The organism is Microbacterium sp. CCNWLW134, from assembly GCF_037083565.1.
Lineage (GTDB): Bacteria > Actinomycetota > Actinomycetes > Actinomycetales > Microbacteriaceae > Microbacterium.
This window is the reverse complement of record NZ_JBAOJU010000001.1, coordinates 169,487-281,373: the sequence shown is the minus strand read 5'-3', so window position 1 is coordinate 281,373 and position 111,887 is coordinate 169,487. Positions and strand designations below refer to the sequence as shown.

General features: G+C 68.0%; 118 protein-coding genes and 1 pseudogene (1 of these 119 cut by a window edge). 50 read left to right on the top strand and 69 right to left on the bottom strand.

Annotated elements, in window-relative coordinates; all coding sequences use genetic code 11:
- From V6S02_RS01390 to V6S02_RS01370, 5 genes are all read right to left on the bottom strand, one after another.
- Positions 1-776, bottom strand: partial view of an ABC transporter substrate-binding protein gene (locus V6S02_RS01390; RefSeq protein WP_124291552.1) — the 5' portion only. Its footprint begins 478 nt before the window's first position; 776 of the gene's 1,254 nt are visible here — the first part of the coding sequence; its start codon is at positions 774-776; its stop codon lies off the left edge, out of view.
- Between the two features lie 87 nt (positions 777-863).
- Entirely contained in the window at positions 864-1,727 is an 864-nt protein-coding gene (locus V6S02_RS01385; RefSeq protein WP_336399570.1) for a carbohydrate ABC transporter permease, read from the bottom strand.
- Positions 1,720-2,679 carry a carbohydrate ABC transporter permease gene (locus V6S02_RS01380; protein WP_336399569.1) on the bottom strand — a complete coding sequence of 320 codons (960 nt, stop codon included), beginning with the start codon at positions 2,677-2,679 and terminating at the stop codon, positions 1,720-1,722. Before V6S02_RS01380 ends, V6S02_RS01385 begins: the two co-directional genes overlap by 8 nt.
- Entirely contained in the window at positions 2,679-3,881 is a 1,203-nt protein-coding gene (locus tag V6S02_RS01375; RefSeq protein ID WP_336399568.1) for an ROK family transcriptional regulator, read from the bottom strand. Before V6S02_RS01375 ends, V6S02_RS01380 begins: the two co-directional genes overlap by 1 nt.
- Positions 3,882-4,061: 180 nt before the next feature.
- The gene (locus tag V6S02_RS01370) at positions 4,062-4,664 is read right to left on the bottom strand and encodes a TetR/AcrR family transcriptional regulator (protein WP_336399567.1); all 603 of its coding nucleotides are present in this window, start codon (positions 4,662-4,664) and stop codon (positions 4,062-4,064) included.
- 163 nt (positions 4,665-4,827) lie between these two features.
- On the opposite strand from V6S02_RS01370, the gene V6S02_RS01365 reads away from it, so the two are divergent.
- From V6S02_RS01365 to V6S02_RS01330, 8 genes are all read left to right on the top strand, one after another.
- Positions 4,828-6,456: an ABC transporter substrate-binding protein gene (locus V6S02_RS01365; RefSeq protein ID WP_336399566.1), complete on the top strand. Its 1,629-nt coding sequence runs from the start codon at positions 4,828-4,830 to the stop codon at positions 6,454-6,456.
- Positions 6,456-8,078 (top strand): CocE/NonD family hydrolase, encoded by a 1,623-nt coding sequence (locus V6S02_RS01360; protein ID WP_336399565.1) that lies wholly within the window; start codon positions 6,456-6,458, stop codon positions 8,076-8,078. Before V6S02_RS01365 ends, V6S02_RS01360 begins: the two co-directional genes overlap by 1 nt.
- Positions 8,075-9,037 carry an ABC transporter permease gene (locus V6S02_RS01355; RefSeq protein ID WP_336399564.1) on the top strand — a complete coding sequence of 321 codons (963 nt, stop codon included), beginning with the start codon at positions 8,075-8,077 and terminating at the stop codon, positions 9,035-9,037. Before V6S02_RS01360 ends, V6S02_RS01355 begins: the two co-directional genes overlap by 4 nt.
- A complete protein-coding gene (locus V6S02_RS01350) occupies positions 9,034-9,894 on the top strand; it encodes an ABC transporter permease (RefSeq protein ID WP_336399563.1) in 861 nt (286 codons plus the stop codon). The genes V6S02_RS01355 and V6S02_RS01350 overlap by 4 nt, the downstream gene beginning before the upstream one ends.
- Complete coding sequence (locus tag V6S02_RS01345) at positions 9,891-10,868, top strand: ABC transporter ATP-binding protein (RefSeq protein WP_336399562.1); 978 nt, start codon at positions 9,891-9,893, stop codon at positions 10,866-10,868. The genes V6S02_RS01350 and V6S02_RS01345 overlap by 4 nt, the downstream gene beginning before the upstream one ends.
- The gene (locus V6S02_RS01340; RefSeq protein ID WP_336399561.1) at positions 10,865-11,644 is read left to right on the top strand and encodes an ABC transporter ATP-binding protein; all 780 of its coding nucleotides are present in this window, start codon (positions 10,865-10,867) and stop codon (positions 11,642-11,644) included. The genes V6S02_RS01345 and V6S02_RS01340 overlap by 4 nt, the downstream gene beginning before the upstream one ends.
- Positions 11,641-12,738 carry a class II histone deacetylase gene (locus tag V6S02_RS01335; protein ID WP_336399560.1) on the top strand — a complete coding sequence of 366 codons (1,098 nt, stop codon included), beginning with the start codon at positions 11,641-11,643 and terminating at the stop codon, positions 12,736-12,738. The genes V6S02_RS01340 and V6S02_RS01335 overlap by 4 nt, the downstream gene beginning before the upstream one ends.
- A gap of 133 nt (positions 12,739-12,871) precedes the next feature.
- Positions 12,872-13,444: a dihydrofolate reductase family protein gene (locus V6S02_RS01330; protein WP_336399559.1), complete on the top strand. Its 573-nt coding sequence runs from the start codon at positions 12,872-12,874 to the stop codon at positions 13,442-13,444.
- Between the two features lie 58 nt (positions 13,445-13,502).
- Here the strand turns inward: V6S02_RS01330 and V6S02_RS01325 are convergent, their stop codons facing one another.
- The 4 genes from V6S02_RS01325 to V6S02_RS01310 form a co-directional block, all read right to left on the bottom strand.
- A complete protein-coding gene (locus V6S02_RS01325) occupies positions 13,503-14,249 on the bottom strand; it encodes a CPBP family intramembrane glutamic endopeptidase (protein ID WP_336399558.1) in 747 nt (248 codons plus the stop codon).
- A gap of 106 nt (positions 14,250-14,355) precedes the next feature.
- Positions 14,356-14,937 carry a hypothetical protein gene (locus V6S02_RS01320; RefSeq protein ID WP_336399557.1) on the bottom strand — a complete coding sequence of 194 codons (582 nt, stop codon included), beginning with the start codon at positions 14,935-14,937 and terminating at the stop codon, positions 14,356-14,358.
- Between the two features lie 41 nt (positions 14,938-14,978).
- A complete protein-coding gene (locus V6S02_RS01315; RefSeq protein ID WP_336399556.1) occupies positions 14,979-15,506 on the bottom strand; it encodes a hypothetical protein in 528 nt (175 codons plus the stop codon).
- Positions 15,507-15,749: 243 nt separating this feature from the next.
- Positions 15,750-16,442, bottom strand: coding sequence for a CPBP family intramembrane glutamic endopeptidase (locus tag V6S02_RS01310; RefSeq protein ID WP_336399555.1), 693 nt, complete (start codon positions 16,440-16,442; stop codon positions 15,750-15,752).
- A gap of 167 nt (positions 16,443-16,609) precedes the next feature.
- Between V6S02_RS01310 and V6S02_RS01305 the strand changes: the two genes are divergently transcribed.
- From V6S02_RS01305 to V6S02_RS01290, 4 genes are all read left to right on the top strand, one after another.
- Complete coding sequence (locus V6S02_RS01305) at positions 16,610-17,203, top strand: arsenate reductase/protein-tyrosine-phosphatase family protein (protein WP_336399554.1); 594 nt, start codon at positions 16,610-16,612, stop codon at positions 17,201-17,203.
- A 151-nt stretch (positions 17,204-17,354) separates the two neighbouring features.
- The gene (locus tag V6S02_RS01300) at positions 17,355-18,905 is read left to right on the top strand and encodes a polysaccharide biosynthesis tyrosine autokinase (protein ID WP_336399553.1); all 1,551 of its coding nucleotides are present in this window, start codon (positions 17,355-17,357) and stop codon (positions 18,903-18,905) included.
- A 5-nt stretch (positions 18,906-18,910) separates the two neighbouring features.
- A complete protein-coding gene (locus V6S02_RS01295; protein WP_336399552.1) occupies positions 18,911-19,825 on the top strand; it encodes a hypothetical protein in 915 nt (304 codons plus the stop codon).
- Positions 19,826-19,957: 132 nt separating this feature from the next.
- A complete protein-coding gene (locus V6S02_RS01290) occupies positions 19,958-21,475 on the top strand; it encodes a sugar transferase (protein ID WP_336399551.1) in 1,518 nt (505 codons plus the stop codon).
- A gap of 13 nt (positions 21,476-21,488) precedes the next feature.
- Here V6S02_RS01290 and V6S02_RS01285 read toward each other — a convergent pair whose 3' ends face one another.
- From V6S02_RS01285 to V6S02_RS01250, 10 genes are all read right to left on the bottom strand, one after another.
- Positions 21,489-22,460 carry a glycosyltransferase gene (locus V6S02_RS01285; protein WP_336399550.1) on the bottom strand — a complete coding sequence of 324 codons (972 nt, stop codon included), beginning with the start codon at positions 22,458-22,460 and terminating at the stop codon, positions 21,489-21,491.
- A complete protein-coding gene (locus V6S02_RS01280; protein WP_336399549.1) occupies positions 22,460-23,539 on the bottom strand; it encodes a glycosyltransferase in 1,080 nt (359 codons plus the stop codon). Before V6S02_RS01280 ends, V6S02_RS01285 begins: the two co-directional genes overlap by 1 nt.
- Positions 23,536-24,534: a glycosyltransferase family 2 protein gene (locus V6S02_RS01275; protein WP_336399548.1), complete on the bottom strand. Its 999-nt coding sequence runs from the start codon at positions 24,532-24,534 to the stop codon at positions 23,536-23,538. Before V6S02_RS01275 ends, V6S02_RS01280 begins: the two co-directional genes overlap by 4 nt.
- Positions 24,535-24,548: 14 nt before the next feature.
- Entirely contained in the window at positions 24,549-25,250 is a 702-nt protein-coding gene (locus V6S02_RS01270; protein ID WP_336399547.1) for a glycosyltransferase, read from the bottom strand.
- 247 nt (positions 25,251-25,497) lie between these two features.
- Positions 25,498-26,553, bottom strand: coding sequence for a glycosyltransferase family 4 protein (locus tag V6S02_RS01265; RefSeq protein ID WP_336399546.1), 1,056 nt, complete (start codon positions 26,551-26,553; stop codon positions 25,498-25,500).
- Complete coding sequence (locus V6S02_RS01260; RefSeq protein ID WP_336399545.1) at positions 26,550-27,809, bottom strand: O-antigen ligase family protein; 1,260 nt, start codon at positions 27,807-27,809, stop codon at positions 26,550-26,552. The genes V6S02_RS01265 and V6S02_RS01260 overlap by 4 nt, the downstream gene beginning before the upstream one ends.
- 188 nt (positions 27,810-27,997) lie before the next feature.
- On the bottom strand, positions 27,998-29,428 hold the full coding sequence (locus V6S02_RS01255) for a lipopolysaccharide biosynthesis protein (protein ID WP_336399544.1): 1,431 nt from the start codon (positions 29,426-29,428) through the stop codon (positions 27,998-28,000).
- A 45-nt stretch (positions 29,429-29,473) separates the two neighbouring features.
- Positions 29,474-30,598, bottom strand: a complete 1,125-nt coding sequence (locus V6S02_RS16955; protein ID WP_442927912.1) for a Coenzyme F420 hydrogenase/dehydrogenase, beta subunit C-terminal domain — start codon at positions 30,596-30,598, stop codon at positions 29,474-29,476.
- Positions 30,599-30,707: 109 nt separating this feature from the next.
- Entirely contained in the window at positions 30,708-31,601 is an 894-nt protein-coding gene (locus tag V6S02_RS16950; RefSeq protein WP_442927884.1) for a glycosyltransferase family 2 protein, read from the bottom strand.
- Positions 31,598-32,695, bottom strand: a complete 1,098-nt coding sequence (locus V6S02_RS01250; RefSeq protein WP_336399543.1) for a polysaccharide pyruvyl transferase family protein — start codon at positions 32,693-32,695, stop codon at positions 31,598-31,600. The genes V6S02_RS16950 and V6S02_RS01250 overlap by 4 nt, the downstream gene beginning before the upstream one ends.
- Before the next feature lie 263 nt (positions 32,696-32,958).
- Here V6S02_RS01250 and V6S02_RS01245 point away from each other — a divergent pair, with 263 nt between their 5' ends.
- The 3 genes from V6S02_RS01245 (at position 32,959) to V6S02_RS01235 (ending at position 36,100) form a co-directional block, all read left to right on the top strand.
- Complete coding sequence (locus V6S02_RS01245) at positions 32,959-33,903, top strand: hypothetical protein (RefSeq protein WP_336399542.1); 945 nt, start codon at positions 32,959-32,961, stop codon at positions 33,901-33,903.
- Between the two features lie 186 nt (positions 33,904-34,089).
- Complete coding sequence (locus tag V6S02_RS01240) at positions 34,090-34,611, top strand: acyltransferase (protein WP_336399541.1); 522 nt, start codon at positions 34,090-34,092, stop codon at positions 34,609-34,611.
- Positions 34,612-34,789: 178 nt separating this feature from the next.
- Positions 34,790-36,100, top strand: coding sequence for a UDP-glucose dehydrogenase family protein (locus tag V6S02_RS01235; RefSeq protein WP_336399540.1), 1,311 nt, complete (start codon positions 34,790-34,792; stop codon positions 36,098-36,100).
- 446 nt (positions 36,101-36,546) lie between these two features.
- Here the strand turns inward: V6S02_RS01235 and V6S02_RS01230 are convergent, their stop codons facing one another.
- The 3 genes from V6S02_RS01230 to V6S02_RS01220 all read right to left on the bottom strand — a co-directional run bounded on the left by V6S02_RS01230 (position 36,547) and on the right by V6S02_RS01220 (position 41,239).
- Positions 36,547-37,581, bottom strand: a complete 1,035-nt coding sequence (locus V6S02_RS01230; protein ID WP_336399539.1) for an acyltransferase family protein — start codon at positions 37,579-37,581, stop codon at positions 36,547-36,549.
- A 68-nt stretch (positions 37,582-37,649) separates the two neighbouring features.
- Entirely contained in the window at positions 37,650-38,732 is a 1,083-nt protein-coding gene (locus V6S02_RS01225; RefSeq protein WP_336399538.1) for an acyltransferase family protein, read from the bottom strand.
- Positions 38,733-39,001: 269 nt separating this feature from the next.
- The gene (locus tag V6S02_RS01220) at positions 39,002-41,239 is read right to left on the bottom strand and encodes a hypothetical protein (RefSeq protein WP_336399537.1); all 2,238 of its coding nucleotides are present in this window, start codon (positions 41,237-41,239) and stop codon (positions 39,002-39,004) included.
- 455 nt (positions 41,240-41,694) lie between these two features.
- Between V6S02_RS01220 and V6S02_RS01215 the strand changes: the two genes are divergently transcribed.
- From V6S02_RS01215 to V6S02_RS01195, 5 genes are all read left to right on the top strand, one after another.
- On the top strand, positions 41,695-42,084 hold the full coding sequence (locus tag V6S02_RS01215) for a TraR/DksA family transcriptional regulator (RefSeq protein WP_336399536.1): 390 nt from the start codon (positions 41,695-41,697) through the stop codon (positions 42,082-42,084).
- The gene (locus V6S02_RS01210; RefSeq protein WP_336399535.1) at positions 42,068-42,646 is read left to right on the top strand and encodes a hypothetical protein; all 579 of its coding nucleotides are present in this window, start codon (positions 42,068-42,070) and stop codon (positions 42,644-42,646) included. Before V6S02_RS01215 ends, V6S02_RS01210 begins: the two co-directional genes overlap by 17 nt.
- Before the next feature lie 43 nt (positions 42,647-42,689).
- The gene (locus V6S02_RS01205) at positions 42,690-42,854 is read left to right on the top strand and encodes a hypothetical protein (RefSeq protein WP_336399534.1); all 165 of its coding nucleotides are present in this window, start codon (positions 42,690-42,692) and stop codon (positions 42,852-42,854) included.
- A gap of 39 nt (positions 42,855-42,893) precedes the next feature.
- Complete coding sequence (locus V6S02_RS01200; RefSeq protein ID WP_276310438.1) at positions 42,894-43,019, top strand: hypothetical protein; 126 nt, start codon at positions 42,894-42,896, stop codon at positions 43,017-43,019.
- Positions 43,020-43,300: 281 nt separating this feature from the next.
- Complete coding sequence (locus tag V6S02_RS01195; RefSeq protein WP_336399533.1) at positions 43,301-44,746, top strand: HNH endonuclease signature motif containing protein; 1,446 nt, start codon at positions 43,301-43,303, stop codon at positions 44,744-44,746.
- Between the two features lie 186 nt (positions 44,747-44,932).
- Here the strand turns inward: V6S02_RS01195 and V6S02_RS01190 are convergent, their stop codons facing one another.
- Positions 44,933-45,544 carry a TetR/AcrR family transcriptional regulator gene (locus V6S02_RS01190; RefSeq protein WP_336399532.1) on the bottom strand — a complete coding sequence of 204 codons (612 nt, stop codon included), beginning with the start codon at positions 45,542-45,544 and terminating at the stop codon, positions 44,933-44,935.
- A gap of 119 nt (positions 45,545-45,663) precedes the next feature.
- Between V6S02_RS01190 and V6S02_RS01185 the strand changes: the two genes are divergently transcribed.
- Positions 45,664-47,259, top strand: coding sequence for an alpha/beta hydrolase (locus V6S02_RS01185; protein WP_336399531.1), 1,596 nt, complete (start codon positions 45,664-45,666; stop codon positions 47,257-47,259).
- A gap of 189 nt (positions 47,260-47,448) precedes the next feature.
- On the opposite strand, the gene V6S02_RS01180 is transcribed toward V6S02_RS01185, so the two are convergent.
- Entirely contained in the window at positions 47,449-48,234 is a 786-nt protein-coding gene (locus V6S02_RS01180; protein ID WP_336399530.1) for an SDR family oxidoreductase, read from the bottom strand.
- Positions 48,235-48,535: 301 nt separating this feature from the next.
- Between V6S02_RS01180 and V6S02_RS01175 the strand changes: the two genes are divergently transcribed.
- The 3 genes from V6S02_RS01175 to V6S02_RS01165 all read left to right on the top strand — a co-directional run bounded on the left by V6S02_RS01175 (position 48,536) and on the right by V6S02_RS01165 (position 53,407).
- Positions 48,536-52,282: a phosphodiester glycosidase family protein gene (locus V6S02_RS01175; RefSeq protein WP_336399529.1), complete on the top strand. Its 3,747-nt coding sequence runs from the start codon at positions 48,536-48,538 to the stop codon at positions 52,280-52,282.
- Positions 52,283-52,482: 200 nt separating this feature from the next.
- Positions 52,483-52,932, top strand: coding sequence for a MarR family winged helix-turn-helix transcriptional regulator (locus tag V6S02_RS01170; RefSeq protein ID WP_336399528.1), 450 nt, complete (start codon positions 52,483-52,485; stop codon positions 52,930-52,932).
- Between the two features lie 52 nt (positions 52,933-52,984).
- Positions 52,985-53,407 carry an organic hydroperoxide resistance protein gene (locus V6S02_RS01165; protein WP_336399527.1) on the top strand — a complete coding sequence of 141 codons (423 nt, stop codon included), beginning with the start codon at positions 52,985-52,987 and terminating at the stop codon, positions 53,405-53,407.
- Positions 53,408-53,425: 18 nt separating this feature from the next.
- Here V6S02_RS01165 and V6S02_RS01160 read toward each other — a convergent pair whose 3' ends face one another.
- Positions 53,426-53,860 carry a protein-tyrosine phosphatase family protein gene (locus tag V6S02_RS01160; RefSeq protein ID WP_336399526.1) on the bottom strand — a complete coding sequence of 145 codons (435 nt, stop codon included), beginning with the start codon at positions 53,858-53,860 and terminating at the stop codon, positions 53,426-53,428.
- A gap of 8 nt (positions 53,861-53,868) precedes the next feature.
- Positions 53,869-54,576, bottom strand: a complete 708-nt coding sequence (locus V6S02_RS01155) for a DUF1345 domain-containing protein (RefSeq protein WP_336399525.1) — start codon at positions 54,574-54,576, stop codon at positions 53,869-53,871.
- Positions 54,577-54,688: 112 nt separating this feature from the next.
- On the opposite strand from V6S02_RS01155, the gene V6S02_RS01150 reads away from it, so the two are divergent.
- A complete protein-coding gene (locus tag V6S02_RS01150; RefSeq protein WP_336399524.1) occupies positions 54,689-55,987 on the top strand; it encodes an MFS transporter in 1,299 nt (432 codons plus the stop codon).
- Between the two features lie 9 nt (positions 55,988-55,996).
- Here the strand turns inward: V6S02_RS01150 and map are convergent, their stop codons facing one another.
- Entirely contained in the window at positions 55,997-56,800 is an 804-nt protein-coding gene (gene map / locus V6S02_RS01145) for a type I methionyl aminopeptidase (RefSeq protein WP_336399523.1), read from the bottom strand.
- An 84-nt stretch (positions 56,801-56,884) separates the two neighbouring features.
- Between map and V6S02_RS01140 the strand changes: the two genes are divergently transcribed.
- The gene (locus V6S02_RS01140) at positions 56,885-57,148 is read left to right on the top strand and encodes a helix-turn-helix transcriptional regulator (RefSeq protein ID WP_336400755.1); all 264 of its coding nucleotides are present in this window, start codon (positions 56,885-56,887) and stop codon (positions 57,146-57,148) included.
- Between the two features lie 48 nt (positions 57,149-57,196).
- On the opposite strand, the gene V6S02_RS01135 is transcribed toward V6S02_RS01140, so the two are convergent.
- The 3 genes from V6S02_RS01135 to V6S02_RS01125 all read right to left on the bottom strand — a co-directional run bounded on the left by V6S02_RS01135 (position 57,197) and on the right by V6S02_RS01125 (position 60,096).
- On the bottom strand, positions 57,197-58,690 hold the full coding sequence (locus V6S02_RS01135; protein ID WP_336399522.1) for an MFS transporter: 1,494 nt from the start codon (positions 58,688-58,690) through the stop codon (positions 57,197-57,199).
- Positions 58,691-58,785: 95 nt separating this feature from the next.
- Positions 58,786-59,346 (bottom strand): TetR/AcrR family transcriptional regulator, encoded by a 561-nt coding sequence (locus V6S02_RS01130; RefSeq protein WP_336399521.1) that lies wholly within the window; start codon positions 59,344-59,346, stop codon positions 58,786-58,788.
- An 87-nt stretch (positions 59,347-59,433) separates the two neighbouring features.
- Complete coding sequence (locus V6S02_RS01125) at positions 59,434-60,096, bottom strand: hypothetical protein (protein ID WP_336399520.1); 663 nt, start codon at positions 60,094-60,096, stop codon at positions 59,434-59,436.
- A 108-nt stretch (positions 60,097-60,204) separates the two neighbouring features.
- On the opposite strand from V6S02_RS01125, the gene V6S02_RS01120 reads away from it, so the two are divergent.
- The 3 genes from V6S02_RS01120 to V6S02_RS01110 are packed head-to-tail and all read left to right on the top strand — an operon-like array spanning position 60,205 to position 62,221.
- Positions 60,205-60,453, top strand: a complete 249-nt coding sequence (locus V6S02_RS01120) for a hypothetical protein (protein ID WP_336399519.1) — start codon at positions 60,205-60,207, stop codon at positions 60,451-60,453.
- Between the two features lie 53 nt (positions 60,454-60,506).
- Positions 60,507-61,604: a sensor histidine kinase gene (locus V6S02_RS01115; protein ID WP_336400754.1), complete on the top strand. Its 1,098-nt coding sequence runs from the start codon at positions 60,507-60,509 to the stop codon at positions 61,602-61,604.
- The gene (locus tag V6S02_RS01110) at positions 61,601-62,221 is read left to right on the top strand and encodes a response regulator transcription factor (protein ID WP_336399518.1); all 621 of its coding nucleotides are present in this window, start codon (positions 61,601-61,603) and stop codon (positions 62,219-62,221) included. The genes V6S02_RS01115 and V6S02_RS01110 overlap by 4 nt, the downstream gene beginning before the upstream one ends.
- Before the next feature lie 25 nt (positions 62,222-62,246).
- On the opposite strand, the gene mftF is transcribed toward V6S02_RS01110, so the two are convergent.
- The 11 genes from mftF to mftA form a co-directional block, all read right to left on the bottom strand.
- Positions 62,247-63,719, bottom strand: coding sequence for a mycofactocin biosynthesis glycosyltransferase MftF (gene mftF, locus V6S02_RS01105; RefSeq protein ID WP_336399517.1), 1,473 nt, complete (start codon positions 63,717-63,719; stop codon positions 62,247-62,249).
- A complete protein-coding gene (gene mftE / locus V6S02_RS01100; RefSeq protein WP_336399516.1) occupies positions 63,716-64,408 on the bottom strand; it encodes a mycofactocin biosynthesis peptidyl-dipeptidase MftE in 693 nt (230 codons plus the stop codon). The genes mftF and mftE overlap by 4 nt, the downstream gene beginning before the upstream one ends.
- A gap of 7 nt (positions 64,409-64,415) precedes the next feature.
- Positions 64,416-65,705, bottom strand: coding sequence for a pre-mycofactocin synthase MftD (gene mftD, locus V6S02_RS01095; RefSeq protein ID WP_336399515.1), 1,290 nt, complete (start codon positions 65,703-65,705; stop codon positions 64,416-64,418).
- A gap of 46 nt (positions 65,706-65,751) precedes the next feature.
- Complete coding sequence (locus tag V6S02_RS01090; RefSeq protein WP_336399514.1) at positions 65,752-66,729, bottom strand: vWA domain-containing protein; 978 nt, start codon at positions 66,727-66,729, stop codon at positions 65,752-65,754.
- Positions 66,730-66,735: 6 nt separating this feature from the next.
- Complete coding sequence (locus V6S02_RS01085; protein ID WP_336399513.1) at positions 66,736-67,674, bottom strand: AAA family ATPase; 939 nt, start codon at positions 67,672-67,674, stop codon at positions 66,736-66,738.
- 19 nt (positions 67,675-67,693) lie between these two features.
- Complete coding sequence (locus V6S02_RS01080; protein ID WP_141936982.1) at positions 67,694-68,527, bottom strand: mycofactocin-coupled SDR family oxidoreductase; 834 nt, start codon at positions 68,525-68,527, stop codon at positions 67,694-67,696.
- Between the two features lie 15 nt (positions 68,528-68,542).
- Complete coding sequence (locus V6S02_RS01075; RefSeq protein WP_336399512.1) at positions 68,543-69,355, bottom strand: mycofactocin-coupled SDR family oxidoreductase; 813 nt, start codon at positions 69,353-69,355, stop codon at positions 68,543-68,545.
- Between the two features lie 49 nt (positions 69,356-69,404).
- Positions 69,405-70,214, bottom strand: a complete 810-nt coding sequence (locus V6S02_RS01070; RefSeq protein ID WP_336399511.1) for a mycofactocin-coupled SDR family oxidoreductase — start codon at positions 70,212-70,214, stop codon at positions 69,405-69,407.
- 66 nt (positions 70,215-70,280) lie between these two features.
- On the bottom strand, positions 70,281-71,564 hold the full coding sequence (gene mftC, locus V6S02_RS01065) for a mycofactocin radical SAM maturase (RefSeq protein WP_336399510.1): 1,284 nt from the start codon (positions 71,562-71,564) through the stop codon (positions 70,281-70,283).
- A complete protein-coding gene (gene mftB / locus V6S02_RS01060) occupies positions 71,561-71,827 on the bottom strand; it encodes a mycofactocin biosynthesis chaperone MftB (RefSeq protein WP_336399509.1) in 267 nt (88 codons plus the stop codon). Before mftB ends, mftC begins: the two co-directional genes overlap by 4 nt.
- Positions 71,828-71,830: 3 nt before the next feature.
- Positions 71,831-71,929: a mycofactocin precursor MftA gene (mftA, locus tag V6S02_RS01055; RefSeq protein WP_141936973.1), complete on the bottom strand. Its 99-nt coding sequence runs from the start codon at positions 71,927-71,929 to the stop codon at positions 71,831-71,833.
- A 92-nt stretch (positions 71,930-72,021) separates the two neighbouring features.
- Between mftA and mftR the strand changes: the two genes are divergently transcribed.
- Positions 72,022-72,624: a mycofactocin system transcriptional regulator gene (gene mftR, locus V6S02_RS01050; protein ID WP_200829926.1), complete on the top strand. Its 603-nt coding sequence runs from the start codon at positions 72,022-72,024 to the stop codon at positions 72,622-72,624.
- Positions 72,624-74,189, top strand: a complete 1,566-nt coding sequence (locus V6S02_RS01045; protein WP_336399508.1) for a GMC family oxidoreductase N-terminal domain-containing protein — start codon at positions 72,624-72,626, stop codon at positions 74,187-74,189. The genes mftR and V6S02_RS01045 overlap by 1 nt, the downstream gene beginning before the upstream one ends.
- Before the next feature lie 280 nt (positions 74,190-74,469).
- On the opposite strand, the gene V6S02_RS01040 is transcribed toward V6S02_RS01045, so the two are convergent.
- Genes V6S02_RS01040 through V6S02_RS01025 form a run of 4 tightly spaced genes read right to left on the bottom strand, consistent with a single transcriptional unit; the run spans position 74,470 to position 76,892 of the window.
- Positions 74,470-74,832, bottom strand: coding sequence for a hypothetical protein (locus V6S02_RS01040; protein WP_336399507.1), 363 nt, complete (start codon positions 74,830-74,832; stop codon positions 74,470-74,472).
- On the bottom strand, positions 74,829-75,851 hold the full coding sequence (locus tag V6S02_RS01035) for a CPBP family intramembrane glutamic endopeptidase (protein WP_336399506.1): 1,023 nt from the start codon (positions 75,849-75,851) through the stop codon (positions 74,829-74,831). Before V6S02_RS01035 ends, V6S02_RS01040 begins: the two co-directional genes overlap by 4 nt.
- Positions 75,848-76,459 (bottom strand): DUF3887 domain-containing protein, encoded by a 612-nt coding sequence (locus tag V6S02_RS01030; RefSeq protein WP_336399505.1) that lies wholly within the window; start codon positions 76,457-76,459, stop codon positions 75,848-75,850. Before V6S02_RS01030 ends, V6S02_RS01035 begins: the two co-directional genes overlap by 4 nt.
- Positions 76,460-76,490: 31 nt before the next feature.
- Positions 76,491-76,892, bottom strand: coding sequence for a RidA family protein (locus V6S02_RS01025; protein ID WP_336399504.1), 402 nt, complete (start codon positions 76,890-76,892; stop codon positions 76,491-76,493).
- A gap of 124 nt (positions 76,893-77,016) precedes the next feature.
- Between V6S02_RS01025 and V6S02_RS01020 the strand changes: the two genes are divergently transcribed.
- On the top strand, positions 77,017-77,397 hold the full coding sequence (locus V6S02_RS01020) for a winged helix-turn-helix transcriptional regulator (RefSeq protein WP_336399503.1): 381 nt from the start codon (positions 77,017-77,019) through the stop codon (positions 77,395-77,397).
- Here the strand turns inward: V6S02_RS01020 and V6S02_RS01015 are convergent.
- Positions 77,381-78,067, bottom strand: coding sequence for a GOLPH3/VPS74 family protein (locus V6S02_RS01015; protein WP_336399502.1), 687 nt, complete (start codon positions 78,065-78,067; stop codon positions 77,381-77,383). The two genes, V6S02_RS01020 and V6S02_RS01015, sit on opposite strands and share 17 nt — an antisense overlap.
- Positions 78,064-78,837, bottom strand: coding sequence for a MerR family transcriptional regulator (locus V6S02_RS01010; protein WP_124291628.1), 774 nt, complete (start codon positions 78,835-78,837; stop codon positions 78,064-78,066). Before V6S02_RS01010 ends, V6S02_RS01015 begins: the two co-directional genes overlap by 4 nt.
- 161 nt (positions 78,838-78,998) lie before the next feature.
- Between V6S02_RS01010 and V6S02_RS01005 the strand changes: the two genes are divergently transcribed.
- Together V6S02_RS01005 and bla are read left to right on the top strand one after the other, a co-directional pair.
- Positions 78,999-80,768 (top strand): CocE/NonD family hydrolase, encoded by a 1,770-nt coding sequence (locus V6S02_RS01005; RefSeq protein WP_336399501.1) that lies wholly within the window; start codon positions 78,999-79,001, stop codon positions 80,766-80,768.
- Positions 80,765-81,706, top strand: coding sequence for a class A beta-lactamase (bla, locus tag V6S02_RS01000; protein ID WP_336399500.1), 942 nt, complete (start codon positions 80,765-80,767; stop codon positions 81,704-81,706). The genes V6S02_RS01005 and bla overlap by 4 nt, the downstream gene beginning before the upstream one ends.
- Before the next feature lies 1 nt (position 81,707).
- Here the strand turns inward: bla and V6S02_RS00995 are convergent, their stop codons facing one another.
- On the bottom strand, positions 81,708-82,673 hold the full coding sequence (locus V6S02_RS00995; RefSeq protein WP_336399499.1) for an alpha/beta hydrolase family protein: 966 nt from the start codon (positions 82,671-82,673) through the stop codon (positions 81,708-81,710).
- Positions 82,674-82,772: 99 nt separating this feature from the next.
- Between V6S02_RS00995 and V6S02_RS00990 the strand changes: the two genes are divergently transcribed.
- Positions 82,773-83,339: a TetR/AcrR family transcriptional regulator gene (locus V6S02_RS00990; RefSeq protein ID WP_336399498.1), complete on the top strand. Its 567-nt coding sequence runs from the start codon at positions 82,773-82,775 to the stop codon at positions 83,337-83,339.
- 17 nt (positions 83,340-83,356) lie between these two features.
- Here V6S02_RS00990 and V6S02_RS00985 read toward each other — a convergent pair whose 3' ends face one another.
- A complete protein-coding gene (locus V6S02_RS00985; protein ID WP_336399497.1) occupies positions 83,357-84,514 on the bottom strand; it encodes a GDSL-type esterase/lipase family protein in 1,158 nt (385 codons plus the stop codon).
- Between the two features lie 18 nt (positions 84,515-84,532).
- Positions 84,533-85,198, bottom strand: coding sequence for a hypothetical protein (locus V6S02_RS00980; RefSeq protein WP_336399496.1), 666 nt, complete (start codon positions 85,196-85,198; stop codon positions 84,533-84,535).
- Between the two features lie 235 nt (positions 85,199-85,433).
- Here V6S02_RS00980 and V6S02_RS00975 point away from each other — a divergent pair, with 235 nt between their 5' ends.
- Positions 85,434-86,786 (top strand): HNH endonuclease signature motif containing protein, encoded by a 1,353-nt coding sequence (locus tag V6S02_RS00975; protein ID WP_336399495.1) that lies wholly within the window; start codon positions 85,434-85,436, stop codon positions 86,784-86,786.
- 15 nt (positions 86,787-86,801) lie between these two features.
- Here the strand turns inward: V6S02_RS00975 and V6S02_RS00970 are convergent, their stop codons facing one another.
- Positions 86,802-87,281: a DUF4442 domain-containing protein gene (locus V6S02_RS00970; protein WP_336399494.1), complete on the bottom strand. Its 480-nt coding sequence runs from the start codon at positions 87,279-87,281 to the stop codon at positions 86,802-86,804.
- Positions 87,282-87,474: 193 nt separating this feature from the next.
- Between V6S02_RS00970 and V6S02_RS00965 the strand changes: the two genes are divergently transcribed.
- A complete protein-coding gene (locus V6S02_RS00965; protein ID WP_336399493.1) occupies positions 87,475-87,642 on the top strand; it encodes a hypothetical protein in 168 nt (55 codons plus the stop codon).
- 283 nt (positions 87,643-87,925) lie between these two features.
- Here V6S02_RS00965 and V6S02_RS00960 read toward each other — a convergent pair whose 3' ends face one another.
- From V6S02_RS00960 to V6S02_RS00950, 3 genes are read right to left on the bottom strand one after another with little or no spacing between them, the layout of a single operon-like run.
- Positions 87,926-88,636, bottom strand: a complete 711-nt coding sequence (locus tag V6S02_RS00960) for a hypothetical protein (RefSeq protein WP_336399492.1) — start codon at positions 88,634-88,636, stop codon at positions 87,926-87,928.
- Positions 88,633-89,094 (bottom strand): MarR family winged helix-turn-helix transcriptional regulator, encoded by a 462-nt coding sequence (locus V6S02_RS00955; protein ID WP_336399491.1) that lies wholly within the window; start codon positions 89,092-89,094, stop codon positions 88,633-88,635. The genes V6S02_RS00960 and V6S02_RS00955 overlap by 4 nt, the downstream gene beginning before the upstream one ends.
- Positions 89,091-89,531 (bottom strand): ester cyclase, encoded by a 441-nt coding sequence (locus tag V6S02_RS00950; RefSeq protein ID WP_336399490.1) that lies wholly within the window; start codon positions 89,529-89,531, stop codon positions 89,091-89,093. Before V6S02_RS00950 ends, V6S02_RS00955 begins: the two co-directional genes overlap by 4 nt.
- A gap of 98 nt (positions 89,532-89,629) precedes the next feature.
- Between V6S02_RS00950 and V6S02_RS00945 the strand changes: the two genes are divergently transcribed.
- A complete protein-coding gene (locus V6S02_RS00945) occupies positions 89,630-89,821 on the top strand; it encodes a glycine zipper family protein (protein ID WP_124291639.1) in 192 nt (63 codons plus the stop codon).
- Between the two features lie 6 nt (positions 89,822-89,827).
- On the opposite strand, the gene V6S02_RS00940 is transcribed toward V6S02_RS00945, so the two are convergent.
- On the bottom strand, positions 89,828-90,658 hold the full coding sequence (locus V6S02_RS00940; RefSeq protein WP_336399489.1) for a tryptophan-rich sensory protein: 831 nt from the start codon (positions 90,656-90,658) through the stop codon (positions 89,828-89,830).
- Between the two features lie 172 nt (positions 90,659-90,830).
- Between V6S02_RS00940 and V6S02_RS00935 the strand changes: the two genes are divergently transcribed.
- From V6S02_RS00935 to V6S02_RS00915, 5 genes are all read left to right on the top strand, one after another.
- Positions 90,831-91,727 carry a hypothetical protein gene (locus V6S02_RS00935; RefSeq protein ID WP_124291641.1) on the top strand — a complete coding sequence of 299 codons (897 nt, stop codon included), beginning with the start codon at positions 90,831-90,833 and terminating at the stop codon, positions 91,725-91,727.
- A 118-nt stretch (positions 91,728-91,845) separates the two neighbouring features.
- Complete coding sequence (locus tag V6S02_RS00930; protein ID WP_336399488.1) at positions 91,846-92,511, top strand: BON domain-containing protein; 666 nt, start codon at positions 91,846-91,848, stop codon at positions 92,509-92,511.
- A 13-nt stretch (positions 92,512-92,524) separates the two neighbouring features.
- A complete protein-coding gene (locus V6S02_RS00925) occupies positions 92,525-92,833 on the top strand; it encodes an Hsp20/alpha crystallin family protein (RefSeq protein WP_336399487.1) in 309 nt (102 codons plus the stop codon).
- A 94-nt stretch (positions 92,834-92,927) separates the two neighbouring features.
- Positions 92,928-93,563 (top strand): phosphoribosyltransferase, encoded by a 636-nt coding sequence (locus tag V6S02_RS00920; protein WP_205782969.1) that lies wholly within the window; start codon positions 92,928-92,930, stop codon positions 93,561-93,563.
- Complete coding sequence (locus V6S02_RS00915; RefSeq protein WP_336399486.1) at positions 93,560-94,861, top strand: erythromycin esterase family protein; 1,302 nt, start codon at positions 93,560-93,562, stop codon at positions 94,859-94,861. The genes V6S02_RS00920 and V6S02_RS00915 overlap by 4 nt, the downstream gene beginning before the upstream one ends.
- Before the next feature lie 83 nt (positions 94,862-94,944).
- Here V6S02_RS00915 and V6S02_RS00910 read toward each other — a convergent pair whose 3' ends face one another.
- The 3 genes from V6S02_RS00910 to V6S02_RS00900 are packed head-to-tail and all read right to left on the bottom strand — an operon-like array spanning position 94,945 to position 97,981.
- A complete protein-coding gene (locus V6S02_RS00910) occupies positions 94,945-95,943 on the bottom strand; it encodes an arsenic resistance protein (protein ID WP_336399485.1) in 999 nt (332 codons plus the stop codon).
- A 35-nt stretch (positions 95,944-95,978) separates the two neighbouring features.
- Complete coding sequence (locus V6S02_RS00905; RefSeq protein ID WP_336399484.1) at positions 95,979-97,439, bottom strand: protein adenylyltransferase SelO; 1,461 nt, start codon at positions 97,437-97,439, stop codon at positions 95,979-95,981.
- Between the two features lie 14 nt (positions 97,440-97,453).
- Positions 97,454-97,981, bottom strand: a complete 528-nt coding sequence (locus tag V6S02_RS00900) for a TetR/AcrR family transcriptional regulator C-terminal domain-containing protein (RefSeq protein WP_336399483.1) — start codon at positions 97,979-97,981, stop codon at positions 97,454-97,456.
- 194 nt (positions 97,982-98,175) lie between these two features.
- Here V6S02_RS00900 and V6S02_RS00895 point away from each other — a divergent pair.
- Positions 98,176-99,861: pseudogene (locus V6S02_RS00895) on the top strand (amidase); the annotation flags it as partial.
- Between the two features lie 347 nt (positions 99,862-100,208).
- Entirely contained in the window at positions 100,209-101,261 is a 1,053-nt protein-coding gene (locus V6S02_RS00890; protein WP_336399482.1) for an agmatine deiminase family protein, read from the top strand.
- Between the two features lie 7 nt (positions 101,262-101,268).
- Here the strand turns inward: V6S02_RS00890 and V6S02_RS00885 are convergent, their stop codons facing one another.
- The 4 genes from V6S02_RS00885 to V6S02_RS00870 are packed head-to-tail and all read right to left on the bottom strand — an operon-like array spanning position 101,269 to position 104,034.
- Positions 101,269-101,796, bottom strand: a complete 528-nt coding sequence (locus V6S02_RS00885) for a hypothetical protein (RefSeq protein ID WP_336399481.1) — start codon at positions 101,794-101,796, stop codon at positions 101,269-101,271.
- A gap of 48 nt (positions 101,797-101,844) precedes the next feature.
- Positions 101,845-102,012, bottom strand: a complete 168-nt coding sequence (locus V6S02_RS00880; protein ID WP_336399480.1) for a hypothetical protein — start codon at positions 102,010-102,012, stop codon at positions 101,845-101,847.
- 19 nt (positions 102,013-102,031) lie between these two features.
- Positions 102,032-102,307: a metal-sensitive transcriptional regulator gene (locus V6S02_RS00875; RefSeq protein ID WP_124291651.1), complete on the bottom strand. Its 276-nt coding sequence runs from the start codon at positions 102,305-102,307 to the stop codon at positions 102,032-102,034.
- The gene (locus tag V6S02_RS00870; protein ID WP_336399479.1) at positions 102,307-104,034 is read right to left on the bottom strand and encodes an FAD-dependent oxidoreductase; all 1,728 of its coding nucleotides are present in this window, start codon (positions 104,032-104,034) and stop codon (positions 102,307-102,309) included. Before V6S02_RS00870 ends, V6S02_RS00875 begins: the two co-directional genes overlap by 1 nt.
- A gap of 94 nt (positions 104,035-104,128) precedes the next feature.
- Between V6S02_RS00870 and V6S02_RS00865 the strand changes: the two genes are divergently transcribed.
- Both V6S02_RS00865 and V6S02_RS00860 read left to right on the top strand, forming a co-directional pair.
- The gene (locus V6S02_RS00865; RefSeq protein ID WP_336399478.1) at positions 104,129-104,614 is read left to right on the top strand and encodes a DUF2975 domain-containing protein; all 486 of its coding nucleotides are present in this window, start codon (positions 104,129-104,131) and stop codon (positions 104,612-104,614) included.
- The gene (locus V6S02_RS00860; RefSeq protein WP_336399477.1) at positions 104,614-104,844 is read left to right on the top strand and encodes a helix-turn-helix domain-containing protein; all 231 of its coding nucleotides are present in this window, start codon (positions 104,614-104,616) and stop codon (positions 104,842-104,844) included. Before V6S02_RS00865 ends, V6S02_RS00860 begins: the two co-directional genes overlap by 1 nt.
- 13 nt (positions 104,845-104,857) lie before the next feature.
- Here V6S02_RS00860 and V6S02_RS00855 read toward each other — a convergent pair whose 3' ends face one another.
- The 3 genes from V6S02_RS00855 to V6S02_RS00845 form a co-directional block, all read right to left on the bottom strand.
- Positions 104,858-105,721: an SDR family NAD(P)-dependent oxidoreductase gene (locus V6S02_RS00855; RefSeq protein ID WP_336399476.1), complete on the bottom strand. Its 864-nt coding sequence runs from the start codon at positions 105,719-105,721 to the stop codon at positions 104,858-104,860.
- Positions 105,718-106,149 carry a DUF6069 family protein gene (locus tag V6S02_RS00850; RefSeq protein WP_336399475.1) on the bottom strand — a complete coding sequence of 144 codons (432 nt, stop codon included), beginning with the start codon at positions 106,147-106,149 and terminating at the stop codon, positions 105,718-105,720. Before V6S02_RS00850 ends, V6S02_RS00855 begins: the two co-directional genes overlap by 4 nt.
- A gap of 71 nt (positions 106,150-106,220) precedes the next feature.
- Positions 106,221-106,619, bottom strand: coding sequence for a MarR family winged helix-turn-helix transcriptional regulator (locus V6S02_RS00845; protein ID WP_336399474.1), 399 nt, complete (start codon positions 106,617-106,619; stop codon positions 106,221-106,223).
- 84 nt (positions 106,620-106,703) lie between these two features.
- Between V6S02_RS00845 and V6S02_RS00840 the strand changes: the two genes are divergently transcribed.
- Positions 106,704-107,489: a siderophore-interacting protein gene (locus V6S02_RS00840; RefSeq protein WP_336399473.1), complete on the top strand. Its 786-nt coding sequence runs from the start codon at positions 106,704-106,706 to the stop codon at positions 107,487-107,489.
- Positions 107,490-107,502: 13 nt separating this feature from the next.
- Here V6S02_RS00840 and V6S02_RS00835 read toward each other — a convergent pair whose 3' ends face one another.
- Both V6S02_RS00835 and V6S02_RS00830 read right to left on the bottom strand, forming a co-directional pair.
- Positions 107,503-108,969 carry a glutamate-cysteine ligase family protein gene (locus V6S02_RS00835; RefSeq protein WP_124291656.1) on the bottom strand — a complete coding sequence of 489 codons (1,467 nt, stop codon included), beginning with the start codon at positions 108,967-108,969 and terminating at the stop codon, positions 107,503-107,505.
- Positions 108,970-109,030: 61 nt separating this feature from the next.
- On the bottom strand, positions 109,031-109,450 hold the full coding sequence (locus V6S02_RS00830; RefSeq protein WP_336399472.1) for an MmcQ/YjbR family DNA-binding protein: 420 nt from the start codon (positions 109,448-109,450) through the stop codon (positions 109,031-109,033).
- A gap of 46 nt (positions 109,451-109,496) precedes the next feature.
- Between V6S02_RS00830 and V6S02_RS00825 the strand changes: the two genes are divergently transcribed.
- A complete protein-coding gene (locus tag V6S02_RS00825) occupies positions 109,497-109,970 on the top strand; it encodes a GNAT family N-acetyltransferase (protein WP_336399471.1) in 474 nt (157 codons plus the stop codon).
- Here V6S02_RS00825 and V6S02_RS00820 read toward each other — a convergent pair.
- Positions 109,952-110,377: a hypothetical protein gene (locus V6S02_RS00820; protein ID WP_336399470.1), complete on the bottom strand. Its 426-nt coding sequence runs from the start codon at positions 110,375-110,377 to the stop codon at positions 109,952-109,954. The two genes, V6S02_RS00825 and V6S02_RS00820, sit on opposite strands and share 19 nt — an antisense overlap.
- A 23-nt stretch (positions 110,378-110,400) precedes the next feature.
- Between V6S02_RS00820 and V6S02_RS00815 the strand changes: the two genes are divergently transcribed.
- Positions 110,401-111,024, top strand: coding sequence for a peptidase M23 (locus tag V6S02_RS00815; protein WP_336399469.1), 624 nt, complete (start codon positions 110,401-110,403; stop codon positions 111,022-111,024).
- Here V6S02_RS00815 and V6S02_RS00810 read toward each other — a convergent pair.
- Complete coding sequence (locus V6S02_RS00810; protein WP_336399468.1) at positions 111,010-111,882, bottom strand: SGNH/GDSL hydrolase family protein; 873 nt, start codon at positions 111,880-111,882, stop codon at positions 111,010-111,012. The genes V6S02_RS00815 and V6S02_RS00810 overlap by 15 nt on opposite strands.
- Positions 111,883-111,887: the final 5 nt, after the last annotated feature.

Sequence of the window (111,887 nt, the reverse complement as noted above, 5' to 3'; positions counted from 1 at the left end):
CTGGTGAACAGCTCGGTGTCGAAGTCGGGCGTTCCCTGGCCCTGTTCGATCGTCGGCATGACGGTGCCGCTCTTCTCGACGAGCCACTCGGCGGCTTCGATCCCCTCGGGGGTGTTGAAGGCGACCGCGGTGCCGTCGTCGTTGAGGAACTGCCCGCCGTTCTGGGCGAGCACCTTGTAGAACTCGAAGAAGCTCACAGGCTGGTGGTCGCCCCACACTCCGGCATCCTGATCGGTCAAGGCTTCGGCGGCGGCGAGCTCTTCCGACCAGGTCCAGTCGGCCGAGGGGTAGTCCAGGCCTGCGGCGTCGAAGAGGTCCTTGTTGTAGAAGAGCACGACGGTGGAGAACGAGCTCGGCAGCGCGTACTGCGCGCCATCGGCCTGGTAGGCCTCGAGCACGCTCTGGCGGTAGACCGACGGGTCTTCGACGTCGAGCTCGGCCAGCACGCCGTTGGCCTGGTACTCGGCGAATCCGCCGTACTCGATGTCGAACACGTCTGAGACGGTGCCGGCAGCGACATCCGTCTGCAACGCCGTGGCGTAGTCGGCGTAGGGCAGGGTGGTGACCTCGACGGTGATGCCGGGGTTCTCTTCCTCGAAGGCGTCGACGATGGTCTGAAGGTTCTCTTCGTTGCCGCCGTTCGAAATGAAGTTGGTGTAGCTGATGGTGACGTTCTCGCTGCCGCCCTCGCTGCCGCCCGTGCTGCCGGCGGCGCAGCCGGTGAGCACGAGTCCTGCGGCGACGATGCCGACACCGGCTTTTGCGGTGACTCTCATGGTGGGTATCTCCTTTGATGCGGTGGGACGGGTCCCTGTGGTGAAAATCGGGGGGGGGTGAAGAACGGGGAGTGAAGCGGGTCGGGGCTACTTCAGCCCCGTGTTCGCGACCCCCTGGATGATGTATTTCTGGGCGAAGAGGTAGAGCGCGAGCATCGGCAGGATGCTGACGACCGAGCCGGCCATGACGATGTCCCACTGCGTCGTGTACTGGCCCTGCAGGCCGGCGAGCGCGACGGGGAGCGTCTGCACCTCGGGTGAGCGCAGCACCACGAGCGGCCAGAGGAAGCTGTTCCAGCTGCCCATGAACGCGAAGACCGCGAGGGTCGCGAGGGCCGGACGGATGTTGGGAAGGATGACGCCCCAGAAGATGCGGAAGTGTCCCGCGCCGTCGAGCGAGGCGGCTTCGTCGAGCTGGATCGGCACCTGGTTCATCGCCTGGCGGAGGAGGAAGACCCCGAACGCGGCGGCGAGGGTCGGGAGGACGGCACCGAAGTAGGTGTCGACGAGCCCCCAGGTGCGCAGCTGCGCGAAGAGTGGCACGACGAGCACCTGCAGCGGGATCATCATGGTCGCCAGGTAGATGCCGAACACCACCCCGCGCCCGGGGAACGGCAGCCGGCTGAAGACGTAGGCCGCGGTGGCGCTGGTGAACAGTTGCGCGAGCGTGGTGATGACCGCGAGCAGCAGGCTGTTGCCGACGACGCGGGCGAACGGCACGTCGGTGAAGAGCCGCAGGTAGGCGTCGAGGCTGGGGTTCGCGGGGAAGAACGACGGCGTGCCGCTCAGGCCCGTGCCCGGGGAGAGCGAGGTGATGAGCGTCCAGTAGAAGGGGAAGAACATCGCCAGCGCCCCGAGGGCGATCACCACGTGGAGGATGATCGAGCGTGCGCTCCAGCGCGTGCGGGGGCCGGTGCGCGGGCGCCGCCGGGTGAGGGTCGTCTCAGCCATAGTCCACCCACCGGCGCTGTCCGCGGATCTGGATGACGGTGACGGCGAGGATGACGATGAACAGCATCCATGAGAGAGCGGATGCTTCGCCCGCACGTCCGTACCGGAAGGTGAGGTCGTAGATCTGCTGCACCACCACCTGGGTCGCCCCTCCCGGGCCGCCGCCGGTCATCGCGTACACCTGGTCGAAGACCTGGAAGCCGTTGATGAGCGAGATGACGAGCACGAAGAACGTCGCCGGGGAGAGCAGGGGAAGGGTGACCGAGAAGAAGCGCCGCCAGGGTCCGGCTCCGTCGACGCGGGCGGCGTCGAGCAGCTCGGGGTCGATGGCCTGGAGCCCGGCGAGGAGGATCACCATGACGAACCCGATGTCCTTCCACGCCGACGCCAGGATGATCGACGGCATCGCCCACGCCGGGTCGGTCCACCAGCCGGGGCCGTCGATGCCGAAGAACCCGAGCACGGTGTTGACCACGCCGTTGGAGGGGTTGAGCAGCCACCGCCAGACGAGGGCGACGACGATCCAGCTCGTGATGACGGGGAGGAAGTAGATGCCCCGGAAGAGGGTGCGGCCGCGGAGCGCGGTGTTGAGCGCGAGGGCGATGAGGAGGCCCCCGACGTACACCAGCGGCAGGTAGCCGAGGATGTAGTACAGGGTGTGCCAGAAGATGGCGGCCGTCTCGGGGTTGGTGAGCAGCCGCACGTAGTTGTCGAAGCCGACCCACTCCGCGGGGCGGAGGAGGTTCCACTCGGTGAGGCTGATGCCGGCGGCGGCGACCATCGGCACGAGCACGAAGAGGGTGAGCGGCACCGCACTCGGCAAGAGAAACACCAGCACGGTGAGCGCGTAGCGCAGCCGCCGCGAGCCGCGACGGCGCGACACGGCCGGGCCGAGGGCGGGGGGTCCGTCGACCGGCGGGGTGGCCGTGGCTTGGCTGAGCAGTCCGGTCATCACCGGCTCCCCTGGCCGACCAGGCGCGCACGGATGAGGCGGCCCTGGTCGCCGACGTCACTGCCGGTGTCGAAGGGGGTGGCGAGCACGAGCGCTGCGGCACCCTGCGCCCAGCTGTCGTCGAGCCAGGTCTCGACGTTCACCGGGATGGTGCGGCGGTGCCGCTGCAGGTGCGAGCGGAACGCGGGCTCGAATCCGGCCGACCAGTGCGACCAGGCGACGGTTCCCTCGCCGAGCACCACGATGGCCGCGGGATCGATGACGTGGACGATGCCGGCGAGGGTGCGCCCGAGGAGGCGCCCGGCGTCGCGGTAGAGCGCGATCGCCGCGTCGTCGCCCACCTCGGCGGCGGCGAGAAGGTCGTCGATGCCGGCGCCCTGGTCGATGATGCCGGCCTCGCGGGCGCGCCGGACGAGGGCGGCTTCGCCAATCACGGCTTCGAGACAGCCGAGGTTGCCGCAGCTGCAGAGGGGGCCGTCGTCGGCGACGGGGATGTGTCCGATCTCGCCCGCACCGCCCGACGCGGCGCGGAGCACCGTGCCCTCGACGACGATGCCGGCGCCGATGCCGGCGCCGATCGTGACGACGAGGAAGTTCTCGTGCGAGCGGCCGATGCCGTAGAGGCGCTCGGCGACGGCGAGGGCGTTGACGTCGTTCTCGATGACGACGGGGAGGCCGATCGCTCCGCGGAGCGCTTCGCCGAGGTGGATGCTGTTCCACCCGAGCACGCCGCACTCGACGACGCCGTTTCCCGGTTCGTCGACGGTGCCCGGCACAGCGACCCCGACGCCGAGGAGGGTGACCTCGTCACCGGCGTCGATGAAGGCCTGGATGCGGTCGGCGAGGTCGAGCACGAAGGTGCTGGCCGTCGCGTCGAACGGCACTTCGGCTGACCGGATGACGCGCCCGGCGATGCCGACCTCGACGAGGGCGACGTGGGTGGCGCCGACCTTCACCCCGATCGCGTGGCCCGCCGATGCGGCGAGACCGAGCAGTCGCGCGGGGCGACCGCCACTGGAGGGTGCCTGCTCGAGCTCGGCCACGAGTCCTTCGCCGATGAGCTGCTTCACGAGCTGCGTGATGAGCGCGGGCGAGAGATTCAGCGTGCGGGCCAGGTCGGCGCGGGAGGCCGCGCCGTGCGCCCCGAGCTGGGCGAGGATCGCCGACCGATTGACGTCGGTGCGGTGAAGAGACGATGTCATCGTTGACCTCAGATCTTTCTGAACGACTTCATTTAAAACTAAACAAAGTCAGAAAGCAAGACCTTAACGGCAGTTGGCGGATCGCACCGAGACGTCCGGTCGCGGAGGTCGCGCAGCGAGACGGCGCGCGCCAGCGGCTGCGGCTGCGGGCCGGGCTTGGCTGGCTCTGCTCAGTTCAGCTCAGGTCAGGCGCTCGGCGCTCTCCGTGGTCGCGTCGACTGCCACACCGAGAAGTTCGGCGGCGTAACCCTGGGCATCCTTGGCCTGCATCACGCCGAGCGACATCATGCTGGCCACACCGAAGGCGAGCGCGACCACGGTCCGGGCGCGCGTTGTGGCATCCTCGTCGCTCGTTCCGCTCGCGAGCGCATCCGCAACGACGACGACGACTCGCTCGTAGAGCGGCGCGAGCGAGATCCCCGCGTCAGGATGAGAGAGGGCGTAGGCGCTGATGTAATCGAGGACCACGTCGTCCTGCGTATCCGCCGACAGCCACGTCTCACCGAACAGTTCGCGCAGAACGATCTCCCGCTTGCGCGACTGCGGCACCTCTCCGACCAGTCGCTCGAGGCTGCTGGCATAGCGTTCGCTGTAGAGCTCGACGAGCGCTCGGAGCTGATCGTTCTTGTTTCCGAGATAGTGCCGGACATGTCCACGCGAGTAGCCCGAGCGGTCAGCCACCTGCTGCGTGGTCAAGCCGGCGACGCCGACCTCCCGGATGCACTCTTCGATCGCACGCAGGATCTCCGCGCGCCGAGTGTGGGCAAGGCTCGGTCTGCTCACGAGAATCCCTTCGGTTCGGTACGACTTCGATGTTACGGGTTGGTGACAATCATTCATTGTCTACTTGACTAACTACGTTGACGTCCCCTTCAATGTGGCTACCCGAGCGGAACCCCCCGCATCCCCTGAGTCGGACCCTCGCCTGTCCGAGAAACGAGCACCGATGTCGCACCGTCGCCTCCTCCCCGCGTCCGTTTCCGCCGTAGCCTTGGCTGTCGTCCTCGCCGGCTGCTCAGGCGGCGGAACCTCTCCCTCTGCCGAGGAAAGTGAGATCCCCCGCCTCGACGCCACCGACGCGGGCACCGCCGGTCTTCCCGAGATCGTGTGGAACCTGCCCTACGGCGAGCCGACGAGTATCGATCCGGCTTTCTCGAGCTCCGAATCGAACTCCGCGGTGATCGCGAACATGTGCGAGAGTCTGCTGCTCCAGAACCCCGACTTCACCGCCTCGCCCGGACTCGCCGAGGTGACGGCGGTCGACGACATCACCTACGAGGTGGTGATCGACGAGCGCGCAGCGTTCTGGGATGGAAGTCCGGTGACGGCGGAGGATGTGAAGTTCAGCATCGAGCGGACGAAGAACCCCGACACCGGCTCCACGTGGGCCGCGGTGCTCGCCAACGTCAGCGGCGTCGAAGTCACGGGCGACCGGACGGCGACCATTCGCCTCAGCGTGCCCGACGCGCTGTTCGCCGCGCATCTCGCGACCCCCGCCGCCGCCGTCGTGCAACGCGCCTTCGTCGAGTCCACGCCCGGCCATGGCACCGCAGACGGCGGACTCATGTGCTCCGGACCATTCGAGCTCGGCGAGTGGGCGCTCGGCGAAGACATCACCCTCACCAAGAGCGACGATTACTGGAACCCCGAACGCGCGGCGCTCAGCGACAGCCTGCGCTTCACGTTCAACACCGACGCAGCATCCGCGACCACGGCGATGCAGCGCGGCGAGATCACGGGGTCGTACAACTTCGCCGTATCGGGCCTGGACACCCTGGCAGACAGCGACGGCAGTGTCACCTTCGGCACGTCCCTCGGGCTGTATGGGCTCATGACCGTCAACGTCGACAACGGTCCCCTTGCCGACATCCGGGTGCGTGAAGCACTGCAGCTCGCCATCGACTACGCCGGCATCCGCGACGGGGTGTTCCAAGACGCCGCCGAGATCAACAAGACCTTCACGCCCCGCGCCGCGTGGGGATACAGCGAGCCGATCTTCGAGTCGGCCTGGGACGCCATCGCCGCGGGAACCACCGACCTCGATGCGGCCCGCGACCTGCTCGCCGAAGCACCGGCACAGGAACGACCCGTCGTCCTCAGCTACTACGCCGACCTGCCCGAGGACGCACAGGTCGCCTCATCTGTTCAGGCAGCCGCCGCCGAGATCGGGCTCGAGGTCGAACTCAACCCGCAGACAGCGAGTGAGAACATCGCGATGTACTTCGATGCGGCGGCCCGCGAGGGCACGGATCTGATGGTGTGGGCAGGCTACCTGGATGTTCCCGAGCCCGCCGCGTATTACCAGTACTACACGAGCGACGGGGTGTTCAACGTGGCTGGATTCTCCGACGCGGAGTTCGATTCGGTGGTCTCCGAATCGCGCACGACCCTCGACGATGACGCACGGGCAGAACTCATCACCACCGCCCAGGCGATCTATGCCGACAACCGGATCAATTTCCCGATCGTGTCGCAGAACACCCGTACCTTCCTGGCCGAGGGGGTCACTGGCGCCGTGACGTCGCAAGCCTTCCTCTACTCCCCGTGGGCTGTGAACATCGGAACCGCCGAGTGATGACAGTCCCGACGAGGCTTCTTCAGTCGGTTGCGGATCGACGCGCGACGCGCGAGGAGCGCGTCCGCATGCGGGACGGTGTGAGGTTGGCCACAGACGTCTACCTCCCTGCTGCAGGCCTCGGTCCGGTGCCGACGGTGTTGATACGGCTGCCCTACGACAAGACCGGGCGATACACCTTCATTCCGCAGATCGCCGAACATTTCGCCGCCCATGGTTTCGCCTGCGTCACACAGGACGTGCGGGGGAAGTACCGGTCCGAAGGAGAGCGTGAACCGTTCATTCGGGAGGCGGATGACGGATGCGACACCGTTGACTGGATCATCTCGCAGGACTGGTCCAACGGCGCGGTCGGCACGTGGGGCGACAGCTATTACGGATTCACGCAGTGGGCGCTGGCGAGCAGGCACCATCCGGCGCACCGGGCGATGGTTCCGCGGGTGACCGGCCACCGGTTCGGCGATATGCGACCGGGAGGAGGGATGCCGACCTTCACCCTCCTCGACTGGGTGATCGATGCCTGGGCGGTACGAGAACTGATCCTCACCGGCGGCGCGCGGCACGACACGCTACCCGCGCGGTCGGCGGCGCACCCGAGTCTGCCCGACGGCCAGCGCCTCTTCGAGCGTTTCGTCACCGTGGCCGAGGATCCTGAGGCGTTCGTGGCGGGCCTCTTCCCCGACGGGAATCCGGCCGAGCGTCTCACCATCCCGGCGCTTCATACCGGGGGCTGGTTCGACAACCTCCAGTTCTGGCAGCTCGACGATTGGCACGCCGCGCAGCGGAGCCCCGCATCGGAGCATCAGTTCCTCCGGATGTGGACGAGCGATCACGAGGACTACCGGTGGCGCGAAGCCGACGAGCCGCTGGTCGCGGACTTCGGCGAGGACGCCGACGCGCTGGCCGAGCATGTGCCGCGGCTGCTCTCCGAAGCGATCCCCTTCCTGCGCCACTATCTCGGCGATCGCCACGACCGGTGGCCGGCGGCGACGGTACGGTACGAACATGCCCGCGTCGGCGTGCGCGACGCTGCTGAATGGCCACCCCGACGCTCCGAGCAGAAGACGTTCCACCTTGCTGCCGGTGCGCTCACCGACTCGCCGGCGACGGGAGAGCTGTCGTGGGCCCACGAGCCGGCAGACCCCGTGCCGTTTCCGATCCGATCCGAATGGGATCAGAACCGGACGGGTCTGCCCGACGAAGCGAGCCTCCACGCGCGAGAGGATGTGGCCATCTTCGATTCACCGCCGCTGGATGCGCCCCTCGACCTGGTCGGCGGCATCGACGTGTCGGCGCGTATCTCGGCGGGTACCGAGCGGACGCACGTCATCGCGCGTCTGCTGGACGTGCATCCCGGAGGGCGGGCGACGATGATCCTCGCTAACGCGACGGACTGCGTCGCCGACGGCCGGCAGCCGTTTCATGTGCGTTTGGGTGACACTGCCTACCGCCTCCCCGCGGGGCACCGACTGCGGCTGGCGCTGTCGAGCTCTCTCGCGGGCCAGTACCCGGTGCACCCCGGCACCGATGAGAGCGCATGGGATGCGACGACCCACCGTCCGAGCCGCCAGACCCTGCATCTCGAGCACGCCACGCTCACAGCACGGGTGGACAGGGGATGACACCGCTCGCCGTCATCCGGTTCGTCGGCGGCCGCCTGCTCGGCGCGGCGCTGACGATCTGGGTGACGACGGTCATCGTCTTCGGTGCCCTCTACGTCGTGCCGGGTGATCCGTTGTCGATCCTGTTACGAGGACGGCGAACCACCCCTGAGCTGGTCGCGCAGCTGCGCGAGACGTACGGCCTCGACGAGCCCCTCCCGGTGCGTTACGCGACCTGGCTTTCCGGGGTGGTGCGCGGTGATTTCGGCGAGTCACTGCAGTTCCAGGCGAGCGTCGCCGACGTGGTCGCCAGTCGCATTCCGACCACGCTGTGGCTCGTGGGGTACTCCGCAGTGATCATCCTGGTGTTCGGAGTCGTCCTCGGCAGCTGGGCGGCGGTCTCACGGCGCCCTCTGGTCGACCAGATCGTCCTCATCGGCTCCTCGGTGCTCTCGGCGATCCCCGCGTTCGTCGCGGCGCTGATCCTCCTCCTCGTCTTCGCTGGAGCGCTCGGATGGTTCCCTGCGTTCGGATCGGGGGGCGACAACGTCACCGATCGGCTCTACCATCTGACTTTGCCGGCCATCGCGCTGTCGCTCACCTACGTCGGGCTGATCGCACGCATCACCCGCGCCTCGCTCTTGCGCGAGATCCGCTCCGACCACGTCGTCGTGGCGCGCACGCGCGGACTTCCCCGCGGTTACGTGTTCCGCCATCACGTCATGCGCAACGCTCTCAATCCGATCCTCTCGTACGCGGGCGTGCTGGTTGCGGGGCTCCTCGTCACCAGCCAGTTGGTGGAGTTCGCGTTCGACCTCAATGGCATCGGCAGCCTCCTGGTGGAGTCGGTGCGCAACATCGATTTCGCCGTGGTGCAGGCTTTGACGCTTCTCATCGTGATCGCGTTCATCGTCACGAACCTCTTCGTCGACCTGCTCGCGCCGGTGATCGACCCCGAGCTCAGAAGGGGTGCCGCATGACTCTCGGAGTGTTCGACCCGGCCACCGCGACCGGCGCCCGCCCGCGCCGACGCATCAGTCTCGGGCTCTGGCTGAGTTCCAGCGTGATCGCCGCCACCGTCGCCGCGGCAATCCTGGCACCGGTGATCGCCCCCTTCGACCCGCTGGCCGTGAACCTCGGACTCATCAACGCTCCGCCGGGCACCGATGGGCATCTGCTCGGCACCGACGCGAGCGGTCGCGACATCCTCAGCCGGCTTCTCTTCGGTGCCCGCACTTCTCTCCTCGGCCCCCTCATCGTCGTGATCGTCGCGACGGTTCTGGGGGTGGCGATCGGCGCACTCGCTGCGTGGAGAGGGGGCTGGCTCGACGCCGCGCTTTCACGAGTCACGGACTTCCTCTTGGCTTTCCCCGGCCTTCTCGCGGCGGTCTTCGCCGTGGCGCTCTTCGGGCCGGGACTGGTCGCCCCGGCCATCGGCATCGCGATCGCCTATACCCCGGTGATCGCGCGGTTGACCCGAACAGTCGTGCTTCAGGAACGCAGCAAGCTGTACGTACGGGCCGATCTGGCCCTCGGATTCTCCTCGACGAGAACCCTCGCCTTCGGTGTGGCGCCCAATGCCCTGCCGGTGGTGGCGTCGCAGAGCATTCTGAGTTTCGGCTACGCCCTCGTCGACCTGGCCGCACTGTCGTTCCTGGGGCTCGGGGTGCAGCCGCCGACGCCGGACTGGGGCGTCATGCTCAACGAGAGCCGCAGTTCCATCCTGCAGGGAGCCTGGTGGGTGCTGGTGTTCCCGGCCGCCGCCATCGTGCTCGTCGTGGTCGCCTTCAACGTCGCCGGGGAGAATCTCGTCCGCCGCCGTGGGGGTGGATCGTGACGGCGTCGGCGGTCGAGATCCGTGGCCTGCGGGTGAGCATCCCCCGCGCCGGGCATGCACGTCCGGTCCTCGACGGCATCGATCTCGATCTCCCTCGCGGTCGGGTACTCGGCATCATCGGGGAGTCGGGCAGCGGAAAATCGGTCCTCTCCCGTGCAATCCTGAGTGACCTTCCCGATGGCGCCGAGGTCGAGGGATCGGTGCGGGTGTTCGGCACCGACGTGCTGTCCGCCTCGCCGGCGGTGGTGCAGGTTCTTCGCCGCCAGCATGTCGCCATGGTGTTCCAGGACCCGCGCGCGTCGGTCAACCCGGTTCATCGGATCTCCGACTTCCTCACCGAACAGGTCGTGCGCAGCGGCATCCTGCCCCGTGAGGCCGCACGCAATCGTGCGGTCGGCCTCTTGGAACGGATGCGGATCCGCGACCCGCTACGTGTGATGAACCAGTTCCCGAGCGAGCTGTCGGGCGGCATGCTGCAGCGGGTGGTGATTGCGGCCGCGCTGATGACTGACCCCGAGCTGCTGGTCTGTGACGAAGCGACGACGGCCCTGGATGTCACGACTCAGGCGGAGATCGTCGGAATCCTGCGCGATCTCACCCGTGACGATGGACTGACCCTCATCTTCGTGACGCATGATCTCGAGCTCGCCGGTGATCTGTGCGACGAGCTCTTCGTGCTGTATTCCGGGCATTCCATGGAGGTCGGTCCGACGCTGCCCGTGCTGCGCGAACCGCGGCATCCCTACACGGCGGCGCTGCTGCGCTCCACGCCCCGCCTGTCGGACGACTCGGGCGTCCGTCTCCCCTCCATCCCCGGCAGCGTGCTCCCTCTTTCGCGTGTCGCGGAGGGGTGCGTGTTCGCTGAGCGCTGCGCCTTCGCTGTCGCGGAGTGCCGGAGCGAACCCATCCCGATGGTCGCCACGAAGAACGGCGAGGCGCGGTGCATTCGGGTGACAGGCGAGGAGGCCCCGTGAACGCCGTCGAGGTCGTCGGGTTACGCAAGACGTACGGACGCGAAGGCGCCGCGATCGCAGTGGACGACGTCTCGTTCACCATCGACGAACGCGGAGCTCTCGCCCTCATCGGCGAGTCAGGCTCGGGCAAGACGACGATCGCGCGGATGCTGCTGGGTCTCGAGCGGCCGACGGCGGGACGCATCCTTCTGGAAGGCTCCGAAGTCGAGCCGTGGCGTCGCGCAGGCCGCGAACGGCGGGCACGGGCACGCCAGGTGCAGATCGTGTTCCAAGACCCCTACCTCTCCCTCAACCCCCGTGTGACGATCAGAGAAGCCATTGCCGCCGTGCTGCGTCTGCATGGAAGCTCACGCGCGGAGGCGGAGAGTCGCACGATCGGCCTCTTGGATGATGTCGGTCTGGGCGCGCGCGAGGGCGCGGCCCTCCCTGGCGCGTTGTCAGGCGGTCAGCGTCAGCGTGCCTGCATCGCGCGGGCGTTGGCGGTGGATCCCCGCCTGTTGATCCTCGACGAGGCGGTATCGGCACTGGATGTCTCTGTGCAGGCGCAGATCCTGAATCTGCTGAACGATCTTCGCGCGGAGCGCACCATCGCCTACCTGTTCATCACCCATAATCTCGCCGTGGTGCCGTACGTGACGGACACCGCGGTGGTGCTTCACCGCGGCCGCATCGTCGAGCAGGGACGCACCCGAGAAGTACTCGATGAACCCCACGACGATTACACACGGCAGCTGATCGCCGCGGTGCCCGGTGAACGACGAGAGGACCCAGAATGAGCCGAGTCGGTTTCGTGACTGCCGATGCCTACTTCGGCCACGAGTCTTTCGTCGACTTCGGACCCGACGTCGAGCCCGGCGCACAGCTCGAGACCCCCGAGCCGAGAAAACGCCTGCTGCGCCTTCTGACCAAGACCGGGGCGGTCGACGCGTGCGAGCCCATCGCCACCATGGCGCTGACGCGCGCGGACCTCGAGCGGGTGCACACCCGCGAATACCTGGACGCGTTCGAGCGCCTGTCTGCGGGGCCGGGTGGCGAACTCGGGGACTACGCCGGTTTCGGGCACGGGTCGTATGAGATCGCCGTGCTCAGCGCGGGTGGGGTGACAGCCGCCGCCACTGCCGTATGGCGAAACGACGTGGAGCGCGCGTTCGCGCTCGTGCGCCCACCGGGGCATCACGCCGAACCCGATCGAGCGCGGGGGTATTGCCTGCTTGCGAACATCCCGATCGCGGTCCAGCATCTGCGCGCTCATCACGAACTGGGTCGAGTGGCGATCATCGACTGGGACGTTCACCACGGCAATGGTGCGCAGCGGATCTACTACTCCGATCCCGAGACGCTGACCGTCTCGGTTCACCAGGAGGAGCTGTATCCCGTTGACTCCGGATTCATCACCGAGGTGGGCGAAGGCCCGGCGACGGGGACCAACGTCAACATCCCCTTGCCGGCGGGATGCGGCATGGGAGCGTACCGCGATGCCTTCTCGCGGTTGGTGGAACCGACCGTCCGCCACTTCCGCCCTGATCTGCTGATCGTCGCGTGCGGTTATGACCCCGGACTTCTCGATCCCAGTTCGCAGATGGCTGTACCTGCGCGGGGCTTCGGCGAATTCACGCGGCGGATGATGATGCTTGCCGATGAGCTCTGCGGCGGCAGATTGGTCGTTGCCCAGGAGGGCGGCTACTCGCCACTTCATTCACCCTTCTGCGGGACGGCGGTCGTTCACGCACTTCTCGGGTGGGAGCATCTGCCGGTCGACCCGAACCCCGCCGACGATGACGCGCCCGAGCAGCGCCTGCATCCCTGGCAGGCGGAGGCGGTGACCGCTGCAATGGAGGCCGCGCGGAAATCAGGGGCGCTGCCGCGGTGACCGTCGAGCGAGCGTAGGAACCGGAGCGCTGCGATCGTCGAGCGGGCGAATCGAGACGAGTCGAAACGCCCCCCATGTCGATTCCCGCCCGCCCCACTCGACGCATCTGTGAAAGCAATCCGAAGGAGAGAAGATGCGCGAGTTGGTCTGGACGGGGTTCATCACGGTCGACGGGGTGGTCGACTCCCCCGGTGGCGTCGAAGAGGGGCATCCGGGCGGAGGCTGGGTCTTCCGAACGAATCTGGTGCCGGAGACGTTCGACCTGAAGGTCGCCGAGCTCGAAGAGACGTCGGCGCTCATGTTCGGCAAGCGCAGCTTCGAGTCGTTCCGCGACTTCTGGCCGACCTCTGCCGACCACGCCGATTACAACCCGCTGCCGAAGTACGTGGTGTCGTCGACGCTGAGCGAGAGCGCGCTGCATCCGCAGTGGGGCGAGCAGACGATCCTGCGCACCACAGCTGATGTGGCCGAACTGAAGAAGACCGACGGGGGTGCCATCTTCATCCACGGCAGTGCCGAGTTGGCACGGCGCCTCGCCGACGAAGGACTCATCGACCGGTACAACCTGTTGGTCTTCCCCGCACTGGTCGGGGGCGGCAAGGGCGTCTTCGCCGAGCAGCCGCACCCCGAGCGGCGGCTTGTGCTCCGGGAGTCGGAGGCGTACTCGAACGGCGTGCTCAAGCTGATCTACGAGGTGGTCCGCTGACCTGAGGCGAGTCCACCACTCCGGTCGTTGACTGAGCGAAGCGAGACGAAACGCGGGCTCACCAGAGCAGCAGCGCCAACCCCGAAGCGTTGTAGAGCACGTGCGCGGCAATCGCCGCCCACAGCCGTCCGGTCACCACGGTCAACACCCCGCACCCGACGCCGACCACGAGCGACCCGATGATGAGCCCGACCGGCACGAGCGACCCGGCGGCCACGACGTGCAGCAGCACGAACGCCGCGGTCGATGTCGTGACGGCGACGATCGACGCACCGATCCGCCCGGCGTCTGACAGTGCGTCGAACAGCGCGCGGACCAGCAGCCCTCGGAAGTAAAGCTCCTCGATGATGGGCGAGATGAGCACCGCGGCCGACGCGGCGATCGCCAACGCGATGGTCGCGTCCCCCGTCAGCGCTCCACCGAGCGGCCCGCCGAACCCGCCGAGGGTCGGCGCGACGAGCTCGACGACCGCGCGGGCGACGATGCCGACGAACAGTCCATATAAGAGGTCGGTCCAGATCCAGTGACGGATGCCGGTGGCCCGCGCGAATCCGATCAGAGACGTGAACGCGGCTGCGGCTGCGACGGCGATGATGAGCGGCGCGTTCGCAGCGAAGATCGATGCGACGGCGGCGATCCATCCGGGCATGCCCGCCCACATCGGTCCGGTCGCGTCGACGACGAAGAGAAGGAGAGCCGCCGCCGCGAACCCGCCGGCGGCGATGAGAAGCGCCCGCCACGGCTGGTGATACGACCGGGTGAAGAGATATGGCTGCCCCGGGGTGACGCCCGGGACGGAAGACATAGAGAAAATGCTATCCGCAATGCTCGCCGATTCACGACGCAACGACAGCGACCCCGGGCACTGGCCCGGGGTCGCTGTCTGAATCGGTGTACTGAGGCCGTATGCCTTACTCGGCGTTGGCGGCCGCGCGGCGGCGAGCCACCGCTGCGGTGATCGCGATGCCACCGAGTCCGACGGCGCCGGCGCCGAGCCAGATGGCCGCGGCCGGAACCGCGTTGCCACCGGTCGCGGGCAGCGAGCCGCCGGTTCCAGTTCCACCACCGGCGCCAGGGGTGCCGGGGGTTCCGGGGGTTCCACCGGTCGCGGCGGCCACCGTGATGGTGATCTGGGCCGAGTTCTGCTCAGAGTCAAAAACGGTCACCACGTACTCGCCAGCGGTCTGGGGAGCGGTGAAGGTGGCGGTCGCGACACCGTCGACAGCCGTCTTCTCAACGACGCTCGTCGGGAACTCCGCAGCGAACGCGATCGACGAGAGTGTGTTCGGCTCGACGCCAGGGCCTTCAGTCCCGAAGATGACCGGGCCGTCGACCAGGCCGGTCGCCGTGAGAAGAGTCGACTGACCGGGAGTCGGGGTTGCGTCCTGCGCGGTCAGATCGACTTCGCTGGCGTAGTCGGCGTTAGCCGCAGCCGCGGTACCGAGAACCAGAAGACCGGCGACGCCGGCTGCTGCGAGGAATTTCTTGAACATGGTGATGGTCCTCCCACAAGGGCCGTTTGTGAATGAAAAGGTCAGCGGTTGGTTGCTGCGCGGCGACGGGCCACGGCAGCGGTCACGGCGATGCCGCCAAGTCCCACCGCACCGGCGCCGAGCCAGATGGCCGCGGCCGGAACCGCGTCGCCACCGGTGGCCGGGAGCGCGCCTGAGCCTCCGGTCCCACCGGAGGTGGCGGCCGCGACGGTCAGCGTGATGGTGTCGGTGTCGCCGTCAGCGTCTTCGACGGAGATGACGTACGTCCCACCTGCCGTCGGGGCGGTGAAGGTGGCCTGCGCACGACGGTTCTCGTCCACCGGCTTGATAGCGGTGTCGCTGCCAGTCGTCGCCGCGAAGGCAACCGAGGTCAGCGTGTTCTCGCCGACACCCGGGCCGGTGGTCGAGAACGTGGCCTGCCCGTCGACGTTGTTCGCCGTGATGACGGTGGCCTGACCCGGGGTCAGGGTGACGTCCCCGGCGGTGACGTCGACCGCCGATGCGTAGTCGTCCGCCTGAGCCGCCGAAGCTGCCCCGAGAACGAGGAGACCGGCAATTCCGGTCGCCACAAAAGTCTTCTTGATCATGCGCTGGTACCCCCCACAAGGTCCGCTGCGAAGCTGTCGATGTTCAAATTGAAAGCGACATGAATGACAGCTGAGTGTGAGCTGTGTCGCCGGTGCTGTCCCATCGTACGCACACGGCAAGGGGTTACCACAACCTGGAAAGTTACTGGGAAGTAACATTTTGCGACCGCTTGTCCCCCGTTCGGGGGACAATGTGCGGCGTGTCGCCGAAATCGGCAGCACGCGTTACGCCAAGACCGTGCCCATCAGTGCGAGGACAACGAAGCTCGCGTTGTACACCGCGTGAATGAGAACGGCCCCCCAGATGCGGCCGGTGAGCAGCACGACGGCGGAGCAGGTGAATCCGAGCAGTGTCGTCGCGATGACAGCGTCGATCGAGACGTCTCCGGTCATCGAGTGAGCCAGAACGAAGAGTCCTGTCGACACCATGCCCGCAATGATCCCCGCAGCAAGATGGCCGAGGGGCCTCCGCAGAATGGTGAAAACGGTCACGAGCACGAGGCCACGGAAGAAGAATTCCTCGACGGCCGGGGCGATGACGACGGCTCCGAGGATAGCCTCCACCCACCACCCGTCTGCGGTGGCGCCGTCGATCGTCGTAATAGACGGGAGGGATGACTCGCCCGAGACCGACTGGGCGACTGATCCCTGAACGATCCGCAGGGCGACCGCGAGCCCGAGTCCCCACAGCAGATCGAGCGGTCGGAAGCGGAGGAGGCCGACGGGACGGGACCGCCGAAAGACGAGGATGGTGGGCACCAGCATCCCGATCCACACGAGCCCCGTCGCTGCGATCGGAGCCCAGGGCGACGCCCAGACCGTCTCGACCAACGCACCGACGAGAACCCCCACACCGAGACCGATGAGACCCGCCGCGAACGCCCACTCCCGCCAGCGACGAACGGTTCGTCCGCCCACCCGCCAGTCCGTTCGAGATTTGCGCGAGGACGACCGCCGGGGACGGATGTCGCCAGCCGATGACTCACTCGATGAACCGTGCCGCTCGCGGCGCGAGGGCGTGGCGTCGACGTCGCTAGAGTGATCGAGCACTCGCTCACGTTACCCCGCGGGGGAAAGGTAACTCGGTGTTCGAGATCCTCACGGTGTGCACCGGCAACATCTGCCGGTCGCCCCTGGCCGCCGTCCTTCTGAAGACCCGGCTGGCGCCGCTCGACGTCGTCGTCGGCTCTGCGGGCACCCGCGGCATGACCGATTCGCCGATGACGCCCGAGACGGTCGAGCTTGCGCACGCACTCGGAGTGTCGCCTGATGAGACGGCGCTGCACCGCGCACGGTTCCTCGGCGAGAACCACCTCAGCTCCCCCGATGTCATCTTCGCCATGACTCGCGACCACCGCCGCGAAGTTGTCGAGCTCGCCCCGTCGCGGATGCGGTCGACCTTCACGATCCGCGAGTTCGCCCGCCTCGCAGACTCGCTGACCGACCACCAGCTGCAGTCAGCCGCGGAGGCCGGCGGCCCAGACCCGTCATTGCGCGTCCGCGCAGTAGCGGCGGCGGTCGCATCGCAGCGAGGCCTCGTCCTCCCACCCGCCGACCCCGCCGACGACGACGTCGTCGACCCCTACGGTCGGTCGTGGAACACCTACCAGCTGTCGGCCGCCCAACTCGACCCCGCCGTGAACTCCACGGTCCGAGCCCTAAAACTCGCGTTCCAGTAGCCGGTCGTCGAGTAGCCGGCAAAGCTTGCGTATCGAGACCACCACTCGGGTGGTCGAGTACCGGCGCAGCTCCCGTACCGAGACCCCGTGACACTCCCCCGAAACACCCCCATGGCAGTATGGTCCGCAAGTTCGGGACACGAGAGGCACCATGGAGCTCATCGACTACATCCGCATTCTGCGGAAAAATTGGCTGATCATCGTGGTCGCGACGCTCTTGGGCATCGGTGTCGCGGCGACCTACTCGCTGACGCGGACCCCTCAGTACGAGACTCAGAGCACCGTCTTCGTGTCGAGCCAGACCGGCTCCACGATTCAGGAGCTTCAGCAGGGTAATACGTTCACACAAGCACGCGTGACGACGTACACCAACCTGGTCGACACGCCCATTGTGATGAACCCCGTCATCGCCGAGCTGGACCTCGGCATCACCGCGGCACAGTTGGGCAGCAAGGTCGAGGCGTCTTCGGCGCTCAACACCACGCTCATCACAATCACGGTGACTGACCCCGACCCGATTGCGGCTGCCGACATCGCGAATGCGCTCGCGTCAAGCCTCACGTCTGCGGTGGAGCAGATCGAGACGCCGAATGGCTCCGAGACAAGCCCTGTTCGCCTCACTCGCGTGAAGGATGCCCTCCCGCCGCTCTCCCCCTCCAGCCCCAACGTCCCCCTGAACCTCGCGCTTGGCGGGCTCGTCGGCCTCGCTCTCGGTGTCGGCGCCGCGGTTCTCCGCTCGGTGCTCGATACCCGCATCCGCTCGCCGCGCGATGTCGAGCAGGTCACTGACCGCCCGATGATCGGCGCGATCCCCTTCGATCCGAAGGTCAAGGAGCGGCCGCTCATCGTGCACGCCGACCCGCTCAGCCCACGCGCCGAATCGTTCCGCGCGCTTCGAACCAACCTGCAGTTCCTCGACATGGACGGCCGCGCCAGCTTCGTTGTCACCTCGAGCGTGCCCAGCGAGGGCAAGTCGACGACGACCATCAACCTCGCGATCGCTCTGGCGGATGCCGGCAAGCGCGTCGCGCTTATCGACACCGACCTGCGCAAGCCCAAGGTCGCCGAGTACCTCGGCATCGAGGGCGGCGCGGGCCTGACAGACGTGCTCATCAACCGCGCTCGGGTCGGCGACGTCATGCTGCCGTGGGGTCAGCGGAGCCTCTACGTTCTCCCCGCGGGCAAGGTGCCGCCGAACCCCAGCGAGCTGCTCGGTTCGGCGCAGATGCACACCCTGCTCGAGGTGCTGGAGCGCGACTTCGACGTCGTCCTTTGTGACGCCCCGCCGCTCCTTCCTGTGACCGACGCCGCCATTCTCGCCAAGGCGACGAGCGGTGCGATCGTCATCGTCGCGTCGGGCCAGACCAACCGCCACCAGCTCGACGGCGCCATGGACGCGCTGCAGACCGTCGGCGCCAAAGTCGCGGGTCTCGTTATGACGATGGTGCCCACCCGCGGACCCGACGCGTACTACGCCTATGGCGCCGGATACGGGTACGGATACGGCTACTTCCAGGAGCAGCCGGCAAAGGGCCGGCGCGCGAAAGCTGAGAAGGGCGCAGGGCGTCGCCGTGGCGCGCCGCTTGCTGCCGCGCCGGTTCCGGCTCCCGCACCCACAACGCCTCAGAGAGGTGAGCGTCCGGCGGGCGCCGAGGCGACGGTCCGCAGGCCTGCGGATGTCGGGCGAGCGCCGCAGCGCTGACCTCCGTGTCTCGACGCTCGGTGAACCTCACCGGTGCCCGCTGGGTCGCGGTCGCCGGCGTTGCCGCACTCACGATCATCGTCGTGGCGCTTGCTGCGCTCGCGCTGCAGCGCTCCCGAGGAGAAACCGCCACACAGCCGAACCCGGTGCCATCGTTCACGCTAGGGGTGACGACACCCACGCCGACACCGACTTCGGAGGCACCGAGCCCGGCATCGGCGACCAGTCGCGCCGACGAACGATTCCTCGCCACCGGAGGCGCCGTGTGGTGGCGCGGTGTAGCGGGCGAGTGCGGCGTGACCGAGCCGCTGATCGAGAGATCGGATGATGGGGGCGTGACCTGGGCCGATGTAACTCCGCGTTACCTCGGCATTGGCCAGATTTTAGGGTTGAGTGCGTTCACCGCCGCTGACGCAGAGATGGTCGCCGCCGTTGGCCCTGCCTGCGAGGTTCAGGCCCTCCGCACCTACACGGAGGGCCAGTTCTGGGAGCCCTACCCTGAGGTGCTCGCTGTCTCGCGCTACGTCGACCCCGCAGACCCGAGCGTCGTGATCTTCTCCGGCGAACCGGTCCCCGCTCCCTGCCCGGCGCCGACCGGCCTACGCGCGAGCGGCGACACTGCCGCACTCATCTGCGATGGCGTGGCCAGGGTACGCACCGGCGCAGAATGGGCAGCCCTCGCGCCCAGCGGCGTCGCAGCGCTGACGCTTGTCGGGTCCGACGTTCTCCTCGCCCACTCGGACGCCGCGTGCGAGGGCACCGCTGTCAGTCGAGTCGCCGAGAGCGACCCCGCGGGTGCTCAACTTGTTGGCTGCGCGGCCGGCACCGATCCCACTGCACTCGCAGCTCTCACCACGATAAACGGGGACGTGGCGGTGTGGTCGGGAGAGACCATTCTGGTACTCGAGAGCGTGATGTGACTCGTAGCGACCCGGTAACCAGAGCGATACATTGTCTTTGCTATCGTTCATGCGGGGAAAGCATTGACCTGGGGGGAAAGGGACTGAGTGACGTCACACGTTGAGACCATCTCGACAACGACATCGCTTGACATGACAGCCACAGCCCTTCAGCCACAGGTTCCGGGTTCCCGGGAGCGGCGACCCGCGACAGTTCGCTCACCGCGTTCCACGACAGATTGGCGCAAGAGATACTCGCGTCGGCTTTGGATCAGTGACCTCCTTGCGCTGGTGTGGTCAGTGTACGGAACCCAGTTGCTCTGGTTCGGCTTCGGCAATGCGCAGGTGGCAATGCGTGAAGACGGCCGCATCACCGAGTTCTCGTACTGGGTGTTCTCGGGGCTCCTGGTCGTAGTGTGGATGCTCGCGCTAAATCTCATCGACTCGCGCAGCCACCGCATCATCGGACACGGGATGACCGAGTACGTTCGCGTTGCGGATGCAAGCCTTCGCCTGTTCGGCGCGATCGCCATCGTCGCCTTCCTCACGCGCATCGACGTGGCACGCGGGTACCTCCTCATCTCGCTCCCGCTCGGGATCGCCATGCTGCTCGTCACCCGGTGGCTCTGGCGGCAATGGCTCAATGCTCAGCGGCAGAACGGCTCATTCAGCGCGCGTGTTCTGCTCGTTGGATCGGAGGAGTCTGTCGCCCAGGTGGCCCGCGAACTAGGGCGGACCCCCACCGCCGGTTACGTGGTCGTAGGGGCGTGCGTGCCCAAAGGCCAGGTAGCGAGTACCATTCCCGGTACCGCCATCCCGGTGATGGCGAACGTCGATGCCGTCGACCGGGCGATCGCTGCCACCGGCGCAGACACTGTCGCCATCACGAGCACCGACGAGCTGCCGCCGGCCAAGGTCAAGGAAATCTCTTGGGGTCTCGAGGCGGGTAGGCAGCACCTCGTGCTCGCCCCGAGCATCTTGGATGTCGCTGGCCCGCGCATTCACATGCGCCCCGTCGCTGGGCTTCCCCTCGTCCACGTGGAGACGCCGCGATTCAGCTCGGGCCAGCGAATCATCAAGCGGATGATGGACCTGGTGATCTCGGTGATCGGTGTAATCATCATCAGCCCCCTGCTCATCGCGCTGGCACTGACCGTTCGCTTGACCAGCGCGGGCCCCGTTCTCTTCCGTCAGAAGCGCATCGGGTATCACGGCAAAGAGTTCACGATGCTCAAGTTCCGCTCCATGGTGGTAAACGCCGAAGAACTGCTCGAGAACCTGCATAGTGAGACTCGGGACGCGGGCAACGAGGTCATGTTCAAGATGAGGAACGATCCGCGCGTGACCCCGATTGGGCGGGTCATGCGGAGGTACAGCATCGACGAGCTTCCGCAGCTGTTCAACGTAGTCGGGGGTTCGATGTCGCTCGTCGGCCCCCGCCCGCCGCTCCCGCGGGAGGTCGCTCAGTACTCGACCCACGTCCATCGTCGGTTCCTTGTTAAGCCAGGTATCACCGGACTATGGCAGGTGAGCGGCAGGTCCAGGCTTTCCTGGGAGGACACCGTGCGGCTCGATCTGTCATACGTCGAGAACTGGTCACTCCTGGGCGACCTCGCAATCATCGCGAAGACTGCTCGAGCAGCCCTGACGCCCGGCGACACAGCGTACTAGCGGACTCGGCAAGCTAACGACTGCGTAAGACCCGTTGATAGGCGTCGCGGAGCTGATTTCCCAGCACGACCCAGTCGCGGTTCGAAAGGTTCGGTGGCAGGACGGGCAGACCGCGACGCGCACCACGTAGTGCGTCGAGAAGTTGTTTGCCGTCTAGGTCACCGTCGAATAGGTACACCCATCCAGGACCGACTTCCTGGCTAATGTCTTCGTTCACAGGGTTGCGTGGCACGAGGACAGGTCGCGCATGGCTCAGGGCCAGAAAGAGGGCTCCGGAGTTGTGCATGTGCCGGTAGGGAAGAACAACGAGCTCCGCTGCGGCGATCTCGTTGTCGAGATCCGTGTCCGTTACATACTCCAAGCGAGCGGTTATTCGCTGGTCATCGACCATAGCTTGACGAACACCGGCTCCTCTATCACCGGTTGCACTTCCGACTATACGTAACTCCGTTTGAGGGGGCGCGGCGTCACGAAATGCGTCTATGAGGGCCTGCACCCCCTTGTACGGCCGAACGATACCAAAGTAGAGAATGCGGCCCGCCACTGCATCGGAAGCATTCCTGCGGCTCACCCGCGGCAGATAGTGCGGGTGGGGAATAGTCACCGACTGAGCGTCTGCGGGCAATGGCGTGTGGTTGTTGAGGCGAATGAACATCTCTGTTCTTCGATCGATGAGCCTTAGAAGCCGCGCCTCCCAGGCTCCGCCGGCTTCGTGAGGATCAAGATTGTGTAGTGTCCTCACTATTGGAATCTTTCTCGCCCTCAGCGAGGCGAGCAGAACAAATGTCTTCAACCATCCCTTGCGCAGCAACCGCTCCGGCCAATGGATGTGGAAGACATCGAAGTCGCCTTGCACGGCCCGCTTCCAGGTGAAGGTCTCGATCCGTACATCTGGAGCAGCTCCCTCAACGATGTGATCGATGAACCGGGTCTTGTGAGGCTCTGGTGCAGCGACCGAATGCATGGCGCGAATCACAGATCTCATCACCGCACCGTCAGCACTTCCTCGAGGAAATCGAGGCTCTTCCCTGAGGTAAACCGCCGGAGCCAGGGCGTGATGTCCAGCTCCTGTAGATGCGAGCATTCCTCGACGGCATCTGCCACTGATTCTGCGTGTCCGCGTAGCGCGAAGTAACCGGTTACGCCAGGCACGATCGCATCCGCCACCCCGAGCGCACTAGACAGCGCGACCGCAGGTACGCCTACAGCGGCACACTCGACAAGGACATTGCCGAATCCCTCGCGGCGGGACGTCAACACAACCACCGAATTTGCTGGGAGGTCAGCACACCAATCTTCAACCCAGCCGGCAGCCCGGTACGGGACGCCCAACTCCTCCGCGAGGGACGCAGTGCTTCGGCTAAGTGGCCCGGCTCCGTACGCCACAACAGACACCAAGTAGCCGCGATCCATCAGCTCACGGGCCGCCTGGATCGCGAGCCAGGGCTGCTTCTGGGTCACTTGACGAGCCGGCATCACCAGGGTGATCGGTGCGGTGAGATCGACCGGTCGCATTATCGGACGCTGTATGCCCGCCACCTTTGCGGTGGCGGGATTGGGTACGACCGTGCATCGCTCGCCACGTACGCCGAACCAACTCACGAGCTCGGCCGCGACCGGGTGCGAGATCGCGATCACACCATAAGCCTGACTATAGAGCTTCCGTGCCAGCCAGATTTTTGACTTGTGAGTAATCGATGATCCTGGCAGGCCCAGAGATACGAGGTTTCGCTCGCTCACGAAGACGCGAGGTCGACGTGCCGCAGGAAAAGCAAAACTGGACAGAATCGCAGCCAGGTTTGGAAAGGTTTGGAGCGAAACGACAACGTCAAACTGGTTCTTCCGGATCAGCTTACGCAGTCGAACGACTGTCTGAAGAAGACCGCGACCACCCAACGAATAGGCCCTTCGCATCGGATCTTCAGGATTCCGTTCGCTCCCCTTTCCCGCGGTTGTCGCGACGACAACGGTGTAACCGCGGTCCTCTAGGCCCTTCGCCCACGTTCGCGCTACGTACTCCGCGCCGCCGCCATGCAATGACGTACTTAGAACAAGGACATTCACTTGCGTTCTCCAATCATTCGGCCGAGCCGCCTTACACGATGGGCAAAATCAAGAGCAAGCAAGTAGGGAACACCAAATTTCGTCATCAGAAGCACCGTCACATAGACCCTCCATGAGTAGGCGCGAACATCGGCCATCAGCAAGCCGCGGGTGACCTGTCGAGCGAGCGTCAGACCATCGAAGCGGGTAGACCAATTCGCACCCACCCTTGTGGGAGTATTCCCAAGGGGCAAAACCAGGAACCATGCTGTGAAGAAGGAGACCGCTGCGGATTCTAGACTCTGGTTCATCGGCCCAGAATGAAGCTCGAGCGCCACGTCATGCGCGCGCTGCAGATTCTGAAGTTTCGGGTCACGGCTCCGCGTGATGGAACCCTCACGCACCATATGAAAGTAAAGAATTCCTGGGATGAAACGGACCGAACGGCAGCGTGCGACCGCTCTCGCCACCCCTGTGAAATCGGATTGAGACGACAGTCTCTCGAAAGGATCGGCGCCGAGCAGCGTGCGTTTGATCATCTTGTTCCAGAGATAACCGTTGAGCTTCCCTGCCAAAAGGAGACTCCACGCGTCGTCACGACTAACCACAATGTCAGCGTCGATGCCGTCGATAACGGTGCCGACACCGCCCTCAGTCCGCCGGAGATCAGCACGACACACGACTATGTCCGCGCCGCTTTCTCGTGCAGCGCGCAGGAACTGTGAAACGATAGTCGGGTCCCACGCATCATCATCGTCCACAAACCAGACGAAGTCTCCACGCGCCTCCGAGAGCCCGAGTGATCGCGCGCGAGCCACACCATGGGACTCGGCAGAAGCGATAAGCTTCACGCCGGAACACCTATCGGCATACTCTCGAAGACGATCAGCAGTACCATCCGTAGATCCGTCATCTACCAGCACAATCTCGTGGCCCTCATCGCGATGTAACGAAAGTCGCTGGAGCAGTTGATACACCAGGCTCCCGGAGTTGTGCAATGTGGCGATTATCGTCACCGATTGGCTGTCTATCACGAAACCCCCAATCGGTTGATGCGGCGACTTGCCGCGAACTGGAGATGCTCAAGGGTTAGCTCGTCGGCGCTTGGCGATATCGCGAGGCCGAGATCTTGCAGCCTCTTGGCAATCTGTAGCTGGTGGTCATCGACATGTTCGCGGTGGCTGGAACGTCGCGCAACCAGTACTGGATAGATTCCGAGATCGAGGAGCGCCAGGGCTGTACCCACCCCGGCGTGGGTGACGACCACGTCCGCGGAACGGGCCTGTTTCTCGAATTCGGCCGCCGGAAGATAGGCATTCACCTTTCCAGGCAAATCATCTCGGACAGTCTCCCCGAGTTGCCAGCAGACGTCTCCATGCGGCGCGATTTGCCTCACACGATCTACTAAGCGATCGAACCGGTACGGCCTTATCGTCCCGAGACTCACGAATATCCGTAGCCGCTCGGAAGGACTTCGGCCGGTCTCGACCGACACAAAGTCATCTAACACCGAGAATTTGTGAATCCACTTCGAGTTCGCCCATTCCGGATGCTGCGTGAACAACTTCACCCCGGGGAGAGAGCCCATGATGCGACCAGTTAATGATGGCCCCTCGAACCGAGACACACTCTCGATGTACACAACCTTCTTCCCTTTGAGCAGAGCTCTCGGAAGAATCGGTAGCGCAGCAGCCGCACCCGTACTTATTGCGACGTCGAAGTCCTCATCCATTAAAAGTCTGCGTGCGATGGCGCCAGAACTCATGACCGCCCTAAAGTCTCTGGGGGCGATGTACGGGAGGTAGACAACTCTCTCATTCGCAAGTAACGACTTCGACTGCTCCGATTCAAATGTCACCCACAGCGGACGCTCCGCGAGTCGAAGCTGAGGGGCTAGTCGATGGAGTTGCGCGAGATGACCCCCAGTGGAGGCGACTAGTACTGCCCTTGCGCCTGCAATATCGGCGATCAAAGGAGATTTATTCACGCTTGTGCACCTCTTCCTTGGCCAGTCGGGACCATTCCAGCTCGAGCACTTGGCGGATCCCGTCAGCCGAGTACTTTGTCTTGACCCGTTCGCGGGCGGCGCGCGCTGCTTCCCGGAGCAGCACAGGTGAGGTCATGTACTGACGAAGGGCATCTGCGAGGCTTGCGGAATCCCCGACGTGGACTAACAGGCCAGCATCCCGCACGAGTTCCTCAACCTGTCCGACTGGAGTAGCCACAACGGCGCACGCGCGGGCCATGCTCTCCAGCAGGAACATCGGCATTGCTTCGTTTCGTGACGGCAAGACGGCAATTGATGCGCGCGACTGGAGGACAAGTACCTCCTCGTGCGGTACCGCGCCCACAACCCGGATGCTCGGCCCCGAGAAGCGCGTCAGGGGGACATCGGCCGTGGTCGGCCCCGCGAGAATCAGGATCCAGTCACGCCGAATGTCTATGAGTTGATCCCACGCCGCAAGGAGGACATCCACGCCTTTTCTGTGACCGACCTCACCCGCGAAGAGAATAGTCTTCGTCTTCGTCGGAACATCCGGCGGGACCTCGACGGCATTCCATAGCCGCACGAGTCGAGTGCGTTTCCCGCGCAAGGTGCTGTCAAGGATTCTCTTCGACTCATCTGTGAGCACGAAGACCACCTGCGCCGAGCCGCAGACCGCTTTGACGATTCCCGGACGTCTGCGGCTGAAATCTGGGAACTGACTGCCGTGTAGATGAAGCCCGACCTTGTGTCCAAGGAATCGAGACAGGAGCGCCAGGGAACCCTCACGTATGAACGAGCCGTTTGCCGAGAGGTGGACAAGCACAATCGAACGTCCGTACCGCATACGCGCCCACAGGAGCCGCAATCCCGCAGTCACCCAGAGAAAGGGCGCGGCCCAATCCCGTCGACCCCGCGTCGAGAGAACACCCCACGCCTCGAAGGCGCCGTGCCCCCATTCGAGGTACTGATTCACTACTTGCGCGATTCCACCGGGCCTGTCCCCATAGATCCCGACGTGCAACATCACCGGTCGCGCGTTCTTGCTCATGCTGCGCTCCGACCGCGATCCTCGGCGAGCGAATCAGCGCGAAGGCTCGCAGCCCGCCCTAAAGCAATGATCAGGATCGCACCCAACAAGATGAGAGCCGAACGCCGATCGTCGAAGAAGTTGTAGCCGCTGATCGCGACCATGAAGGCACCCAAGCCAGCGGCGGCCGCAACGCAGAAGCCCATGAACGATCGAGTTAGAGCGATGATCACGATTGCACCGACCAAGAGAAGCCCCGGTACGCCGATACTGACGAGCATCTGGAGTGGTGAAGCCTCAATTGGCAAGGTTGAGCCTGCGTCTCGGGCAGCAATCGACGAAGTCCCCGCCCCGGACCCGAGGTATCCCGACCGCGCTGCCAAAGAGAGTGCGAGCTCAACAATCTGGGTGCGTGCCGCTGTGGAGTCTCCAGCCTCATCCGAGACCCACCTATCAAAAAGGGGAGACAGCGGCAACACGACCGCGGCACCGACTGCGATCATCGCGACCAGGCCGAAGGCACGACCCCGTCTTGACCTACCCGGCTTTAGAATGACCGCGACGATAGCGACCGTGGTCCCGGCGACGACTGCCAGCAGCGAACCGCGCGACGATGTGGCGAGTACTCCCATCATTGCCAGTCCCGCAAGGACCAAGCTTTGGCTATGGCGACCTTCGAGCCACTGTCCGAATGCCAGGACCGTTGCTACTGCCAGGAACGTGCCTAGAAGTAGCGGGTGCCCGAGAGGCCCCTCCGCCCGATACACCGACCAGTGCTGTGAGGATTCCGCGCCCAACGCCCAGTAGAGGACGTTTGCGCCCATCACGAACTCAAGAACAGCGTAAGAACCGAGCACTGCACCTAGTACAGTCCAAGCTCGTTCAAGAACGCGGGCCTCCTCGGACAAGTCAGCTACAAGAAGGGGAAGCACGACTACGGGGATGAAGCTCAGTATCCAGCCGACGCTGCTAGCCCCGAGGAATCCGATTTCGATCAGTAGGAAGATCCACAGAATCAGGAGGGCAGCGAGGGCGGGGACGAGAGTCCGTGTGCCGCTAATCGCGAAGGTGGACCCGTATCGCCTTGCCACCGACACACTTGGACGGGCGACGGCAAGCACGCGCTTGATGAACCACACGACCATGATGGCGCTCGAGACTCCGAGCGGCAGTCCGCTCGGCACAAACTGCGTGATCCCTAACGCAAAGAGGGAGAACGCGAGAGCCGGCAAAAATTTGGTCGGCACGACCGCCACGACGAAGACGATCACGGTCACCGCGGGAACGACAGCGAGACCTGCCCAGCCGAAGGTCGCCAGTGAAGGCAGAAGAGCGGAGAGAACAATAACTGTCAGGAATGAGGTGCAAAGTAACCACACCGTTGCCGACCACTTCGGATTCCACTCCCTCGCCGTCACACGGTCTCGAGAATTAGCCCACCACGTGGAGTGAACGCCGAACCCACTCATGATCCTCCGCCCCGAAGAAATCGTCTTGTGTCAAGGATGCTGTGCAAGTCGTTCCTGTATGAGGGAAGAATCAGAGCGAAAAGAGCCAATGTGGCCGCGAAGGTTGTGGTGCCGATCAGAAGAAGGACGAGCGCCGGCACCGCGTCACTCGGCAAGAATGCGGTTGAAGCCCATGAAAGGCAAGCGGCAAGAGAGTAGACCAGGAAAGCGCGGGACCCGTTCACAAACATATCAACCACGGGGGCATCCGAGCAGCGAGAGAGCCACCAAAGCGTGATTGGCCACAGAGCGAGGCTCACAGATGAGAAGGCCAAGGCAACTCCGATAGAGCCTCCCATAAGGGCTCCTAAGACGATAGCGGCGATGACGACCGGGCGTGTAATCAGGGAGAACCAGAAGTAGCTGACGGTGAGTCCCTTCGAGAGGAACACCCAATAGCACGCGTAGTTTGCCATGGAAGCAAGTCCCCCGGCCGCGAGAGCCTGAAAGATCGGCACCGACTCGCGCCAGTTTGGCCCTAGGACCATATCGAACAGGGGTAGAGCTTGCGACGCGGCGAGCGCAAGAATCAAGGCAACCGCGTGGAGAAGGATCGTCTGGCCTCTCAGCAGGAAGGCGGTGTACCTGACTCGATCGTCGCTTAGTCGTGACAGCACGGGAAGCGCGACACGGGTGGAGGGAGCCTGGAACTGATTCAGAGGCAGGATCAGAACCTGGTAAGCCCGGTTGTAGAAGCCGACAGCCGTTGGCCCGAGTGTCGCGCCCAAGACGACAGAGTCGACGTTCTTGCTCGCGTACCCGAGCAGCTGAGACCCGGCAAGGCCCGCACCGAAGCGAAAGAACTGCTCCATGCGCACCCCCCGCCGGTACCATCGGGGCACCCACCGCGCTGCAAGAACCACTCCAATGAGGCCCAAGAATGCCTGTCCTACGGTTAGGACAACTAGAGCCCAGTAGCCACCGCCGGCAACAGCAACCGCGATAGCGGCAACGACCGAGAGGATTTGAGAACACGTGTCAACCAGGGTGAGTGCGCCGAATCGGAGACGGCGGTTGAGGTCCGCGCGGTGCTGAGTTGCAAGCCCGTTCGCGATGAACGTGGTTGAGCAGGCCGCCATCAGAGCCACAACAGCAGGTTCGCCATAGAAGAGTGCAACAAGGGGCCCAAATGCAATGGCTATCAGCGCCAAGCCAATACCTATACCCGTGTTAATCCAGAACAGGTTACTGCGTTGCGCTTCCGAGATGCTCTTTGCCTGGATCGCCGCGGACGACAGTCCAAAGTCCCGAAACACTTCGCCAACGCCGACGACTGCTGTCGTCATTGCGACAAGACCAAAATCCGATGGCTGCAATAGCCGCGCGAGAACGACCAGGCTGACGAGCTGCACAGTGACACGCAAGAGCTGACCGGCGCCAGTGATCACCGCCCCGCGTGAGGCACTGCTTCCAAGCCCATCCGACGTCACGGGTCAACCGCCATCGCGCGCTCGACGGCCTGCAAGTCGCCGCATCCACTGGGGCGCACTTCGCTTGGCCGCCCCTGTCGCCCCTGCGAGGTTTGCGCGCCAGAACGGGCCAGCGAGACGGAGTAGGTGGTACCCGTGGTATCGAGGAATCTTCTTTCCCACAAGTAGACGTCCCAGGAGGCGCCCCGCAAGCTCGCGCTTCCGCTTCACTTGTAGGGGCTGGATCCTCGCCACTCGGTCTAGATCAAGCGTCGCCAGTACCACGACCCCGGCAGCTGCCGCTTCCTCGAGCAATTGCGCGCCGCGAGCGCTGCGCGCGATGACAACACTGTTGCCCTCGGCATTCTCGAAGACGGGGAACCCTCGATCATCGGCATTCCAGAAGTCACCCACCGAGATGTCAGCGTGTTCTCCGGTTCCATCTGGACACAGCTTGCATCTCCACTGAACTGTCTTGCCGAGGTGTTGACCCCAGGATTCCTCATAGCTGAGACGCCCCGTGTTGCCGTCGGCATCCGACGCGACAAAGCTCCCAGGCCAACCCTCACCCCGATATCGGAGAGAGCGAACTCGGTCGACGTTAACTCCGAGCTTCGTAAGGAGAGCAGTCGTCGAGTCCTGCGACGGCACCCCCGCACAGAAGAAGGACAAAAGGATTGGCCCATCCTCTGCTCTCTCGAGGCCGAGGTACCGGGTGGCCGCGGACACTTCACACGGCTTTCCTACAAGCGCCTGGTCGCTTGCGAGGCTCCGTCGACCATCGATCACCGCAACCGGCGAGTAGCGCGACCCAGCGGAGGCAAGCGCATCCTCACGGCTTCGAATCTGAACTGGTACCGCCCGGGAGGGACTCGACTGGGACGACCCGACAGCGTTCACCGCCGTCGCTTTTCCAGTCCGCACAATATAGTCAGCCAAGGCGGTCAGCACGCCCCCGCTACTTCCCGTAGCACGCATGTCTGGGTCCTTCGCGAATCCCTCATATGCAACCACGTAACGGCCGAATGTTGGGTGCGCTCGAACCGCTCGGGGCGCGGTTAGCCGGTGGCCGGGGCATACCTGGCGGAAGTCTCTGGCCTCTGCCCTCGCCACTCCTCGGCTTGCAGCGGTGACAATTCTGGGACGCATGTATCCGCCCTCAAGGCCCATCTCAACCCGCGACGAAATGAGGGTGCATCCACCGCAGCCAGAGCAGTTGTCGTTGCTTACCACGCGTCGGAGGTTGCGCTCAAGACGGTCACCCACGACTCACCCTGGCCGAGGTCCGCTGGGCTACGGTTTCGCGCACACCAGCAATTGCACCGCGCATCACTGAGCTCCAAGCTTGAAGGTGCTCGCGGACTGTCGCCGGACGCGCTCGCTGCACTAGCCGCCAAGAGTACGCCGGTGTGCGTAACGCAATGCCTAGCGCGCGAACTGCGCCCGACCTTTCGAGGCAGAACAGGATCCTGTTTCGACTGTTGAAGTACAGGTACGCGGCGGACTTGCCCGAATGATTCCCAAGCTGCGTCCCACCGACAGCGTGAACAGCTTCTACGGAGTCCAACACCTCTAGTTGGCCCCCTATCGCGCGCCACCTAACACTTAAATCAACGTCCTCCCAGTAGAGGAAATACCGCTCGTCAAATCCTCCGAGCCGTCTCCACGCAATCCCGTCGATGGCGAGACAGGCACCTGTGAGCCAGTCCCGGGCACCATCGCGATGCTGTACGACTCCCGTTCGCTCATCCAAGTACCCGCCGCCGAACCAGGTGCGACCGTCTAGGCCCACGATCTTTGGGGCGACAATGACCTCTGAGGTCGCCCTCGCCACAAGTGTCTGCGCATCGTCAACGCTGATCCGGGCGTCAGGATTCAATAGAAGCAATGCGTCAGCGCCTTGCTCGAGTGCTCGCTGCGCACCGAGATTTACCGCGGCACCGAACCCCAGGTTCTCACCTGTGGCGATCAATTCCCACCCGTGCGATTTGGCAAGACTCGAGATGCTGGCCGCTTCTCTCGAATCGGTTGAGTTGTCTACGACAATTGTGGAAAAGACAGAATCGAGACCCGAGCTGGCGATGTTCTCCTCAAGAAGAGCTGCCGAATTGAAGCTGACAACGAGTAAAGCCGTCCGTCGTGAAGTCCTCACTCCGCCTCTCCCCCTCTCCCGGCTATCTCGCGGCAAGCCTCCATAGCGAGCAGGGACTTCCGCCCCGCAATTCGCAGACTCTCCTTCAACTGATCAACAGGGGACTCCGCGCTGGTGATACGAGCTACCGTCGCACTAGCTGGGCCCTCTGCGACCCTCAGATCGATAGTCTCGCTCCAATTGAGGCCCTCCAGGAGCGGCTGAAACTTGCGCGAGTAGGCCCATGGGATCGCTGGAGTTCCTACTGAGAGAGCATTCAAACAGGCGTGCATCCTCGCGCCGATGACCCAGTTCGCACTTGCAACTGCCGTCCTAGCATCAGCCAGTGTCCAGGGATCGATAATCTCTAGGTCAGGGTACCTGCGAGCCAGCTCGGCGAGCGGAATCATGTCGTTGTCTTGGGTCGCGTTCTCGAGCACGTGAGGGAGTAGCGCGACCGAGCGGTCCGCCGCCAGCAAGCCCTCGATGAGGCGAACCACCGACTCGCGGTACCGCCTGGAATCAACGTGGCGGTTCTCCCGCCACAACAACCCAGACACGTTGAGGACCACATCCCGAGTCTTATCGGCAACCACGGTTGGCAGCGAAAAGACAAGGTCTGTTCCCTCCACGGCATCGGCCCGGCCAAGTTCGGATGCGTGGGCGGTGCTGGCGCGGTCTCTCGTCATGACGACGCTCGCACGTTTGAGGACGCGCCTCGCAAGAACTCGGTGTCCGAGCCCTGTGAAAGGGCCGACAGTCTGTGGCAACATCACAAGCGGCAGATCGAGAGCACGGGCGGTGAGCTGCGTATACGTGATGCGCGCAAGGCGGTTGCGCCCGTAAATGTCCGTGAACGAATCACCGGCTCCAGTGTCGAGGACGGCGTCGAACTGCCGAAGCCATTGTTTGATGGGGCCGCGACGCCGCCCCAAATCAGCCTTGATCAAGTCGGTAGATACACGGAAGCCCTCAGCGTTCGGCCCCAGGTCCTGGAAAACAACCTCGGTCTTGGGCCCGAACGCTCCCCGTGCCAGCACCTCGGCACCCTCTGCCAACACCCTGACCCCAAGATTTGCGGAGCGACCGTCCGCCCACAACACAAGTACTCGCATGCCCACCCCTCAGGTTTCCAGGGCAGCGGCGCCCGAACTGGTAGTGGGAATGCTACCTGAGCGTCCTTGTGACGCCTCGTGCCTCTTTAGGTTCTCAGGTAACCGCGACTCCCAATCACCCCGCGGAGCCACGCTGACGGCCGCCGTGTTCTGCCTGGCCTTTACACGGCGACCCCTACTCCGACCGCCCTACAAACTTGCGAGGGAATCATCACGTGTCACACATGGATAGTCTGTCCGGCGGGGAGGTCAACATGCGAGTGGTGAGCGACATCAAATACGGCAAACTTCTGAAGGCGACCGATCCGACGGCTGGCGATTCAGCGCACCCGACATTGCGGGCGTGGCGGATATTCAAGGCCAGCCGCAGCGCGGACGCCGTCCTTACCAACGAGGGTAAGAGAACTCCGCTTGGCCTAGTCATTCTCGCCACTCTGATGTGGATCTCACGCCGTCGCAACTTGGTTTTGGTCGAGTTCCTCCCCGCCGTGCGGCGAGGCATAAAGGGCGCTCTGGTCACACGCGCCTACAAATTCCTCTTGCCCCGAGTAGTCGCAGGCGCACAGGTAATGACTCACTGGGAGAAGGACGACTACGCCCATCGTTACGGAATACCAAAGGAACGTCTCCATGTGATTCCGTTCTATTACTTCGACGACAGACTCCGCCCCGAGCCCGCCCGGTGGTCGCCGGCCGGACGGACCCGGTATCTCTCGACGGGAAGGAATGCCTGCGACTGGGACACCCTTCTAGAGGCGGCAGAGGGTGAGGGGTGGCCGCTCACCATCGTCACCCGAGGCACGGAGCGAGCCCGGGTCGTGGGCGCGGCCGCTCGTGCGGGTGCAACTGCGTTAGCGGACGTGCCGCGGGACAGGCACGACAAGATGCTGGCGTCAGCCGAGCTGCTACTGGTCATACTGCAGGAGAAGGCGGTCAGCGCGGGGCACGTCCGACTCATGTCGGCAGCAACGTTCGGGACTCCCGTGATTCTGTCCGCCATTCGGGGCGTAGAGGGATACGAACATCTGGCGGTCGCCACTGTTCCTCCAGGGGATGCGCTGGCGTTGCGGAACGCGGTGGACTGGTTCTTATCGAATCCGGAATCAGTCCGTGGTCGCATGGATGCCATACGCGCGCGGGCAATCGAGCGCCCATTCTCGAAGTACCTCGCGGAGATAGAGAATCTCCTTCATTCGTCTGTTGGCTAGCGCCCTGCACCTTCCGCCTCGATCTCGGAAAGGATCGTGCGACCTAGGTTTCTGGAGATCGTGGGTTGGGGCGATTGCGACAGTTCAGCACGGCTCTTGTGAAGCTGTACTCACCGCGAGGCGCTTGTGCGCTCCACGCAGTCGTACGTCCGCGAGCCACGCCTGACTGGCGGTACGCTCGCGACCATGAAGCTGAATCGCATCATGAATCGCCTGCGAAGCGCGCTGAGGGGCCCGGAGCATGCAGCCCGAAAAGCAGGAGTCGCAATCGGAGCTGACTGTCGGATCCTGTCGTCTATATCGACCAGCGAGCCGTGGCTCGTCTCGATTGGGAGCCGAGTGACGATCACGGGCGGCGTGGTATTCCTCACACATGATGGCACCGGCTTTCATGTTCGCGACGAGCGCGGACGCCGCTATCGCTATGCGCCCATCACTCTCGACGATGACGTCTTTGTCGGGCAGAACGCAATTCTCCTCCCCGGCGTTCGAATCGGTCGGGGGTCGATCGTTGCGGCGGGCTCGGTGGTTACAAAGTCAATTCCCCCCGGAGTGGTGGTTGCGGGAAATCCCGCCCGCCTGATTACCACCCGCGCCGAATTCGAGACGCGCGCCCTATCCTGGCCGGCCAAGGCCGATATGACGGGCTTGACCCTTCGCGAGCAGATCGACTCAGTCGCAGAGACGGAACACCGACCAGAGATGTAAGGGCGCACGCTCCGAGACCCTTAATCGCAACACCGCGAAAGCCACAACGTTCGCTACGCGTGACGGTCGGTGCTGCTGATGCGAACGACTTCGGAGTCGCGCAGTAGTCCTGGTTACGCAGACAGCAGGGCGCATCTGGTAGGAAGGAGCGTCCTGGATCACCGCGAGAGGAATCTACATGCGACTATCTGTTATCGGCTGTGGGTACCTGGGCGCCGTTCACGCGGCTGCGATGGCGTCGATCGGCCACGAGGTGGTCGGCATTGACGTCGACGAGCGGAAGATCGAAGCGCTCTCCAGAGGCGAAGCACCGTTCTTCGAACCCGGCCTGCAGGAGATTTTGGCGGACGGTATCGCGTCAGGAAACCTCCGCTTCACCACAGACATGTCTGCGGCCAAGAGCGCGAGGGTTCATTTCGTCGGTGTGGGGACACCGCAGGTGAAGGACGGCTACGCCGCCGACCTCACCTACGTGAATGCCGCCGTCGATGGGTTGCTTCCCTACCTTGCAGAGGGAGACATCGTCGCCGGTAAGTCGACGGTTCCGGTCGGCACGGCAGCGGGACTCGCACCCCGTGTCTCCGCAACCGGCGCCACCCTGGTCTGGAACCCCGAGTTCCTGCGCGAAGGGTGGGCGGTGCAGGACACGATCGACCCCGATCGCCTTGTTGCCGGCGTTCCCGCGGGTGAGGAGGGCGAGACCGCGGCATCCGTTCTTCGCGAGGTGTATCACCCGTCCGTGGCGAAGGGCACGCCGTTCATCGTGACCGACTACGCCACGGCCGAGCTCGTGAAGGTGTCGGCCAACGCCTTCCTTGCGACGAAGATCTCGTTCATCAACGCCATGGCTGAGATCGCCGAGGTGACCGGTGCCGATGTCACTCAGCTCGCCGACGCGATCGGGCACGATGCACGAATTGGACGCCGGTTCCTCGGCGCAGGGATCGGGTTCGGCGGAGGATGCCTGCCGAAGGACATCCGCGCCTTCTCGGCTCGTGCGGAGGAGCTCGGCCGCGGGGAGTCGGTCGCCTTTCTGCGCCAGGTTGACGAGATCAACCTCCGTCGCCGTGACCGCGCCGCGCAGCTCGTCGTCGAGGCCCTTGGTGGATCGGTCTTCAAGAAGAACGTCACCGTGCTGGGGGCGGCGTTCAAGCCGCACAGCGACGACATCCGCGATTCGCCGGCGCTGGATGTGGCGGTCAAGCTGCACGGGCTCGGTGCGTGGGTCACGATCACCGACCCCGCCGCGATCGAGAACGCGCAGCGGGTGCACCCGCAGCTGAACTACGTCGAGGATCGCGACGAGGCGCTGCGCGAAGCGGACGCCGTGATCGTGGTGACGGAATGGGACGAGTACCGGCGCGAGCTGGACCCGGAGCACGCCGGGTCACTGGTGCGCGGCAAGGTCGTCGTCGACGGGCGGAACTGCCTGGACGCGGGGGCCTGGCGGGCTGCCGGGTGGGAGTACTTCGGGATGGGGCGGCCCTAGATCCCACTGTTAGTGCAGAGACGGCGGCACAGGCCGCGGACCCGTACTCGCGTGTCGGATCCGTGCTGGAATCGCGGAAGCCGGGCTCGTCGCCGGCGATGCTTTCAAAGTCCGGGCCGGCGGCACTCGCTGCCGCACCTCGCCTGGTGGTCGCGTCCGAGCCCTTGTTTCTCTCGTCCCAGTCGGTGCTGAAGAACTTCTATTCCGCCCAGTACGTGGGTGACGGCGAGCTCTACTCGGGGGAACGCCCTGACATGATTCTTGGTGTCGTTCGCCCCCGCCTCACTCTTGCGCGGGTGGGAAGCACCACCGGCGACCGCGCAGTGACCGTCCGTGGCGTTCGTATCGCACGCTGGACCAACTCCGATTTCAGTCTCCCGTAACGCCCGATCAGAAAGCCCCCGCACCCTTCGCTTTCGAGCACGGGTGCGGGGGTTTTAGTCGTTTCAGCGGCTCAGGGACTCGCGCGCGGGTGTAGCGAACCAGGCGTAGCGCTTCACCACCCGGTCCCGCCAGCGCAGCGAAGGCTTCTCGACGAGCACGTTCGTCAGCATGGATAGGCCCGCGGTGAGTAGAGCGGCGACGATTGCAGTTAGCCACTGGGGCGCCTCAATGACGCGGGCCATAACCCACAGGATTGGGTAGTGCCAGAGGTAGAGGCCGTAGCTGATGACGCCCAGATAGACAACAGGACGCCACGATAGCGCGGTGACGATCGGGCCTCGGCCGAAGGCGGCGTGTGCAATGACGGGCAGCATTCCGACCGTCGCAATCGGCATGCTCAGGGACCTCTCGATGATGCCGCCGGTTTCGAGGCCGAACGCCACCGCGAACACCGCCATCCCGACCCACGCCGCCCACTGGTTCGCCATCCACGTCCGTCCGTGCTCGTGCACCATCGCCAGGACGCACCCTAGGAGCAAGCCGCCAGCCTTCGTCAGCGGGTTGTACGGCAGGTCGTCTCCGGTGAGCACCCAGCCGATCATGCTGACGAGTGCGAACCCCCCGGTGACGATCGCCATGCGCGCGGGTGTCCATCGCAGCGACAGCATCGCGATGAGAAGGAGGGGCCAGAACAGGTAGAACTGCTCCTCCATCGCGAGCGACCACGTGTGGCTCAGGTAGCCGAGGCTCGGGTCCACGAGCGTCATGACGATGTTGCTCGTGTAGGTCAGCGCGACGAGGGTCCCACCGGTCGCGAACCCTGGCGCGGCCCCCACGATCGGCGGGATGAAGAAGAACACGGCAACGACGACGATGAGCGGCGGATAGAGGCGCACGAGGCGGCTGAAGTAGAACGTGCGGAGCGAGATGCGGTCGTCGCGGCGCCACTGCTTCAGCAGAATGCGGGTGATGAGAAACCCGGAAATGACGAAGAAGACGTCGACGCCGAGCCCTCCGGGGAAGCCAGCGTCCGGAAACGCGTGGATCGCGAAGACGAGTCCGACGGCGACTGCGCGTAGCCCGTCGAGCGCGGGCATGTAGGTGAGTGAAGCTGAGCGCACGTCGTCCCCCGATGTTCGTGCTGAAGCGGATCGACACTAGCGGCTTAGGTGACCGGATCCGCGACGGCGATCGTTTGGACGTTTTGGTCGTTGCGCCGTCGAGGCTTCAGCTTCATCGCGTTGCGCTCGATGAGGAACCAGCTCGCCGCTGCGAGGACAAGGGTGATGGCGGTGCTGAGCGCGATGTACGCGGGGATTCCCCACTCGTACACCCGGAACGATGCGAGCAGCTGCTGAACCGGGAATGCGTAGATGTAGGTGCCGTAGGACAGGTCTTGTTCGAACCGAAGTCGGGGCGTTGTGATGAGTGCTCCGATGCCGAAGATGGCGTAGCCGAGGGGCAGTGCGCCGAGGATGCGGTAGTCGGGCAGGAACATCGTGCCGAGCGTGACGCCGCCGGCGATCGCTATGAGCGGCCACGTCAGAGGGATGCGATCCGCGTAGACCCGCAGCACAGCTCCGGCGAGGAACATGACGCCGAAGCGAACGGCGGACTCGGCGAGGAAGTTGTCGACCGGGCCGTATGCGGTGGGGATGAGGGCGAGCGTGGCGGCGAGGAAGAGCGCGAGGATCAGCCAGCGTCGCCGGAGGAGCCCGAACACACCGAGCGCGAGCACGCCGAGGTAGCAGAGGAACTCCCACCACAGCGTCCAGAGTGACCCGTTCCACGCGTCGGTGAAGGGGACCCCGACCGGTGTTCCGTCGATGCGGGGTTGGAAGATGCGGAGGGCTGCGTTCTTGAAGACGTAGCCGACGTTGTCGGGGGACAAGGTGCCGGCGTAAGTGAGGCCGGTGACGACCATCGTCGCAATCGGAGCGATGACGAACGCCGTCACCACCAGACACACCCAGAACGCCGGAAAGATCCGAAGAACGCGCGCCAGCAGGAATCGACCCCACTGCGGGTTCCGTATCCAGCTGCCAACGATCAGAAACCCGCTGACCGCGAAGAAACCGTCGACCGCGGTCTCACCGAGGAACTGACGCAGCGGCTCCCATGCGATCGTTTCTCCCGCCAGCGGAAATGCATGCCACACGATCACGAGGAGAGCAAGAGCCAGCCGGACGGCGTTGAGCGCGTTGGCTCGCGGATCGAACCGTTCAGTGATGGTCGGCCGGTAGGTCACGAGGTGCAAACCTAGCAGCGGCTCGTGTCCCGGCCGTTTTGGGGCCGTTGCGGCTGTTAGGGGTTGGTGCAGGTAAATGCTCCGCTCTCCCTCAGAAGGGTTCGCTTTCAGTTTCTGCGCCTCGGCCTCAGCGCAACGCCGTAGCTTTCCTATCGAAGCCAACAAGCCCGTCGATTTCGGTGAGCGGCAGTGGACAGCGGTGGCGTGCCCAGTGAAGGCGGATTGCAGCTGTTACTTGAGATGGGGTGTGCCGCTTTGCGGCTACCCGCTCACCGGGTGAGGGCGCCCTCGCGGAAGGTGACCCGGCCCGGGCGGCGAACCGAGAAGAGCTGCACTGTTCCGCCGCTGCGCGCGAGCGCGTATCCGCCCTCGACGTGGACGCCGATCATCGGGCCCTCCCATTCGCCGACGACCTGGGTACGCGATCCGGGGGCGACGATTATGCCGCGACCCTCCTTCGTCTGCACGATCGCGAGGCGTGCGTCGAAGCCGGGGACGAGCTGGGCCGAGACGACGTCGTCGAGCCCGGCGGCGGCCGCGAGACGCGCGGCTTCGGGCGGTTCCGGCGGGAGCGGTTGGGGGTTCAGCTCGACCTCGCCGCCATGTCGGCGGAGGAGCATCGCCTCGCTGTCGGGCTGCCACTCGTCGACGAACGCCCCGCCTCGCAGGCTGCGCCCGAGGAACACCGTGCCTGCGACGTCGCGGACGGCCGCGGCATCCGCTTCTCCCATGTCGGCCAGCCATCGGAACTCGGTCGTCTCCACACTCACCGCACCGGTCAGCGGCAGCTGGGAGACGCGCTCGACCGTCACGTCGTGCGCGACGGCTCCCAGCGCGGCGAACACCGGCACGACCGCGTGCCCTGCCTCATCGGCGAACACCGTGGCCCGCAGCCCCAGGGCGGTCACCGTGATGGCCTCGCCCGCGGTCAATCCGTCGAACGTGACGATGTGGCTGTTGAAACCGCGATGCGCGCCGAGACGCGCGAGCCAGTCGGGATCTTCGAGCGGGCCGGTCTTGAGATCGTCGAGGGCCAGCGTCTGGCCGAGAACGACCTTCAGCCACGGTCCGGAGAGGTGCAGACAGTCGTCGATGTAGTTGACCTGCACGTCGAGGGTGCCGTCATCCTTCTGGCGGATGCTCGGGCGCCCGAGATCGACGACACGGGCGCCGCGTGCGGTGCGGACGAGCATGCGGACGTCATTCGTGATCGCGCGCGCCTGGCCGACGGTCAGGTCGAAGCCGGCCCCGGTGGCGTCTGCGCTGAGGAGGCCCTGCAGATCCTCGTGCGGTGGGTAGAGCGTCGCGCTGCACAGGGCGCCGGCATCGGTGAAGGTCACCCCGGCCTGCACGCGGACGCCGGGGCTGTTCGCCGCGAAACTGCGCGGCGGGTTGCCACTGCCCACCTTCGCGCGCTCGCGGCAGCTGCCCCACCAGACGGGGCGACCGAAGCGGAAGACGGTGATGTCGAGCAGGTCGCGTGGCGCGGGGCGCACCGGGCGGACGGGGCCGCCCAGGGTCATCCCGTCTGTGTTCGAGCCGATGCCTCCCCAGCTCGGAACCGACCCGAGGATGTCGGGGAGCGCGGGGAGGGGAATGTCGTAGAAGAACGACTGCGGGCCGTCGTGGGTCGCGGTCGCGAAGGTGCGGCGGATGGCGCTGCGGATCTGCCGGCGCGCTTCGGCTTCGCCGATGCTGAGGATGCCGGTGAGGTCGATGCCCCACGACGCGGCGAGCCGCAGGGTCGACGGGGCGAGGAACTGCGGCTTCACCGTCAGCACGGCGACGACGGCGGCGACCTCGAGTCCGACGACCTCGAGCTGGTACGACAGCGAGGCTCCGATCGCCGGGTCGGGGCCGTTCGGCTGCCAGCTCAGCTGGACGGGGACGCCCTGAGGGATGCGACGGCGCACCAGGCCGAGCGCCTGGTCGACGTCGAGGAAGACACCCCAGTCGTGGGGTGGGATCAGCGCGGAGTCGAGCTGCGGGGTGAAGGCGCCGTCGGCGCCGAAGCGGAGGGCGAGCACTCCGCCGCCCAGGGCGAGGTCGGGCTCGGCGGGAACCTGCGCCTCGAGGGCCGCAACGATCGGGGCGACGTCGAAGAGCTGCTGGCCCTTCAGTTCGGCAAGCTGGTCGTTGACGGCCTGGGCCGCCTCGGCGGGGAGTCCTGCCATGGGCGGTGCCGTGGCATCCAGGATCACAAGGGCTCGGTCTCGGATGCCGATGATGATCTTGGTGACGATGTCGCCGGTCGCCGGATGGGATGCCGGGGCACCGGGGGCCGCCCGCAGGTCGGGCTCGAGCACGACGAAGACGCGGACGGCGAGCGACACCTCGATGCTGCCGTCGGGGAGCTGCGTGAAGGCGACCGAGTCGGGGACGGTGTCGAGATGGTCGACGATGACCGGGAGCGGGGTGGGCACGCACTGGGTGAAGAGCCGGGTTTGCACCGACTGGGTGATCGCGTGGGCGATGACCGATTCGCGGATGTGGAGCTCGAGCGTCATTGGTCTGTCCTCTCCCTGATGGTGGGGAGAGGGGGTTGGCGGGGTGGGTGATACGTGGGGGCGTCGGCCAGCTGGCGCGACGCGAACGACTCATCGCGAGGAAACGTCGCAACGCCGGCAAGATCGGCGCTCGTGAATTGGGGTTTAGTCGGACCGCCTCTTTTTTCCACTCCTTTTCGACTTTATCGGCGCCGACTTGCCTTTTTCTTTTTCCGGGCTATGGTGAGGGCATGTTCATGACCGCACCCTTTGTGACCGCAGCGCAGCCGCTGTGCGCGCGGGTTGTGCGGTTCGTGCTGGACATCGCCGGAGCCCGTCACGAGGTTCTCCCGCCACGGATGACGGCCGCGGGAGCAGCATCCCTCTCGCTCCACCCGTCGCGCTCCACCGTGAATGAGCCCATATTTCTTCGGCTTTTCCCGCAATAACAGCGCGTCGCATATGCGGCGCTTTTTTTGTACCCGATCGGCGGCGTCTCGCGCTGTCGATTTCTTCGTTGCACCCTTTTAGGAGTCCTGATGTCTCTCAACATTGCGCCTCGGTCGGCGCCCAAAATCGATACCGCTCGCATTCGCCGCTTTCTGGAGGAGGAGCTTCGGGAACGCGAAGCGATCATCCGCGAAGCCAGCCCGACCGCTGCGCCGAACGTCGACCCGGTGTCGTGGGCGACAGGCAAGGCGACCCGGCGGGTGATGGATCAGATCACCGCCGCGCTCGACCGGCTCGAAGCCGGAACGTACGGTCGCTGCATCCGCTGCGGCGGCGCGATCGTCGCCGCGCGCCTGGACATCATGCCGTACGCCGAGAACTGCATCGATTGCCAGCGCGATGTCGACAGACGTTGAGGTGCTGCCGGGTTCTCCGGCGGACTCTCCTCGTCCGCAGCCCGCGCGGGAGCCTTCGATCGCCGTGATCGGCGACGCGCTGGAGTGCTTGACGGCGCTGCGTTCGGCGCCGGGAGCACAGTCGCTCGATCCTGGTCACGCGGCCTGGGGCGGATCGCGGGCGGTGATCATCGGCGTCGATATCCGTGGGCTGCGCACGTCCAGGCAGGTGCGGGCAGCTCTGCGGACCACCGAGGACGAGTGCACGTCGCTCTGCGGACGGCTCCGACGACTGAAGCACATCATTCTCGTGCTCAACGGCTCCCTTGTCTCTGAAGACACCGTGCTGCGAATCAGCGACGGCACGGTCCGGCGCATCCACACCCGCCTCGAGCAGGCCTACGCCCGATCGGTCGTGATCACCGCCGTGCTTGCTGAGCATTGCGACGACCGTGAGCTTCTCACGACCCGCCTCATCGCTCGAGTGCGAGAACGCGAATCGCTCGACGCCGGGATCGCGCTGCTCTGGAAAGAGATCGCCCACACCTCGATCAGCGTCGCCTCGATGAACGACTACCTCTGACCGCGCTCGTTCTCTCACCACTTCTTGCCCGAAGGAGTTCACCTTGTTCACCACCACCCCCGTTCCTGCCGCGGTCCGCGTGGTGCACCGCGTGCTGTTTCGAAAGCGAAGAGCGGATGACGCGGCGGCGGTCGCTGCAGAGAGTCTGCGCCACTCGCGCCGTGTCACCGGCACCGCGCCTTCGGCGAAATGGCTCGCGCTCGGCTGACATCTCAGACCCTCTGTAGAGAAAGGAAGGTGCATCGCAATGACCGGCAAAACGCCTCGGAGCACCAACGTCAAGAAGGAGCCGAAGCTCACCCTCAAGGAGAAGCGCGAGGTGAAGCGCGCGAAGGTGGCCGCGGAGTCGGTGAAGCCGCGGAAGTCGCGCTGACCGACGGCGCGACGTCCCTTCTTCATGACCACCTCAGCCCGGATGCGGGCTGGGGTGGTCCCTTCTCGTTGCGCCCGAACGTTCGCGGCCAGCGGCAACCGACAGCGGTCGACGAGTGACCGTTGCGCGGGCATGCCGCCGCGGCATCCGAGGAAGGATCGCGACGTCCGGTCGTGTGGAGGCTCCGGTTCGTTTGTTTGATCGAATGTAAGGGAGGCGGGACGGACTCAATGTCGGAACCCCCTGCGATGATTCTGGTAGGTCATCGAGACGGGGTTCCAGTGGACGCGAACGAGAAGCGGCGGCGGGCGGAGGACAAGCGCGCAGGCGTGTTCGCGGATGAGCTGGCGAAGCTGCGGCGGCGTCGGGCGGCGCTGGAGGCGAAGGAGACCCGGTTGCTCGCCGACGCGTACGCGTTGACGCTGGAGCAGCGATCACGGATCGGGTCGGTGTCGTCCCGGGAGCGGGACATGCCGCTGCGGTCGATGGCGCTGGAACTGGGCATGGCGGTGCGGGTCAACGACCGGTCGATGCAGACGCAGATGCACGACGCGCACGAGTTGATCGAGTTGTTCCCTCAGACGATGGAAGCACTCGTGGAGGGGCGGGTGACGCGGGCGCATGCGCAGGTGATCCAAGACGCCGGCCGGGTGATCGAGGATGCCACCGACCGGGCGGCGTTCGAACGCATCGTCCTCGTCGAAGCCGAACGGCAGACCGTGGCCAGGACGAAGAAGTACGCCATTCAACGTGCCGCGGTCCTCGACCCGAGGCCGTTGCAGGAACGACATGACACCGCGATCCGGGAACGACGCGTGTGGGTCACCGACCTCGACGACACCCTGTCGACCCTGACAATCCTCGGCACGAACGTCTACATCCACGGTGCGTACAACCGGCTCACCGGGCAGGGCACCACGATCAAGGACGTCGACCGCGCCAAACGGCGCGCGCACGCCGCCGCACGGGCCGAAGCTGAAGCGAACGGCGGGAGCGGCGGCACGGGGCCCCGGTCGGGGCCGGGGTCGGGTGCGGGGTTCACGCTCGGCGAGACCGGGACGGACGACAACGGGAACGTCAGCGGAGACACCGCGGAGCCGTGGTTCGACGACCGGTCGCTGGATGAGATCCGCTGCGACCTCGCCCTGGACATGCTCCTCGCTGGGTCTCCGGTGATCGACCCCACCGACGGGGCGAAGGGTGGGTTGGGGGCGATCACCGCCGAGGTGCAGGTCACCATCCCGATCACCACCCTCACCGGCGTCACCGGGTCGGGGGCGGAGTTGAACGGAGTCACCCCGGTCGACCCGGAGACCGCCAGACGGCTGGCCGGAACGGCGAGGGTGTGGGACCGGGTCATGACCGACCCCATCACCGGGGTCGTCACCGCGGTGGACAGGTACACCCTCCATCCATCCCAGACCCGGTTCCTCAACGCCCGCGACGTCACCTGCCGAACACCCGGATGCCGACGACCCGCGAAACTCTGCGACAAAGACCACTCGAGGGACTTCGCGTTGGGCGGACCAACCTCCAACGACAACCTCTGCAACGAATGCGTCAGACACCACACGTTGAAACACGCCACGAACTGGCACGTGGAACAACTGCCCGGCGGCATCCTCAAATTCACTAGCCCCGGCGGGAAGGTCTACGACAGCCATCCACCCTCACGGGTCGCCTTCGTCCCCACCGACGACGGCGCACTCGCGGTCGCACCCTTCTGAGGGCCGCATCAGACGTGCGGCGATGATGAAGACGTCACGCGCCGGTGGGTCCTTGACCGGCCAGCCGACGAACCGGGCAAGACGAACGCGCACGCCGGGCCGGAAACGGTCGACCAGCCGCTTGTGACCGGTTGGCACGGGGTCGAACCGGCGGGGCAGTCCGCCGGGTGGGAGCGCACGGGAGAGTCATGCCGGCGGCCAGTCCGTCATGACGGCACGGACAGCGATGCGCAGCGTTTCGGCTTCGACGTCGACGCGCACGGTGGCGGAGGGAAAGGCGCGTTCTGTTGAGAGGCCGGAGAGCACGGTGGCAAGGAACCGCGCCCGCTGCTCGACGTGCCCTGGCGGGCACGCGCCCTGCGCGATCAGGGTCTCCAGCCATTGTTCGATGCGGTCCAGGCCGATCCGCTCGAGCGCGATATAGGTCGCGGCCTCGTCCTCGGACGGCGGGGATGCCACATAGGCCTCAAACAGAGCTTTCCACTGCTCTCGCGCACGCTCACCAACCCCTCCCTGCGCGAGGAGAAGCTGCAGGCACGCGATCAGACGCTCTGCGGGGGCGAGGGTGTGATCGTTGATCGGATCGTCGGGAATCTCGAGGTCGTACATAGCGGCGACGACGGTGTCGATGAGTTCACGTTGCGTCGGGAAGAAGTGGCGCAAGGACCCTGTACTGACCCCCGCGCGCGCGGCGACCGCTCGAACACTCAAACGCGTCGTCGGATCCTCTCCCAGCATCGTTGCCGCGGCGATCAGGATCTTGGCGCGTGTGCCCGGTTCCTTAGCGTTCGTCTCCATGGCCTGCCTCCCGCGTGACACACGGTCTATCACAGTGTGCTAGCGTAACGCACTCCCGGACTATCACGCTGTACTAGTCCGGGCACCTGATCCCGCCGAACCCCCGAGAGGAAGACGCCATGCGCGACACCCCGATGCACAGCCGACGGAAGGATGACGAACGAAGGCGGTGGGCGAAGCCTGCGTGGGCGCTGGCCGCCGCGGCATCCCTCCTGGTGCTCGCCGGATGCACCAGCGCGACACCGAACGCAGGCGAAGACGCGACCGCCACCGGGCTCGAGCAATTCATGGAGCAGGAGCTTGATTTCGGGGCGTGCGACGCGTCGATCGTGAGCGCCCAGCCGCCTGTTCCCGAACTCGTCGCCGTGGCGGAAGATGCGGAGTGCGCCATGCTCACCGTGCCGATGGACTACGACGACCTCGACGGCGAAACCATCGAGCTCGCTGTGACCCGCAACGCCGCCACCGGCGACGCCGACGCCCGAATCGGGTCGGTCGTCGTGAACCCCGGCGGCCCCGGCATCCCGTCGACCACGTTCAGCCCACTCGTCGCCGCCCTCTGGGCCGGCGGCCCCGTCACCGAGCGCTTCGACATCGTCGGATTCGACCCGCGTGGAGTGGGTCTGAGCCGCCCGGCGATCAACTGCTACACCGACGACGAACGAGATGCGGATGCACCCCTGTCAGCGTTCGGAGAGTGGACGGAGGGATCCGCGCGCGACATCGTGGACAAGTGCGCGGAGGGCTCGGGCAGTGAAGAGATCCTCGCCCATCTCGGAACGCGCGACGCCGTGCGCGACATGGATGTTCTCCGCTCCGCGCTCGGTGACGACCAGCTCACCTTCGCCGGCACGAGCTATGGCACCCGACTGGGAGCGGTGTACGCCGAGATGTTCCCGCAGAACGTCCGCGCCCTCGTCCTCGACGGCGCGGTGGACCCCCTCATGGACACCACCGAACGAAGGATCCAGGCCACCGCGGGTATTCAGGCGTCCTTCCAGCGCTTCGCCGACTTCTGCGCGACGCAGGCAGACTGCCCGCTCGGACCCGACCCCGCACAGGCGACGGCCGTCGCGCAGGAACTCCTCCGACCGCTGGTGAGCGAGCCGCTCATCGCCGCGGACGGCCGTGAGGTCGGTTTCCTCGCCGCCGGGGAGGGAATCGTCTCGGGCCTGTACTCCGAGGCCACCTGGCCCGCGATCATCGCCGGCCTGACCGGACTGCGAGCAGGGCAGCCGGACGCGCTTCTCGCTCTGCGAGACGGGTACTACGGCCGATCCGACACCGGCGAGTACACCGATGCGTTCGAAGCGACCTTCGCGATCAACTGCCTCGACGAAGAACGCCTGACCGCCGAAGAGATGATCGCAGTCGGCGAAGACCTCAACGAGGTGGCGCCGTTCCTCGACCCCGGAATCCCTCCGGTGACGCAGGACGGGTGCGAGTTCTGGCCCGCCGAACCGACTCTCGGCTTCCCCTACGCCACCGATATCGACGGGCTGCCCGAGGTGCTCGTGATCTCGGCCACGGGAGACCCCGTCACCCCGCACGAAGGCGGCATCAGCCTGGCTGAGACTCTCGGCGCACGGCTGCTCACCGTCGACGGCAACCAGCACGGAACGATCATCTCCCGCAACCCGTGCGTCGACGCGGCCGTCGCCGACTACCTGGTCGACCTCGAGCTGCCCGATGAGGGAGCGCGCTGCGCGTTCTGAGCGTGCCGGCCGGCGGGTGACCTCTGCGGGAGAACCTTCGCGCCGAAGCGCAATCCGCCCCCCTCGTGTCCGAATCTCGGAACACGAGGGGGCGGGTCGGTCGTCAACGGCGGTCGGATGGTGCCGGACATCGCGTGCATGACGCTGCCGGCGCACCCTCCCGGAGATTGATCCGGGCTCGACCGCGAATCAGTACTTGGCCGACTGGCCGCCGTCGATCGGGATGACGGCGGCGTTGACGTACGACGCGTCGTCAGACAGGAGGAACGCGACGACCGACGCGATCTCGGGGGCCTCGCCGTAACGCTTGGTGGGGTTGGCCTGGATGAACTGCTCGGCCGCCTGGCGCGGGTTCTCAGCGTCGATCTGCTTCATGGAGTTCTCGACCATCGGGGTCCAGATCGCTCCGGGAGCAACGGCGTTGATGCGCACGCCGAACTCGCCGTACTCGACGCCCGAGTTGCGGGTGAGCCCGACCACGCCGTGCTTGGCGGCGGCATAGCCCGACTGGCGCCCCACACCGCGGATGCCACCGACGCTCGCGGTGTTCACCACGGCGCCGCTCCCCTGCTCGCGCATGACCTTCAGCACCTTCTCGAGGCCGAGGAACACGCCGCGCAGGTTGATCGAGACGACCCGGTCGAACTCGGCGGCCGAGAAGTCTTCGGTGAGGTTCTGCGTGCCCTCGATGCCGGCGTTGTTGAAGAAGCCGTCGATGCGGCCGAAGGCCGCGAGGGTCTCATCGACGTAGCGCTGGGTGTCGTCTTCGCTCGAGACGTCGGCGGTGACGGTGACGAGCGTGGCGTCGGGGGCGACGTCGCGAACGGCCTGCACCGTGGCATCCAGTCCGTCCTTCGAGACGTCGACGAGCGAGAGGTTCGCACCCTCCGATGCCAGGCGCACCGCGGTCGCGCGGCCGAGGCCGGAGCCGGCTCCGGTGATGAGGACGGTGCGGTCGGTGAATCGTTCAGTCATGTCTCTCGCCTTTCGTCTCGAGACATCCGGCCGTTCGCGTTGTGAGCGGGTGACCGGATGCCTCATCTGTGCGTCGTTACCTCAGGGACAACCGCCCACGGGTTGATCTATTCCTCTGCATGAATATGCGTTCGGGGTGGCGGCGGGTTCGGAGCGCGGGATCACCGTTCGTTCACGCCGAGTCCATCTCGTCGACACCGCCCCCTCATGTCACGACGCAGCCGCCTCCGTAGGGTCGCCGGGTCGGCCCCGTGAACGAGTGGGCACGGCTCCCCTCACTTCGAACCGGAAGGTGCTTCGCTTGCCTGCGCGCGCAACACGTCTGTCCTCCTCCCCTCCCCCGCGGCGACGCCTCGCTGCCGCGCTGCTCGTCGCCGTGGTCACCACGACGACGGTGGGAGTCGGGACACTCGCTCCGATGCCGGCGGTCGCCGCACCCGACACGGGCGGCCTCGACCTCGCCGGCGGAGACTCCACCCTTCTCTCCGCCGACTCGCAGACGCTCGCCCCCGGGCTCGAGCTCACCGACTTCCGCCGACTGCAGCCGGCCGGGTGGGTCACCGGCCACGTCATGCGCGCTGATCTCACCACACCCACCCTCTCGCTCGACGTCCTCGACGCCGGCACGGTGTCGGGGGGTGCGACGCTCAGCGAGCAGATCGCCGGCACCGGCGCGATCGCTGCGATCAACGGCGACTACTTCGACATGAACAACTCCACCGCGCCCGTCGGCACCAACGTGTCGCCGACCCAGGGCGTGCGCTCGGCCGCCCCGGATGAGCGCCCGGCGTTCACGATGAGCGACGGGCTCGCGGCCGTGCAGGCGCTGGCCTCTGCGGCGACGGTGACGATCGACGGCACCTCCCACCGTGTCTCGGGCGTCAACAGCCCGGCGATCGGAGCGAATGGCATCGGGTGGTACACCGCGGCGTGGGGGACGCACCCGCTCGCCCGCGCTCTGGGCGCGCCCGCCGCGCTCGCCTCGCCGATGGCGAAGGTCACCGTTCAGGACGGCGTGGTCACCGAGGTGAGCACCGACCCCGCATCCGTCTCTGGCGAGACCGCGATCGCCGACGGCACCGGCGTGCTCATCGGGCGCGAAGCCGGCGCTGCCACCCTGGCCGCACTCGAGGTCGGCGACGCCGTCGACGTCGCCGTCGCGACATCCGCAGACGTCGATCTCGCCGTGAGCGGCGCGCAGCGCCTCATCATCGACGGCGTGCAGACCGACGCCGAACAGGTCGAGGCCGCGCGCACCGCCATCGGCGTGAGCCGTGACGGCACCGAGATCACCGTCGTCACCATCGACGGGCGGACGGGCGACAGCCGCGGCATGACGTTGCAGGAGCTCGGCGACCTCATGCTCGACCTCGGCGTGCACAACGCCGTGAACCTCGACGGCGGCGGCTCGACCATGCTCGCCGTCCGTGAGCCGGGTGAGAGCGAAGCATCCCTCCACAACCGTCCGTCCGACGGCACCGAGCGCGTCGTCGCCAACAGCCTCGCGTTCTTCTCCTCTGCACCGGCCGGGGTCGTCTCCGACGTGCAGGTCGCACCTGCGCTCGACGCCACCGACGCCGACGCGGTCTTCCCGGGGCTGCACCGCACGCTCGCCGGCACGGGTCTCGACGACAACCTCGGAGGCATCGAGGTCGCGGGTTCGTTCCAGACGACGGATGACGCGGTCTCGCTCATTGCGGACAGTGACGCGTCTGTCGTGGTGGAGGGCGTCACTCCCGGAACGGCCACCGTCGCCTTCGCGGCCGAGGGCAAGAGCGCCACGACCCAGGTGCGGGTGCTCGGAGACCTCGAGCGGATCCGTCCGAGCGCGACGGTGATCGCGCTGTCCGAGCCCGGGCAGACCGCGACCGTGCGCCTCACCGGCCTTGACGCCGATGGCTTCAGCGCCCCGATCGAGGCGCGCGATGTCCGTGTCGAGAACGGTGAGGATGTCGCCGTCGAGCCCACCGGACTCGGAGAGTTCACCGTCTCGCCGGTGGTCGACAGCGGTTCGGCGACGGTGACCTTCACCGCCGGTGGCCGAAGCGTCGACGTCGCCGTGACGATCGGGTACGACACCCTCCCCGTCGCCGACTTCGCCGACGCCGCCGAGTGGACCGCCGGCGTCGCGCGTGCCACCGGAACACTGACCCCCGCCACCGGCCCGGAGGGGCAGCCCGCGCTGACGCTGTCGTACGACTTCACCACCTCCACCGGCACCCGCGGGTACTACGCGATCGTGCCGGGAGAAGCCGCCACCGGCGGACGCGTGCTCGAGGGCCAGCCCCAGGCGCTGACGATGTGGATGCACGGTGACGGCTCGGGCGCATGGCCCCGCCTGCAGCTGAAGACCGGCGCCGGAACCACCATCAACCTGGATGGCCCGATGGTCGACTGGACCGGATGGCAGCAGGCCCGATTCACCGTGCCGGCCGGGACGGCGTACCCGCTCACGTTCCAGCGGGTGCGGATGATGGAGACACGCCCCACCGCGAGCTATCAGGGCGAGGTGACGATCGCCTCTCTCGAGTCGGTCGTGGCGCCCGATGTGGAGCAGCCGGTCGCGCCCCGCGTCTTCGATCCGGTGATCGTCACCGACGGCACGGTCGACGACCGAGCGCAGCGCATCGCCGTGATGAGCGACGCCCAGTTCGTCGCCCGAAACCCCGACAGCGAGCTGGTGCAGGCCGCGCGAGAGACGTTCCGCGAGATCGTCGCGGCAGATCCCGACTACCTGGTCATCAACGGCGACCTGGTCGATGAGGCGTCCGTCGCCGACTTCGAGCTCGCCGCCCGGATCCTGGAGGAGGAGATCGGCGACCGGATCCCCTACGTCTACGTGCCGGGCAACCACGAGATCATGGGCGGGGCGATCTCGAACTTCATCGACGCCTTCGGCGACCCGTATCGCTCGATCGACCTCGGCGGCACGCGCATGATCACCCTGAACAGCGCGGCGGGGTCGTTCCGAGCCTCGGGCCTGGAGCAGCTGCGGTTCCTCGACGAGCAGCTCGCCGACGCGGCATCCGACTCATCGGTCACCGGGGTGCTGGTGTTCTCGCACCATCCCGCCGACGACCCGCTGCCGTCCAAGGCGAGCCAGCTCGCCGACCGCTACGAGGCTGCGCAGTTCGTCGAGACTCTCACGCAGTTCCGTGCCGACACCGGCAAGTCGGCGGCGATGGTCAACGGGCACGTCGGCGTCTTCGACGCCACGAGCTACGACGGCGTCAGCCGTGTGCTCGGCGGCAACGCCGGCAAGGGCCCGTCGGGAACCCCGGATGCCGGTGGCTTCACCGGCTGGACGATGCTCGGCGTGAACCCAGGTGCGGGTGTCGTCGGCGCGTCGCCCGAGGTGGTCGTCGACCGGGTGCGCTGGATGCAGGCCGAGACCAAGCCGCGCGTGTCGGCGGTCGACCTCGAAGCGCCCACGGTGCTCGAGGTCGGCGAGACCGCTGCGGTGTCGGCGACCTTCGAGCAGGACGGCGGGCGGGTGGTGCCGGTCGCCTGGCCGGTGTCGGCCGACTGGGCGGGCGACGGCACCGATGTCGTGAGCGACCTGATCAGCACGCCCTCCCGGCTCGAGGCCGCCGCCGAGGGTGTGCTGCGCCTCAACCCGGCGACCGGCGAAGTGACCGCTGTTGCCGCCGGTGAAGCGACCCTGTCGGTGACGGTGAACGGCGTGACCCAGGCGGTGGACGTGACGGTCGTCGGCGAGCCGGGTGAACCCGGCGGGCCTGGAGAACCGGGAGAGCCCGGGGAGCCTGGGGAACCGGGAGTGCCCGGGGAGCCCGGAGAGCCTGGTGAGCCTGGTGAGCCCGGCGGCCAGCCCGGCGGCCAGCCCGGCGATGGAGGGGCCCCGACGAACGGTGGCGACGGTGCGAGCGCGGGTGGTCAGCCGACGGGAGCCGGCGATAGCGATCTCGCGACGACCGGATTCGAGAGCACCCCGCTGCTGTGGACGGCGCTGATCGCGCTCCTCGTCGTCGGCGTCGGTGCCGGGCTCCGAACCTGGCGTGTTCGCCGCGCCGGCCGCCAGGAGGTCTGACCCGCCAGCCGATAGAGTCCCCGGTGCCCCTGTGGCGCCGGGGACTCTTCGTCGTCGCGGTCGCGAGGAGATCCGCGTTCCCGCGGATGAGGTCGTCGCGGCAGCATTTTTTGTGGGTGCGGATCTCCGCAGGAGGGCGAGGCCGAGGCCGGGTAGCGCTTTAGGTTGCGCGCAATTGAGTTGCGTGCAATGCTTCTGTCATGGCTGCTGTCGCGCTCGACGATTTCGTCTGCTTCGCGATGTACACCGCGTCGCATGCGACGACGCAGGCGTACCGCGAGGTGTTGAAGCCGTGGTCGCTGACGTATCCGCAGTACCTCGCGATGGTCGTGCTCGCCACCGGCGAGCGCACCGTCAGCGCTCTCGGCGAAGAGCTGCACCTCGACTCGGGCACCCTCTCCCCGCTCCTGCGACGGCTGGAAAGCCGCGGTCTCGTCGCCCGCCGGCGTGACGAGAGCGACGAGCGGGTGGTGCGGGCGAGCCTCACCGACCAGGGGCGTTCGGTCTACGCCGATGTCGTGGCGGCGGCCGGATGCCTCGTGCCGGGCTTCGTCGACAGTGGACGCAGCGTGCCCGAGCTGCTGGCCCAGCTGAACGCGATCACCGCGAACATGCGGGCGCTCGCGGGCGAACTGCGCGCCGCCTCCTGACGCGCTTCGCCGCGGCATCCGTCACCTCTTCATCCCCCACGAAAGGACACTCATGGACGCCCTTTACACCGCAGAAGCACTCGCCACCGGCGGAGGTCGCGACGGCCACGTGCGCACCGCCGACGGCATTCTCGACACCGACGTGCGCGTGCCGAAGGAGCTCGGGGGCGCCGGCGGCGCGCCGAACCCCGAACTGCTCTTCGCCGCCGGCTACGCGGCCTGCTTCCACAGCGCGCTGCAGAGCGTCGCGCGGACGCAGAAGGTGAAAGTCGATGGCTCGAGCGTCGGGTCGCGCGTCTCGCTGGGATCGAACGGCAACGGCGGGTTCCAGCTCGCGGTGCTGCTCGAGGTGAACATCCCGGGGGTCGACGGCGAGGTCGCACAGCAGCTCGCCGATGCCGCCCACCAGGTGTGCCCGTACTCGAACGCGACGCGCGGCAACATCGAGGTCACGGTCTCGGTCGTCGACGACTGACCGGACGCGGCGCCGGATTCATGCGCTGAGGTGCACCCTTCGGACGAACCGGCGCTGCCAGGGCGTCTCGACTGCTCTGGGTCGGTAGTTGGCCCGAACCCACGCCACCGCCTCGCCGGCGGGCACACCGTCGAATCTGGCGAAGAGGGCGAGCGCGGTGCCGGTGCGGCCGGTGCCGCCGTCGCACGCGACCTCGACCCGCTCCGTCGCGGACCGGTCGTAGGCCTCGCGAAGCGCGGCGATCGCGTCTGACGGCGTGCGCGGCAGGCGGAAGTCGGGCCACGCGATCCACCGTGACGGCCAGCGCTCCTCGTGGTACTGCGCCGTGAGATAGAGGCCGAAATCGGGTGCAGGCTCGAAACCCGCCGAGCCGTCTCTCAGGCCGCGTCCGCGGATGCGCCGACCGCCCGGCAACGTCACGACACCCTCGAGGTCGGGCGACCACTGTGTCATCCGTACGCCTATCGGGCCAACGCCGCGATGCGGTTGATCGCGGCCGCGAGGACGATCACCCCGAGGACGAACGACAGCACCGCATGCCGGAGCACCTGGCGCCGGATGAGCGAGCTGGTGATGCTCGTATCGGAGACCTGGTAGGTCATGCCCAGGGTGAAGGCGACGTAGGCGAAATCGCGATACTCGGGCGGCTCGGACTGGTTGAAGTCGATGCCGGCGCCGCCGAGACGGTAGTAGATGCCCGCGTAGCGAAGCGTGAAAAGGGTCTGAACCAGGCACCAGGATGCCGCAACCGTGGCGAGTGCGGCCGCGGCGAGCCCGAAGCGCGCAGCCCCCAGCACCGTGCCGGATTCGACGAGCAGCAATCCGATCGCGCCGATGCTCGCCAGAGTCGCCACGATCAGGAGGGTCTGCGCGACCGGCTGCGTGGGATCTTCGCGCGTCGCGTGACTGGCGGTCTCGGCCGGGCCGAGCCGGAGGACGCCCAGCCACACCCAGAGGATGTAGGTCGCGGCCGCGGCGATCCAGCCGACGGCGGGGGCGAAGACCCACTCCCCGGCCACGCTGACGACAAGGGTGACCCCGAGGAACACCGCGAACATGATCGCGACGCGGAAGCCCGCCCGGTGCTGGATGCCGGAGAAGGCGCCGGGGTCGAGCGGTGCAGGAATGTTCGACGGCGTCGGAGCTTCGTCGGCGGGCGGGGTGGTCATGGTGCGGTTCTACCACCCGGAGGGGTCGTCGTCGACGGATGGATGATCCGCTCCGTCCCGCACTACGCCTGCCTCTTGACGCGGTGTCGGCACCGGGGAGCACACTGAGCACATGACACCCACGCCGCGGCGTGTGCAGGGCACCTACTACACGCTCATGCTCGGCAACACCCTCGCCGCCTCCTTCATCTGGGGCATCAACACGCTGTTCCTCCTCGATGCCGGATTGAGCAACCTGGAGGCGTTCGCGGCCAACGCGTTCTTCACCGCGGGCATGCTGATCTTCGAGATCCCCACCGGAGTCGTCGCCGACACCCTCGGTCGCCGGGTGTCGTACCTCCTCGGAACACTGACGCTCGCGATCACCACGGCGCTCTACTGGTGGCTCTGGGTGATGGAGTCGCCGTTCTGGGCGTGGGCCGTGGTGTCGATGCTGCTCGGGCTGGGATTCACGTTCTTCTCGGGGGCCGTCGACGCGTGGCTCGTCGATGCACTCCGCGCGACCCGTTACACCGGGAGCCTCGAGACGGTGTTCGGGCGAGCCCAGATCGTCGGCGGGGTGGCGATGCTGTCGGGGTCGGTGCTCGGCGGGGTGATCGCGCAGCTGACCGATCTCGGGGTGCCGTTCCTCGTGCGCGGCGGAATCCTCGTGGTGATGCTCGTCGTCGCCGCGCTGCTCATGCGTGACCTCGGCTTCACCCCTGACCGCAGCGAGGGACCGCTGCGCGCGACGCGAACGGTTTTCCGGGCGTCGGTGACGTATGGACTCGGGAACCGACCGGTGCGTTGGCTGATGCTCGCCAGCCCCTTCGCCGCCGGCGTCGGCATGTACGTGTTCTACGCGCTGCAGCCGTACCTGCTCGAACTCTGGGGCGACGAAGAGGCGTACTCGATCGCGGGGTTGGCCGCCGCCCTCCTCGCCGGCTCCTCGATCGTCGGCGGCGCACTCGCGCCCTGGGTGCGGCGGCTGTTCCACCGCCGCACCACCGTCATCCTCATCGCGACCGTGGGGAGCATCTTCGTTCTCGTCGTCCTCGGACTCGTGCAGAACTTCTGGGTCGCCGTCGTGCTGCTCGCCGCGTGGGGCATCGTCTCGGCCATCGACGACCCCGTGCGCCGCGCCTACCTCAACGACATGATCCCGTCGCAGCAGCGAGCCACGGTGCTGTCGTTCGATTCGCTGCTGGGGTCCGGCGGGGGCGTCGTGTGGCAACCCGTGCTCGGGCGCGCCGCCGACATCGGCGGTTATGGACTGTCGATGCTGTGGAGCGGGGTGATCAGCGCCGTCGCCGTGCCGTTCGTGCTGCTCAGCCGAGCGGAGAAGGATCCGGCGGACGAGGTGACGGCGGTGAGCGGCGAGACGGATGTCGTGTCGGATGCCGGGCCGGAGCCGTCGCTGGATGTGACGTAGGGCTCAGCGCTACCGCGCGAGAGTGAGGATCTCGGGGTCGCCGTCGCTGATGGCGATGGTGTGCTCGGTGTGCGCGGTGCGGCATCCGGTGGCGCTGCGGAGCGTCCAGCCGTCGGGATCGGTGATCAGAACGTCGGTGTCTGCCATCACCCAGGGCTCCAGGGCGAGGAGGAGGCCCGGCCGCAGCTTGTAGCCCCGCCCCGGGCGGCCGATGTTCGGCACGTGCGGGTCGCCGTGCATGGTGGTGCCGATGCCGTGGCCGCCGAACTCGGTGTTCACGAGGTATCCCGCATCGGTGAGCACGGTGCCGATCGCGTGGGAGATGTCGCCGATGCGATTGCCCGAACGGGCGACGTCGATGCCGGCGGCGAGCGCGCGCTGGGTGACGGCGATGAGCGCGGCGTCTTCGGCGCTTGCGGGGGTGTCGGGGGTGTCGGTGGTGTCGGAGTTCTCCGCGCCGACGATGAAACTGATGGCGGCGTCGGCGGCGATGCCGTTCTTCAGCACGGCGAGATCGAGGGTGAGGAGGTCACCGGGCTGCAGGGCGTAGTCATGCGGCATCCCGTGGAGAACGGCGTCGTTGACGGCCGTGCAGATGTAGTGACCGAACGGGCCGTTGCCGAAGGATGGCGCATAGTCGACGTAACACGACTGCGCGCCCGCCTTCTCGATGAGCTGCCGCGCCCACTCGTCGATCTCGAGGAGGTTCACGCCGACGGTCACGCGCTCGCGCAGTTCCTGCAGCGTCGCCCCCACGATCGCGCCTGCGGAACGTGCGTGCTCGAGTTGGCGGGCGTTCAGGATTTCGATCATGGGGGCGCTTTCGGGTTGGGGATGCGGCCAGGCCAGGCGGTATAAGAATACCGGGCCGATAATACCGCTAGGCTTCTCGCCATGATGGTGCGCCTGCCTCACACGCCCGAGACCCTCGCGCGGGGCCGACGCGTCGGCGCCTTCCTCCGCGAGGCGCGGGGCAACCGCTCGATCGTCGATGTGGCCGCGTGTGCGGGGATCTCTGGAGAGACGCTGCGCAAGATCGAGACGGGGCGCCTCCCCACCCCGTCGTTCGAGACGGTGGCCGCCGTCGCCGCTGCGCTTCACCTGTCGCTGGACGAGATCGCCGAGCACGCTCGCGGTGAGGACGTCGCGCTTTCGGCCTGAGGATCGGGAGGATCCCGATTCGGGGGCGCCCCGTGCGCACGCCCCCGGCTATGCGACCGGCGCTGTCGAGAGCGTCGACGAGCGCCCGGCGTTCCGAAGGGCGAGGCCGCACACCAGGGCGGCGACCAGGGCGATGCCCGCGGCGCCGACGAACAGCCACGAGAACCCGCTGGTGAGGGCCTCGGATGCCGCGGCCCCGCTCTCGAGGACTGCTTCCGTGCGAAGCGCGGCCAGCGTGCCGAGCACCGCCAGGCCCAGGGCGCCGCCGATCTGCTGGCTGGTGTTGACGAGGCCGCCGGCGAGGCCGGACTCCCCGTCGTCGACACCGTCGACCGCGAGCTGCGTCGTGGTGACGAAGGCGCCGCCCATTCCGACTCCGATGAGGATGCTGGGCCCGAGGATGTCGGTGACGAACCCCGCGTCGGCGGGCGCGAACGACAGCCAGACGAGACCAGCCGCCAGGATGACCAGCGAACCGATCATCGTCGCCCTGAGGCGGAAGCGCCCCACGACGGCGGGCACGATCCCCGCCGCCACGACGAGGGCACCCGCCAACGGCAGCTGCGTGAGTCCCGCCGTCAAGGCGTCGTACCCGAGGACGGCCTGCATGAACACCGACAGCGCGAAGAACAGCGACACCATCGCCGCTCCGATGAGGAGCATGACGATGTTGCCGACGCTCAGACTGCGGTTGCGGAACACGGTGAGCGGGATGAGAGGCTCGGCCGCCCGCCGCTCGATCAGAACGAACGCGACGCCGAGGATCGCCGCGGCGATGGCCAGACCGACGGTGACCACGTGGAAGACACCGACCTGCTCGACGGCGCTCAGCGCGCCGACGGCGGCGACCAGGGCGCCGGGGATGGTGGCGGCCCCGGGCACGTCAAGCCTCCGTCGCTCGGCTGGGGCATCCCCCACGATCAGCAGCGGGACGACCACGAGCACGACGGCACCGACGGGGACGTTGATGAAGAACACCGACTGCCATCCCAGGGTCGCCGTGAGCACACCACCCAGCAGCACCCCGACAGCCGAGCCGATGCCCGCCACGCCGCCCCAGACCCCCAGGGCCTTGGACCGGTCGGCCGGGTCGACGAAGAGGCGCATCAGCAGAGCCAGCGCAGCGGGGGCGAGGAGCGCGGCCGAGGCGCCCTGCAGGGCACGCGCGGTCAGCAGCATCCCGTCTGTGAACGACAACCCCGCCAGTGCGGAGGCGGCGACGAACCCCGCGGTGCCGAGGAGGAACACGCGACGGTGACCCCACCGGTCGCCGAGGCGCCCGCCGAGCAGCAGCAGGCCACCGAAGGCGAGCACGTACGCGGTGATGACCCAGGCGAGCGCGACGGTGTCCATTCCGAGCTGGGCGCCGAGGACCGGCAGGGCGATGTTGACGATCGAGGCGTCGAGGACGACGAGGAACTGCGCGAGGGCGAGGACGCCCAGGGCGAGCCAGCGCCGGGCGCCCGGCGGGTTCGGTGCGGGTGCGGCGATTCTCGCTGTCGCGGGGAGGCGCGATGCGGTCGTGGCAGGCGATGCGGTCATGGTGGTTCCTTTCGGGGTGAGGGGTGGAGACATGGAGCGAGTGAGTACTCACTCACTCTTTCGGGCAAAGAAAAGGGCTTGCCCGCGGGCGGCGTTCACCGCGGGTGACTCATGCCCTTCAGCAGCAGGCGGGCCCAGTCGGCGGTGACGCCCTCGAGCCGGGCGGTCACGATGAGGTGGCAGAGCTGACCGTAGGCCACGAAACGCTGCACATCCTCGTCCGTTCCGGCCGACCGGGCGCGGGCGAAGTCGACGACGCGCGCGAGTCCGGCTCGCAACGCGTCGCCGATCTCGGGAATCTCGGCAACCGACTGGGCGTGCACCTGGAGCATCAGCAGCGCACTGTCGCCGATGAGGGCCGCGTACGCGTCCCCCATCGCCTCGAGCACGTCGGCGGGAAGGGGCGACTCCGAGGCATCCGCTCCCTCTGCGAGCGCCGCGATGATCCGGTCGAAGCACTCGTCGAGCGCTGCGACGAAGAGCGACTCTTTTCGCGGGTACAGCTTGAATGCGTACGCCGGGGAGATCTTCGCTTCCCGCGCGACATCTGCGACCGTCGTGCGGTGGTAACCGCCACGACCGAACTCTCGCAGCGCCGCCGCCGCCACGAGGGGACGGCGGGAGTCGGCAGTCGAGAGAACGGTGCGCGGCGTCATGAGAGTGACTGTACACTCACTCCGCCCTGAAACGAAACGGGGTGACCGCGCCCCCACGCGATCACCCCGCTCGACTGGGTGCCGAGGCTACAGAAGGAGCTCACTGAGCGGCCCGACCAGGTACCGCAGTGAGTACGCCTCCCAGGCCGCGCCGATCACGAGAAGGACCAGTGCGGGCAGCGCCAGAAGACCGATCCGCTGCAGACCTCGAACGTAGCCCTGCCGCCGGTTCTTCGCCCCCACCGTGCGGGGGAAGAGCCAGTGCTTGCCCAGAAGGTACGCACCGAGGACGAGCATCAGGTAGGCCTGGAGCTCGATGATCACCGTCAGGGCGTGCGGGATCTGCGCGACCCATCCCACCGGAGTGGTCGGGACGAGCGTGATCCCGGTCTGGAGCGCCCAGTATCCGAAGAATGCCAGTCCGGCGAAGGGCACGATGAGGGACGGCAGGACGATGGTGAACAGGCTCAGCCGAACCACGTTCACCCCCAGGATCACGAGGCCGAACAGCACCGGGTTCATGAACACCCTCGCCACCAGATCGGCGTCACCGTTCTCTTCGAGCGCGGCGATACGCGCCTCGTTGAGCTCGGGGAAGATCAGGCCGATCACGAAGCCGATCAGGACGAGTCCGTAGGTGGCGAGGTTGAGGAGAAGATACACGCGGGCGTTCTCGCGGATGAGCCGGAAGGGCCGCCGCCACAGGGGCACGCGTGCCGTCGGGACAGGAATGGTCGATGTGGAAGTCATGCATCCATCGCACACGGTGCGGAGCCTTTCGTGCAGTGGCGTCACGTCACGACGAAAGGTGACACCACGTCACTACCGGCGCCCGCCCCACGCTACGACGCTGGCACGGTGACCAGACTCCGCAGCACACTTCTCAGCGGCCTCATCGCCATATCGGCCGTCATCTTCCTCGCCTACATTGGTCTGTACTTCTTCGATTTCGGTCTCTTCGTGACCCTCCCCGAGGGCATCACGCGGATCTTCATCGAGAACCCCTTCCTGATGTACGCGGCCCTCGCCCTCCTCGTCGCGGCGATGATCGCCAAGATCCGCACCGACCGCGCGATGAGGCGAGACCGCAGCGGGGAGCAGAACTGATCCGAGACGTCCAGCAGGATCCCCCCATCGATGCCCGCATGCGGCGGGTGTCGATGCTCAGCGCGATCGCCGCCCTCGCGCCGCTGAGCCTCATCGGTGTGGCACTCACCGCCCGGTCGTGGTGGGAGGGCCTGACGATGGCGTTCGGCTATCTGCTCGCCCTCGGCGTGCTGCGGGCCTGGAGCCTGGACGGCTATCCGCGGCACGCGATCTTCGCCCTGGTGTTCACCGCGGCAACCTGGACCGCCGACTCGCTGCGGGGCACGACCTTCATCGGGTTCGTCCCCCTTGCGCTCGTCGGTGGGATGCTCCTGCTGCGAACCGGGCGCTGGAGAATCTGGGTCGGGTTCTTCGCGATCGGGGTGGCGGCGATCGGCGCCAGCGGGTTCGCGTTCCGCCCCCCGACGTGGATCCTGTTCGCCTCGTACGTCGTCGTGCCGTTCATCGGCACGCTGTTCGTCTTCGGCGTCATCCTCACGTGCGAGCAGGCGTGGCTCATCGCCAGGCGGTTGGACCGCGCGAAGCAGATCGAGGCCGATCTCGCCGTGGCCCGCGAGCGCGTGCGCTTCGCGGGCGATCTGCACGACATCCAGGGCCATTCCCTGCACGTGATCAAACTCAAAGCGGCGCTGGCGAGGAAAGTGATGCGGACCGACCCGGATCGCGCGGATGCAGAGCTCGGCGAGATCCGCCGGATCGCCGACGAGACGATCACGGCGACCCGGTCGCTGGCCTACGCGCACCACGAGCTGAACCTCGTGGCCGAGCTCGAGAACGCCAAACGCCTGTGCGAGGCTGCCGGCTTGTCGGTGGAGGCCCGCTTCGACGGCGACCCCGGCTCCGCCACGCACCCGCTCCTGGCCCAGGTGCTGCGGGAGGCGACGACCAACCTGCTCCGTCACGCCCATCCGACCAGCGTCTGGATCACGGCGTCTCCCGTCGCCGTGGAGGTGGCCAACGATGGGCTCGGCACTGGGCCTGACGATGTGCCTGACGATGGGGCGGAGATGAGCCTTCGGGGCCTGGCGCGACTGCGCGCGCGAGTGGAGAACGTGGATGGCACCCTCGAGATCACGCGCACCCCGGAGCGATTCATCGTGGCTGCGCGCATTCCGGCGGATTCCACCGAGCGAACGAAGGAGATGATGTGACGACCGACGTGGAGCCCGTCCGCATCGTTCTGGCCGATGACGAACGCCTCCTGCGCGGCGCCCTCGCCGCGCTGCTTCCCCTCGACGGCACCATCGAGGTCGTCGCGCAGGCCGACAACGGCGCCGACGCCATCACTGCGACGCGGCGGCACAGCCCCGATGTCGTGGTCATCGACCTGGAGATGCCGGAGCTGGACGGTCTCGAGGCTGTCCGCGTGATCCTGGCGGAGCGGCCCGAACAGCGGGTGCTGATGCTCACCCGGCACGCCCGGCCGGGGGTGCTGCGACGCGCACTGGGACTCGGGATCGTGGGCTTCATGAGCAAAGGCGCCGATCCCGAAGAGATCGCCGAGGTGATCCACAAGCTCCACGCGGGCGGGCGATGGATCGCACACGACGTGCTCGAAGCATCCGTGGTGGATGACTCACCCTTGACCGACCGGGAGGCAGACGCCCTGCGCGAGACCCGTGAGGGCTACTCGGTCAGAGACATCGCGCGACGACTGCACCTGGCGCCCGGCACGGTGCGCAACTACCTCTCCAGCGCGATGCAGAAGACCGGCGCCACCACCCGGCACGATGCGGCAAGAGCCGCCCGCGACCGCGGCTGGCTGTGAGGGTGGGGCGGGCACCGCCGTTAGATCAGCGCGGGGGAGCTTCAGCTGGGCGCGCAGGCGCCGAACGCGAACGCGAGGTGGTGCGCACGAGCGCCGGGAGGAGGGCGCGAACCGAACCGACCCGAAGCGACGACCACCACACGCCCGCGCCATAGGCGAGATCGTCCAGCCGCTTGGCGATCGCGAAGCGGAGCGGATCAAGGCGCGGCCGCAGCCGCAAGTACTCCCACGCGGCATCCGCCACCGCTGCCACGATGACAGCGCGCCGGAGGCGGCGGGAGAAGACGACCCCCACTGCTGCGAGCGGCCACCAGTGCCGCACGAGGAGGGCGATGCCCTGTGCAGCGGTCGACACGAGAGCGCTGCCGACGAGCTTCGTCGCGACGCGATACGGCCGCCGTACGTGACTGACGCGGAGGGCGATCCGCCACGTCACGAACCCCGCGGTGCCGACGATGACCGGCAGCGACCACCTCCGCTGCGCAAGGGCCGCACCCAGAACGACGGCGCTCCACGGCGCGAGCACCACGGGAGCTATGTTGGCGGGGTGGCGGGCCGCGAGCGGCTGAGCGCCGGTGCCGTAGAAGAACTTCCGCCCCAACCACCGCCTCGCACGCGCCCGATGCTCATGGTGGACGACGGCCGCCGGTTCGAAGCGCACCCGGTGCCCGGCGGCATGAAGCCGCCAGACGAGATCGACATCCTCGCCCGCGTTCGTCGTTTCGTCGAAGCCGTCACCGAGCAGCTCGACCCTGCCCACAACACACGTCGTCGGCACCCACGCCACCCGCGTCCGCGGCACGACGGGCGCGCTCTCCTGACCGAGATCCAGCGATGATCGCGCATCTTCGTATCGCGTGATCCACGTGGGCGCTCCCTCCGTCATCCCGACGACCCTCGGCGCAGCCAACGCCAAGCGCGGGTCGGCGAAATGCCGCAGCAGGAGGGAGAAGCAGGCGGCATCCACCATGACATCGGTGTCGACGAACGCCACGAACTCGGTCTCCGTCGCTCGCATCCCTGAGTTGCGCGCCGCCGACACCCCGAGATTCTGCGGGTGCACGATCAGCCGGGCACCGTGCGCGCCCGCAGCGCGTGCGACCGCCCCCGCATCATCCGAACCGTCGTCGACGACGATCACCTCGGCGACCTCGGCGGGAATGGTGCCCAGCAGCCGCGCGAGAAGGCGCGCCCGGTCCTTCGTCGGGATCACCACGGTCAATCGGTCGAGCCCGATCTCCGCCAGCGCGTCCGGCACCGGGTGGGCCAAGCCCGCGTCGAGGAGATACTCCGCGAGGGCGCGGGAGGCGGCATCGCGGACCACCACGGTGCCGGCCGACGCGATCGCGCGGGCTCGAGGCGTCAACCGCACCACCCGGGCGCTCGTGCCGCCGATGAGCACCTCACCGTCGTCGACGACCCGCGTCTGCCGCCCCATCCTGACGGTGAAACCGTCCGGAAGCCGGGATGACGACGCGCGACCGCGCTCGTCGATCACCGTCGCACCGCCTCCCACGCCGCATCGCCCATGGCCTCGAGGAGGTGGGCGCCCTCCTCAGCCGATGCCCCGGTCGGGTCGCCGAGCACGCCGTTCGGCGACACCGCCGCGACGCCGCACTCGCGCAGCAGTGGGAAGATCTCGTCCAGCGGGCGAGTCTCGCCCGGCGCCTGTCGCTCGACTCGGACGCTCTGCGGTGACAGGTGAAGCAGGATCGAGGTCTCGGTGCGGCCGGCGTGCGCATCCGACCCCGGCACCCCGCATCCCACGGAACGGACATCCCGCCCCTCAGCTCTCAGCAACGCCACCGCCTCCGAGAGAGCCTCGACGTTTCCGCCATGCCCGTTGACGAACACGATGCGCTCAGCCCAGCGGCCGGCCGAGCGGCCGATCTCGACGACGACGGTCCGCATCGCGGCCGTGCCGATCGAGATCGTGCCTGCGAAGTCCTCGTGCTCGCCGCTTGCGCCGTAGGACAGCACCGGGGCCACCACAGCGGCGACACCCTGCGATCCCCACCGATCCGCGAGGTCGTCGGCGACCGCCTCCGCGATCAACGCGTCGACGGCGAGCGGAAGATGCGGACCGTGCTGCTCGGTCGATCCGAGGGGGACGATCAGGATGCCGCTCGCCGACTCCCACGTGTGCGACGCGAGGCGGGAGGGCGAGGGGACGAGCGGCTGCGGCATCCCGCCATCATTTCGCGCCGGCGGGGATCTCGCCGTCGATCGTGGCGTCCTTCGGCGAAACCGCCGGCTTCTGCGACGGCCGCCCCGCAGGCGCGTCGGTTGCGCCCTCGGCGCCCAGAGTACGAGTGAAGTCGGCGGGGATCCACAGATCGTCCGGACTGAGCTCGGTGATCGAGCGGTGGCCGAGTCCGAGCACGGCGGAGTCGAGCCCCATCCGCAGCAGATCGAGCACGTTCTCCACACCGGCCTGGCCGTTCGCGGCCAGACCCCAGAGGTAGGCGCGGCCGATCATGACGGCGCGCGCACCGAGCGCAAGTGCCTTCGCGACATCGCCGCCGCGCCGGACACCGCCGTCCAGGAGGACCTCCACCTGATCACCGACCGCCTCGGCGATCGCCGGAAGGCAGCGGATGGTCGCCGGCGTCGTGTCGAGGTTGTTGCCGCCGTGGTTGGACACCGAGATCGCGTGAGCTCCGATGTCGACGGCGCGCTTGGCGTCGTCGACCCGCGTGATCCCCTTGAGCATGAAGGGGCCGCCCCACTCCTCGCGAAGCCACGCCACGTCGTCCCATGAGGGCGGGGGCGTCTGCATCCATTCGTAGTAGGCGCCGAAGAACGTCGGGGCCGCGCCGTCGGGCGGCTGGAGATTCGGGGCGGTGAGATCGGGGAGACCCTCGCGAAGGAATCGCAGTGTCCATCCCGGTCTGCGGATCGCCTCCGGTGCCATCTGGATCATCGCGTTCAGGTCGAGCTTCTCGGGGATGGTCGGGCTCCCCCAGTCGCGGCCGACGGAGAACGACCAGTCGAGCGTCGCGATGAGCGCCTTCGCACCGGCATCCCTCGCTCGATCCATCCGTTGGATCATCGACTCCTTCGAGCCCGTCCAGTACAGCTGGTAGAAGGTGTTGCCGTTGGCGGCGACCACCTCCTCGACCGGCTTGCTGGCGAACGAGCTCAGCCCCATGATCGTGCCGCGCGCCGCCGCCGCCCGCGCCACGGCGAGCTCGCCGGCGGGATCGACGGCCTGCACGCCCGTCGGCGAGATCAGCACGGGAATCGAGATCGGGATGCCGAGCACCGTCGTCGACAGGTCGCGCTCGGCCTGATGCCCCGCCACGTGCGGAGCGAACTGCAGTTCAGCGAACGCGTCCTGGTTGTCGCGGGGGGTGCGGCCGCGCTCCGACCCCGCCACGAGCGCGGCGTACACCGACGGCGGGAGACGCTTGCGTGCCCGCCGCTGCGCTTCCAAGACGGTCTCGAACCACGGGTTCTGCCGCCAGGGCCAAAGGTTCTTCACGTCGAGCATCATGGGACTCCTCTGCTGTGCCTCGTAGGGACGCGGGTCACGTGCCCGCGAAGATCTGTGAGATGGCCGGTGCGACATCCCGATGGCCGTGGATGATGCGGCAGATGCCTCTTCCCTTGGCCGCCAACTCGCGGCCGAGCTCGACATCTTTCTCCCCCGTCGCATCGAGGAGGACATCGAGCCGCGGAAGACGGGCGGCGAGCGGCCGCGGATCGGGACCGGCGTTGTGCACGCAGTCCGAGAGCAGGAGCACACGGGCATCCCTCGCGGGGACCCGGGCGAGCTGCTGTCGAGCGAGCTCCAGCGGGAAGGCGAGGTTCGTCAGGCCCCGTGCCGGGATTCGCAGGATCTGGTCGAGCAGGGTCATCGGGCGCACGACATCGCCGAGCTTGAGCAGAATGGCCGCATCCGACCAGAACGCGATCACCCCGAGCGCATCGGCGTGCAGCTCTGACGACACCGCGCCCACGGTGGCTGCAGCGGTCTTGATCCGCTCACCCCGCATCGATCCCGAGACGTCGACGAGGAGGACGACCGATCGCGTCGTGCGCATCCGCTCCCGCACCACGATGTCTTCATCCTCGGGTACAGGCCGCTCGGCCAGCACCTCGATCGTCTGGTCGAGGTCGATCTCGTCGGACGCGCCGCGGTAGGGCGTGCTGAGCAGGTCGCCGATGCCGCGACGGGTCGTGACATCGCGGCGCGCACGACGCACCGACAGGCGCGCGGCGATCTGCCGGGCAATCGCCCGCACCGCCGGATCCAGCGTCGCCTCGTCGACGGGTGCAGGCACCAGGGCGGCCTCCTCATCGGTCTCCCCCGGGGCGGTGGCCCCGCGCTGCGGCCGCACCGCGGAGCGGCGCGACCCGCCGGCACGGAGGGCCATCCCCCCTCTGCTCGTGACGTCGAACACCGTCGGCGGTTCGTCGAGGTGCTTCGGAGTCCGCTTCAGGGGCGCACCCCGCACCTTCGTCGTGCGGCGGCGCCCGGAGCGGACCGGTGAGTCAGCGGCCACTTCTCTTCACCCGGGCGCGGCCTGGCGCGGTTCGAGCACGAAGCGGTCCTCCCAGATCTCCCGCAGCACGGCCTCCGGCGTCGTCTCCACAGCCTCGTCCAGATGGATGCGGCCCGACAGCGCCACCACCATGGCGTCGTACATCAGCTCGGGGTACTCCGCGGCCCCCGGGTCGGTGTGTCCGCGGAGGGCCGCGAGACGGAGGGCGACCAGGGTGGTGTCGATCGCACCTCGGACGCTCGAGCCCTGACGAACGTCGGGATGCTCGCGAGTGGCCCGCGTCACGGCGACCGCATCCACCACCGCGCGTTCGGCGAGGAGTCCGCGCGCGCCGGTGCGGAGGGAGACGATCCGCTCCTCCTCCTCAGCGCTCTGGTAGTCCACCGCGAGCCGGTTGAGGCGGTCGTGCACGCTCGTGGAGAGGCGCGTGGTCCCCACGTTGTCGTAGGGGTTCATCGACGCGATGACCCGGAAGGTCGGCAATGCGTCGATGCGCCCCACCCGTGGCACCGTGATCGACCGATCGGCCATCGCTGTCAGGAGCGTGTTGAGGGTGTCTTCCGGGGCACGGTTGAACTCCTCGATGTAGAGGAACCCTCCGCGCTGCATGGCCTCCAGCAGCGGCCCGGGGACGAAGTTCTCGGGCGAATAGTCCTCCCGGAGCACGCGGGCGGGGTTGTGATGACCGACGAGCTTCGCCGGTGTGAGGTCGGCGTTGCCCTCCACGAAGAGCAGCGGAATGCCCCACTCGTCGGTGATCGCCCGGAGAATCGTGGTCTTGCTCGTACCCGGGGGACCTTCCAGCACGACGTCGCGGCCCGCGGCGACGGCCGCGAGCGTGAGCTCCAGTTCACGCTCGCGGCCGACGAGGTGCGCGGCGATCTTCGCACGGTTCTGGCGGAGGGTGTCCGCATTCTCCACGTCGGACAGTGCGTCGATCGTCACGTCGTTCTCTCTTTCCCTGCTACTTCTGCGTGTTGCCGGCGTCGACCGGGAGGGTCACGCCGGTGACGTAGCGCGCCTCGTCGGAGGCGAGCCACAGCAGCGCGTTGGAGATGTCGACCGACTCCACCCACGGGATGGGCAGCGCATTGAGCGCGGCGAACCGTTCCCCGAGTACTTCGCGCGTGCGCTCCTCGGGTGCGAGGTCGGGCGCGAAGAGCGCGTAGAGCGCGGGGTTCTGGATCATGTCGGTGTCTACCGACGTCGGATGCAGCGAGTTGACGCGGATGAAGTCGGGGGCCAGCTCCAGCGCCAGCGTGCGCATGATGCCGATCACACCGTGCTTGGCAGCGACGTAGTGGATGAAGTTCGGATAGCCCTTCAGCCCAGCTGCCGAACTGGTGATGATGATCGATCCGCCACCGGCCGCGCGAAGGTGGGGGATCGCGACTTTCGCCGTGAGCCACACCCCCTTGAGGTTGATGTCGATCATGTCGTCCCACTCGACCTCGGTAAGATCCTCTGCCCGGGCATTGGAAAAGATCCCGGCATTGGCGCTGACGATGTCGAGCCTGCCGAGATCCGCCACCCCCGCATCCACCGCCTGCCGGAGACCGTCGACGTCGCGGACATCCGCCTGGGTCGCCACGATCCGGCGATCCAGCGCCTCGACCTGGCGGACCGTCTCGGCGAGATCCTCCGGCGTGGCCATCGGATACGGAACCGTGTCCACCTGCGCGGCGAGGTCAACGGCGATGATGTCCGCACCCTCCTGAGCGAGACGTATCGCGTGCGAGCGCCCCTGCCCGCGCGCCGCTCCGGTGATGAAGGCGACCTTTCCGTCGAGTCGTCCCATGACGATCTCCTTTCTTCAGCGCTTGTTGAGGAACCCGGCGTCGACGGGCAGCGTCACACCGGTGACGTAGCGGCCGGCGTCGGAGACGAGGAACAGGACGGCGTTGCTGATGTCGACCGCGTCGAGCATCGGCACCGGCAGGGCGTTGGCCATGGCGTTGCTGAGCTGCGGATCGCTCTGGAGGAACTCCTGCATGACGTCGTTCACGACCATCGGGGTGTCCACACCGGTGGGGTGGATCGTGTTCACACGGATGCTGTGCTGCGCGAGCTGGTTCGCGTACGAGCGCATGAGCCCGACCACGCCGTGCTTGGCTGCGGTGTACCCGAGTCCGCCGGGTGTCGCGCCGCCAATTCCGGCGAGACCTGCTGTGGAGCTGGTGAGCACGATCGCCCCGCCGCCCCTGTCGATGAGCGCCGCCTTCGCCACCTCGACCGTGTGGTAGACCCCGGTGAGGTTCACGTCGATGACGTCGAACCACTCCTGCTCGGTGGGATGCATGGACAGTGGGGCGATGCCGGCGTTGCCGAGCACGATGTCGCACCCGCCCAGCGAGGCCACTCCGCCGTCGAACGCGGCCTGCAGCGCTGCGCGATCGCGCACGTCGGCCTGCACTGCGTGGATGCGGCGATCCAGTTCCTCGACCTGCCGCACGGTCTCGGCCAGATCCTCGGGCGTCGCCATCGGGTAGGCGACGGAGTCGATCTGCGCGGCGATGTCCACCGCGATGATGTCTGCGCCCTCCTGGGCGAGACGGATGGCGTGCGCACGTCCCTGTCCGCGCGCGGCTCCGGTGATGAAGGCGACTTTGCCTTCCAGGACTCCCATGATGTTCCTTCCTTCGGTGTTATCGGACGGGGTCTGTCGGTATCGGGCGTCAGTACTCGGTATTTCCGGCGTCGACGGTCATCGCCATCGCGGTGACGTACCGGGCTTCGTCACTGGCGAGGAACAGGACGGCGTTGGACTGATCACGAGGTTCGGTGACCTGGACCGGAAGCATGTTGGTGAGCATCCCCCCAAGGTTCGGGTTCTTCTCCAGCAGCGGCGGGAAGGCGTTGCCCATCTCGCCCATCGGCGTGGCGACACCCGTGGGGTGCAGGGTGTTGACCCGGATGTTGTGAACCGCGAGTTCCGCCGCCAAGGCCTTGCCGAGGCCGGTCACGCCCCACTTCGACGCCACGTAGGGGGCGAGGAAGGGCAGACCCTTGAGCCCGGCCGCCGAGCTGGTCAGGATGATCGAACCTCCGCCCGCGGAGATGAGGTGCGGCGCCGAGAGCTGCACGGTGTTGAACACACCGGTGAGATTGGTGGCGATCGTGTCGTCCCAGATCTGCGGAGTCACCTCGTCGTAGGCGGCGATGATGCAGATGCCGGCGTTGCCGACGACGATGTCGAGTCGGCCCAGCGCTGCGACGCCCTCGTCGATCGCGGCCTTGAAGGCATCCCGGTCGCGGACGTCGGTCTTCGTCGCAACGATCCGGCGATCGAGCGCCTCGACCTGTCGAACCGTCTCGGCGAGGTCTTCCTCCGTTGCAGGCGGATACTGCAGATTCGGCACGGGGGCGCAGAGGTCCACGGCGATGATGTCGGCGCCCTCCTCTGCCAGCCGGAGCGCGTGACTGCGCCCCTGTCCGCGGGCGGCTCCGGTGATGAGCGCGACCTTGCCTTCGACTCGTCCAGCCATCGATGTTCCTTTCTCAAGGCGCACGACATCGCCGCGACCGCGGCGCGGTCGTCGAGTGAAGCGATGTCACGCGGTGCGGGAGTGAGGACCTCCTGAGAGATGAGCGCCCTCGTGGGCGGGGTGGGATGTCGGTGTGAAGCCCGCGAGCGGGCTCTCCGCGCAGGCGCTCACCGGCGGCGCTGTGATGTCGTCGCGACGGCCGATGCTGACCCGGACGGGTCGAGACCGCGGTGGGGAGGTGCGGTGAGAGTGGTCCTGCGAGGGCTGCGGCACGGCGCCCTTGGTCTTGAGCAGCTCCTCCCCGAAGCCGCGCACGCACTCGGGGTCGGGACCGTCGAGAGGCAGACCGGTGAAGAACTTCGCGGCCATGCAGCCGCCCTTGCAGGAGTCGAAGAACTGGCACGACGTACAGGCGCCGCCCGACTGCGGTTGACGGAGACGGGCGAACAGATCGGATCGCTGCCAGACCTCCTGGAAGCCCGCTTCGCGCACGCTCCCGGCGAGGAATTCGTCGTGGATGGCGAACGGACAGGCGTAGACGTCGCCGACGGGGTCGATGAGGCAGACCACGCGCCCCGCACCGCACAGGTTCAGCCCCGGGAGGGAGGATCCGTAGGCCGAAAGGTGGAAGAACGAGTCTCCGGTGAGGACGTCGTCACCGTGAGCGACGAGCCACTCGTAGAGCTCGCGCTGCTGCTCGCGGGTCGGGTGGAGATCGTCCCAGACGTCCGCCCCGCGACCGGAAGGACGAAGCCGCGTCAGTCGCAGTTGCGCCCCGTACTGATCCGCGATGGCCTTGAAGTGGTCCAGCTGGGCGATGTTGGTGCGGGTGCACACCACCGACAGCTTGAATCCGCGCATCCCGGCATCCGACAGATTCTGCATCGCCCGCGTCGCCGTCTCGTACGACCGGGGACCGCGGATCGCGTCATTGACGTCGGCGGTCGCCCCATCGAGGGAGATCTGTACGTCGACATAGTCGTTCGCAGCGAGTCGGGCGGCGACATCGGGGGTGATCTTCACCCCGTTGGTCGAGAACTTGACGCCGACGTGGTGCGCCGTCGCGTAGTCGACGAGCTCCCAGAAATCACTGCGGACCGTCGGCTCACCCCCGCCGATGTTCACGTAGAACACCTGCATCCGTTCCAGCTCGTCGATGATGGCTTTGCACTCCTCGGTGCTGAGCTCACGAGGATCCCGCCGGCCGGAACTGGACAGGCAGTGCACGCACGAGAGATTGCAGGCGTACGTCAGTTCCCAGGTCAGACAGATCGGCGCATCCAGGCCCCGCTCGAAATGGTCGACCAGGCGAGTGGGGCGGGATGCCGGAGCGTCGGCCAGAAGGGTCATGACGAACGCCTTTCGATCATCGCGGACCCGGCGAGGGTCTCCAATGCGCGCAGATATCGGGGGCGATCCGGGACGGAGACGCCGGCGGCGTCGCACGCCGCCGCGAGGGTGTCAGAACTGTCGAGCTGCTCCACCAGGGCCAGCAGCGTGCGGTCCTTCAGGAACGACAGCTTGCGGGTGCCGAAGTGGTAGAGCAATGCTCCGAACGGCTCGGGCCGCACCGACACCTGGGGGCTGAGCCGCCACGGCGCCTGCACGTCCATGAGTCAGTAGACGCCGCACATGCCGTCGATCGACACTTCCTCAACGAGGGAGTCGGTCTCGACGATCTCCGGATCGGGGGCCTCGGTCTTCGCAGGATCCATGAAAAGCTCCTCCTCAGCGATCCGCCGCCGTTGGCGGATCCGTTGCTGAGGACGATACTAATGACACTCAGTGCCGAATGGAAGGGTGAGCCGTGCCGGTGAGCTCCGAGACCCGCGCGCGGATGGGGCGCGCTCCCGCCACGACGCACGGCCAGCTGAGCCACATCGCGCTCGCCCTCTTCCTGGAGCGCGGCTTCGAGCAGACCACCATCGATGACATCGTCGAGGCCGCGGGGATCGGACGCCGCACGTTCTTCCGGTACTTCCGATCCAAGAACGACCTGCCATGGGGCGACTTCGAGAGCATGCTCGCGGGTATGCGCGCCCACCTCGCCGGTCTCCCCGACGACCTGCCCCTTCGCGATGCCCTGCGTACGGCGGTGGTGGAGTTCAATCGGTTCCCCGACATCGAGATCCCGGTCCACCGGGAGCGCATGTGGCTCCTGTTCAACGTGCCGAGCCTCACCGCCCACTCGACGCTGCGGTACGCGGAGTGGCGGCAGGTGATCGCCGAGTTCGTCGCCGAGCGCCTCGGTGATCCGCCCGACGCGATCGAACCCCAGGCGATCGCGTGGGCGTGCCTTGGCCTGTCGCTGGCGGCGTACGAGCAGTGGCTGGCGCACCCCGATGCCGACCTCCTCGCCCTCATCGACGAGGCCTTCGTCAGATTCGGCGACGCGTGGAGAGCCAGCTGATGACCACACTCATCGTCGGTGCAGGATCATCGGGGTCGGCCCTGGCCGCCCGCCTGACCGAGGATGACGGCCGCGACGTGATCCTCGTGGAGGCAGGACCAGCCGATCCGGACTTCGCTCCCGATGTGCGCGACGCCTCCAGCATCCGAGGCGCCATGCCGGGGCATCCCGCGAACTGGTCGTTTCTCGGTCACCTGACACCCGACCTCGCCTACACGGTCGTACGCGGACGGATGTTGGGCGGATCGAGCGCTATCAACGGCGCCTACTTCGTGCGCGCTCGCTCGGGCGATCATGCCCGGTGGGCCGAGGCCGGCGGCGACCGCTGGTCGTACGACGCCACCCTGCCGATGTGGCGCGCGATGGAATCCGACATGGATTTCCCCGAGTCGCCGACGCATGGCTCCACGGGCCCGATGCCCGTGCAGCGGCCGGCGCTGGGAGACCTTGCGGCGGCCTTCCTGAGGGCCGCACGGGTGCGGGGACACGCCGATGAGCCCGACAAGAACGGGGAGGGGGTTCCCGGCGCGGGCCCCGTTCCCTCGAACATTCGCGACGGGCAGCGCGTGAACACAGCGATGGCCTACCTCCCCGGCGCCGTGCGGGCCCGACCGGGGTTGCGGATCCTGGATCGCACCACGGTGGGTCGCGTGATCTTCGACGGGATCCGCGCCATCGGCGTGGAGACCTCCCGGGGCGAGATCCGGGCCGACGAGGTCGTGCTCTCGGCAGGCGCGATCGGCTCGGCCCGCATCCTCCTCGCCTCGGGCGTCGGGCCGGCAGCCGATCTGGAACGCCTCGACATCCGGGTCCGCGCCGACCTTCCCGTGGGAACGGCATTCTCGGATCATCCCGACGTCTCCCTCTCGTGGCGACCGGATGGCCCGACGATCGACCCGGCTGAACGATTCGCGTTCCCCGCGGCCGTCAACATCGACACCGGCGGCCATCCCGACGCCGACGTCGAGATCCTCCTGTCGGTGAAGCCGCTGGGGTATCTGTTGACGGGAACCACGCGCATCCTCGCCGGGGGGCTCGGGGCCGCACTGCGGCATCCTCTCCGCACCGCGCGTGCGGTGACGGGGATCTCGGCGCGACGAGCCGCGATGCAGGTGGCGCACCGCGACGACCTGCCGCTCATCGTCGGCCTGCAATCCCCGGCCGGGCGGGGGTCGCTCGCCCTGCAAGCCCCCGACCCCGCTGCGCCGCCGCGCATCGAGTACCGCTACCTCGCCGACGTCGACGACCGCCGGCGGCTGCGCGCAGGGATCCGGGAGGCGGCCGCGCTCGTGCGCGACATGGGCGGTCGGCTGACGGAGCTCAGCGAATCGGACCTCGACGACGACGCGCTCGACGCGTGGATGCTGTCGCACCTCGGCACGGCGATCCACATGTGCGGCACGGCTCCGATGGGCCCGGTCGTGGACGGCGCCGGTCGCGTTCACGGCCTCGCCGGCCTCCGCGTCGCGGACACCTCGATCCTCCCGGTCGTCCCCACCCGCGGGCCCGCCGCGTCGGCGGTGCTCGTCGGCGAGGTCATAGCCCGAGCGATGCGGGAGCGGTGACGAGGCGGCCCTTGTGAAGCCAGCTGGGCGCGCTGAGTTCAGATGAGAAAGACGAGGATCGGCGCTCAGATCGTGGTGAGGCCCGGGCAGCGACCAATACCCTGACCGGAGACTCCCGTGATCGGCGGACGAGGTCAGCGCTCCCCCGGCTGACCGCGGCGTGCGGGCACCCGGACTCGCGGCCGTGACGTGGAGTCGGGCCCCCTCGAGCATCCCTCGTCGGTTCTGCGCTCGAGGGGGCCGCCTCCGATTCGACGGGCCGCGGTCAGAGGCGGGTGCGTCAGCCGTCTGAGCCCCGGCGGTGCAGCTCGCCCGCAACAGCGGAAGGATCGTCGACGGTGAGGACGAGTTCATCGAACCGGGGCTGCGAGGCGAGACGGATGATCACGACGTCGCTGCGACCGGAGACGTTCCAGAACTGGCGCCTGCCGTCGGAGACGAACCTGCCCGAGACCTTGCCGAAGAGGCGCAGGCCCGGCCACCTGCGTCCCCGCGGCCGCACCTCGGCGGCGGGGCGAACGGAGACGCCCTTGACAGCCGACATCGGCACGACGATGCGGCGAGTGAACGACCAGACCTTGTCGAGACCCTTCGGCTCGACGACAAGGTTGCCGCCCGTCACGGTGACGCGGGTGCCGCTCACGAGCGGGCCCCCGACGCCGTGTCTGCGAACGGCTGCGCCGCGGCATCCGACTGTCCTGCCGTCTGCTCGGCAGCGGGGCGGGCCGGACGGAACTGGCCCGTGACGATGAGGATGACGACGAGGATGACGGGGACGATCCAGCCGCTCCAGCCGAGCACCGTGGCCTGCGTGGTGTCGATGCGTTCGCCGGCCATCGCGAAGAGCAGGAACGACCCGGCGGCGCCGTTGAATGCCGCGTGAGCGAGGGCGGCGGGCCAGACCGACGCGGAGCGGATGCGGAGCCATCCGAACACCGCCCCGATCACGATGCACATCGCGACCATCGCGGAGAGCCCCAACCAGCCGGGCGCGTCGGGATAGTTGTAGCCGAGAAGGATGAGCGGCGCGTGCCAGAGTCCCCAGACGACACCGGAGATGAGGATCGCGGGAAGCGTGCCCAGCGGCAGGAGCTTCGGGAGCAGCCAGCCGCGCCAGCCGAGCTCTTCGCCAAGAGCGGGGATGAGGTTGATGAAGGCCGTGAGCGGCAGCATCGCCAGCTGCAGGGCGATGATGACGCCGACGGGGATCGGGACCTCGCCTCCGCCCGCCGCGGCGAGCTGGGCGTCGAGAACCTCGCGGAACGCCGAGAAGTTCACGAAGTCCGCCGGGTACACCCCGAAGAGCGCCCCGATGGGGAGCGCCACCAGCACGAGGGCGATCGGCACGAAGATGCCGAGGGCGCAGTAGGCGATGAAGCGACCGAGGGGACGGAACGGGGTAAGGCCTAGGGCCCTGGCCTTGCGGGCGGGGCGCTCGATGAAGAACACCACGATGAGCGCGGCGATCGCGGGCGTCATCATGGTGGCCACCGCGATGACCATGAACCAGGGGGATGCGAGGCCCTCGCCGAACCACAGGGGAAGGGCGAACAGCCAGGCCAGCGCGAACGAGATCGCGAGGAAGATGGCGATCAGGCGGCCGTCGCCGGGCGCGAGGCGTGGTCGTGTCGCCCGGTCACGGGAGGTGTCGGTGACGGTCATGTCGTCTCCTTCGCTTCGATGAGGTGCAGGCCGGCGATGGTCCTGTCGTCGCGGAATGCGATGCGCGCGGCGTAATCGCCGGCCTCCATGGCCAGGGGTGTGGTGGTGATCGTGACGTCGGCAGCTCGCACGACATCGGTCTCGCCGACCCGCTCGAGGGCGCCCGAGAGCGCCTGGATCTGCGCCCACGCGGCGGCGAGGGCGTCTTCGGAGAGGCCGTCGCGCATGGTCGGGTCGAAACGCTCGGTGATGCGGGCCCAGCGGCCGCTCGCCAGGTCGTCGACGACGGCGGAGGCGAGCTCCGCGGCATCCGGGATCGGAGGAGCGTCGACCGGCTGCCCGGTCGTGGGATCGGTCGGCCGGCCGTAGCGCTGGAAAGCAGCCTGCCGGGTCACCCCCAGCGCCTCACCGATCGCCTGCCAGGTCATGCCCGATGCGCGGGCGTCGACCACGACCGCACTCACGACGGCGTCGGCTGCTGCCCGCATCTGCAGCGCCCGCCGGATGGCGCCGGCGGCATCGGGCTGCTGCTGCAGCACGGGGGCGGCGAGGAACGCATCGGTCTCGGCGCGGAGGGCACTCAGCGCGTCTGTCACGTTCAGTTGCATTCGTCAAGGCTACGTTGACAAAAGCAATCCGTCAATCCAGGACGGCCGTCGCCTCCACTTCGACGAGGATCCCCGGCTGGAAGAGCGACTGCACCCCCACCAGCGAGGCCGGCGGTGCGGTGAAGCCGATCTCGTCGGCCACTCGGGCGACACCGTCGGCGAAGGCGGGGTACTGGGCGACATCCCAGTCCGCGACATAGACGGTGAGACGCACGACATCGGCGAACGTCGCCCCGACGCCGGTGAGCGCCGCCGCGACATTGCGATAGGCCTGCGCCACCTGACCGGCGAGATCCGGGGCGACCAGTTCGCCCTGAGCATCCCAGCCCACCTGGCCTGCGACGTGCACATGCCTGGTCCCGGTCGCGACCGCGACGTGGTGATAGGCGTCGGTGACCGGAAGGCCCTCGGGATTGAACTGCGTGACCGTCATCGGAGTCTCCTTTCGCGGCACCGTCGATCGGCGCGGCTAGTATCTCTGTGATACTCGGTATCTGTTGGATACTTCAAGGTGCCGAAGAGACGAGCACGCAACCAGGTGACGGGAAGGAAACCGGATGTCGCGAAGGGAACTCGCCGAACTCTCCGGCGCACGACGCGAGCTGCTCGACCAGACGCTCGACAAGTGGTCGATCTCGGTCCTCGCCGTGCTGTGCGACGGCCCGCAGCGCTTCAGCCGCCTGAGGTCGGAGATCGAGGGCATCACCCAGAAGTCGCTGTCGCAGACGCTGCGACGGCTGGAGCGCAACGGCATGATCCACCGCCGCGTGATCGACACGTCGCCGATCGCCGTGGAGTACCGCATCAGCGACCTGGGCCGCACCCTCGAGGCGCCGATCGCGGCCCTGCAGGCCTGGGCGACACAGTCGCTGGTCGACGTCGAGACTGCACGCGACCGCTACGACGCGCGCCTCGACGCACCTACCTCAGCGCGATAGTGGCGATCATCACGCTGTTGACGATCATGGCCATCATCACGCCCTCGACCGCCTCACCGGCGCCGGCGGCACCCCAGTCGCCGCGTTCGAGCTCCTCCGCGCGCGTGTACACCGCCGAGTTCCAGGGGATGCCGGGATCGAACTGAGGCAGCGTGCCGCTCGCCGACAGCAATCCCGTCAAGGCCGCCAGCCGCGGAGTGGGCGACACCCCATCGACCAGAACGCCTCGGACGTCGGCGAGCAGCTGGTCGCGACGGCCGGTGCCGCCGTCCTTCAGCACCGTCGTGGGGAAGATGCCAAGCGCCTTGGCCTTCTCTTCTCGCAGTTCGCCGCGCGCGACGAGGCGATCGATCAGAGGCTGACGCAGCGTCGGCCCGATCGCCGGCAGGACCGTCTGCACTCCGCGCGGCTTGTCTTGGACGGAGGTCCACGCTGCACGGAGGAGCTCATCGGACGGAGCCCGGTCGGCGACGGCGGACATGTTGACGGTGCCGCTCCAGGTCTTCTCGGTCGTGACGCGCTGCTCGAGCCCGAGCTGAGCGAGGACAGCCCCACCGAGGACGTAGAAGAGCGTGTTCTCGCCGGCGATGGTTCCCGAATCGGGTTGGAAGAGGAGGAGCAGCAGGTCTTCCGCGATCGTCGGCGATTCGTATGCTCGAGAGTCGTTCATCCTTCGTCCTCCTTGTTCATCAGGGCGCGTTCCAACGCGTCCAGCTCCTCGAACTGACCGGTGGCGATCAGGTTCGCCCGGTGCAGCACCTCGAGCTGAGCGACGTTGTAGAGCTGGCCGACTGCCTGACCGACGGTCGCCTCGGCGTGAGCGGCATCACGGCGGGCGTACGCGCCCGGGTCACGCAGCCACGGGTAGGCTTCGTGCGCCTCGGCCAGATCCGGCGCCAACTCCTCGCCGAGGCGGCGCCGTGTGGCGCGGTCGGCGTCGGCCGGCAACGCCGCGAGCGCGACCTCGGCCGGTGACACGGGGGTGTCGCGGATCATCTGCTCCAGCTCGCCGATGGCGTGATCGTCGAAGACGCGCGAATAGATCATGACCAGCGACTGATCCGGCTCGGTGAGCCGGTCGGCCAGCGGAGCGAAACGAGCGGGAAGCGACGCGGGAGAACGGTGCTGCAGGATGACGGCGAGCTCTTCCCGAACCCGTTGCAGCCGATCGATGGTCGCCGCCAGCTCGGCATCGAGCACCGCGATGGCGTCATCGGGACGCTCTTCGGAACGGTCCAGCGTCGCGATCTGTGCGAGCGGAACACCGAGCTCAGCGAGCCGCACGATCTGCAGCAGCCGGACGAGGTGCGCCACCTGGTACTGCTTGTACCCGTTCGACAGCCGCTCGGGCTCCTCGAGCAGGCCGACCTTGTGGTAGTGCCGAACGGCCTTCACCGTCGTGCCGGCCAGGTCGGCGAGCTGTCGCGTGCTCCAAGCCATGGTCGAGCTCCTCGGGGTCTGTTCTGCGCAGCATCCATTCCAAACCATGCCCCAGGGGCACGGTCAACACCCAGCCCCAGACTTGACCGTGCCCCGAGGGCACGGTCTGAGGTGGGAGTCGACCCGCGATTCCGCCCGTCGCGCCTCGGTAGGCGCGACGGATGACTTCCGAGGAGACCATCGTGCACCTATCCGCGCTGCGCTGCCGCACCCTCGCCCTCGGGGCGATCATCCCCCTCGCGATCGGCCTCGCAGCCTGCACCGAAGCCCCCGCGGCGACGGTCGCCGGCGACACCGAGGCCGTCACCCACGAGGAGAACGACCGCGTCCCCGAGGGCGCAGCCTGGACCCAGCACTACTTCCCGTCGGCACCGGGCCTCGACGGTGAGGAGGTCGAGCTGCACGCCGACGTCCTGCTTCCCGACGACCTCGCCGAGGGCGAGCAGGTTCCGGTCATCCTTTCGGTGGGATCGTACTTCGGCCACTCCGGCGAGATCACCGACGAGGACTGGACGCATCCCGGCCCTTCGGACCGGTTCGCCGACCTCATCGAGGGCGGCGATCTGTTCGACGAGCGCTATGCGTTCGTCATGGTCGACCTGCGCGGTTTCGGCGGATCGACCGGATGCTTGGACTTCATGGGCGACGGCGAGCAGGCCGACGTCGCCGCGGCGATCGAGTGGGCGGCGTCACAGCCGTGGTCGACGGGCGACGTGGGCATGTACGGCAAGTCGTACGACGCCATCACCGGGATCGTCGGCACCGTGCTCCAGCCGGAAGGCCTCCGTGCGGTCGTGGCGCAGGCGCCCATGTGGGACAAGTACCGCAACAATCGGTCGGGGGGCGTCCCCCGGCTGCCGCTGACCGTCGCCGTGCAGACCTACAACGAGATCGCGACTCTGGAACAGCTGCCCGATGACACCGAGCGCTACCGCGAGAACGCCGCGTACGAGCAGGCACATCCCGAGTGTGTCGCGATCAACACGCTCAGTGCGCAGACCGCGGATCCGGCATCGCCGTATTGGACGAGCCGAGACTTCGCCGCGCGCGTCGAGGGGTCGACGACCCCGCTGCTGTTCACGCAGGGGTGGGCGGAGTGGAACACCGAGTCGGAGGCGATGGAGGAGTTCCTCGCGAACCACGAGGGCCCGGTTCGGGGCTGGTTCGGACCGTGGGATCACATCCGAGGCAACGAGGTGGATGAAGACGGCACCGTGAAGACCGGTCGCGAGGGGTGGTTCGACGAGGTCATGGCGTTCTACGACGAGCACCTCAAGGGCGTCGAGCCGGCCGAGGAATACCCTGCCTTCGTGATTCAGGACAACACGGGGTCGTGGCGGGCGCAGGAGGACTGGCCCATCGTCGACGAGACCGCCGACATCGCCCTGCAGGGAGGCTCGTACCTCGACGACGGGGCCGAGGGCGACCCGACCGTCGACACCGGCAACCGCTTCGTGCAGACGTCGGAGCCGGTGGCCGCAGACACCAGGATCACCGGCACCCCCTCGATGACGCTCACGTCGGAGGGCCACGGCAACCTGATGGTGAAGCTGTACGACGTCGCCCCCGACGGCACCGCCGTGCTGATCAACGAGCAGGTCGCCGCCGTGACTCCGGGAGAGGTGACGCTGGAGATGAAGGCCGGCGACTGGCGGCTGGCCGCCGGGCACGCGCTGGCCGTGCAGATCGGTACCATCGAAGCCGGTCCGCTGAGCGACTGGATCGACACCCCGTCGAACGAGCGCATCGCGGTCTCGGACGTGCAGCTGAAGCTCGCGCTGCAGGACCCCGCCGCCGACGTCGACATCCCCGGCGAACGGGCACTGTACCTCGACAGCTATCTCGCCATCTCGACCGCCACGCTCCCGGAGGCGCCCACGACCTTCACGATCGACGGCGCGGAGAGCGGCACATCTTCAGGAGGGGAATGAACACCATCCCGTGGGTCAGAGCCGTCGCGGGGGCGCTCGTCGCGGCATCCGTCCTTCTGATCGCGCCGGCCTGTGCGCCGGCGACGGAAGTTCCGGATGCCGCGACACCGGCGTCGACGCCGACGTCAACGCCGACGCCCACGCCGAACGCGATCGATCTGGGCGCCGAGCTCGGCGCACTGGAGGCGACGTACGACGCCCGGGTCGGGGTCTACGCCCTCGACACCGAGACGGGGCAGACGGTGGCGCATCGCGCCGACGAGCGCTTCGCCTACGCCTCGACCTTCAAGGCGCTGTTGGCCGGCGTGGTCCTGCACGAGATCGACGACCTCGACCGCGTCGTGACCTACAACAGCGAAGCGCTCGTGAGCTACTCCCCCGTCACCGAGCAGTACGTGGCGACCGGCTTGAGCGTCGGCGAGCTGGCCGAAGCGGCCGTTCGCACGAGCGACAACACCGCCGCCAACCTGCTGCTCGACCAGCTGGGCGGGCCGGAGGGATTCGCCGCCGCACTCGCGCGATCGGGCGACGAGGTCACCCAGCCCGAACGGCGCGAGCCCGCGCTCAACTCGGCCGTGCCGGGCGATCCGCGCGACACCAGCACCCCTCGCGCGCTCGTGGAGACGCTGCGGCAGTACGCCCTCGGAGACCTCCTGGCCGACGCCGAGAAGCAGACGCTGGTCGACTGGATGAGCGGCAACAGTACGGGCGACACCCTCATCCGCGCCGGAGCTCCCGAGGGATGGACCGTCGCCGACAAGTCGGGCACGGGCGGTCACGGCACGCGGAACGACATCGGCCTCGTCTGGCCTCCGGACGGCGAGCCGATCGTCATCGCCGTCCTCACGACGCGGGGTGTCGCCGACGCCGCCACCGACGACGCGCTGGTCGCCGAGGCGGCTGCCGTCGCGCTGGCGGGCCTCACGGAGGACGACTAGCTCACCGACTGTCGATCCGGCCGATCCCCCCGCCGGCGCGCGCGAAGGTCTCACGAGCCTCGTGCCAGACCTGCGGGTCGCCGCCGGCCGCCGCGCGCAGATAGGCCGCAGAGAGACGGGCGAGAACGGCGACGCGCTCGGGATTCTCGTCGGTGGTCTCCGCCGCTTCCCAGCTCGGAATGCCCCCGAGCGAATGCTCGGCGCCGAACAGCGTGAGCAGGTCGGTCGCGCCGGCGCTGTGGACATACGCGTCGGTGAACCAGTCCGGCCCCCGGCTCGACATCTTCGACTGATCCTGATCGCCTGCCACGACGAGAGTCGGGGTCGTGAGTTCGGCGAAGGACGGGTTCATGAAGGGGAAGTGCGCCTTCGCGAACGGATGCAGCTGCTCTCCCCCGAGCCCGGTCGCCGCGAGCAAGACGCCGGCGATGACGCGATCGTCGCCGTGGTCGCCACCGACCGCGCCGTCGGCGCCGATGGTGCGTGCACCGAGGAGCAGCTGCACGGTGTGCGCACCCCAGGAGTGCCCCGCCGCGACGACGGCGGCCCGGTCGATTCGGCCCGCCAGCCCCGGCATCGATCGCTCGATCACGTCGAGCTGGTCGAGCACGGCCACGAGGTCATCCCGCCGCTGCAGCCAGATCGAACCGAACCGGTCGTCGTCGACGCCGATGCCGTGCCGGCGGGAGTCGAGGTGCGTGGGCTGGACCACGACGAAGCCCTGCGACGCCCAGAAGGTCGTGAGGGGAGCGTACCCGTCGAGCGACCAGCCGTTTCCGTGGGAGAACAGCAGCACCGGCAGGTCGCGACCGTGCGCGGGAGCCGAGACCCGCACCTCGAGCGGGAACGGCCGCGCCGGCGCTGCGAGGGTGACGGGAGCGACGGACACGACGGGCGCCGACGCACCCAGCACGGTGTCGAGGGCGGCCACGATGGTGGAGTCGCGAAGCGGGGTGGGTGTGTGCACGAGGTCTCATTTCCGGGATGTCGGCGACTCCGTCATACTTAAGCGGAGCATCGTTCCGTCAACGATACGGAACAGTGCTCCGTTTTGCAAGGAGGGCTGATGGGCGACGGTGAGACGCGCGGCAGACGACGCGACGCGCGACGCAATGAGGAGGCGATCCTCGAGGCTGCAGCGGCGGTGTTCGTCGAGGCGGGCATCCAGGCGCCCGTTCGGGCGGTCGCGGAGCGAGCCGGGGTGGGAATGGGCACGCTCTACCGCCACTTCCCCACTCGTGCCGACCTGGTCGTGGCGCTCTACCAGCACCAGGTGGATGCCGCTGCCGCAGCCGGACCGGCACTGCTGCGCGAGAGCCCGACCCCGGCAGCGGCACTGCACGCCTGGGTGACGCTCTTCGTGGAGTTCCTCGTCACCAAACATGGCCTGGCCGACGCGCTGCAGGGCGACACGGAGCGCTTCGGCGCGCTCCACCAGTCCCTCACCGACCGGCTGGTGCCCGTCTGCGCCGACCTGCTGCACGCCGCCGCGCCGCACGGCGCCCCCATCGAGGCGTACGCCTTCCTGCGGGGAATCGGCAACCTCTGCATCGGTGGCACGGCACCCGGGTACGACCCGGAGCGCCTCGCGCACCTTCTCGTGGACGGCGCGTTGGTGTCATCCGGTTCGTGATTCTGGGCGAGTAGCCCTCAGACCCCGTGCGGACGCACCAGCCCGCCGGGGCGGAGGACCCGATCGGCGAAGCGTGCGCCGATGAGAGCGTGCGCCTCGGGGCCGGGGTGGAGATCGTCGGGGAGCGGCAGGTCTTCGGCATCTTCGGGGCCATAGAGGTCACGACCGTCGAGGTAGTGCAGGTGGGGGTCGTCGGCCCGCGCCGCGACCACCTGCTCGAGCGCCTCACGGATGACCTCGAGGGTCAACCGTCCGGCGGCGGTGTCTCCCGGCGTGCCCGTGGCGATGAAGCGGGTCTCGCCCGATGCCGCGGCGACGGGATCAACGCCTCCGGGACCGGGGGTGTTCTCGTGAATGCCGCAGAAGATCGGCGACACCAGCAGCAGCGGGATCTCGGGATGACCGTCTCGAATGGTGTCGAGGAAGCCGTGGACCGCCGGCACGAAGCTGCGGACCCGCATCGCGTCGAGGTTCACGACGTTGATGCCGAGCTTGACGCTGATGAGGTCGGCAGGCGTGTCGCGGATCACGCGCGCCAGGAAGGGGTCGACCAGCGCGCTGCCACCGAAACCGAGGTTCTGCAAGCGCACGCCGGCACGGCGCGCCGCCACGACCGGCCAGATGCCGGTGGGCGTCGCGGCATTGGAGCCGTGACTGATCGAGCTGCCGTGGTGGAGCCATACCGGATCCGTCGACGGCGCCGATCGCACGGGGGCGTCGGTGCGGAGCGAGACGATGTCGACCTGCTCGTTGTGCGGCAGCCACAGCTCGACGGTCTTCTCCCCTTCTCCCGGAAGCGAGACCTCCACCGTGTCCGGCGCTCCGGTGACCAGAGTCGTCGCCCCGGTCTGCATGTCGAGTTCGAGGGCGTCACCGCCCGACAACACGTGGGTGCCGGCCGGCGTGTCGTCGATGACGACGTCCACGGCGCCGCGGGGCCGCGCGAAGCCGCGATAGGCCACCCGGGTGGTGTGCAGCTCGAGTGCCGCCACGGTCGCGGAGGTCACGAATCGGAGGCGGACCCCCGACGGCTGAGCCTCCATGAGGGTCAGCTGCGGGTCGGCGTCCCGCTCACGGACGTGGCGCGGCAGGCGGTGGGGCCGCAAGCCCCGCTCGGTCGGTTCGATCTCGACGGCGCCGAGAACGAGGTCGGGGACGAGGGTCGCGTCGATCATGGTGGGAATCCTTCGATGTCAGTTGGCGAGCTCGTCGAGCCACGACGAGCGCAGGCGGAGGGCGCGCTCGGTGCTGGCGATGATGACGGCGACGGTGACGATCACGTTCAGAACGGGCGGGAGATGGATCGGAGACGTGAACGTGCCGATACTGTCGGCGATCGCCGGCACCTGCGAGATCGTCTCGATGATCTGAGGGACGGTGATGCACACACCGACGAGCACGACGAGTGTAGCGATGACGCCGATCACGGTGCTCAGAACCGGATGACGGTGATGAAGCCGCGCCCGCAGACCTTCGGCCGAGCGAGGGTGAGGGGTGAGTTGACGTTCCTCTCCGGCATCCGGAACGAAATGACAGCGACGAAGGCCGGAGGCGCGCGCGGCGACCTCGATGTGGCCGCCGGGCACGGCGAACCGCGCGGGAAGCCTCGACACCGCCGTCTGGCGGCCGTCGCGGTAGAGGCGGGCGCGAACCTCGCCGTCGTCGCGATCACCGAGCTGGCGGACGTCGACGGCGAACGTGGTCGTGACCCCCTCGGCCGTGGCGAGGTCGAGGAGGAACAGCGACCGGCCGAGAGTCTGCCACCAGCGGAACGGCGGCAGGGGGCGCCCGTCGCCGGGCTTCACGCGGCGCTCGGCGAGGCGGGCACGCAAGGAGGGGGTGTTCTTGTTGGACGACATGTCAGACGCGGGCGTTCTCGCGGATGACGCGGAGGGACTGCGTTGTGGGCATGGTTCCATCGCACCGCATGTCGGCTCGCGGCGGCAGTGTCGTGGCGACATGTTCTGGGGTGACATTCGTCAGGGGTGGGCTCTTCGGAATGCGCATAAATGTTCTACAGCAGTGCGCTGAGCCTGGAAGCAATGTCGGAACCCTCTGCGATGATTCTAGTAGGTCATCGAGACGGGGATTGCAGTGGACGCGGACGAGAAGCGGCGGCGGGCGGAGGAGAGGCGCGCCGGGGTGTTCGCGGATGAGCTGGCGAAGCTGCGGAGGCGTCGTGCGGCGCTGGAGGCGAAGGAGACCCGGCTGCTCGCCGACGCGTACGCGTTGACGCTGGAGCAGCGGTCACGGGTGGGGTCGGTGTCGTCCAGGGAGCGGGACATGCCGTTGCGGTCGATGGCGCTCGAGCTGGGCATGGCGGTGCGGGTGAATGACCGGTCGATGCAGGCGCAGATGCATGACGCGCACGAGCTGATCGAGCTGTTCCCGCAGACGATGGCGGCGCTGGTGGAGGGGCGGGTCACGCGGGCGCATGCGCAGGTGATCCAGGATGCGGGCCGGGTGATCGAGGATGCCGCCGACCGGGCGGCGTTCGAACGCATCGTGCTTGTGGAAGCGGAGCGGCAGACGGTGCCGCGGACGAAGAAGTACGCCATCCAACGTGCCGCGGTCCTCGACCCGAGGCCGTTGCAAGAACGACACGACACCGCGATCCGGGAACGCCGGGTGTGGGTCACCGACCTCGACGACACCCTGTCGACCCTGACGATCCTCGGCGGGAACGTGTACATCCACGGCGCCTTCAACCGGCTCACCGGGCAGGGCACCACGATCAAGGACGTCGACCGCGCCAAGCGGCGCGAATACGCCGCCACGCAGGGTGAAGCGGGTGCGCCGGAGGAGAAAGCGACGGAGCCGTGGTTCGACGACCGGTCGCTGGATGAGATCCGCTGCGACCTCGCCCTCGACATGCTCCTCGCCGCGTCCCCCATCATCGACCCCACCGACGGGGCGAAGGGTGGGCTCGGGGCGATCACCGCCGAGGTGCAGATCACCCTCCCGATCACCACCCTCACCGGCGTCACCGCGTCGGGGGCGGAGTTGAACGGAGTCACCCCGGTCGACCCCGAGACCGCCAGACGGCTGGCCGGAACGGCGAGAGTGTGGGACCGGGTGATGACCGACCCCATCACCGGGGTCGTCACCGCGGTGGACAGGTACGTGCTCCATCCCTCCCAAACCCGGTTCCTCAACGCCAGAGACGTCACCTGCCGAACACCCGGATGCCGCAGACCCGCGAAACTCTGCGACAAAGACCATTCGAGGGACTTCGCGCTCGGTGGACCGACGTCCAACGACAACCTCTGCAACGAGTGCGTGAGGCACCACACGTTGAAACACGCCACGAACTGGCACGTGGAACAGCTCCCCGGCGGCATCCTGACCTTCACCAGCCCCGGAGGGAAGAACTACGACAGCCACCCACCCTTACGCGTCGCCTTCGTCCCCACCGACGACGGCGGACTCACCGTCGCCCCCTTCTGACATCAGGCGGTGCGGTCAGGCATCGGCGAGTTGAGACTGGGTGACGCGTCGCTTCTCGCGGATGAAGACCTCTCGACGGCAGCGCGCCACCACGTCTCCGCTCTCGTCGGTGATCGTGGTCTCGAACCACTCGCGAACCTTCGCGCCGCCGGCCGCGCGTGCACGAAGGTCGGCGACCTGGTCGGGCGACACGCGGAAGCGTGCCGTCAGCACCCCACGACCGGGCTTCAGGAACTCGATCTCGCCGCGGGTATCCCACACGACGTAGTCACGCCCCAGCTGATGCATCACCAGCATGAAGAAGTAGGGATCCGTCATCGCCGACATCGATCCGCCGAACGCCGTACCCACGTAGTTCCGCGTGAAGCGATTCACGTGCAGGTGGACGACCGCTTCCGTCCAGTCGTCGGCGAAATGCCGCACTCGAATGCCGCTGAACAGGTTCGGCGGCCAGAGGCTCATGCCCCAGGCCAACCGGCGAGGAGTAGCACGCATCTCACGATTGTCGAAGCGGCCCCCTCCGACGGACAAAACCCTTGTCGACGGGCGCACACCACCCGATCGTCACCGCACGGGTTCCTCAACATTTCCACAGGACTGGCGCAATGAGCGACCCACAAACAGGAAGCGCCCCTATCGTGGGTCGCAACCCGTCCCGAAGCACCACCGAGACTCGAAGGAGAGTCTTATGGTCACCACCCTCCTCTTCATCGCGATCGTCGCCGTCGTCGTCTGGATCGCCCTCTCGATCACCGCAGGCCTGCTCGTGGGCCGCAGCATCTCCGTCGCCGACCAGCGCGAGCGACCCGTCGTACCCGCCCGGACGATGTCGGCACGCAGCGCCCCGACGCACTGACCGATACCGAGGCACGGGCCGGCCCCGCGGCATCCGTCTGTGACGAATGCGTGAACAGGCCCGCGCGCCCGAAGACGCTCTCAGGCTTCCCCTCTACGCTGATCGAGGACTCCCCCGGTCTGGCAACGCCCGCACGCACTCCCCCGGCGTGCGGTGACGTGCGAACTCCCCCCGTTTCGCCGCCAGGCTTCGAGAGTCCGGGCCCCCTCGAGCGCCCCTCGCCAGACGTGCGCTCGAGGGGGCCGTTTCCGCGTGCGGGTCTGAGATGCGACGAGGCTGTTGATCACGCCGCGGACGGCGACGCAGCCGCGAGGTGCGGACGCGCGGCATCCATGAAGGCCGTCGGATCGTCGGCCCAGAAACGGATCTCGTCGACACGCACGACACCCTGCGGCATCGCCACCTCGACCGGACGCTCGAGCTCGACCGCGAGGTTGGTCTCATCCTGCATCGGCAGATGCACGATCCACGCGTCATCCGTCCGTCCGGGCGTGAACTTCTCACCCTTGTGCCGGACTTCGCGCCGGCGGGCGACCGAGAGGACATCGTCCCAGGAGAGGGCGATCTCCAGGTCGGTGCTCTGACGGATGCGAAGGCCGTCGGGACCGACGGCGTGCGGACGCGTGAGGTAGCCCGCGAGCATCCCGAGCATGAAGACGACACCCCAGATTCCGAGGATGAGCAGAGGAATGCGCACGAACGGCCATGGATGCACGATGAGATCGACGATCGGGACTTCGAGCGCCGAAAGCACGATGAAGATGGTGAGGATGCCGGTGACCGGGCGGTGATACGAAACGGCCACCGCGCCCGCCGGTACCCGTGGCCGGAAGAAGACGAGCCGAGCAAGACTGACCCACCCCGCCGCCTCCATCTGGGCCGCACGCCGCGCGAGACGCTTCGCCCGATCGGCTCGCGTCTCGGCGGGGAAGGCGGGACCCGGAGCTCCCGGCTCTGTTCCGGCGGCCGACACCGGGGCCGATGCGGATGTCACGGGGCGTCCTTCCGCTCGCGGGCGGCGCCGAGCATGATCTCGTAACGGTCCGCCAGCTTGTTCAGGCCTGCGGCGAGCTCCGACTTCTCCGTCGGCGCGAGTTCGGCGACGAGATCATCGGCCATCTGCTCGCGCTGAGCGACCATCTGCCGCATGACATCACGCCCGAGAACGGTGAGGGTGACCAGCGTCGCGCGCCGGTCGGTCGGGTGAGGGGCGCGCTCGACATGCCCGCTCGCCTCCAGCGCATCGACGAGTCCGGTGACGTTGCGGGGGCTGACCTTTAACGCCGTCGCCAGCGCCTGCTGCGTCGACGGTCCCGTCGACTGGAGAACCCAGAGAAGCGCGGCGCGAGACATCGTCAACGTCGTACCCGCGAAGGGCTCGGCCATGTCGCGCTGCACCAGTTCGGCCAAGCGCATCACGCCGTCGAGGATGCGCAGGGCGTCGCTCGTCATGCGTCCTCGCTCGACGAGACAGACTGCGAGGTGAGCTGGCCGAGGAGGGCGGAGACATCGGAGGCGATCCACTCCTCGGCGATGAGTCCGTCGCTCACGCGATAGTGCTCGAGGCTCTGCCACGAGACCGTGCGGCCCGTGGCCGCAATCCCCAGGAAGTCACCCGTGTGGCGAGCGGTGTACGTGATGTTGAAGGCGACGAGGTCACCGTCGGCCAGTTCGTGTCGAACGTCGAGCGTCAGGTCGGAGAAGGACGCATTCATGATCGCGACATTCCCGAGCCAGGCTTCACGACCGACGAGAGTTTCCGGCGCACCGTGGACGGTGATGCGGAAGTCGTCGGCGAGGAGGGGGAGAACCTCATCCGACCGGCCGGCGGCCACGAGGTCGAGCCCCCTGCGCAGGAGGGTGATATTCGGATGTCTCGCCTCGGCCATGCTGCCGCCTTTCGTGAATGTGCTTCACAATGTATCAGCATCACGGTTGCGTCAGCGACTCTGGCCGGTCCGTTCTCGATGTCGTCTAGGCTCGCGGGATGGCAAACGGCAAGAAGCGGCCGAAGAACGGCATCGCGCTGGGCATCGCGCTCGGCCTGCCCTTCGGGGCCGTCATCGGCATGCTGCTGTTCGACAACATCGCGGTCGGGACGGCGCTCGGAATGGTCTTCGGCATCGCGATCGGCGCCGCCATCGACGCCCGATCGACGTCGGACGAAGAAACCGAGTAGCCGGGGTCAGCGACGCATCGCGCGATCGTGCCGTACGCGGGCGATCACGGTCGCGAGAACGATCAGGACGACGGCGATGATCGCCGCCACACCCGTCGGGGGCGAGTAAGGCTCGTCGGTGAATCGCGCCACGGCGACCCACGCGATCCCCCAGGTGAGCGACAGCGCCGCAGCGATGCGTCCGCCACCCCAGAAGGCCAGCGCGATGCCGACCGCGGCTGCGACGGCGAGGACGAACGACGACCACACCTCGGGCGCGATGCCGAAGCCTTCGAAGCCGATCGCGTAGAAGATCGCCGTGGCATTCGCGGCAGTGGCGATGATGACCCAGCCGAGATAGAGGCCGATCGCACCGTCGGCGACGACGACCTCGACCTTGTTCTTCGGGCGCGTCTGCCGCAGGATCACGAAGATCCGGCACAGCACCACCAGCAGCAGGGCGATCACCGGCAGGCTGAGGAAGAGCAGGTTCAGCTGGACGACGCCGATCCAGACCGCGTTGAGGATGAGGGAGGCGGCGACCCACCAGCCGATCCGCTGCTGCCGCTCATCGAAGCGCTGCGCGGGCAGGGCCTGCCAGATCGCGTAGGCGAGCATGCCGGTGTAGATGACGCTCCAGATGCGGAACGCCCCGGTGCCGGGGGCGATGAGCGTGGAGTCGGAGTTGAGGAACCCGCCGGCGGCCTCTTGGATCGGGGTGCCGAAGAACACCCCCGAGCCGATGAAGGCCGCCACGATCGCGAGGATCGAACTGACGAGGATGATCACCTGACGCGCGATCGCCCGGGTGCGGGTCGTGGCCTCGGTGGTCGTGTGAGACGCGGTCTTGCTGGACATCGTGACTCCTTGCTCGTGGCATCGAACGCTCCGCCAGACACCGGGCGCTCACCAGGTTGTTCTCACGGTAGGCCGGTCGCGGATGCACCGCGAGGAGTTGCTATTCAGGGGTCGGTGTGCGGGTGTAGCGTTCGACGCACGCCACCATGGCCCCCAGAGAGCGAGCCTCACCGTGACCTCCATTTCCGTCATCCGTCGCCCTCGTCGCCTCGGACTCGCCCTTCTCGCCGGTATCGGCTCCGCGCTGTTGGCGCTCGGAGGTTCCTCGGCGGCGCAGGCGTCGGGCGCCCCGGAGGTGACGACGGCTGAGAGCTCGATCGCCGTCGGCGACTCCACCGTGGTCACCGCCACGGGGCTCGGCGGACTCGAGCAGGCCTTCTTCGGACTCGGCGACCCGTCGGCCGGCGTCTACACCGAGAGCAACGACAGCATCTACGAGGCCCCCGTTTCGAACGGCGAGGCGACCGCGACCTTCAGTGCGCTGGCCGAGGGCACGAACACCATCTCGGTCGGCGATGGCGAGAACGTGCTCGCGACCGTCGAGATCACCGTCACCGCCGGCGGAGGCGGCGCCACGATCACCGCGAACCCGACGTCGATCGAAACAGGTGAGAGCACGACGGTCACCGCGACCGGGCTCGGCGGAATCGAGCAGGCTTCGTTCGGGCTGGGCGGCACCGGAGGCGGCACCTTCGACGGCGGAGGCACGTCGGCGCAGGTGCCCGTCACCGACGGCGAGGCGACCACCACCTTCACCGCCACCGAGGCGGGCGACCTCGTCATCGCGGTCGGCGACGGCGAGACGCCGCTCGCGTCGGTGGAGGTGACGGTCACGGCCGCACCGACGCCGACACCGACCCCCACCCCCACGACGGCGAGCCCGACACCGACGCCGGAGCCGGCGGGCGACGACTCGGGGCTGCTGATCGGGATCATCATCGCGCTCGTCGTGCTGATCCTCGCGATCGTCATCACCTGGATCGTTCTGTCGCGGCGAAGCAGGAAGGCGGGGGCGGGCTCGGGCACCAGCGGCCCCGGCGGGGACAGCATGCGGATGGACGGCGCGTGATCCGCGGGACTGCGTCATCATCCGCGGGGTTCCGCGGGACTTAGGGCCCTGGAAAGGGGCACCCTTGCGGGCGACGGTAGGCGATGGAAGAACCGGAACCCGCAAGGAAAGGAACCCCATGGCGATCGCAGCCGACCGCGACCTCGATGTGCAGACCCTGGTGAGCGACGAGCTCGCGTGGACTCCGGAGGTGGATGCCGCGGGGATCGGCGTCGCCGTCGAGGACGGAACGGTCACCCTCTCGGGCGAGGTGGACACCTACGCCGAGCGCCTCGCCGCCAAGCATGCCGCCCTGCGCGTGCGGGGCGTGCGTGCCGTCGTCGACAACCTCAGCGTGCACCCCAAGACGGCGATGTCGGTCACCGAAACCGACATCGCGAGGGAGGTCGAGCGGGCACTGAGGGCCTCGACCAACGTCCCGGACACGGTGAAGGCCGAGATCGACGAGCACCACGTGACCCTCATCGGCGAGGTCGACTGGGACTACCAGCGCCGCGCCGCCGCGCGCGCCGTGCACTACCTGCGCGGCGTGCACACGGTCAGCAACATGATCACCCTCGCGTCACGCCCGACCGCCGCCGACACCGAGGAGCGCATCAAGAACGCGTTCGTGCGCAACGCCCGTCTGGATGCCAGCCACATCCACGCCAGCGTCACCGGCAGCAAGGTCACGCTCACCGGCACGGCGACATCGTGGGCCGAGCGCCGCCACGCCGCACACGTCGCCTGGGCGTCGCCGCACGTCACCGACGTGGACAACCAGATCACCGTCCGCCCGCTCTGAAAGAGACCACATCATGGCACGCAGCATCGTCCGATTCGACCCGTTCTCCGGCCTCCCCCACTTCGAGGAGAAGGACATCTCGGTCGACGTCGACGGCTCGCAACTCGTCATCCAGGCCGAGCGCCACGAGAAGGAAGAGGACAAGACGAAGAAGTACGTGATCCGCGAGAGCAGCAGTAGCTTCTACCGCGGTATCGCGCTGCCCGAACAGGCCCAGCAGGATGCCATCACCGCCGGGTTCGAGAACGGCCTGCTGAAGGTGAGGGTGCCGCTCGCGCAGGCGTCGAACCCGCGGAAGGTCGCCATCGCCAGCGGGAGCTGAGATGGCTGTCGCCGCCCTCGCAGGACTGCGCCCGCTCATCGATGCGCGCGCGCCCTGGTGCGTGTGACCGCGGGGACGGGACACGGAGACGATCATGTTCGACGACCGGATCGACGCGGGGCGGCGCCTGGGGGCCCATCTGCGCCGATTGGGTGTGACGGCGAGTGTCGTGGCGGGGCTTCCCCGCGGCGGAGTGCCCGTGGCGGCCGAGGTGGCGACAATCCTCGGAGCACCGCTCGACGTGATCATCGTCCGCAAACTCGGCTATCCCCGCCACCCCGAGGTTGCGATGGGAGCGATCGGCGAGGAGGGCGTGCGCCTGGTCGACACCGACCTCGTCCGCCACCTCGGTGTCACCCGCGCCGAGATCGACGCGGTCGAAGCGCGCGAGCGCGATGTGCTGACCCGCCGTGCCGCGGCGCTGCGCGGTGATCGACCGCCGCGGAACCTCGCCGGCGCGAGCATCCTCATCGTCGACGACGGCATCGCGACGGGCGCCACGGCCTCGGCCGCGTGCCTGGTCGCCCGCGAGCGCGGCGCCGCCGAGGTGATCGTGGCCGCACCGGTCGGGGGCAGCGACGCCGTCCGCCGCGTGCGCGGCGCCGACCGGGTGATCTGCCTCGAGCAGCCCGCCGGCTTCCAGGCGGTGGGCGAGTACTACCGCGACTTCGGCCAGACCACCGACGCCGAAGTGGTGGCTCTGCTGGAGAGCACGAAGGAACACCCATGAGCGCTCGGATGGATGATCTGTTCGCTGACGCGCACGACCTGGCGCGACCGCTCGCGGGCGGCGATGCGGCATTCGATGCGCTCGTCGACGCCGCGCGCGGGCGCCGGTTCATCGCGATCGGCGAGGCCTCGCACGGCACGCACGAGTTCTACGCCTGGCGGGCCCGGCTCACCCGGCGCCTCGTCGAAGAGGGCGGCGTCACCTGGATCGGCGTCGAGGGCGACTGGCCCGACTGCTGGCGCATCGACCGCTGGGTGCGGGGCATCGCCGACACCGACCTCGACGCCCGCGGTGTGCTCGCCGGCTTCGACCGGTGGCCGACCTGGATGTGGGCGAACAGCGACGTCGCCGATTTCCTCGACGCCCTCCGCGACCACAACGCCCGCCTGCCCGCCGCCGAGAGGACCGGGTTCTACGGCCTCGATGTGTACTCGCTGTGGGATTCGCTGGCGCGCATCATGGCCTGGCTCCGCGAGCGGCAGCCCGACGCCCTGCCGCTGGCGGCGAGGGCGTGGCAATGCTTCGCGCCGTTCGACGAAGACCCGCACCGCTACGCCTGGAACACCCGGCTCGTGCCCGCCTCGTGCGAGACCGACGTCGTCGAGCTGCTGACCGAGGTGCGCCAGCGCGTCGCCGCAGACGGCGACGACGCCTTCGACGCCCTCCAGAACGCCACGGTCGCCGTGGAGGCCGAGAAGTACTATCGCGCGATGGTGCGCACCGATCGCGGCTCATGGAACATCCGCGACAGGCACATGGCCGACACCGCCGACCGCATCGCCGCCCATCTCGGACCCACCGGCACCGGGGTGCTGTGGGCCCACAACACCCACGTCGGCGACGCCCGGGCGACGGACATGGCGAGCGCCGGGCTGCTGAACCTCGGCCAGCTGCTGCGAGAGCGCCACGGTGCTCGAGACGTGCTGCTGGTGGGAATGGCCGCGCACCGCGGCGAGGTCACCGCTGCCCGTGCCTGGGGCGATGCGGAGGAACGGATGCCGGTGCCCTCCGCGCGCGCCGACAGCCACGAGGGCATCCTCCACCGCGCGATCGGCGAGCCCGCCGTGCTCGCCTTCGGCGCCGACCGGTCACGGCCCTGGCTCACGCACCTCGCCGGGCACCGGGCGATCGGCGTCGTGTACGACCCCGCACGCGAGGCCGGCAACTACGTGCCCACGATCATGGGCGCCCGCTACGACGCCCTGCTGTGGGGCGAAGACACCGCTGCGCTCCGGCCCCTGCACCACGAGACCGTTCCCCACGAGGCGGAGTACGAGACCGAGCCCACCGGCTTCTGACCCCATGATGCGAACTCTGGTCGATGACGGGAAAGGACGGGGAAGGCGGGACCGCGCCGAAGCCGAGCGCCGCGAGCCTGCACTCACCGCCTTCGCTGAGCTCGATGGATTGACGCCCGACCCGCCACGGGGGTGAGGGCCGGCACGACGCGGAGGAAGACGACCAATCCGACCAGCTCGACGAGCGTCTGAGTGACCACGGCCAGCGGAGTGAGCGCAAAGGACGCGGGCAGGGCAAGGGCGAGGGGCAGCACAACGAGCGAGTTGCGCGTGGCGCCGCTGAAGATGAGGGCCCGGGTTTCGGCAACCGGCAGCCGCGCGAGCCGCGCCGCACCCAGACCGGCGAAGAGCATGATCACGAGGAATGCGGCGTAGATCGGCATGAGGCGCACGAGCGCGGCGGCCGCGGCACCGACATCCGCGATCTGCGACCCGACCACCACCGCGAGCGTCGACATCATCAGCGGCACCATCGCCGCCGCGAAGAACCGCGCGATCCGACGGCCGACCCGGTGCCGGCGAGCCAGAGCCTGCACGATCGCGGCCGCCGCGAGGGGGACTGCGATGAGCCAAAGGAAGGCCTCGGCGAAAGGAGCGGGTGCGACGTCGGCGGCCACCGCTCCGCCGGCGAAAAGCCACAGGTAGACGGGGAGCAGCACGATCTGCACCAGCATGAGCAGCGGCGTCGCGGCTAGGAGGCGCGTGCGCGCGCCGCCGGCGAGTCCGGTGAAGACGATGACGTAGTCGACGCACGGGGTGAGCAGCACCAGCAGCACGCCGACGAGGAGGGCGCGGTCGTCGGCGACGAACCGGGAGAGGCCGAAGGCGACGAGCGGCACGATCACGAAGTTGACGGCGAGCACCGTGCCGAGGAACCGGATGTCGCGGAACGCCCGCCCCACCTCGATCAGCGGAACCCCGAGGAAGGTGGCGAACAGCAGCAGGGCGAGCACCGGCGTCGTCGCAAGCGACAGCGCGGGGCCGGCCGCGGGGAGCGCGAGCCCGACGACGACGCCGAGCGCGATGGCGGCGACGTACAGCCAGACCTGGTGGCGATCCCACCATGCGGCTGCCGACGTCACGGGCTCAGCCTAGGGACCTCGGTTGCCGCCGGAATTCACGTGCCGCAGAAGGTGACGTAGGGGCCGAAGGCCTCGGGCGCCGGGTGCTCGTACCGGGTGAGCCCGGGACGGGCGGCGAAGGGATCGCGGATGACGCCGACCAGCTCGTTCAGGGGGGCCAGGTCACCGTCACCGGATGCGGCGGCGAGAGCCTCCTCCACCAGGTGATTCCGTGGGATGTAGAGCGGATTGACCCGGTCCATCAGGTCGGGGTCGGGTGCGAGAGCCAGCCAGCGCCCGACCCACAGGTCGAAGGGTGCCGGATCGGCGAAGAGAGCGCGCGCGGGCTCACGATCCCCCCGCGCCGCCGACGCGAGACGGCGGAAGAACGAGGTGTAGTCGACCCGCGCCATCGCCAGCATGTCGAACATGTCGTTCACCAGCGCGGCCGTCTGCTCATCGTCGGGCGTGCCGCCGAGCTTGGCGTGCATCCCCCCGGCCCAGGCGGTGTTGTAGGTCTCGCGGTAGGCGGCGAGCGACCGCTGGGCGGTCGCGACGGCAGCATCCGTGTCCGCCGCCAGCAGCGGCAGGAGGGCCTCGGCGAAGCGCGCGAGGTTCCACTCGCCGATCGCGGGCTGCGCGCCATACGCATAGCGGCCCTGCTGATCGATGGAGCTGAAGACAGCGCCGACGTCGAAGGTGTCGAGGAAGGCGCAGGGGCCGTAATCGATGGTCTCGCCCGAGACGGTCATGTTGTCGGTGTTCATGACGCCGTGGACGAATCCGACGAGCATCCACTGAGCGATGAGACGGGCCTGTGCGTCGATGACCGCGTCGAGAAGCGCGAGGGCCCGGTTCTCGGCGCCCTCGGCGTGGGGATAGTGGCGCGCGATCGCGTGGTCGACGAGGCGCTCGAGGAGCGGCACGTCGCCCATCGCCCGCGCGAGCACGAACGTGCCGACCCGCAGGTGGCTCGACGCGACCCGGGTCAGCACCGCGCCCGGCAGATCGCTCTCGCGCCGCACCGTGCGACCGGTCGCGACGACGGCGAGCGCGCGCGTCGTGGGGATGCCGAGCGCGTGCATCGCCTCGCTGATGATGTACTCGCGGAGCATCGGACCGACCGCGGCGAGGCCGTCGCCTCCGCGTGAGAAGGGCGTCGGACCCGAGCCCTTCAGATGGATGTCGCGGAGTGCGCCGTCTGGCCCCTCGACTTCGCCGAGCAGCAGGGCCCGGCCGTCACCGAGCCGGGGGTTGAAGGCCCCGAACTGGTGTCCGGCGTAGGCCTGCGCGACGGGTCGGGCGCCGCCCGGCACGGCGGTGCCGGTGAGGAAGTCGACGCCCTCCGACGTGCGGAGGTGCGCGGGGTCGAGCCCGAGGTCGGCGGCGAGCGCGTCGCCCAAGACGAGCAGCCGCGGCGCCGGCGGCTCGACCGCCTGCCAGTCGACGGCCAGCTCGGGCAGCTCATCGGCGAAGCGATGCGAGAGGGTGATCTCTGCGGCGGCCGTCGGGGTCATGAGGCGAGGGTACGTCACCCTCCTGGGGAAGGGCGGGCCGAGGCGATGAGCATCGTCAGGCCCATCTCGAAGGCTCGCGTGGCGATCGGATCATCCGGGTCCTCGTCACTCAGGGTCGCGAAGGCTGCCGCGAAGGTGGGGAACTGCTCCTCCTGGCCCCGTGGATCGAAGACGACCGTGGGGCCCGACATGTCGAGCACGCTGCCGAGGATGAACGACTCGAACGCGGTGAGGAGGGGCAGGATGTCGCGATCGGCCCACCCCACCCCGCGCGCCGCCACCGCGAAATCCTCGTACCCGGCCAGCAGCACCGGTGCGGATGCCGGATGGGTCATCAACAGCGGCACCGCGCGCGGGTGATCTGCGAACGCCCGCCGGTAGGAGCGCGCCCACTCGCGCAACCCGTCCTCCCACTCCAGGGTGCGCAGCGGCGACGAGTCGATCCGGGCCGACACCAGGGACCGCACATCCTCGATCATCGCCGCGAGGTTCGGCACGTGGTTGTAAAGAGAGGTGGGGTTCACCGCGAGCTTCGTTGCCACCCGGCGGATGCTCGCCCCCTCGGCCCCGTGCCGATCCACGAGGGCGAGCGCCGTCTTCGCGATGAGTTCACGGCTCAGCAGGGGGCGGGGCGGTCGGGCGATGACGGACTCCTCGAGGTCGGTGCCGAGCCTACGCGGCAGGTGTCGGAAGAAGTGGTGGCGCGCAGAAAAACATACGGTGTATGTTTACGCCCATGATCGCCCCTCCGTCCACCCCTCTGGCCACCGTGGTCGAAGCCGACATCGTCGAGCTCGCAGCCGCACTCGGCGAGGGCCGGGTCACGAGTGTCGAGCTCGTCGCCCGCTATCTCAACCGCATCGCGTTCTACGACCGCGCGGGCATCGCCCTGAACTCGGTGATCGTGCTGAATCCGTCCGCCTTCGCCGAAGCGCGCGCTGCCGATGAACGCCGCGCCCGCCGTGAGACGCGCGGGGTGCTCGACGGCATCCCGTTCACGGCGAAGGACAGCTACTGCGTCACGGGCCTTCCCGTGGCATCCGGATCCCCCGCCTTCGAGAACCTCATCGCCCAGCGCGACGCGTTCGCCGTCGCCCGGCTGCGTGAGGCCGGCGCGGTGTTCCTCGGCCTGACCAACATGCCGCCGATGGCGGCCGGCGGCATGCAGCGAGGGCTCTACGGTCGGGCGGAGTCGCCCTACAACGCCGCGTACCTCACCTCGGCGTTCGGTTCAGGGTCGTCGAACGGGTCGGGCACGGCGACCGCTGCGAGCTTCGCCGCCTTCGGTCTGGGCGAGGAGACCTGGTCGTCGGGGCGCGCCCCGGCATCCCACAACGCCCTGTGCGCCTACACCCCGTCGCGCGGAATGATCTCCGTGCGCGGCAACTGGCCCCTCGTCCCCACGATGGACGTCGTCGTCCCCCACACCCGGAGCATGGACGACCTCGCCCACGTGCTCGACGCCGTCGTCGTCGACGACCCCGAGACCGACGGCGACCTGTGGCGGAGCCAGCCGTGGATCGCCCTCCCCGCGCCGTCGGAGGTGCGCCCGGACTCGTTCGCCGCCCTCGCAGCGGCCGACCTCGCGGGGCTGCGGTTCGCCGTCCCGCGCATCTACGTCGGCGCCGACGACGACAGCACCTACCCGATCGACCCGCGCCCGTCGGTGATGGAGCTGTGGCGCGCGCTGCGCGCCGACCTCGAAGCCGCCGGGGCGGAGGTGGTCGAGGTCGACTTCCCCGCGGTGAACAACTACGAGAAGCTCCACGCCGGCGATGAGGACTTCGTCGACCGCGGGTTCGTTCCCCGCGAGTTCCTCACCGACGAGGTCGGCGACCTGGCCGTCTGGGGCTTCGACACCTTCCTGCGCCTGAACGGCGACCCGACGCTGAACCGACTCGCCGACGTCGATGGCGACCGCATCTTCCCCCACCCCACTGGGGCACTGCCCGACCGCTACGGCATCTATCCCTTCGACATCGCGTACGACATCGCCGAGTACGTCGGCGCCGCACGCGCCGGGGTGCGTGCGCCCACCGACATCCCGAGTGTGGAGCAGGGGATGCGAGGACTCGAGCACACCCGCAGAGTCGACGTCGACGACTGGCTCGTCGCCGAAGGGTTCGACGCGGTCATCTTCCCCACCCACTCCGATGTCGGGCCGGCTGACGCCGACGTGAACGAGGCCTCGGCCGACATCGCATGGCGAAACGGGGTGTGGGTCTCCAACGGCAACCTCGTTCCCCGGCACCTCGGCATCCCGACCGTGACCGTGCCGATGGGAACGATGGATGACACGGGCATGCCCGTCGGCGTGACGATCGCCGGCGCCGCCTACGGCGACGTCCGCCTCATGCAGCTCGGTGCCGCGATCGAGGCCCTCGGGCGACGGCGCACCCTGCCGCCGCGCACGCCGGCGCTGCCCGACGAGGTGCTGTTCGACGCGCCGCGCCCCGCCGCGGCCGGACCCCTCGAGGTGCGGATCGACGAGGTGCGGATCGCCCCGGATCACGACCACACCACCGTCACCTTCACCGCGACCGTCGAGGGCGGACCGATCGACGAGGTCGTCGCCTTCGTCGACGGTGTCCGCGCGACTCTCACCGTGAGCGGTTCGCGCGTCGACGGCCGCCATCACCTCGCCGCCCACGCGCACACGACGCCGTTCAGTGAGTGGCTGCCGCCGTTCGGACCGCTCGTCGTCGTCGTCGCACGCGGCTTCACCGGCGCCGTGGCGGGCGCCGTGGCAACCACGGAAGGATCTCCGCTATGACCGACAGCTCCACGCCGCCCCTCGGGTGGCGCATGCCCGCCGAGACCGCACGGCACGAGCGGACCTGGATGGCGTTCCCCCGCGAGGGCTTCACCCTCGGTGACAGCGACGCCGAGCGCGAGGAGGGCTACGCCGCGTGGACAGCGGTCGCCCACGCCATCACCGACTTCGAACCGGTCACGATGGCGGTCGACCCCACCGAGATCACCCGCGCGCGGCGGATGCTCAGCGCGGAGATCGAGATCGTCGAAGCCCCCATCGACGAGTTCTGGATGCGCGATGTCGGGCCGACCTTCGTCGTCGACGACGCCCGACCCGGCACGCTCGCCGCGGTGGACTGGGTGTTCAACGGTTGGGGCGCACCCGACTGGGCGGAGTGGCAGAAGTCCGCCCTCATCGGCCGATTCATCGGCGACCTCCTCGGCATCGAGGTGATCAGCTCACTGCTGGTCAACGAGGGCGGCGGCCTGCATGTCGACGGAACGGGCGCCGTCCTGCTGACCGAGACGGTGCAGCTCGACCCGCGTCGCAACCCCTTCGCCGACAAAGCCCGCGTGGAGGCCGAGATGGCCCGCACGATCGGCGCGACCGACGCGATCTGGCTCTCGCGCGGACTCACCCGCGACTACGACGACCTGGGCACCAACGGTCACGTCGACATCGTCGCGACCTTCGCTGCGGAGGGCCACGTGCTGCTCCACGAGCAGCAGAACCCCGACCATCCCGACTTCGAGGTGTCGCGCCAGATCCGCACCGAGCTCGAGGAGGCGTTCGCCGCCCGCGGTCGGGACGTCACGATCACGGGGCTGCCGGCACCGGCGACACTCCGCGACGACACCGGCGTCGTCGACTGGAGCTACGTCAACCACCTCGTCGTCAACGACGGGGTGATCGCCTGCGGCTTCGGCGAGGAACTCGCCGACACCCGCGCGCGTGAGATCCTCGCCGACGCCTACCCCGGTCGTCGCGTGGTGACCGTCGACGCGCGCCCCCTGTTCGACCGCGGGGGCGGCATCCACTGCATCACCCAGCAGCAGCCCGCCGTCTGAGCCGCGGTCAGGGCGTGAGGGGCGTGATCGTGAGGTCGACGCTCGCGAACGGGAAGGGGAACAGGAAGATGTACCCGCTCGCCGGATCCCACTCCGTGACCGGCAGCAGCGCGAACCAGACCTGCGCGATGACGACGGAGAGACCCGCGACGATCATGATCGCGAGGGCGGCGCGGCGGAGCATCCGTGTCGCCGACTCGAGATCGTCCGCCACCCGGATGACGCGACCGAGCGTCACCAGGACGATCGCCGCGATCGCGGCGAAGACGAAGGGGCCGGGCCCCATCTGCAGCGACAGGCACTGCGGCGCGAGGTCGGTCGTCTGTCCGTCGCGGTCGATGAACCCGCCGTCGGCGTCGAAGCCGCCGGGGCAGAACGATCTCGACCCCCCGATGAAGACGGGGTAGAAAAGGCACGCCACGAGCGTGACGACGAGCAGACGCCGGATCTGGACCACGAGCTCGCGGCCGGCAAGCCCCGGAGCCGGGGTGCGCGGCGCGGCGGCGTCGGGCTGGGGAGGCGAAAGCGTGGGCATCGCCGCCACGCTACCTGAGCTGCGGAGCGCGGGAAAGGCCTCTCCGAGTCAGGCGGCGCCGCCGAAGAGGCGCGCGAGCATGCCGGCGCGGGGCGCCGACTCGTGACCGGGGCAGCGCTGACCGGCGGGAACGGCGGTCATAACCTGGTCGGCGTGCTGGCCGCATCCATCCCAGGTGGTCTTGCCGCAGGTGGCGCAGGTGACGGGGTAGCACATGGGGAATCTCCTTCGGGGGTCAGGCGAGCATCATGAAGAGCTTCTCCAGCTCTTCGGGGGTGGTGCCGTCGTCTTCGAACGCGGCATCGGGGTCGGCCAGGCATTCCTTCATCGCGGTGGAGACGATGGCGAATCCGGCACGGTCGATCGCGCTGCCGACGGCCGCGAGCTGGGTGATCACGTCACGACAGGGCTTGTCCTGCTCGACGGCGGCGATGACCGCGTCGAGCTGGCCGCGGGCGCGGCGCAGGCGGTTGACGATTCGGCGCTGGACCTCGGGGTCGGCGGTGCGCATCAGCGGACTCCTTCCTCACGGGCGGCGGGTTCGGACCAGACGCGCAGCAGATCGGCCGAACGCGATCCGAGCGCCGCACGCAGGGTGAGGATGCCGCCCGAGAGCGACGCGGCATCGAAGCCCGCCTGCACGAGCACGCGGTAGGCGATCGCCGACCGCACCCCCGACGCGCACATGACGCGGACCGGACGGCTGTCGGCGGCATCCGTCACCTCGGCCAGCCGAGCACGCAGCTCGGTGTGCGGAATGTGCAGCGCGCCGGGCAGATGACCGGTGGCGACCTCGTCGGCCGAGCGCACATCGAGCACGAGCGCCGAGGCGAGCACCTCGTCGAGGTCGTCGGCGTACCAGAGGCGCAGTTGACCGGTGCGGACGTTCTCGCCCAGCATGCCGACGAGGTTCACCGGGTCTTTCGCAGCACCGTAGGGCGGCGAGTAGGCGAGGTCGAGATCGATGAGGTCATCGACGGTGAGAGAAGAGCGGATGGCGGTGGCCAGGATGTCGATGCGCTTGTCGACGCCGTCCTCCCCCACCGCCTGAGCTCCCAGGAGCAGGCCGTCGTCCTCGCGGAAGTGCACGATGAGGTGCAGCTGCGCGGCGCCCGGGAAGTAGCCGGCGTGCTGAGTGGGGTGCAGGTGCAGGGTGCGGTAGCGCGTGCCCGCGGCGTCGAGCGACGCGCGGTTCGCGCCGGTGAGGGCTGCGGCGAGAGAGCCGACCCGCACGATCGCGGTGCCCACCGACGAGGGCACCGCCCGCGCGGAATCGGGGCGGAGGATGTCGTCGGCGATGAGCCGGCCGGCGCGGTTGGCCGGGCCCGCCAGGGCGATCGGGCGCCGGACGCCGGTGACCGCATCGACCGCGGCGGTGGCGTCACCGACCGCCCACACTCGCGGAGCAGAGGTGCGTCCGTGTTCGTCGACGACGATGGCGCCCCGGTCGCACACGATGCCGGCCGCCTCGAAGGGGGCGGTGTCGGGACGAACGCCCACCGACAGGACGATGAGGTCGGCGTCGATGCGGGTGCCGTCGGTCAGCACGACGACGTCGTTCTCGGTGCCGTGCTCGACCGCGTTCGCGCCGACCCCGATGTGCAGATCGACGCCGAGGTCGACGAGCTCGTCGGCGACGAGGGTCGCAAGCTCCCGCTCGAGCGGGGGCAGCACATGGTCGGCGAGTTCGACGAGCGAGACGGCGAGCCCCCGAGCGGCGAGCGCCTCGGCGGCTTCGAGCCCGATGAACCCGGCGCCGAGCACTACCGCCCGGCGTGCGCCGGCGTCGACGCGGTCTCGGAGGGCCAGGGCGTCGTCGACGGTGCGGAGGGTCCGCACCCGCGGGGAGTCGAGGCCCGGCAGCGGCGGACGCACCGCCTGCCCGCCCGGGGAGAGCACGAGGGCGTCGTAGTGGATCTCTTCAACCCCGTCGGCGGTCATGACGGTGACCGTCTGCGCCACGGTGTCGACCGCCGTGACGTCGTGGTCGGTGCGCACGTCGAGGTTCAGCGCGGCGCGAAGCGAGGCCGGCGTCTGGACGAGGAGCTTGTCGGCATCGGCGATCTCTCCGCCGACGTAGTACGGCAGACCGCAGTTCGCGAAGGAGACGTGCGGGCCGCGCTCGAGCACGATGATCTCGGCGGACTCATCCAGCCGTCGCCCGCGGGCGGCGCAGCTCATTCCGCCGGCGACGCCTCCGACGATGACGATCCGGTGTGGGGCAGGACTTTGGGGCATGCTCCGATGATACCCCCGGGGGTATCTACCGCGCCTTCGAGTTGCCTGATTTATCGACTTTCGATAGATTCCTCTCGAGCAACAGGAGGAAGCAATGGGAAAGAAGACGATTCTGGCGCTGCGGGTGATCATCGCGCTGTCGCTGGTCGGGTCGCTGATCGTGCAGATGGTCATCGTGCCCCTGCTGTGGATCGACCTCGACGGCGCTCCGCTGTGGGCGCGGGTGAGCATCGCGGTTCTCGTCGTCCTCGGAGTTCTGACCCTCCAGGTCTTCGCCGTCTGCGTCTGGCGCCTCCTGACGATGGTGCGCCGCGACGCCGTGTTCACCCCGGCCGCGTTCCGCTACGTCGACGTGATCATCGGCGCGGTGATCGCGGCATCCGTCGTCACCTTCGCCTTCGCCGTCGTGCTCCGTTTCGGCGAGGCAGCCCCCGGAATCATCGGCCTCATCTCGGGCTTCGCCCTCGTGCTCGCCGGCATGGCCCTGCTGGTGGTGGTGATGAGGATGCTGCTGACGCAGGCCATCGCCCGCGAGGTCGAAGCGGGGCGGCTCCGCGCCGAGCTCGACGAGGTGATCTGATGCCGATCATCGTCGACATCGACGTGATGCTCGCCCGGCGCAAGATGGCCGTCGGCACGCTTGCCGACCTCATCGGCATCACCCCCGCGAACCTCGCCGTCCTGAAGAACGGCCGGGCCAAGGCGGTGCGCTTCTCGACCCTCGATGCGCTCTGCCAGGCGCTGGATTGCCAGCCCGGCGACATCCTGAGGTTCGAAGCCGACGGGGCAGGGGGCGGCGCCGCGGAGTGACCGAGCGAGCCGCTCAGCGTTCGGCGAGGGCTATTCGCGCCAGCTCCTCACTCACTCGCAGCACGTCGTCCTGACGCGCAGGGTCGGCCACGAACGCGGCGATGTCGAATCGGCCGTTCCGATCGAAGAACGCAGCTTCCCCCGACACGAGGGTCTCGTCAGCGAAGATGTCGGCGACCTGTCGTCCGACCTCGTCCGCCGAACGCGTCTTCCGCGCAAAGAAGGGCTTCATCAGCGTGCGGACGATCGCGGGCACCTCGCGCCGGATGTTCGTATCGACCGACCCCGGCCCGTACCCGATCGCGACGACACCGTATCGCTCCGCCGCCCGAGCAGTGAAGAGATCGTTCGCCAACTGCGCCTGACCATGACTGGTCATGCCGGTGCGGGCCCGCACCGCGGCAAGATCGTCGAACTCCATGCGCGCGAACGCCGGCACGTCAGGACTGGACGCTGCGATGGTGACGATCCTCGTCGACGGCGTGAAGGCGCCTCGGGCGGCGAGGGTCTCCATGAGAACGAAGCGCGACAAGTACCCCACGGCGAAGTCGAGCTCGACGCCCTCGGCAGTGTGAGCCGGACGCGTGATGAGGATGCCGACGGCATTGAGCAGCAGATCCACGCTGCCGAGGTCGGCTGCCAGCCCATCGGCAACCTGGCGGGCCGTTCGCATCAGGCTCAGGTCGGCTACGACGGCCCGCATGCTCCCCGGCCCCGGCAGTGCGGCGGCGCGCGCCATCACGGCGTCGGCCTTCGCCTGGGAGCGACCGACGATGACGACGTCGACGCCGCGGGATCTCAGCTCCAGGGCCGTCGCCGCGCCGATGCCGTCCGTGCCGCCCGTGACGACGGCCTTCCTTCCTGCGAGATCGATCACTTCTTCTGCTCCTTCGGATCGGGGATGAGTGCCACCACGAGCGCAGCGGCGGGGATGAGGTGAAGCGGGATGAGCGCGAGCGCGGCCGCGGTGGTCGCGCCAGGGAACGAGCTCGGTGCGACGGCGAGTGAGATAGGAGCCACCAGACTGGCCACAGCCGCAGCGAGCGCGACGGTCACGAACCACCCTCGCGCCCTGCGTGTAAGGCGCGCGAGGACAGCGAAGAAGAGGGTTCCGAGAATCATCGCGAGGACCGTCACGGTGATGACCGGGCCGGGCTGGAGAGCGGTGAAGTCACCGGCATCGAGAGCGGCGGCGGCGGCGAGGGCGATGAGGAGGTTGGAGGCGGTCGCGATGAGGATCGCGACGCCCGCGCGTGCCCAGCGGACACGCGTCACGGGGCGGGCCTCGGATGAAGCAAGAGTCATGGTCTTCCTTTCTGTTTAGGACTGAACTCGTGATGCTGACCTGCGCCCGCGCTGCCGAGACGGGCTCGCTGTCAGCGAGAGAGGCGGACGAGCAAGCGATGGAGCGTGCGGAGCTCCTCGGATGACAGCGCGGCGAATCGCTCCGCCATGAAGGCCTCGTGCGCCGGAACCGCGCGGGACAAGATCGCCTCACCTGCGGCAGTTACGGACAACTCATCACTCCCCTGCACACGACTACGTGACAGCAGTCCCGCATTCTCGAGGCGCTTGACGAGTTGACTGATGTTGCCCTTGGTGACACCGAAGTCCTCGACGAGTTGGCGCTGAGCGACACCCGGGCGCCGTGAGACCTGCATCAGCAGCTGGAACTGCGCCGGGGTCAGGTCGAAGTCGCGGAGCTCCACGGCCCCCTCTTGGGCCACCGCGTGGATGAAGCGCAGCATCTGCGCATAGACGGTCCGAGCATCCATGTGATGAGTTTAGCCCTAAACCTTTGAATCAAGCAAGCCCGTGAGAACGGAGGGAGGATGGAAGAACCCGAACGAAAGAGCGCCATGCCCGAGTCATCCTTCTCCTTCCGCCCGCAGGGTCACGAGCTGCGGTTCCGCCGCCTTCGCCTGGCCGAACGCGAGTGGATCACGCCCGGGTATGTGAGGGTCCGGCTGATCGGGGACGACATGGCGGACTTCGTCTCGGCGGCACCCGACGACCATGTGCGCATCTTCTTCCCCGACGGCGACCCTCACACCGACGAGGAGCTCGCCGCCGCGCCGAGCCGCGAATACACCCCGGCGCGGTGGGGCTCCGACTGGCTCGATCTGGAATTCGTGCTGCACGGCGATCCGGTCGGGGAAACAGCCGGAGCAGCGTCGACGTGGGCGGCGACCGCCCCGACGGGGGCCCTCGCGGGTATCCGCGGACCGCGCGGCTCGAAGGTCGTCGACGGCCGGCCCGACTTCTGGCTGCTCGCGGGCGACGAGACCGCCGTGCCCGCGATGCGCCGCTTCGCGGCGATCATGGACGACCAGGCGCGCGGGCGTATCTTCGTCGAGGTGGCCGACGCCGCCCACGAGCTGCCGATCGACGCGCCCGCGGGTGTCGTCGTCGAGCAGGTGCACCGCGGCACGACGGCACCCGGGTCGGCGCTGGCTGCGCGGCTGAGCGCCCTCGGCGGCGAGGAGCGGCCGACCGGCAGCATCCTGGGGTTCATCGCGGCCGAGCAGTCGATCGTCAAGCCCGGTCGTGAGCTGCTGCTCGAGCGCTGGGGCGTGCCGGCAGACCAGACCGTCATCAAGGGCTACTGGAAGCGCGGCGAGACCTCGGAGAAGAAGCCGCGCTGACGGGCGAGGGCGTTCAGCGCTCCCAGGTGTGCACCGGCTCGTTGGTGTGCATGCCGGCGGTGTAGTCCAGCAGGGTGGCCCGCAGGGCGTCGAAGCGCTCCATGCCGCGGCGCTGGTGCATGCGCCCGATGAACCACTCCGCGCCGGTGACACCCGTGAGGCACCGTTGCTCGATGATGCCCAGCAGGCGCTCGCGCTCGGCGGTGTCGACACCCCATGCCTCCAGTCCGCGGTGGGCGAGGGGGAGCAGGCGCCGGAGCACGAGCTCGGTCGCCGCCACCTGGCCGACCCCGGGCCAGTAGACGCGCGCATCGATGCCGTCGCGGGCGCCGGCATGGAAGTTCTCCTCGGCCGCGCTGAAGGACATCTGCGACCACAGCGGCCGCTCATCCTCGGCGAGCGCGCGCACGAGCCCGAAGTAGAACGCGGCGTTCGCCATGATGTCGGCGACGGTGGGGCCGGCGGCGAGCAGCCGATTCTCCACGCGGAGGTGCGGCATCCCGTCGGCGATGTCGTACACCGGGCGGTTCCACCGGTAGACGGTGCCGTTGTGGAGCTTGAGCTCGGCGAGCGACGGCACCCGGCCCTCGTCGAGGGCGACCGCCGGGTCTTCGTCGTCGACCACGGGGAGAAGAGCCGGGAAGTACCGGACGTTCTCTTCGAACAGGTCGAACACCGAGGTGATCCACCGCTCGCCGAACCACACCCGGGGCCGGACGCCCTGGGCCTTCAGCTCCTCGCTGCGGGTGTCGGTCGCCTGCTCGAACAGCGGGATGCGCGTCTCTCGCCAGAGCTCCTTACCGAGAAGGTAGGGCGAGTTCGCCGACACGGCGAGCTGCACGCCCGCGATCACCTGCGAGGCGTTCCAGTACGCGGCGAAGTCGTCGGGCGAGGTCTGCACGTGGAACTGCGTACTCGTGCATGCCGCTTCGGGAATGATCGAATCGGCCGTGGTGCGGAGCTTCTCGGCACCCGTGATCGAGATCGCGATGTCCTCCCCGCGCGCGTCGAGGATCTGCTCGCTGAGGAGCGCGTAGCGCGGGTTGGCGCTCAGGGTCTCGCGCGTGAGATGCCCCTCGGCGAGGGTCGGCAGGATGCCGATCATCACCAGATGCGCGCCGACACCGGCCGAGCGCTCCTCGGCTCGGTTGAGGCTGCGGCGCAGACCGTCCTCGAACGTCGTCAGCCCTCCCCCGCGCAGTCGCGCCGGAGGGACGTTCATCTCGATGTTGAACTGACCGAGCTCGGTCTGGAACGCCGGGTCGGCGATCGCGGCGAGCGCCTCGGCGTTGCGGAAAGCGGGATCGCCGACCTCGTCGATGAGGTTGAACTCGACCTCCAGCCCCGTCAGCGGATCGTCGGTGTCGAACCGCGATTCGCGCAGCATCTGCGCGAAGACGTCGAGGTTCTGCCGCACCTTCTCACGGTGGCGGGTGCGGTCGGCGCGGGTGAACTCCTGCGGTGCGACATCCTCTCCCATGGGGGCACTCTAGGGGCGCGGGCTCGGCCGGGCGAGGGGTTGCGGACGAGTGCGATCGCGGTCAGCCCGCGCCGGTCCCCCTCAGATCGAGTTCGCGCACCAGCTTCTTCGGCGCCGTGACGCGGTACGACGCGTCGATGAGTTCGGCGACCTCGGCCCACTCGGCATCCGGAGCGTCGCCGGCCGGAACGTCGACGCCGAGCCACCCGGCCGGCCAGAGGTACGCGGGCTCCCAGAATCGGGGGTCCTGCCGGAGGGCCGGCTCGTCGACCGGATCGGGCCGGACGAGGATGGCGCGATCGTGCCGCGCCCCCACCTGGTCGCCGCGTTCCGACCCGCCGAAGTAGCAGAAGGTCTTCGTGGTGAAGAAGTTCGGCCGGCCGTGCGAGACCCGCTCCGCCGCACCCGGCAAAGCCAGGGCGATCTCGCGGATGCGCCGCAGCGCAGCATCCGCCTCATCGAACATGATCGGATGACTCACGCGCCGCACGCTACCGCCGCGCGCCGGCGTCGGCAATGATGAACCCATGCCGACGCCGGTCACAGTGCGATTCGCCACCGAAGAGGATGCCGCGACGGTCGGCGCGCTGCTTCACGACTTCAACACCGAGTTCGAATCGGCCACCCCCGGTGCCGCGTTCTTCGGCGAGCGTTTCGCCGCGCTCCTTCCTCGGGACGACGTGCTGGTCGTCCTCGCCGAGGATGACACCGGCGCGGCTGTGGCCTTCGCCTTCCTCACACTGCGGCCGACGCCGTACTACCGGGGTCCGCTCGCCCAGCTCGAAGAGCTCTACGTGCGCCCGCCCCTGCGCGACGAGGGCATCGGCACCCGCGTCCTCATGGCCGCGATCGACGAGGTGCGTCGCCGCGGGGCCGGCGAGATGCACATCAACGTCGACGAGATCGATCACGACACCCGCCGGTTCTACGAGCGGCACGGCTTCGTGAACATCGAGCCCGGCGAGGACTATCGGATGCTCTGCTACCTCCGTGAGCTCTGATCGCTCTCCGGGTCGCCCGGCGTCGGAGTGAGCAGCCGGCGGACGCCCGCCCGCGCGAGCGTCAGCACGATGATGAGCGCCGTGACGGCGAAGAACCCGCCGAGGCGCACCTCGTCGCCGAAGACGAGGTCGACCAGCAGCAGCACCGCGAACTTGCTGCCCGGCACGATCAGCACGAGCGCGACGACGTTGACCGAGCGTGTGAGCGCGGTGCTCGAGTCGCGGATGCGCGCGACCACCCGCTTCTTCAGCCACAGCACGACTTCGAGCACGACCTTCAGCAGGATCGCGGTGAGGAGAGCGAGGAGGAAGGTCTCGGAGATGACCTCGGGGAAGAGCTGAATGAACACGCCCAGCACGACGAGGTAGACGAAGACGTCCACGAGATCGATCGGGCGAAGGCGCATCGGCGGCAGGCTATACCCGGCGGGTGGATCTCAGGAACGGGTGCCACCATGTGCGGGTGCGCTCCTCCGCGGCATCCCGCATCCAGACCGTGCTCGCGGGTCTCGTCACCGTCGCCGTCGTCGCGGTGATCGCCGTCGTGGTGCTGTTCTCGCCCCGCGGGAGCGCACCCGAATGCCGCACCTGGACCGCTGAGCAGCGCGAGAACGCCGCGACCGTCATCCGGGCGGGTCGGGATCTCGGGCTCTCGGAGCGCGACCAGACCATCGCCGTGATGACCGCCATGGGCGAGTCGTCGCTGCGGAACCTCGACTACGGCGACTGGGAGACCAACGGGGTGCGAAACCCCGACGGAAGCCCCACGACCTCGATCGGACTCTTCCAGCAGCAGGACGAATGGGGCCCGCGCGAGGCGCGCATGGATCCGTACACCGCGGCGACGATGTTCTACCGGGCGATGCTCGACGAGGTCCCCGAAGCCGAGCGCCTTGCGATGGAGCCGACGCTCGTCGCCCACCGCACCCAGATCAACGCCCAGCCCGATCACTACGCGCCGTACTGGCCGGCCGCACAGGAGCTCGTCGCGGAGCTGACGAGTGCGGAGAGCACGCCGGACGAGTCGGATGCCGCGGGCTCAGGAGGCTGCTGACGGCGCCGTCGCAGCGGGGTCGCCCACCCCTGCGCCGGCGAGTGCGCGCACGAAGATGCCCGTGAGGGCGTCGTGCCCTGCCGGCGAGAAGTGACGGTCGTCGACGAGGAACGGCGAAAGACCGGATGACGCCACCCAGCCGGTCGTGTCGACGAAGGCGATCCCGCGCGCCGCAGAGACCTCGGCGAGTGTCGCGCTCACGGCACGGCGCTGGGGCGCCCAGGCCTCCACCTGCACGAGCGGTCCGACGACGACGATCGTCGCCTCGGGGAAGGTGGTGCGCAGCTGATCGAGCGAGGCCTCGGCGGAGGCGCGCACGTGCTCGATCGGGAAGGTCTGGTCGTTGCCGCCGGACTGCACGACGATGAGCGCGGGATCGGCGGGCGGTTGCCACAGCCCGGCGGCGAGGGCATCGCGGATGCTCGGATGCCCCGCCGAGGCGTCAGAGCCCGGCGGCGCGGCGACGAACCCGATGCCGCCGCGCGCGGAGAGGGTGACGTCGTAGCCGAGGTCGGCCGGGGCGCGCGCCACCCATGACGCCTCGGCCGCGGCCTGCGAGTCGCCGATCACCCAGGCGGTGGGCGGCGGCGGGGGTGCAGGCGGGGCGGGGTCGGCGGGCGCGTCGTCGAGCACCGGGGTGGGCAGGAGCGGCGTCGCCGCGGGTGTAGGGGCCGGGGCGGCCTCGGCGGGGACCGGTGCGGGCGTCAGGGGAGCCGCAGCCCGGGCGACGCCGTTGAGGGGCCCGAGCGTGAGCGCGAGCCACCCGACCGTGAGGGCTGCGACGAACAGGATGCCGCCCAGCACCGTCCCCGCGCGACGCAGGCGAGCGCGGCGTCGACGTCGTGCCCGCTCCCCCACTCGGC

Excerpts from the sequence above, each read along its gene's own strand:
- V6S02_RS01005 (WP_336399501.1), top strand. The coding sequence starts at position 78,999 with ATGACTTCCGAGGAGACCATCGTGCACCTATCCGCGCTGCGCTGCCGC.
- mftB (WP_336399509.1), bottom strand. The coding sequence starts at position 71,827 with ATGGACGTGCAGGCGCCGTGGCGGCTCAGCCCCCAGGTGTCGGTGCGG.
- V6S02_RS01385 (WP_336399570.1), bottom strand. The coding sequence starts at position 1,727 with ATGGCTGAGACGACCCTCACCCGGCGGCGCCCGCGCACCGGCCCCCGC.
- V6S02_RS01220 (WP_336399537.1), bottom strand. The coding sequence starts at position 41,239 with ATGACGCTCGAGCTCCACATCCGCGAATCGGTCATCGCCCACGCGATC.
- V6S02_RS01160 (WP_336399526.1), bottom strand. The coding sequence starts at position 53,860 with ATGACACAGTGGTCGCCCGACCTCGAGGGTGTCGTGACGTTGCCGGGC.
- mftA (WP_141936973.1), bottom strand. The coding sequence starts at position 71,929 with ATGGATCCTGCGAAGACCGAGGCCCCCGATCCGGAGATCGTCGAGACC.
- V6S02_RS01080 (WP_141936982.1), bottom strand. The coding sequence starts at position 68,527 with ATGGGACGACTCGACGGAAAGGTCGCCTTCATCACCGGAGCGGCGCGC.
- V6S02_RS01375 (WP_336399568.1), bottom strand. The coding sequence starts at position 3,881 with ATGACATCGTCTCTTCACCGCACCGACGTCAATCGGTCGGCGATCCTC.
- V6S02_RS01015 (WP_336399502.1), bottom strand. The coding sequence starts at position 78,067 with ATGAACGACTCTCGAGCATACGAATCGCCGACGATCGCGGAAGACCTG.
- V6S02_RS01335 (WP_336399560.1), top strand. The coding sequence starts at position 11,641 with ATGAGCCGAGTCGGTTTCGTGACTGCCGATGCCTACTTCGGCCACGAG.
- bla (WP_336399500.1), top strand. The coding sequence starts at position 80,765 with ATGAACACCATCCCGTGGGTCAGAGCCGTCGCGGGGGCGCTCGTCGCG.
- V6S02_RS01180 (WP_336399530.1), bottom strand. The coding sequence starts at position 48,234 with ATGACTGAACGATTCACCGACCGCACCGTCCTCATCACCGGAGCCGGC.
- V6S02_RS01030 (WP_336399505.1), bottom strand. The coding sequence starts at position 76,459 with ATGCAACTGAACGTGACAGACGCGCTGAGTGCCCTCCGCGCCGAGACC.
- V6S02_RS00860 (WP_336399477.1), top strand. The coding sequence starts at position 104,614 with ATGCCGATCATCGTCGACATCGACGTGATGCTCGCCCGGCGCAAGATG.
- V6S02_RS01365 (WP_336399566.1), top strand. The coding sequence starts at position 4,828 with ATGTCGCACCGTCGCCTCCTCCCCGCGTCCGTTTCCGCCGTAGCCTTG.
- map (WP_336399523.1), bottom strand. The coding sequence starts at position 56,800 with ATGATCGAAATCCTGAACGCCCGCCAACTCGAGCACGCACGTTCCGCA.
- V6S02_RS00970 (WP_336399494.1), bottom strand. The coding sequence starts at position 87,281 with ATGCGTGCTACTCCTCGCCGGTTGGCCTGGGGCATGAGCCTCTGGCCG.
- V6S02_RS01235 (WP_336399540.1), top strand. The coding sequence starts at position 34,790 with ATGCGACTATCTGTTATCGGCTGTGGGTACCTGGGCGCCGTTCACGCG.
- V6S02_RS01265 (WP_336399546.1), bottom strand. The coding sequence starts at position 26,553 with ATGAGCAAGAACGCGCGACCGGTGATGTTGCACGTCGGGATCTATGGG.
- V6S02_RS01170 (WP_336399528.1), top strand. The coding sequence starts at position 52,483 with ATGGCTGCTGTCGCGCTCGACGATTTCGTCTGCTTCGCGATGTACACC.
- V6S02_RS00915 (WP_336399486.1), top strand. The coding sequence starts at position 93,560 with ATGAGCGCTCGGATGGATGATCTGTTCGCTGACGCGCACGACCTGGCG.
- V6S02_RS00840 (WP_336399473.1), top strand. The coding sequence starts at position 106,704 with ATGCCCGAGTCATCCTTCTCCTTCCGCCCGCAGGGTCACGAGCTGCGG.
- V6S02_RS01380 (WP_336399569.1), bottom strand. The coding sequence starts at position 2,679 with ATGACCGGACTGCTCAGCCAAGCCACGGCCACCCCGCCGGTCGACGGA.
- V6S02_RS01115 (WP_336400754.1), top strand. The coding sequence starts at position 60,507 with ATGCTCAGCGCGATCGCCGCCCTCGCGCCGCTGAGCCTCATCGGTGTG.
- V6S02_RS00885 (WP_336399481.1), bottom strand. The coding sequence starts at position 101,796 with ATGCCCACGCTTTCGCCTCCCCAGCCCGACGCCGCCGCGCCGCGCACC.
- V6S02_RS01300 (WP_336399553.1), top strand. The coding sequence starts at position 17,355 with ATGGAGCTCATCGACTACATCCGCATTCTGCGGAAAAATTGGCTGATC.
- mftE (WP_336399516.1), bottom strand. The coding sequence starts at position 64,408 with ATGCCGCAGCCGCTCGTCCCCTCGCCCTCCCGCCTCGCGTCGCACACG.
- V6S02_RS00905 (WP_336399484.1), bottom strand. The coding sequence starts at position 97,439 with ATGACCCCGACGGCCGCCGCAGAGATCACCCTCTCGCATCGCTTCGCC.
- V6S02_RS00925 (WP_336399487.1), top strand. The coding sequence starts at position 92,525 with ATGGCACGCAGCATCGTCCGATTCGACCCGTTCTCCGGCCTCCCCCAC.
- V6S02_RS00875 (WP_124291651.1), bottom strand. The coding sequence starts at position 102,307 with ATGCGCACCGCCGACCCCGAGGTCCAGCGCCGAATCGTCAACCGCCTG.
- V6S02_RS00955 (WP_336399491.1), bottom strand. The coding sequence starts at position 89,094 with ATGACGAGCGACGCCCTGCGCATCCTCGACGGCGTGATGCGCTTGGCC.
- V6S02_RS01070 (WP_336399511.1), bottom strand. The coding sequence starts at position 70,214 with ATGGCTGGACGAGTCGAAGGCAAGGTCGCGCTCATCACCGGAGCCGCC.
- V6S02_RS01130 (WP_336399521.1), bottom strand. The coding sequence starts at position 59,346 with ATGACGCCGCGCACCGTTCTCTCGACTGCCGACTCCCGCCGTCCCCTC.
- V6S02_RS01285 (WP_336399550.1), bottom strand. The coding sequence starts at position 22,460 with ATGAGATCTGTGATTCGCGCCATGCATTCGGTCGCTGCACCAGAGCCT.
- V6S02_RS01075 (WP_336399512.1), bottom strand. The coding sequence starts at position 69,355 with ATGGGAGTCCTGGAAGGCAAAGTCGCCTTCATCACCGGAGCCGCGCGC.
- V6S02_RS01140 (WP_336400755.1), top strand. The coding sequence starts at position 56,885 with ATGGTGCGCCTGCCTCACACGCCCGAGACCCTCGCGCGGGGCCGACGC.
- V6S02_RS01250 (WP_336399543.1), bottom strand. The coding sequence starts at position 32,695 with ATGCGAGTACTTGTGTTGTGGGCGGACGGTCGCTCCGCAAATCTTGGG.
- V6S02_RS00835 (WP_124291656.1), bottom strand. The coding sequence starts at position 108,969 with ATGGGAGAGGATGTCGCACCGCAGGAGTTCACCCGCGCCGACCGCACC.
- V6S02_RS16955 (WP_442927912.1), bottom strand. The coding sequence starts at position 30,598 with ATGCGTCCCAGAATTGTCACCGCTGCAAGCCGAGGAGTGGCGAGGGCA.
- V6S02_RS01185 (WP_336399531.1), top strand. The coding sequence starts at position 45,664 with ATGCGCGACACCCCGATGCACAGCCGACGGAAGGATGACGAACGAAGG.
- V6S02_RS01290 (WP_336399551.1), top strand. The coding sequence starts at position 19,958 with ATGACAGCCACAGCCCTTCAGCCACAGGTTCCGGGTTCCCGGGAGCGG.
- V6S02_RS00950 (WP_336399490.1), bottom strand. The coding sequence starts at position 89,531 with ATGGCCGAGGCGAGACATCCGAATATCACCCTCCTGCGCAGGGGGCTC.
- V6S02_RS00880 (WP_336399480.1), bottom strand. The coding sequence starts at position 102,012 with ATGTGCTACCCCGTCACCTGCGCCACCTGCGGCAAGACCACCTGGGAT.
- V6S02_RS00930 (WP_336399488.1), top strand. The coding sequence starts at position 91,846 with ATGGCGATCGCAGCCGACCGCGACCTCGATGTGCAGACCCTGGTGAGC.
- mftC (WP_336399510.1), bottom strand. The coding sequence starts at position 71,564 with ATGACCCTTCTGGCCGACGCTCCGGCATCCCGCCCCACTCGCCTGGTC.
- V6S02_RS01135 (WP_336399522.1), bottom strand. The coding sequence starts at position 58,690 with ATGACCGCATCGCCTGCCACGACCGCATCGCGCCTCCCCGCGACAGCG.
- V6S02_RS00890 (WP_336399482.1), top strand. The coding sequence starts at position 100,209 with ATGACCGACAGCTCCACGCCGCCCCTCGGGTGGCGCATGCCCGCCGAG.
- V6S02_RS00850 (WP_336399475.1), bottom strand. The coding sequence starts at position 106,149 with ATGACTCTTGCTTCATCCGAGGCCCGCCCCGTGACGCGTGTCCGCTGG.
- V6S02_RS01150 (WP_336399524.1), top strand. The coding sequence starts at position 54,689 with ATGACACCCACGCCGCGGCGTGTGCAGGGCACCTACTACACGCTCATG.
- V6S02_RS01210 (WP_336399535.1), top strand. The coding sequence starts at position 42,068 with ATGTCGACAGACGTTGAGGTGCTGCCGGGTTCTCCGGCGGACTCTCCT.
- V6S02_RS00945 (WP_124291639.1), top strand. The coding sequence starts at position 89,630 with ATGGCAAACGGCAAGAAGCGGCCGAAGAACGGCATCGCGCTGGGCATC.
- V6S02_RS00940 (WP_336399489.1), bottom strand. The coding sequence starts at position 90,658 with ATGTCCAGCAAGACCGCGTCTCACACGACCACCGAGGCCACGACCCGC.
- V6S02_RS01325 (WP_336399558.1), bottom strand. The coding sequence starts at position 14,249 with ATGTCTTCCGTCCCGGGCGTCACCCCGGGGCAGCCATATCTCTTCACC.
- V6S02_RS00820 (WP_336399470.1), bottom strand. The coding sequence starts at position 110,377 with ATGCGCCTTCGCCCGATCGATCTCGTGGACGTCTTCGTCTACCTCGTC.
- V6S02_RS01020 (WP_336399503.1), top strand. The coding sequence starts at position 77,017 with ATGTCGCGAAGGGAACTCGCCGAACTCTCCGGCGCACGACGCGAGCTG.
- V6S02_RS01355 (WP_336399564.1), top strand. The coding sequence starts at position 8,075 with ATGACACCGCTCGCCGTCATCCGGTTCGTCGGCGGCCGCCTGCTCGGC.
- V6S02_RS01360 (WP_336399565.1), top strand. The coding sequence starts at position 6,456 with ATGACAGTCCCGACGAGGCTTCTTCAGTCGGTTGCGGATCGACGCGCG.
- V6S02_RS01270 (WP_336399547.1), bottom strand. The coding sequence starts at position 25,250 with ATGGATGAGGACTTCGACGTCGCAATAAGTACGGGTGCGGCTGCTGCG.
- V6S02_RS01035 (WP_336399506.1), bottom strand. The coding sequence starts at position 75,851 with ATGACCGTCACCGACACCTCCCGTGACCGGGCGACACGACCACGCCTC.
- V6S02_RS00985 (WP_336399497.1), bottom strand. The coding sequence starts at position 84,514 with ATGATCGACGCGACCCTCGTCCCCGACCTCGTTCTCGGCGCCGTCGAG.
- V6S02_RS01350 (WP_336399563.1), top strand. The coding sequence starts at position 9,034 with ATGACTCTCGGAGTGTTCGACCCGGCCACCGCGACCGGCGCCCGCCCG.
- V6S02_RS01240 (WP_336399541.1), top strand. The coding sequence starts at position 34,090 with ATGAAGCTGAATCGCATCATGAATCGCCTGCGAAGCGCGCTGAGGGGC.
- V6S02_RS00920 (WP_205782969.1), top strand. The coding sequence starts at position 92,928 with ATGTTCGACGACCGGATCGACGCGGGGCGGCGCCTGGGGGCCCATCTG.
- V6S02_RS00865 (WP_336399478.1), top strand. The coding sequence starts at position 104,129 with ATGGGAAAGAAGACGATTCTGGCGCTGCGGGTGATCATCGCGCTGTCG.
- V6S02_RS01190 (WP_336399532.1), bottom strand. The coding sequence starts at position 45,544 with ATGGAGACGAACGCTAAGGAACCGGGCACACGCGCCAAGATCCTGATC.
- V6S02_RS01330 (WP_336399559.1), top strand. The coding sequence starts at position 12,872 with ATGCGCGAGTTGGTCTGGACGGGGTTCATCACGGTCGACGGGGTGGTC.
- V6S02_RS00825 (WP_336399471.1), top strand. The coding sequence starts at position 109,497 with ATGCCGACGCCGGTCACAGTGCGATTCGCCACCGAAGAGGATGCCGCG.
- V6S02_RS01165 (WP_336399527.1), top strand. The coding sequence starts at position 52,985 with ATGGACGCCCTTTACACCGCAGAAGCACTCGCCACCGGCGGAGGTCGC.
- V6S02_RS01045 (WP_336399508.1), top strand. The coding sequence starts at position 72,624 with ATGACCACACTCATCGTCGGTGCAGGATCATCGGGGTCGGCCCTGGCC.
- V6S02_RS01125 (WP_336399520.1), bottom strand. The coding sequence starts at position 60,096 with ATGACTTCCACATCGACCATTCCTGTCCCGACGGCACGCGTGCCCCTG.
- V6S02_RS01155 (WP_336399525.1), bottom strand. The coding sequence starts at position 54,576 with ATGACCACCCCGCCCGCCGACGAAGCTCCGACGCCGTCGAACATTCCT.
- V6S02_RS01010 (WP_124291628.1), bottom strand. The coding sequence starts at position 78,837 with ATGGCTTGGAGCACGCGACAGCTCGCCGACCTGGCCGGCACGACGGTG.
- V6S02_RS00870 (WP_336399479.1), bottom strand. The coding sequence starts at position 104,034 with ATGCCCCAAAGTCCTGCCCCACACCGGATCGTCATCGTCGGAGGCGTC.
- V6S02_RS01230 (WP_336399539.1), bottom strand. The coding sequence starts at position 37,581 with ATGCCCGCGCTCGACGGGCTACGCGCAGTCGCCGTCGGACTCGTCTTC.
- V6S02_RS00965 (WP_336399493.1), top strand. The coding sequence starts at position 87,475 with ATGGTCACCACCCTCCTCTTCATCGCGATCGTCGCCGTCGTCGTCTGG.
- V6S02_RS01025 (WP_336399504.1), bottom strand. The coding sequence starts at position 76,892 with ATGACGGTCACGCAGTTCAATCCCGAGGGCCTTCCGGTCACCGACGCC.
- V6S02_RS01320 (WP_336399557.1), bottom strand. The coding sequence starts at position 14,937 with ATGTTCAAGAAATTCCTCGCAGCAGCCGGCGTCGCCGGTCTTCTGGTT.
- V6S02_RS00980 (WP_336399496.1), bottom strand. The coding sequence starts at position 85,198 with ATGTCGTCCAACAAGAACACCCCCTCCTTGCGTGCCCGCCTCGCCGAG.
- V6S02_RS00990 (WP_336399498.1), top strand. The coding sequence starts at position 82,773 with ATGGGCGACGGTGAGACGCGCGGCAGACGACGCGACGCGCGACGCAAT.
- V6S02_RS00845 (WP_336399474.1), bottom strand. The coding sequence starts at position 106,619 with ATGGATGCTCGGACCGTCTATGCGCAGATGCTGCGCTTCATCCACGCG.
- V6S02_RS01200 (WP_276310438.1), top strand. The coding sequence starts at position 42,894 with ATGACCGGCAAAACGCCTCGGAGCACCAACGTCAAGAAGGAGCCGAAG.